Below are 92,003 nucleotides of genomic sequence, written 5' to 3'. Positions count from 1 at the left end.
GATGAAAATCCAACCTGCCTCTGGGTCGGTGTCGAGAGTTTTGGCGATATGGTTTTTGAAGTCTTGTTCAGTACGAGTGGCACCAATAGAAGGGTTAATCACCTCACCTTTGGGACAGGATAATCGGAGTAGCTTTAGGACTGGGCATGGCTTAAGTTATCGTGACTCACACCAAGCCTGATGACACAGGCTATTCTAAAGTTTACCCCTAGTTGTCACCCCACTCTAGACTGGTGGGTTATTTCTGCCGCGCTGCACTAGTACAGCGTGGCTAAAATAAGTGACCAGCTTAAGTCGGTTCGGGAAACCCTTTAAATTTCCAGACAAAAGGTTTAGCCAGAGTGCGGTTGAAGTAGTTAATAAAATCAAGAATCTTCTGCTTTAGGTCTTCAGGAGAAGTAAAATTACTGCGTTTAAGTAAGCGCCGCCCTAAAATCGAGAACCAACACTCGATTTGATTGAGCCAAGAAGTGTGCTTGGGAATGTAAACAAAGCGAATGCGGTGGCTCTCATTAGACAAAAAAGCTGCGCGTGTTGCCATTGATTTGAGGATGCCCGATGCACCTTTAACCCCCAAATCTGTCTGGATGCCACAACGTCGATTAACTAAATCTACTAAAGATTCAGATTGATGAATATTGAGTTGATCGACAATGAAAATCCATCCCGCTTCTGGGTCAGTATCAATCGTGGCGTTAATGTGTCGGGCGAAATCTTCTTCTGTACGAGTTGCCCCAATCGTTGGCGCAATCAGTTGCCCTTTAGCAATATGCCAGTTGCCAATCAGAGTGACAGTCCCGTGGCGAATATATTCTTGCTTCAATGCGTTCTACTCGTTTTGGCTTCATGGGGTGAGAGGGATAAGTCCTCTCCAAGGCTTGGATACCTGTCATTTCATCGGTACTGACCACATGGATACCTTGCTTGAGTAATTCTATTGCTTCGATATGTAGCTCACAGATGTACTTTAGCTGTTTCCTAAATCCTACTGGGTCTTCTGGATTAGAGTTTAACCAGTAACGATGGAGATGAGGTTGTAGCGTTGCTTCATGCGTAAAAAACGCCCCACACTACGGGGTGAAATTTTCTCCACAATCCCCCGCATTTGCGCTTCAGTTGCTAATTCGGTTGATGTCCAATGACTTACTGGATGTTGTGATTGCTGGGGATCTTCACAGGCAATCGCGATGATTTGTACTGCCTGTTCCACACTGAAGAATTTGGGGGTTCCTGGACGTGGCGCATCATTCAAAATGCTCTCAATCATCTTCCTCAAGTGCTTATCACTTACCTGTTTTTGTTCCGCAACTGCCAGTTGCTCCCCCGCTTCCAGCCATCGCTGTCGCCACATCCTTACTCGCCTACGGTGTAGTTGTAACTGATGACTTAGTTCTGTGTTGTTGATGCCTCCAGCCGCGCCTTGAATTACCTTGGCTCTTGTCACCAGTCGATAGGCATTAGTCCTGTGACTCGCTATGTGTTCTAGCTGTTTTCGTTGTCTATCCGACAGGTTTATAGCCTGAGCGTTAGGATTCGGCATTAATTTCAAGGCTCAAAGTACTTCTTCCCACTTGACGGGAGCATCTTTAAGTTTATCCCTTTTTGCCTCCTTTTTTAACTGGTCACTTATTTTTGCCAGCCTGGTCTAGTCCCAGCCCCGACGCCCTAATCCCTCTCAAAATAAGTCCTGTGGCATCGTTCCCATATGATCTTTTAATTTAAAAATAGCGTATGAAATCTGGAGAGGTAAGAATATGTCTTTAACAGGCCATGTGTATTCAAGCGGTTTTAAGCTCCAGTATATTGTTGAGGGTAACGGGCTTCCTACCCTCGTGGTTGGAAGTTCACTGTATTACTCAAGAACGTTTTCTAACAATCTTCGTAACAGTCTAAAGTTGGTCTTTGTCGATCATCGAGGTTTCTCACCTCAGAATGATTGTAAAGATACTTCTGCGTACCAGTTAGACTTACTGGTTGATGATATTGAACTCGTTAGGAAAGAGTTAGGATTTGACAAGATTATTGTTATTGGTCATTCAGGCCATGCATTTATGGCACTGGAGTATGCCAAGAAATATCCTGCAAATGTGTCTCATGTGGTAATGATGTGTGTAGGTCCGAGTTACTCCCATGAAGGGCATCTGGCATCGTTACGATATCTGAATGATTCTGTTTGTCCTGAGCGTAAAGCAGCTCTTGCTAAAAACCTGGCTAGGTTGCCTCAAGAAATCTCCGCCGCACCTGAGAAAGCCTTTATTACGTATTGCCTGCTCATGGGACCCAAAAGTTGGTTTGACTACAACTATGACGCGACAGAACTTTGGGAAGGTGTAGAAGTAAATATGGCTGTGTTTGATTATGTCTGGGGCGAGGTTTTTCGCGACATCGATATTACTGAGAACTTAGATAAGTTGCTTTCCCCTGTGTTTCTTGCTCTTGGTCGCTATGACTACTTCGTTCCACCAGCGTATTTGTGGGAAGGAGTGAGAGACAAGTTCAGTAATCTTACTATCCGTATATTTGAGAAGAGCAGTCATGCGCCTCACTTTGAAGAGCCAGAGCTATTCGATAAAGAGTTGATCGAGTGGCTTTTCAATAGCTAACCCTTCGTTTCATAGTCAACCCAACATTTTCTTTTCTCCTTATCCTTAGTTTTAACTACTTCCTGAAAGCAATCTTTTCTAGATTGGATTCAGGCTAAAACCTAATTCAAGCCATATTGGACGCCATGTTAGATTCTCTTGACAATTAGCTCTTACCCTCCTCGTGCGCTAGTGTTTTTTAGAGAAGGTCTAACCAATGGGAATAGACACAGATGTTCGGTCGTGACTGAAAGGGATTTGCGGATAAATTCTTATGCTCCCTACGCCAGAAAAAAATTCGATGGTATCAAACGATAGAAACCGTGTCGTTACCCAATCCCCTCAGGCGATTTGGGTCGCTTGGTGCAAAAAGTTAGTTTCACCTGATGTGATTGCTCCGGTGGTGGTTGGTGTCTTGGTAATCCTGGCATGGGAGATTTTTGTGCAGGTAACTAAGATGCCACCTTACTTGCTGCCAGGGCCGTTTTTAGTGTTTCAAACGTTGATTCGGGATTGGAATGAACTGTTCCCGTCACTCATAATTACCCTGCAAATTACACTTGCGGCTTTTGTAGCAGCGGTGGTTTCTGGATTGTTGGTGGCGATTTTATTTACTCAGAATAAGTGGATTGAACGGAGTTTTTTCCCTTATGCAGTGATTTTGCAAACAACGCCAATTGTTGCGATCGCACCCTTAATTATTATCTGGATGAGGAACAATACTTTTGCTGCTTTGGTGGTTTGTGCCTGGATTGTGGCATTTTTTCCGATTGTTTCTAACACTACTCTGGGACTCAACAGCGTTGACCACAATTTGAGTAATGTGTTTCAGCTTTATAAAGCTTCACGCTGGCAGACTCTGGTGTATCTGCGTTTACCCAGTGCTTTGCCTTATTTCTTGGGAGGATTGCGGATTAGTGGGGGTTTGGCGTTGATTGGTGCGGTGGTGGCGGAGTTTGTGGCGGGGACTGGAGGGACGCGATCGGGTATTGCTTATCAAATTTTAATGGCAAGCTATAATCTGCAAATTCCTCGGATGTTTGCGGCTTTATTGATGACGACAAGTTTAGGTGTAGCCATTTTTGTCGGGTTGACTGTTGTCTCTGACTTTTTGTTGCGTAATTGGCATGAAAGTGCTGTCAAAAGAGAGAATTGACAGAAACGCACTACAGAGACACACAGAGGAGAAAATAGAGAGTACTTTGAACTCTTGAGTTCCTAAATATTAAAGCATTAATTAAATCTGATGATTCCAACAGCGGAACACTACTGGCTGAAAAATGTCCATGTACCTGCGTCAGTCTTAAGCCTCAATGACTCTAGTGTGACAGCCCAGCAAACAGGGGAAGGCTTATGTTTAATGGACCTGGAAATTGCTGAGGGTAATATTGTCCAAATTATCACTGCCGATGCCTGCGATACGGGAGAGACACCAAGTGTAAACTTGCGCGGTGGGCAAGTGTGGCCTTGTTTTGTGGATATGCATACCCATTTAGATAAAGGTCATATTTGGACACGTTCTCCTAATCCTGATGGTACCTTTGACAGTGCTCTTGAAGCCGCAAAAATAGATAGCCAACAGTATTGGCAGGCGGAAGATGTCTATCGTCGCATGGAATTTGGTTTAAAGTGCAGCTATGCCCATGGAACCCAAGCCATCCGTACTCATATTGACTCGTTTGGGCAACAGGCAGAAATTAGTTTAGAGGTATTCAAAGCCCTGCAAAAAGCATGGTGTGAGCAACTAATTTTGCAACCAGTTTCCCTCGTTACTCTCGACTACTATCAAACCCCAGAAGGTGTGGCCTTAGCTGATAAAATTGCAGAATATAAGGGCATTCTTGGGGGAGTGGCTTTTATGAATCCTGACTTAGATGCCCAACTTGATACCCTATTTTCTCTAGCGAAAGAACGGAATTTAAATCTGGATTTGCATACCGATGAAAACAACGATCCAAATTCAATTTGCCTGCAAAAAGTAGCCGCAGCCAGCATCCGTCATGAGTTTACTGGGCAAATTGTTTGTGGTCACTGCTGTAGTTTAGCCGTGCAGGAACCCAATGTCGTCAAAAAAACGTTGGATTTAGTCAAACAGGCAGGGATTGGTATTGTTAGTCTACCCATGTGTAACCTCTATCTTCAAGATAGAAAGCCCAACACTACACCACGCTGGCGGGGAGTAACGTTACTCAACGAATTGAAACAGTACGGTATTTCTGTTGCTGTTGCTAGCGATAACTGTCGCGATCCATTTTATGGTTTTGGCGATCATGATGTTTTAGAAGTGTTTACCCAATCTGTCAGGATTGCCCAGTTAGATATGCCTTATGGAGATTGGCCTTGTGCTGTTACCAAGACATCGGCTGACTTAATGGGTTTGCCGAATCTGGGACGCATTAATGTGGGAATCCCTGCTGATTTAATTTTATTTAAAGGACGTAATTTTAGTGAACTATTATCTCGTCCGCACCATGACCGAATTGTTCTCAGAAGCGGTAGACCAATTAATACGGTGTTACCGGATTATGCAGACCTAGATGATTTAGTAGCAATAGACAGTTTAGGAAAGCAGAAGAGGGCAAGCTTTGATTATTAGCAAAACTTGTTGCATAACATCTCTCTCCATGAGAAATATAGATGCATTGAGTCATGACTGTACTCTCCTAGCTGCTGAAGGACTTACCCATGCACTACCATCTTAGATACTGTCTTGTTACAACCCCTCTGTTGTGGGCTCTGATATCTCCTCTATTGCCTCTCACCTCTGAGTGTTCACCTCTCGTCGCAGGGGCACGAACGACATATAACCAAGGCGCTGAGGCAAAGCGGCTGTTTCCCACAGATGTCAAGCAATCCTCCACAAACCAGCAGCAAGAAGCTTTGGAGATGTATCCAGGAGAGTTGAGCGATCGCACGGCTACGTCTCAACCCTTTCTTGTTGCCCAAAACCAGCCTGCTGCCACAATCGAAGGGACTTGGACGATTGCGGAAGCCCAAACCTCTGATGGGAAGAAGTACACAGGTAGCGTGATTATTCAAAGCCTAGGACGCCTATACAGCCTGTTTTGGAAAACCTCAACGGGGAATCGGTCAGGGCTAGCCTTTTTGGAAGATGGTCGCCTCTTTGTCGGTTGGGGTACGGATGAAGAGGCAGGAAGCGGCATTGTGATTTACAAAATTGGCAAGGATGGCACCTTAGAGGGCAAGTGGACAACAGCCTCTGCGGGAGGTGAAATTGGAACGGAAAAATTGACCGGCGGCACACCCGGACAACTCGAAGGAGACTATCAGGTAGTTGGCACCAATCCCGGTAGTGGAGGTCGATACAAGGGCGTTTTAAATATTAGAAAGACGGGTGATACCTATCAACTTTCCTGGGCTGTGGGAACGAGTTTTCGAGGTGTCGGTATGCGAACTGGCGATTGGCTGATCGTGAGTTGGGGACAATCGGGTCAGCTGGGTGTCACTGATTTTGCCATTAAGGGGAACGGAGCAACGGGTCGCTGGGCCTTCTTCAATCAACCTAAACTCGGTGTAGAGAACCTCGTCCGCCGTCAAGACGTTGCCCAACCAGGAAACGGAAACGCTTCAGATTGGGAATTTGACAAGTAATACCAAATCCGACTTTATCTAGCTTGCGGATGGAGAACTGACCCATGCATCTTCCTTTTCCTCGCATTAGTGTTTTTGTGATCGCCATCTCGGTTTTTCTGATTGCTCAGGCGCGAGATTTGACCCTAGCCGCGACCCCTGTTAAACGTTCCGACTCCTTAGCTCAAACACCAACCCCTCAAGACCGAAACGCTGAGGTGGAGCAACTGCAACAAGAAGCTAACAGGCAACTCAATAGAAGTCAATTTCGAGAAGCATTGGCAAACTATCAACAGATTCTGGCGATTCAAAGAAAAATGGGTCAGTTGCCGAACCGCGATCGCGTGGCTTTACGCAAGAGTGAACGGATGACCCTCAACACCATTGCCACCATATATGTGCGTCTGGGTGAGTACACTCAATCGCTGAATTACTACCAGCAAGCCTTAGCCATTGCTAAAGAATTAAATGACCCCGACCGTGAAGTCACCACACTCAACAGCATGGCGAGAGTTTATACCCGTCTGGGCGACTATACCAAAGCGCTGGACTACTTGCAGCAAGCGCTCGCCCGTGGTCAACAATCAAACAACCCCGACCGTAAAGTAACCACACTCAACAGCATCGGGGAAGTTTACGAAAATCTCGGTCAGTATGCCAAAGCACTGGAGTACCTACAACAAGCTGTAACCATTCGCCGAGAATTAAACGATCCCTATGGTGAAGCGACGGCACTCAACAATATTGGGGAAGTTTACGAAAATCTGGGTCAGTATCCCAAAGCACTGGAGTACTACCATCAAACCTTAGCCATCCGTAGCACCGTGCGCGACCTGGCTGGGGAAGGAATGGCCCTCAACAGCATTGGAGGCGTTTACGCCCGTCTGGGTCAGTATCCTAAAGCCCTAGAGTTTTTTCAGCAAGCGCTAAGGAGGACAACTACGCTGGAGAATCGCCTCGGTAGAGGCATGGCATCCAATAACGTGGGGGAAATATACGCTCGTCTGGGTCAGTATACCAAAGCACTGGGGTTTCTCAACCAAGCCTTAGTCATTCGCCAAGCTATCAGCGATAACGCAGGTGAAGGAACGACTCTCAACAGCCTGGGAGAAGTTTATGCTCGTCTGGGTGAGTATTCCGAATCGCTACAGCACTTTCAGCAAGCCTTAGCGATCCGTCGCGAGATTGGTGATAAGGCGGGTGAAGGCCGAACGCTGAGCAATATCGGTATCCTACTCACTAAACAGAATCAGCCAGAATTAGCGATCCTTTTCTACAAACAATCGGTCAATGTTACGGAAGGAATTCGGCGCGAGATTAAAGGGTTATCACGGGAGGCACAGCAGTCTTTTCTAGAAACCGTTGCAGGTCGATATCGCCGTTTAGCTGACTTGCTGCTACGGCAAAATCGGGTGCTTGAAGCCCAACAAGTCCTCGACCTCCTAAAAGTTCAAGAACTCGACGATTATCTGCGTAACGTGCGAGGTAACCAAGTAACCCAGCAAGGTGTTGATTATCTGCCATCCGAACAGCAACTCTTAACTCAATTTAATAACAAGCTCTCTTCTGTCGTACAACTGGGCAAAGAACTTAACGAACTGCAAACGATACCCCAGGCAGAACGCACTCCGCAGCAAGAGCAACGGCGGCGTCAACTCGAAGCGAACCAACGGGAAACTCTACGAGAATTTGCGAACTTCATCCGTTCTCCGGAAATTGTAGCTAGTGTCCAGCAACTGAACCGCACGACAGGTCGCGAAAATCTAGATTTAAAAACCCTCAGAAGTCTACAAGATAACCTGAAGAAACTCGACCAAAAAGCTGTTCTCCTTTATCCCCTCGTGCTTGAAGACCGCCTGGAATTGGTACTCGTGACCCCCTATACGCCTCCAATTCGTCGCGCTGTACCCGTCAAACGGGAAGACCTCAACCGCGTTATTGTCGAGTTTCGTTCTGCCCTAACCAATCCTCAGGCTGATGCTAAAATTCCGGCGCAACAGCTCTACAACTGGCTGATCAAACCCATTGAACCTGCTGTTAGTGAAGCCAAGGCTCAAACCATCATCTATGCCCCAGATGGACAACTGCGTTACATTCCTCTGGCGGCTTTGTATGACGGCAACCAGTGGCTGGTGCAAAAGTATCGAGTGAATAACATTACCGCCCTCAGCCTGACGGAATTTAACACCAAACCCCAAAGCCCTAAGATTTTAGCGGGTGCCTTTGCTCAGGGCAACTTCAATGTCCAGGTGGGCGATCGCCAATTTAGCTTTGATGGACTGCCTTTTGCAGGTCAGGAAGTGGAAGCCATTGCGGCTGAAGTTCCAGGTACCACCAAACTCCTTGACCGCGAATTCAGTGAAACTGAGACTGTAGCACGGATGAGCGACTATTCAATTGTTCACTTAGCGACCCATGCCGCTTTTGTGACTGGGAAGCCGGAAGATTCTTTTATTTTATTTGGCAATGGCGATCGCGCAACGTTCCCTGATGTCGAACTCTGGCCTCTCACCAATACCGATTTAGTCGTGCTTTCGGCCTGTGAAACGGGTGTCGGTGGACAGTTGGGCAACGGCGAAGAAATTTTAGGCTTTGGTTACCTAATGCAACAGGCTGGTGCTAAGGCAGCTGTAGCATCTTTGTGGACTGTTGACGATGGCGGGACACAAACCTTAATGAATGCTTTCTATGCAGTCCTAAAAAATGGCAACACCACAAAAGCCGAAGCCCTACGTCAGGCTCAAATTGCTTTAATTACAGGTGACTATACAGCATTGGGACAATCGCGGGGTTTAGGCGTGCGGCAAGAGATTAGAAACAGTCGGCCAGCACAGGTTACTAACCGCCTCAGCCATCCTTACTACTGGGCACCGTTCATCTTGATTGGCAATGGATTGTAAACTGATGGCACGAAGATAACTTGGCTCGTAGTTAGCGCTTGAGCGCTCAAGCGCCAACTACAAACGTTACTAGATACTCAAATCCCAAATTCTCGACCCCCCGTTTGTCTTCTCTAGGCACAATGTAAAATCTAAAATCGAAAATCCAATGACCTCGATTACCCCTAAACCTGTGGATTGGGATGCCATCGCCTCGGAACTGGCTGGCATCGAAATCATTAGCGATCGCACCCAGATTACCAAATTGTCTCTAGACTATTACCATTTCAGCCCAGTCCTGCAACAAAAGCTGGCTGACAAGCGAGCAGATTTAGTCGTTCGTCCCACTAATGAGGAAGAAGTTCTGCGAGTGGCGGCAGTCTGTGTCAAGTATCAGATACCGCTAACCGTGCGAGGGGCAGGTACGGGTAACTATGGGCAGTGTATCCCCCTACAGGGTGGCATAATTCTGGATACCACGCGGATGCAGGGCATTCGCTGGATTAAACCCGGATTAGCTTGTGTGGAACCTGGGGTGAAACTGTCGGCATTTGATAAACAGGCACGCGAGATGGGTTGGGAATTGCGGATGGTGCCCTCAACCTACCGCACGGCAAGCATTGGCGGGTTTATTGGGGGAGGCAGTGGGGGAATTGGTTCAATTACTTATGGGCAATTGCGCGATCGCGGCAATCTTCACGCTGTCCGTGTCGTTACTCTAGAAGATGAACCCCGTGTGATTGAACTACGTGGGGATGACGTACAAAAAGTCAATCATGCTTATGGCACGAATGGCATTATCACCGAATTAGAAATTCCCCTTGCCCCGGCTTATGCTTGGGCTGAAATTATTGTCGTCTTTGATGACTTCATGACGGCGGCAAGATTTGGTCAAGCCCTTGCTCATAGCGATGGTTTAATGAAGAAGCTGATCAGCATTCATGCATGGCCAATTCCTTCCTACTTTACCGCCCTCAAAAATTACCTTCCCGAAGGCAAGCACTGTGCCTTAGTGATGGTTGCCGAGTCTTGCCTAGAACCGTTCCAAGATTTAGTTCGAGAGTATGGGGGTCAAGTTACTTATCAAAAACCTGCTCAAGAAGCCAGTAAGGGAACCAGCTTAGTAGAATTTACGTGGAATCATACCACCTTACACGCCCGCAGCGCTGACCCCTCCCTAACTTATCTCCAAACGTTCTTTTTTACCCTAGAGCGAGTGGAGCATCTCTATCATCATTTTGGTGATGAGGTATTGATGCATTTGGAATTCCTGCGGACGAATGGGCAAGTGATTCCCGGCGGACTGCAAGTGGTGCGCTATACGAGCGAAGAACGCCTCAACGAAATCATTCACTATCACGAAGAAAAGGGAGCTTTAATTGCCAATCCTCACACCTACATCCTGGAAGATGGGGGGATGAAAACCATTAATGTTGAGCAATTAAAGTTTAAAGAACAGGTTGACCCTTATGGATTGCTGAATCCCGGTAAGATGAGAGCTTGGCTGGAGCGGTAATATAACATCGGGGTGGACAATGTCCACCCCTTTTGCATCTTAATCTATATTGACATTCTCCGCAGAACGGAGATTCTTGTTTCAGCGACATCCCTTAACGCTGAAAGTCTCCCTTCAGCCGACAGAGGGGCAAATCTCCACAAGCGTGAATTCCCGTGTGCCCCACGGTACTGTATATAGTGTACCGCAAGGTGAAGTTCCGGTAATATAAATGATGCTTTGCTAGAGCGATAAGTCTTGATAAACAGAACATTATACTAGTCTTACGCTCGCTAGAGGTGCCATGCTATTCAACTCTTGGCAATTTATCTTTCTGTTTCTACCGCTCACTGTTTTTATCTTTTTTCAGATTGGTAGGTTGGGAAGACCTAAACTAGCAATGATATGGCTCATTGCTGCCTCCTTATTCTTCTACAGTTGGTGGAATCCTGCCTACTTGAGCTTACTAATCGGCTCAATCCTGTTTAACTATATAGTTGGATATGCCTTGAGTCAGCCTAGAGCAATGCCCCTGAGTAAGAAGTGGATTCTGGCTCTAGCTATTGCGCTCAACTTGGCGCTCATTGGATATTTTAAATATGCTAATTTCTTTATTTCTAGTGCCAATGATATTTTAGATACAAACTTTAACTTGTATAACCTTATTTTGCCCCTAGGTATCTCGTTTTTTACCTTTGAGCAAATGACCTACCTGATAGATATTTACCGAGGAAAAACACAAGACTACGGATTCCTTAACTATTGTCTCTTCGTTACCTTCTTTCCGCGATTGATTGCTGGCCCCATTATCCGATACGGGCAAGTTATGCCCCAATTTGCCAATCCGTTAATTTATCGATTTAGTCCTGAAGATTTAGCGGTAGGCATGACTATTTTCTGGATAGGGTTGAGCAAAAAAGTTTTATTAGCTGACAGTATTTCAACTTATGTCACGCCAGTCTTTAATGCAGCGGCTAATGGTGTGCCATTCACCTTTGCCGAGGGGTGGACTGGGGCGCTTGCTTACTCATTTCAGCTTTACTTTGATTTTTCCGGCTACTCTGATATGGCAATCGGCGTTGCCCGAATATTCGGGATTAAGTTACCCCTCAATTTTGATTCGCCTTACAAAGCCGTGAATATCATTGAATTTTGGCGTCGGTGGCACATTACTCTTTCTAACTTCCTGCGGGATTATCTTTACATCCCTCTAGGCGGTAATCGCAAAGGTAAATTGCGACGCTATATCAATTTAATGATTACCATGCTATTAGGTGGTTTATGGCATGGTGCGGGGTGGACGTTTGTTTTATGGGGTGGGTTGCATGGAGCCTATCTTTGCGTCAATCATCTATGGCATGACTTTCGACAATCACTAGGGCATAACTTGAAAAAGAGTCACTGGTGGAGTCGAGGAGTGGGTTGTCTGGTGACATTTTTGGCTGTAGTAGTTGCCTGGGTTTTCTTTAGGGCAGAAAATATCAATGCAGCAATTACTATGATAAAAACAATGTTCGGTGCAAATAGCTTTTCCTTATCACCATCACCCATACCCGTTGTACCGTTAGGTAGAAAAGTTCTGCTGAGTTTCTGTCTATTGGTTTGGTTAATGCCTAACACTCAACAGTGGTTAATACGATATAATCCAGCTTTAACGGAACCCATAGCAAAGACTCCTTTTAGTTGGGAAAACAACGGCTGGCAAAAGCTACAATGGCGACCTTCCAAAAAATTAGGATTAATATTTGGAATCTTGGTATTTATGATTTTAAAAAGTTTTTTAAGCGCCCCTGAAAGTGAGTTTTTGTACTTTAATTTCTAGTTCAATGACATACTTGAGATATCTGCGCTCAATACTGATGGGATTTCTGCTGGGTTGTACTATTTTCCTATTAGCTGTATCTTACCAAATAGGCGCTCCAACAGAAACATCTCGCTGGGTTGATGAGATATATAAGATAAAAGTCAGCATTGCGAATTCTATTAAGAAACCTAAATTAGTTATCGTGGCTGGCTCCAATGTTCTCTTTGGCATTAGCTGCCAGATGATTGACGAAGCAACTGGATTACCTTGTGTCAATGCTGGCACTTATGCTGGGATGGGGCTTGATTACATCCTAAACCGTGCCCATTCTTTAGTTAAACCTGGAGACATCGTTCTTCTCTCACTTGAATACGAGCTATATCAAGATAATGGAGCCCCAAGCGCTCAATTAATTGATTATGTATTTTCTCGCGATCCCAAGTATTTGCTCATGCTTGATTTCACAAGAAAAACTTACTTCATTACTTGGATATCTTATGAACGTCTAGCACTGGGTATCGCGGCAAAATTAAAACTTCCTCAACCAATAGCAAGTGGTTATCAATCTCAAAATCTGAATAAATATGGAGACGAAACAAGTAATCTTAAATCCAATATTACAGAAATTAAAAAACAGATGATCGAACAAGCAAAACCTATAGAAGCAGATGTTGAGGTTGTTACAAAATATTCTAAAAAAAGTATTAGAGATTTCATAAAATGGTGCGAAAACCAGCAGATAAAAGTATTAGTGACGTGGCCTGGTACAATTTGGCTTGAAAGTTATAAAGAAAAGAAGAAGCAAGAGTATTTTAAAAGTCTAGAATATTTTTACCGTCAAGAAGGAATTCCTAGGCTTGGAAGGCCAAGAGACTTTATGTATAACAAATCCATGTTCTACGATACAAGTTATCACTTGAACGAGCAAGGAGTACAGCAACGCACTAACCAAGTGATAAGTTTACTCCGACCTTATTTATTTAAAAATTAATACAAGAGAAGGATTAGATAAAGTCCGAATCCATTACCTTCCATTAAATTGTTGAAAATCATCAAAGAAATAGAAAATGCACGGCTTTATTCCCCCTGATCGCTTCTTTCCCTATCTAACTTGGACTGATATTCAAGCGATGCCAGATAAGGAAAATGTGGTGATTATTCAACCTGTGGGCTCAATTGAACAACATGGCCCTCATTTGCCGATTATTGTAGATTCTGCGATCGCCGCCGCTGTTGTGGGTAAAGCTTTATCAAAACTCAATCCAAAAGTCCCTGCTTATGCACTACCTCCCCTTTATTACGGCAAATCCAATGAGCATTGGCACTTCCCTGGCACGATTACCTTGAGCGCCCAAACTCTGTTAGCTGTGCTAACGGAAATGGCAGAGAGTATATATCGCTCTGGGTTTCGGAAGTTAGTCCTGATGAACGCTCATGGGGGACAACCCCAGGTGATGGAAATTGCAGCACGAGACATTCACCAGAAGTATGAGGATTTTCTGGTTTTCCCGTTGTTTACCTGGCGGGTGCCGAACATAGCCAAAGAATTACTCACGCAGCAGGAATGGCAAGATGGCATCCATGCCGGAGATGGGGAAACTAGCTTGTTGCTCTCGATTTTACCAGAGCAGGTAAAGATGGAAAGAGCCGTTGCTGAGTATCCCCACGACTTACCGGAGGATAGCGTGCTGAGTATGGAAGGGAAGTTACCGTTTGCTTGGGTGACGCGGGATGTAAGCCAGAGTGGGGTGATGGGGGATGCGACAGTAGCCACGAAGGAAAAAGGCGATCGCCTCTTAGAATCTCTCAGTGATGGCTGGGTGAGGGTGATTGAGGATGTCTATCACTTCCGTCAGCCGCAAGCCTGGATGAAGAGTGAAGGGCGATGGTGGAGATAGGGGGATGGGGGGAGGGGGAGAAAAATCATTAATCCCTCAGTTAACGAATTAGCGCTTAGGTTATAAGCTTGTCAAAGCGTGGCTGCGGCGGCCTAATAGCTGCTTAATTACAAGGCTATGGGCTGAATTTTGGCGATCGCTTTACTTGATGAAGACAATGGAAATAGCTGTGGTCGCCAAAACTATATTAATGAATATGTCTGTCTCCCAAGTGGATCTAGTATCTTTGGTGTCGAGGATTTCGCTTTTAGAAGAGCGGCAGAATCTTTTAGCGAAGTATACAGTAAACGTTAAACGCCACTTAGAGCGTCTGATCGAACGATTCAACACACGAGCTGAGTTGCCGATGCTGGAAAATTTACAAGAAGCGATCGCGCAGCTGTGTGAAAAACTGACATATTGGCAACAGCAGCAATATCCCGATTGGCAACAAGAGCAACATCCCGATTGGCAACAAGAGCAACATCCGTTCGTTGATTGGAGCGAAACGTTTGATACTTTCGATACCTATGAGAGCTTGAATGGAATTGAGGCGTTTGAGATGCCAGTTATGGACGAGGAATTGGCGAATCGATGGGTGAACCTTGAGGAGGCTGAGTGTGACGCCGATGAACAGACCAATTCTTGGCCTGAAGCGAGTCGAGAATACGAGATTGCCTCTGACACCGCCCAAATGACGCTTTCGCCCAGCGCCGCGCCAAAAGCGATCGGCACGGGAGAATTTTTGAGGCAATATAACGACCAGAAACGGAATTTCACAGGCGCTAACCTCAGCAGAATTAATTTAGCCGGAAAATTCCTCAGCTATGACTTGAACTTGAGCCAAGCCAACTTGAGTCAAGCGAAACTCGCACAGGCTAACCTCAGTGGGGTAAATCTCAGCCGTGCTAATCTGAGGGGCGCTCAACTGAGTGAAGCGAATTTATGGCAGACAAACCTGAAAGAGGCAAACCTAGAACAGGCCGACCTCAGCCATGCAACACTCAAAGAAACAAGCTTAGAAAAAGCAAACCTCAGCAAAACCAACCTGAGTGAAGCCAATCTATCGCAACAAGTAAACCTCAGTGGAGCCAACCTGAGTCAGGCCAATCTGAGTCAGGCCAATTTGAGGCAATCAATACTTACTCAAGCCGACTTGAGTCAAGCCGATTTAAGCCAAGCCAATCTGATAGAAACCAATTTAGAAGAAGCAAATTTTCAAGGTGCCAATCTCGAACAAGCGATTTACAATCGAGCAACTGTTTTTCCCCAAGGTTTTGACATTGCATCCACCGGTGCTTGCCTAATTGCTCCTCATGCCTGCTTGAAAAATGCTAATTTTGCAGGTGCCGATTTGAATGATGTAGACCTCGCTAGAGCCAATTTGCAAGGGGCAAACCTGACTTCGGCGAACCTGCAAACGGCTGACTTGAGTGAAGCTAATTTGAGCCAAGCGAACCTCACTCAGGCTAATTTAGGAAGTGCCATACTGCTTCAGGCCAACCTGAGTGAAGCCAATTTGGAAGAGGCTAACTTGGAGGGGGCAAATCTGACTGGAGCCGATTTAAATGGTGCAAATCTTAAACATGCCAATTTGCAGCAGGCCAATTTAGCGGCGGTCAACCTTTATCAAGCCAATTTAAAGCAGGCAAAACCCAAATTTGATTATGGGACAAGCTTCAGTGGTGCTAACCTGGCGGGAGCCAATTTAGTTGGATTAAATCTTGAGAAAGTTAATTTGAGCCGAGCTAATTTAGTGTCAGCAAATCTCTGTGGTATCTTACTCCAAGCCGCGAATTTGAGTGAAGCTAATCTCTCATTTGCTGACCTTGCTGGGGCAGATTTAAGAGATGCTAACTTGGAAAAAGCGAATCTTAGAAAAGCAAATTTAAGAGGTACAAACTTAAGTGGCGCGAGGCTTTTTGGGGCAATCATGCCAGATAATACTGTCCATGAATAGCCTTGACTCATATTATTCAAAACACCCAGTTTTTAGAGATTTTAAATTTGAATTGCGCTCGCATCTGGATGCATCCCCCTTCAGCGGCTTTTACCGGGCATTAAGACTACATTTGGTGCTTGGAAACAGAGATATTTGGGTTGCTTATCCCTGAATATTCAGGAAACAAGGATTTTTGTATTTAGAGTTTCCTTGCTTCTATTTTTAATTCACCTCCTGACAGGAATGTATGCAGGATTCAATAAATAATCAAGGTAAAAATAATGTTTTTGATCTCGATTGGACAGCGTATTATAGTGCCGTTGTGGGTCGTCCTCCACGAGACACGCTCCTGACTGCACTAGCGCGTTTTGAGCTAGAGGAGGCAGCCGCTAGTTCTCAGTTTGCCGTCGATCTGGGTTGTGGGGAAGGGCGAGATACGGTGGAACTGTTGAGACGGGGTTGGCAGGTTTTAGGGATTGATGGCAAACCAGAGGCGATCGCACATTTGTTAAGTCGTCCTGACATTAATCTCGCTCATTTAGAAACTCAAATCATCCGCTTTGAGCAATTGAATTTGCCAGAAAGGGTAGATTTAATTAATGCTAGTTTTTCACTGCCATTTTGCCCACCAGAGCATTTTCCCGATTTATGGGAAAAGATTGTTTTATCCCTACGTTCTGGGGGTCGCTTTTGTGGTCAATTATTTGGCGATCGCGACTCTTGGGCAATTTACACTTCAATGAATCATCATACCCGCAAACAGGTAGAGGTGTTGCTGCAACCCTTTGAGGTTGAGATGCTATTAGAAGAAGATCATCCTGGAAAGACAGCGTTAGGAGAAGACAAACACTGGCATCTCTTTCAGATTGTGGCTCGCAAGCGGTAATCTATGAAAAATTGACCTGGAGCGCTCGTTCAATACAACTTTATTACAACCATCCTATAGAGTGAGCGCATTGGTTGATACAATTTTACCCAGAAGTCTGAACCAAAATGGTCAAATAGAAAGCGATAATCCTCAGCTTTGCTTTCTTTCACATTCTGAATTAGGGATGGATATCTAGGAAGAATTTTTTATGAAAAAAAGACGATTTCTTACCTTGATTGCTTGGATATCTGTGGCGTTTATAGCCGTTATCGGTTGTAATCAAACTAAAACAACCGCTCCATCTACGACTCCCGTTACCCAAAATCAACCCATAACACTGACAGTTTCTGCGGCGGCTGACCTGAAGTATGCCTTTGAGGAAATTGGGAAATTGTTTGAGCAAGAAACGGGAAACAAAGTCACTTTCAATTTCGGCTCCACAGGTCAACTAGCTCAGCAGATTGAGCGAGGCGCACCCGTAGATCTTTTCGCCGCCGCCAATAAGTCATTCATTGAAGAATTAGACCAAAAGGGATTGATCATCTCAGATACTAAGAAACTCTACGGTCGTGGACGCATCACCTTATGGACACGAGAAGACAGCAAGCTAAATCTTAAAGACATCAAAGATTTGGGCAAAGCTGATATCAAGAGGGTTGCTATTGCTAATCCTGATCATGCCCCCTACGGTATTGCAGCTCGTGAAGCGTTGCAATCAGCGGGTGTCTGGGAAGTCGTGCAACCGAAGCTGGTACTGGGGGAGAATGTGCGCCAGACACAGCAATACGCTGAAACAGGCAACGTGGATGCAGCTATTGTTGCGCTGTCTTTAAGCGTTCTCAAGCCGGGTCGTTGGGTGTTGATTCCCGACAATCTGCATAAGCCACTTGACCAAATGTCGGCAGTTCCCAAGAAAACGTCTCATGAGGCTCAAGCTAGGCAGTTTGGTGATTTTATTAATGGAGACAAGGGCAGACCCTTGATGCGGAAGTATGGATTTGTCTTACCTGGAGAGAAATTGAGCCAATGAACTGGTACCCCTATATTTTGTCATTGCGAGTAACAGCACTTGCCACCGTCTTGATTCTGGTTGTTGGGATGGGGTTGGCGATTGTGTTAGCGCGTGTCCAGTTTCCAGGTAAATTGATCGTGGCAACGGTGCTGAATTTGCCTTTAGTACTGCCTCCTAGTGTAGTTGGGTTCTTTCTGATGCTACTTCTGGGTCGAGGCAGTCCGATATTGGAATGGTTTGGAATAGACATTCTATTTACTTGGCAAGCAGCGGCAATCGCCTCGACGGTGGTTGGCTTACCTCTAATGGTGGAAGCCACTAGAGCGGCAATCACAGATGTAAATCCCGAACTGGAGGCGGCAGCACGCACTCTCGGTGCTTCAGAAGCCGAGGTTCTGTGGCGAATTACACTTCCCCTAGCTCGTTCGGGAATTTTAGCAGGATTTATCTTGGGCGTAGCTAGGGCATTAGGCGAGTTTGGAGCAACATTAATGATTGCTGGCAGCATCCCAGGACGTACTCAAACCTTACCCTTAGCCATCTACGATGCCGTGCAAAATCAAGACTACGGCAAAGCTAACGTTATGGTATTGGTGATGACGTCTTGGACATTTCTCCTCCTTTTATGGGTACGTCGCCTCGAACAGTCGAAGGGACTGGTTTATCTGGACAAAAAGGATAAAACCAAGAATGCAGCTTTTAGTAGAAATTCAAAAGCAACTTCCTAGCTATACATTAGAGGTAGCATTCAGCCTAGATGGAAATACGCTTGGAGTTTTAGGCGCTTCCGGTTCGGGCAAAAGCATGACTTTGCGATGTATTGCTGGCCTAGAAACCCCTGCTCAAGGTCGCATTGTTTTGAATGGGCGGGTATTATTCGATTCGGAACGCAGAATTAATATTCCATCTCGCGATCGCAGAATTGGTTTTTTATTTCAAAATTATGCCTTGTTCCCTCACCTAACTGTGGCTCAAAATATCGCTTTTGGCTTACCCAAGAAAACATCGCCCTTAAGCGTCAAGCAGCAGATTGAAACCCAACTCGCCGCAATGCAGTTAGAGGGATTAGCCAACCGATATCCTCATGAACTCTCTGGCGGACAGCAGCAGCGGGTGGCATTGGCGAGAGCGTTAGCCAGTCAACCGGAAGCGCTTTTGCTGGATGAACCGTTTTCCGCACTGGATACCCACTTACGTTCTCAGTTGGAAAAGCAACTGATTTCAACCCTAGCCAGCTACCAAGGCGTTACCCTATTTGTTACGCACAATCTGGAAGAAGCTTACCGAGTGTGTCTAGATTTGTTGGTCTTAGAACGAGGTCATGCGATCGCCTATGGCTCTAAATATGACATTTTCGAGCGACCTGGAACATTCAGCGTTGCTCAATTAACCGGGTGCAAGAACTTCTCTCGTGCTGTTGTCATCGCCTCCCAACAGGTAGAAGCTCTTGATTGGGGTTGCACTCTACAGGTTATAGAACCCATCCCAAACCCACTCTCTTCGGTAGGAATTCGCGCTCATCAGATAGCCTTCACCAACCAACCCAACCAAGAGAATACTTTCCCCTGCTGGCTGGTTCAGGCGATCGAAACGCCCCACCGGATGACGCTGTACCTCAAGCTGAATTCCTCCCCCAGTCATCCCCAGGATTACCACCTGCAAGCGGAAGTCTTTAAAGAAAAATGGGAAACCTTCAAAGACCAACCCTACCCGTGGCACATTCGTTTAGACCCACTGCGGCTGATTTTGATGGAAGAGTAGACCCCACTACCGTTAGGATCGGACTGGTAGGGAATCTTGGAAGACTCAACAAGGATAATTCAGGCATGATTAAAAAAGTACAGAAATCTGAAGAAGAGTGGAAACAGCAGCTCACGCCGGAGCAGTTCAAAGTTACTCGAAAGAAGGGAACAGAACGAGCATTTACCGGAGAATATTACAACCTCAAAGAGGAAGGAATATATAAATGTATCTGCTGTGGAAACGACTTGTTTACCTCTGAAACCAAGTACGATTCTAAAACCGGTTGGCCAAGTTTCTGGGCACCAGTCAATCAAGAGAACATAAAGCTTGAGGAAGATAACAGCTTCTTTTCGCGGAGAACAGAAGTACTTTGTGCTGCCTGTGATGCCCACCTCGGTCATGTATTTAATGATGGCCCGCAACCAACCGGTCAGCGTTACTGCATGAATTCTGCTTCTCTTAAATTTGCTAAAGAGGTCTGAGGCAAAAAGTGTTAGGTGTTAGGCCAAAATCTAACACCTCTTTGCATAAACAACGGAGTAGATTTAATCATCGTTATCCAACTTGCAGCAATTCCGATTTTTCTGCTGGTGAAACGGCCATACAGCGACTCATCTGAGAGCGAGTCTTGACAAGGCGAAGTTTTATCCATCCGGTGCCATAAGTAGGTCGGCATTAATATTTGTCGTTGAAGCAAGGCAGACCGGAGCTTTAGTGAGGACAGAAGGCAGAAGGCAGAAGGCAGAAGGCAGAAGGCAGAAGGAATAGAAATTTTCATGCGTTCTGGTGTACGCAGTTTATGAGCGACTACTTAGAGCACATGCGATCGCTCCTCCTCGTTTCGGCTAGCGACGCTTCACTGCATAGCCAAGCGACTCGCCTCCTGCGTCAACGTCCCAGTAACAATTTATAGAGCTATTCGGAAATCGACGCGATCGCAACTGTAGAAGTGGTCTTATTGAATCCATCTGCGTCAGCTATTGGCTGAATTAGCTGTAAGGAAAGAAGCCATGCACACCATCGGCAGATTTATTAGAACTTGGATGCCGTTCCTACTCGTCCTCACCCTCATCCTGGGGATAGCCGGGTGTGACATCGCTAAAATCACCTCAAGAGTCGAACCCCTCCCCACGGTTACCCCTCTCCCCACCCCACAACTCCCGGACTGGATTGAACAGATTAGTCCAACCGGAGCGGCTGAGCCGTTGGCTCAAATCCGCATTCGATTTAAAAACCCCTTAATTCCCATTGAGAGCCTTGACAGTCCTCAACAGCAGAATCTCCTGAATAAATTTGAGATTTTGCCGCCTCTGAAGGGACAATTCCGCTTTTTAACCCCCCGGATGGTGGGATTTCAAGCTGACGAAGCGTTGCCGAAAGCGACTCGTGTAAAAGTTACCCTAAAGGCGGGATTAGCCGACCTTAACAAACATCGTTTAGAAAAAGATGTAGCTTGGACATTTAATACTCAAGGGATTCAACTCACAAATTTGCCAGGAAAAACGGCAACTCCCGACTCTCAAGCGGAACCCTTCGACGTAAAGCCAACCCTGAAAGTTACCTCGAATACAGAACTGGATTTAGATTCCCTCAAAGAGCATGTAACCCTCATCCCACAAGGACAGAAAAAGAAGGAGAATCTATCCCTTAAAGTTGCTCTAGAAGAAGACAAAACCCCCTCCACCTCCGACCAACAGAGGGAACAATCTAACCCCAACCAACCACAAGAGAAATTTGACCCATCACAGCGTAACTGGGTTTATACCTTAACACCGAGGCGATCGCTAGAAAAAGCAACGAATTATCGCTTAGAATTTTCCCCTGGTTTGCGTCCTGCGCGTGGCAATCTCCCGACAGAAACTCCTTTTGTTAGCCAACTTACCACCTACGCCCCCCTCACCTTTAACAAAATCGAATTAAATAACGAGGAACGCTTTGTTAAAGGCAGCGCTCAGTTGAAATTTAACAATGGTTTGATTGCAGATTCAGTCATTAAGAACATTACCGTTAAACCCACTCCCAAAAAAACGCTCCCCCTCGTTAGAGCCTATGATAACGCGGATATTGTTAGCCTCAACCCTTGGGTACTAGAACCCACAACCACTTATACCATTACCCTCGGTGCCAATATCAAGGATAAATTTGGGCAAACCTTGGGAAAACCCGTGACGGTGAAGTATGAAACGGGAGATATGCTCGGTGATATCTGGGCACCTTCCAATCTCAATATTTTTCCTTCTGGCAAAAACTTACAGTTAAATCTTTCTACCGTTAATCTGCCCGAATCAAAGTACAAAGCGGCTTATCGTGTCCTTACACCAACCGATTTAATTTATACCGATTCCGCTTATCCGAAAGGAAATAGTAATGATTTACTTCCCTCACCTGATAAATGGTCGAGTTTTCAGGTATCTGGAAAGAAAAATCAGTCCACTGAAGTAACCGTTCCCTTACGGGAAAAACTAGGTGGTGATACGGGAATGCTGGCCTATGGCATACAGGCGCGAACCAATTCTTATCAAGAAAACGGTCAAAAAAAGTGGCGGGAACCGACCTATTACGGACTGGTAGAGTTAACCAATTTAGGGGTGTTTGCCCAGTGGTTTCCAGAGTCAGGATTGGTTCGAGTTAATCATCTTTCCAATGGCTCTGCTGTAGCAGCAGCTACGGTTGAAGTTTATGAATCCCAATTGGAGGCCAAATCTCCATCCCAAGCTGTACCTTGTGCAACCGGTAAAACTGACCCAACGGGAACATTACTGCTGAATAGTAAGGATTTGCAGAAGTGTATCAAAGGTGGCGGTCAAAGCTTTTTAGAAGCGCCTAAATTGTTAGTCATTGCCCGTGAAGGTAAGGATTGGGCATTTACTCGGACTAATGAATATAGCGGAGTTTACGACTACGACATCAATGGCGGTTGGCAGAGTAGAAAACCCGAATCAAGGGGAACATTTTTTTCCGATCGCCAACTTTATCAACCCGGAGAAACGGCTTGGTTAACAGGAACAGCCTACTACCTGCAAAATGGAGCCATCAAGCAGGATAAAAATGCTAACTATAAAGTAACGCTGGTTAGCCCACAGGGGAAAAAGACGGATTTGGGCACCCAGACAACGAATGAATTTGGTACATTTTCCCTAGAATTGCCCATTAAGCCCAATCAACCTTTAGGTTACTATTCAATTCGTGCCAAAGGAGACGGTGGTGCGGAAATTTCCGGAGAGTTCCGCGTAGCTGAATTCAAACCCCCTAATTTTAAAGTTGCTCTCAATGTTGATAAAGAATTTGCCCTAATTAACCAAAAGGTTGAAGCTAAAGCTCAAAGTAACTACCTGTTTGGTTCGGCGGTGGAAGGTGGGAAAGCTAAGTATTATATCACGCGCAAGCAAACCGCATTTATCCCCAAAGGTTGGGAAAATTTTTCCTTTGGTCGCCAGTGGTTTTGGCCTGAAGAAAGTCCTGCGGTACCCACTGATGTGCTGCAAACCAATCAAGAACTCGATCAACAAGGACAAAGCGGTCAAACGGTAACGGTAGCGAAGGATTTACCCTATCCGATGACTTACCGAATCGATGTACAAGTGAGCGATGTCTCGAATCTATCGGTGTCTGATTCCAAAGAGTTTACCGCCCTGCCGAGTGACAAATTAATTGGTTTACAAAGTAATTTTGTAGCGGAAGCTGATAAACCTTTTCCTATTCAAGTCATTGTCACCGACCCCACAGGTAAAATACTGGAAGGGCAAGATGTCCGCGTTGAACTGCAACAAATCAAATACAGCAGTGTGACGCAGGTAATTGAAGGGAGTCAAACGCCTCAAAATCAGGTGGAATATAAGACGGTAGGAGAGGCGAAAATTCGTTCTGGTAATCGTCCCCAATCGGTTTCCCTCACTCCTCGTGAGTCGGGTTCCTATCGCATTCGCGCCAATTTGGCTAATACTAAAGATGCCGTTACAGCAACGGATTTGCAGATTTGGGCAACGGGGGCTAATCCTGTAAGCTGGGGCGATCGCTATACCAATAATCGCATCGAAATCAAACTCGATAAAGAAACTTATCAACCGGGCGAAACGGCTACAGCTTTAATCCAATCCCCCTATCCAGAAGGCGAGTTATACTTTGCCGTCGTTCGCCACAATACCATCTATCAAACCATCACGAAAGTTAAGGGCGGCGCACCGGAAATTCAGTTCCAAGTCACTCCCGAAATGCTACCTAATGCTGCCGTGGAAGCGGTTCTTGTTCGCCAAGGTGCGCCTTTGGAGCAAGTTGAACCGGGGAGTTTGAATAATCTGGTAGGAATTGGCTTTGCACCTTTCAAAACTAACTTGGAAGGCAAGTATTTAAAAGCCAAAATTACTCCAATGCAAGGTTCGCTGCAACCTGGTACTGAACAAACCGTTCAACTCGAACTTAAGGATACTCAAAATCAACCCGTCCAAGGACAGTTTACCGTCATGGCGGTTAATGAGGCGGTGTTGCAACTAACAGGCTACCGTCCCCCGGATTTGGTAAAAACAGTGTATGCAGAACAACCCATCTCGACTCGCTTTGCCGATAACCGTCCCGATGTCGTCGTACAACCCCTAAGTTCGGCGCAGGAAAAAGGCTGGGGATATGGTGGAGGGCTATCCGCTGGGGCAGCGGGTACTCGCGTTCGTACCGATTTTAAAGCCTTAGCTTACTATAATGGCTCGGTTCTGACCGATTCGAGTGGTAAAGCTCAAGTTACCTTTAAGTTGCCCGATGATTTGACGACTTGGCGGGTGATGGCGGTGGCAACGGATGGGAATCTCCGCTTCGGGAATGGGGAGGCGACATTTATGACAACGAAACCCCTGGTATCTAATCCAGTATTACCGCAGTTTGCCCGTCCCGGCGATCGCATGGAAGCGGGTTTATCCGTCACAAACAACACCGGACAAAAGGGCAATCTTGCCATTAATGGGGCTGTCAGTGGCGCACTTCAGATTGCCGACAATAAATCCGGTAGGCTCCAAACTCAGGTAGAATCAGGGACTCAAGCTTACCGTTTCCCCATCGTAGCCAGTACTACGGGTGAGGGGAAAGTACAGTTTGTCAGCCAATTGAATGGGACATCGGATGCGTTTGCAGTTCCTGTGGAAGTGAAGCCACTAGAGGTTACTGAACAGGTAGTGGAAACGGGAACAATCCCCCCCAAACCTCCCTTAACCTGGGGGGGAGAACAGGTGAAGATTCCCGTGAATGTGGATAAAAAAGTTGTACCGGATGCGGGGGGTTTAGAAGTCTCCCTTGCTAGTACGTTGATTCCAGAAATTACCGCCCCAGCGCGGCAAGTTTTGCAAGAGAATCAGTTACCCTTCTTGGAACCAGCAGCGAGTCAATTAGCGATCGCAGCTTCTCTACAAACTCTCTCTCAAAAATACACTCAAACCTTTACCGAATTTAATCCGACTCAACAGGCTACCCAAGCCCTTGAGCAGTTGCAAAAACTGCAACAACCCGATGGAGGATTTGCCGCTTTCCCCGGACAAAAAAGCTCTGACCCCTTTGTGACTCCTTATGCTGCTCGCTCCATCATGATGGCATCCAAGGCTTTTGTAGGGGCGCAAGGCCTTGCGCCCTTACAAGCAGGCTCCCAAATGATATCTCGTGCGAGTTCCTATTTGAAGAAAATCCTCGCCAACCCTGCTCAATACGATTTTTGCCGAGAACAATTGTGCAAAAATCAAGTGCGACTGGAAGCTTTAATTGCGCTAGCAGAACTGGGAGAAAAACGCAATGAATTTTTGGCAGATATCTATGCCCAGCACAGTCAATTAGATCAGGTTGCTCAGATTAAACTGGCTCGTTATCTTTCCCAGTTTCCAGAGTGGCAAAAAGAGTCACAAACTCTGTTTAATCAGTTGCAGAAAACGGTTTATGAAACCGGACGAACGGCTACAGTCAACTTACCCAAAGGTTGGAGTTGGATTAGTTCAGCGACGACGGCTCAAGCACAAGCTTTGCGTTTGTTTATGGCTCAAAAAGCTCAGCCGGAAGTGTTAGACCGCTTATTGCAAGGACTCTTGGCACTACGGCGACAAGGAACCTGGCAAACTAGTTATGATAATGCCGAAGCCCTTACCGCTTTGGTGGAGTATAGCCAGCTTCAACCCACACCGCCGAACTTTGCCGCTACCGTTCAACTTGCGGGTAAGAACTTGCAATCTGCCAAGTTTGAGGGTTACCAGAAACCTAGCCTTGAACTCAAAGTGCCAATGGCACAGTTAGCGCATGGACGACATGATTTAAATTTGAAGAAATCTGGTCAAGGTACACTGCACTATTTAGTTGCCTATCGTTATCGCCTCAAGGGCAATCAACCAGGACGGTTTAATGGACTACGGGTGACACGAGAAGTTCATGCGGCTAATCAGGACAAAGTACTGCGAAAGATCGGACTTTATGCGGCTGATGAGCCGTTGGCTGTCAAAGCTGGACAGGTGTTTGATATTGCATTGGAAATTATTAGCGATCGCCCAGTGGATCATGTGGTGATAAAAGACCCACTTCCCGCCGGGTTTGAGGCAGTCGATACGAGTTTCCAAACCGCTACGCCTTACTTTCAGGTACAACAAGATAGCTGGCAAATTAATTATCAGACGATTTATCGCGATCGCGTGGTGGCTTATGCCGATCATTTAGAAGCGGGAGTGTATAAGTTTCACTATCTCGTGCGTTCCGTTACTCCAGGTACATTCCTCTGGCCTGGTGCGGAGGTTCAGTTACAATATGCCCCAGAAGAGTTTGGGCGATCGGCTTCTTCTCAATTGATGGTGGTGAATCAGTAGCTTTATTCTCAGTAAGCCCGAAAGTCCGCCTTGAACTCAAGTTCAAGGCTCATAGCCCAAGTCCATTTCAATGGACTGCAATTCTTACTCAGTCTTCTGCGAGAAGACTTTAGCTATGACACTGGAGTTTAAACCCCAGGCGGATAATGCAACTGTTTATTGTTCGCTTTTTGTTTCTCTTGAAAAGTCAACATCTTCGTAGAGAAGAGAAATAGTGTTTTTTCATTATTGTGCGTAAGTCCTACTAGATATACACACAACGCCTATGGTGAAAACCGAACCCCTGAGCAACACCTAAAAACTTGAATCAGTCACAATCAGGATATAGACAACTAGTCATGTAACAGGAAATAGTTCAAAATGTGCCGATTACTTGGCTACCTTGGCCCTGCCATCCAACTTGACCACTTATTGTATAAACCCGAACATTCGTTAATTGTCCAGAGTTATCAGCCTCGTGAGATGACATCTGGCGTAGTCAATGCTGATGGCTTAGGAATCGGCTGGTATCATCCGCAACGGAATGTTGACCCCTTTACTTACAAAAACACCCTGCCGATTTGGAATGAGACTAATCTACCCGAATTGAGCCGCTATGTTGAGTCGGGGTGTGTGTTGGCCTATGTCCGCAGTGCGACAGCCGGCCAAGCGCTGGATATGAGCAACTGTCAGCCGTTTCGCGACGGTCGCCTGTTATTAATCCACAATGGATTGATCAGCAATTTCCGCGAATCTTTGTATCGACCGATACGTGAAAAACTTGGCGATCGCATGTACCAGTCGATTAATGGCACCACTGATTCCGAACACATCTTCGCTCTTTTAATCAATGAGCTGGAGGTATCCCCAAATAGCACAATTGCCGAGGCATTACACACTACCTTAATCACCCTAACCGAATTAGCAAAAGCCTATCAAGTCAGCTTTTCTGCCAACCTAATTATTAGTGATGGGCATCAACTCGTTGCTAGTCGCTATGCTTACGGTACTACGGCTCCCTCACTGTACTGGCTCAGAGATGACCCAACTTTTCCCGATTCAGTCATGATTGCCTCCGAACCTATATTCGTCGGCAACTGGCATGAATGTCCGCACGGTAGTATTCTCAGTGTGGGAAAAAACTTGGAAATCTCATCAATCGACGTTAGTCCGACAGACGCCAGTCAGTAGCCGGATATCAATAAATATCACCAATTTGTCAGGTAGGTATTCCCTAGAATTTTCTGTCCGAGAGGATTACAGGATTGACGGTAGGGAATGCCCACCTTATATTTTAATTTTTCCACCTACTTAGCTAGAATCGTCGCTAATTTGATAAATCATTAATCATGTAGCTGTAGCCTTCTGAAACAACAATTTCACACCCATAAATCCGCCCAATGGTTGATTTATTTTCTGATTGTTTTATGTCCTTATAAAATAATTTTATCCGTGATTAATTCATGCCACCTGAGATTGAAAAGGAGCAATTTTGATATAATCAAGGTAAATTATTCCCCACGCCAATCAGGAAAATTACCTTTTAAACAATCTAAAATTTCATCTGTCCAACGGTCTTCTATTGTCATAATCCATGCTTCAAACTTGTCTTCTGTTCCCGCATTTAAAGCTTTATAACGTGATTTCAAGCAAGATTTCTTCGGGTTAATTTCTTTTTTATCCCCTAATATTGTCATGACCATGATTAATGTTGAAAGTATTAAGTTTTACCAACAGTTGATTTTGAAATTCAATTTTGAATAGTAATAGATTTTTTGAGGAATTGCTAGGAATCTAATACTATAAAAACGTGATGATTATCATGCATAAATGTGATATGGGGTTGGCATAGAAGTAATCTACTATCTACAAATAGGTGACTTGAACAAATGTAATTGGTGAGTAAGGTCACAGGTTGTCAAACCCCAGACCCCAAACGAACCGCAGAGTTCAAACTCACGGGCATGACGAATGGGATTGTAACTCCCTCTTTTTCAGTCAGTCCCTTATGGCTCCCATTACCGTCACCTCTGGATGAAGATTACTCTCTCCTGACCCCTAACCCCTAACCTTTTTAGAAGAAATTTAGAATCATGTCCCAAAATTCCAGCACAAAGGCTTTGCCCCAACAGATTAGAGAAACCATCCGAGAGGCGATGCATCAGTGCCGAATCGGCACCTTGGCTCTGTTTGAAGGCATTGATGATACGACTTTTCGGCGACAGGCGCATCCAGAATTTAGCCCAGTGGGTTGGCATTTGGGTCACATTGCCTATACAGAAGCCCTCTGGTTGCTGGAACGCTGTGCCGGTTTTCCTCCCATGTTTCCCGAATATCATCGGCTATTTGCCGCCGATGGCTTGCCCAAATCGGAACGCGAGAATGTACCGCCACTGGCAGAAATTTATCATTATCTCAATACGGTTAGAACCCAAGTATTCAGCTATCTAGAAACCGCCCCGGTAGACCAGCAAGAACGCCTGTGGCACTTCTTGATTCAGCATGAGAGTCAGCATGGCGAAACCATTGCCTTTGTTTTGCAATTACAACGCTGGCACCTTCTGGAACGGCATCAAGAGATGTGGGTTCAGGGTTCTGCGGCAACTGTCTCATCCTCTGTTCAGCCTGTTCCCCTGAGGGACGTAGAGATGATGGAAATTCCAGCAGGCGAGTTTATGATGGGCAACGACTCGATTGAAGCCTTGGATAATGAGCGATCGCGTCACCAGGTATATTTAGAAACTTACTGGATTGACCGCTACCCCGTCACTTGCCGACAGTACCGAGAGTTCATCGAGGCGGGTGGATACCAAAACGAACGTTGGTGGTCACCCAACGGGTGGAAGTGGCTGCAAGAAAATCCCGTGGCTCAACCCCTCTACTGGTCATCGGCTTCAACCTGGGATTATCATCCCGTCTGTGGGGTGAGTTGGTACGAAGCCGACGCCTATGCGAGATTTGTCGGCAAGCGACTGCCAACCGAAGCTGAATGGGAAAAAGCGGCGAGTTGGGATGCTGCAACTGGACAGCCGCGCACCTACCCTTGGGGGCAGGCGATACCCGACCCTCACCGATGTAATCTTGATAATTGCGTTGGGCACACAACACCTGTAAATGCTTACCCACTGGGGCAAAGTACCTATGGATGTTATGACATGCTCGGCAATGTGTGGGAATGGACAGCTAGCTGGTTTGACGCCTACGAAGGATTCGTCAGCTATCCTTACCGAGGCTACTCCCAAACTTATTTCGATGGACAGCACCGAGTCTTAAAAGGCGGCAGTTGGGCGACCCGTCCAAGGGCAATTCGCTCTAGTTTTCGTAACTGGTATTATCCCAGCATTCGTCAGATTTTAGCTGGCTTTCGTTGTGCCGTGTCCCAACCTAATAGCGGTTCTCTAATAGACTTCTTGCAGAAGTAGGGCAAAGGGCAAACCGGAGCTTTAGTGAGGACAGAAGAAAGAAAAGACTTCAGGCAAAAAGGGGGTGATCAAGACGGATTTGGTATTACTCATCTGTGAGCGTCCTGAACACCAGTATGCAAGTTATTGAAACCATACGCTATTTCACAACAGCGAGTTTTTGGAAGAGTGGCAGAAGTAAATCAACATCCAGTAAAAAGACAGTCAGTGTTCCTCCTTGCTGTGGAATAACAGCAACATGGCTAGCGACTTCTAGGGTATCCGCACGACGATAGGACTCTGGTAAAACCCGGAACATTGATAAGGGTACCTCGATTAAGACAGGAGTGTTAACTACTGGAATCCCGTAAAATTCACCCGTTGTACTTTGCACGATTGCCAGATAACCGCCGGAATCAGACATGGAACTGGATTTAAAAAATTGCCAATTCAGGTCTACAACCGTGATTTCGCGTGAAGCAGAACTATCTCGCAGGGAATCACCCATGTGGGCTACTCCGACATGATTAAGTCCGCTACTGTAAACAGGCGTGCGATCCACTACTTTGTAGACCGATTCAATGCGTAGAGCAAAATTGAGATTACCGATTTTAAAGACAATCAATTTTAGCGAGGGTGTGATCTGTCGAGATTTACGAAAGTCGGCAGCGCTAGATTTGGGTTGGATTAAGAGATTGCTCATATTAGTAATGGCTAATGGCTAATGGCTAATGGCTAATGGCTAATGGCTAATGGGCAATAGGTAATGAAACGTAGCTAAAAATTCCCTACCCTCCCATGTTTTTAAGCTTGTTGGAGTTGCAATGGGTTTTGTGACGACTCAAGGGTGGATTTTGGCTTCTGCTCATCAATAATGTGTTTGATCGCGACTAGAAACTCTTGTTCTAGGTAAGGCTTGGTGAAGTAAGCCGTAGCACCTAAACGCATAGCTAGCCATCGATGTTTATCATTGCTCCGAGAGGTGAGCATGACGACGGGAATTTTCGACAGTTGAGGGTCTTGGCGACGCTGACCGAGAAATTCAAAGCCGTTCATATTGGGCATTTCAATATCACAAACCACGAGATTCACAGGAGATGAACGTTGGCGCAGTTGTTCCAGGGCTTCTCGTCCATCCCGTGCCTGCAAGACTCGACAACCGGCTCGTTCCAGGGTAAGTGCGAGGGTTCGTCGCAGAGCAGCCGCATCATCAACCACCAAAACCGTAGGAGCATGAGGCGTTGTAATACCCGTTTTGGTCTGGCTATTTGAGGAATTTTCGTGAACACTTAAGGTGATCGGCTTAGAGCCAGTGTTGATGCGGGTTGCGGTTGTATTGTGACCCAAAAGCTGATCGAGTAGAACCGTACCATCAATCACAGGGATTAAACTGCCATCCCCCAAAATGGTACAACCGTAAGTAAAACTAGGAGGTGCGATCGCAGAACCAAAAGGTTTAATCACCAATTCTTGCTCTGTTACCAAGCGATCAATTTCCAACGCGAGAACCTGTTGCTCTTGTCGGAGTACCAACATCGGTAGTGCCCAATCGGCTGGAGAAGGAACTGACACCAAAGCTTGACTGGGAGAGCTTTCGGGTAACGGACAGGCATAATCCAAAATGTCAGCGAGTCGATAAGCTGGAACAATCTGGTCACGCCAACGCAAAAACCGCTGTTCTCCTGTGGTTTTCACCTGGTCGGCTTTAGGAACAACAATTTCCTCTACACTGTCAGACGGCAAGGCGATAGCGGTGGAGCCAATTAAGCAGACGAGTAATTTAGCGATTGTCAGGGTTAACGGTAGATGTAAGGTAAAGGTCGTACCGACTCCCGGCAAAGAGGAAACCGTGATACTGCCTTTGAGCGATCGCATTTGGGAGCGCACCACATCCAACCCAACTCCCCGTCCCGAAAGTTCGCTCACCTGCTTGGCGGTGGAAAATCCTGGCTCGAACACCAGCTCAAACAGGTGATTGTTAGAAGTCGTCGCCAGTTGCTCGGCAGACAACAATCCTAATTCAATCGCTCGTCTGCCAATCCCTTCGGTATCGAGTCCTTTACCATCATCTTTCACTTCAATGATGGTTTGACTGCCTTGGTGATACGCTCGAATTTCAATTTTGCCTTGTTCCGGTTTCCCCTGCTGACGCCGGATTTCTGGAGATTCGATGCCATGATCGAAGGCATTTCGCAGTAAGTGCAGCAAAGGATCATACAGCTTTTCCAATGCCCCTTTATCCACCAACACCCCCATACCACTGAGGTTCAAACTCACCAACTTGTGGTACTTAGTAGATAGATCGCGCAATACTCTCGGAAAACGGTTGAGTACCTCACTCAACGGCAACATGCGCGCCCACATCAATTCGTCCCGGAGCTGAGTCAGCATTTGTCGCTGTTGTTCCAGGGTGCGATTGGATTGCTTCGCGAATAGGGAAACATCATCCACCGCTTCTTCCAACTGCACCATGTCCTCAATCAGCTCTTGTAGCCGAGAGTTGAGAACTCCATACCGATCCAATTCCAGGGAGTCAAAATCACCTTGACGAATGACGAGCTCTCCTAGGGGATTAACGGCGGGTAAAATTGCCTCAGAGTGCGGGCGTTCGGGAGTGGCAAGCATCTGATCGGATAACTTCCGTAACTGACCCACCACACCCTGCACTTGCACGAATCGATCCAGCAATTCTCGTACTGATCTCTGTAATTGCTGATTCTGGAGAGAAAGACCATTGCGGTTGATCGCTAACTCACCCACTACATTATTCATCCGTTCCAGTCGCTCTGAGTCCACTCGCACTGAAAGCGTCGGAACGGGAGAAGCTTTACCTTGGGGAATATCCGTCGATCCACGATCAACTTCTGAACCTGGGGAAGGGGTGGGCGAATGAGCTGCATTCGCTGGTAACAATTCACCCGGAATTGACGACGTTGGGACTAAATTGATCGCTGGGGGATTTTCCGCTGTCGTGCTGGCAGCATGGGTTCGAGATGTCAGGATAGGCATCTCTTCAACCGGTGGCAGATGTTCAAAGATCTGTGCGATCGATTCAGCGGTTGCTTCGCCGTTTTCTAGGGTTGAAGATGGCAGGTTGAATGGGGTAATGGGTATCTCGTTTTCAGCCTCTGCTTCGGGAGTTACAACAGCGCTGTCAACATCCGTTGCCACGACAGGAAGCTCTCCGACAGCTTCATCGGTTACGAATGAAGCGTGAGCGGGTAATGCTAGATCGACATCGATCATCCCACAGGAGTCTAAGGCATGAGTTGGCACTTCGGTCGCCGTAAGAGGCTCAGCCAGTAGTTCGGGAGCGTTAGTGAAAATCGCTTCTAGGACTCCCTCAACCTCAAACGGTTGTGTCTCTTGCGGCAATTCGGTTACCGTGGCAGCCTGCTCCAGCCGTTCGGGAGCATAAGCGAAAATCTCTTCTAGCGCCTGATCTGACCCAACCGGGTGTACCTCATCTAGCAGGTTGGTTTCAGCCACAATCTCATTCAAGCCTAGAGGAGCCGTGGCAAAAATTGCTTCTAGTGTTCCGTCAGGCTCAAGGTTATATGTATCCTCCGACACTTGATCGATGGGGAGATTTTCATCCAACTGGATGCTCAAGACATGTTCCAGAGAAGGAACGGTTTCTTGTTCTTGTGTATATTCCAGACTGACTGTGCTGTCTGGAGCTTGAGTTACTGTGGAGTGGGCTAAGGTTAATAGAGCAGCAGAGGGACTAATTTGTTGGACGTTAGTGCCTTGTGCATGAGCCGTCAGTATCGTTTGTCTGGCAAACTCAAAATCAGCCAGCGCTAGCTGCGTAATGGCTAACCCACGTTCGGGGTGAGCATCCAGTGCGGCTAAGGCAGTATGTGCGATCGCGCCAAATCCTGGCTGGTTCAGTAACTCCGCAAACCCCGCAAACACTTCAGCTTGTGCTCTTAATTCTCCCCCTACCTCGTACTTTTGAGGATTAGCAACAACCTCTGCCAGACGCTCCAATCCTTCGCCCACATCGACTTCAAAGATAGACTGAGCCATATCGATGCCCAACTCAGATGAACTGGGAATATAGGTATCCGCTTGGCTGAGGGCATCTCCTAATTTGTCCTCAATCTGGACAAACAGCGGTTCGGCTAAAACTAAAGCTTGCTCTGGGTCAAAGTAACCGGTTTGAATCTGCTCCATTAACGGGAGACGCAAGCAATCGTAGGCTTGTAGCAGTTGACTCTCTAGGTTCGTATCAATTTCTACGGTGTCGTTGTAGAGTGCCTTAAAGATGTTCTCTAGGCGATGAGCCAGGGTTTTGATCGCTTCTAACTCTACACTGGCAGCTCCTCCTTTTAAGGAATGAGCCGCTCGCATTAAAGCGTGGACTTTGGCAGTGTTCTTCTCCTGCCTTAAGGTGAGTAAACTCGCTTCGAGGATCTGCAACAGCTCAGGAGCCTCTTCGATGAAGAACTGATAGGCTTGGTCGCGGATATTAGGATTGATTGCCATAGTTCGTCCTAGAGATGGGGAGATGGGGAGATGGGGAGATTGGGGGAGTGGGGCCGGAGCTAAGCGTGAGGATGGGGCCGGAGCTAAGCGTGAGGATGGGGGAGTTGGAACAAGAAGTCATGATGCTTGGCTGACTCATTGCTTATTGCGAATCCCAAATCCCAATCCCCAACCCTTCTAGCTTCTAACTGACTCTGAACTGACCCACATCCTCTTGCAGTGATTGGGCAACTGCCAGCAGTTCCTTAAAGGATTCTGATACCAGGGATGCGCCAGATGAGGTTTTTTGGGCGATCGCTGCCACGTCAGTCATGGTTTCAGTCACCGCTTCAGACGCTTGGGATTGAACAACCGTGGCTTGGGCAATCTCCTCAACCAATTTGTTGATCTGGCTACTCGCTGTGGCAATTTTGTTCAGGCTCTGGCGGGTTTCATCCACCAGTTTGGTTCCCATCACCACCTGCTCCGTCCCTGCTTCCATGGCTGCAACCACTTCGTTGGTTTCCCCTTGAATGGCGGCGACGAGTTTTTCGATTTCAATCGTCGCTTCTGCTGATTGCTGGGCTAGCGATCGCACTTCATCGGCAACCACCGCAAACCCTCGTCCTTCTTCCCCAGCCCGTGCGGCCTCAATTGAAGCGTTAAGCGCTAGCAAGTTGGTTTGAGCGGCAAAGGTACTAATCAGGTTAACGACGGTGGAAATCTTTTGCGACGATTCACCCAAGTGCTTGACTTTTTTTGCTGTTTCTGCTACTGTATCGCGGATGGCAAGAATACCATCAACCGTTCGGTTCATCGCCGTGTCCCCTTCCTGCACCGTATCTTGGGCTTGTTGCACAGCGACTTCAGCTTGTTTAGCACTGTTAGCCACGATTTGCACCGATTGAGCCATATCTTGCGATCGCTTCAAGGCAGTGGCAATTTTCTCAGCTTGTCGCAAGGCTTCTGCGGATAGGTCTCGAACCGAAACTTCGCTGGTGCTGGTGGTTTGGGCCACTTGGCTACTGGCATGTTGCACCTGGGTAACAATTTTCCGCAAGTTACCCACCGTGGCGTTGTAAGAGTCCGCGATGGTTCCAATTTCATCCGCCGTCACCCGTGCCCGAATCGTTAGGTCTCCTTTACTAATCGGGTCTACTTCCATTAGCAGTTCCAACGCCCGTTTTTGCAGTCCTTCTTTCAGGTCGCGCTGCTCTTCAGCTAATTTTTCTGTCTGTTCTAACAGGAGGACTCGGTCTAAGGACAATCCCATCTGAGCCGCTAACTGCTTCAGGAAGCCGACTTCAGACTCTTGCCATTCGTAGGCTGCCTTGCAGTGATGGGCAATTAACATACCATAGGGCTGACCTTCATGGAGAATGGGCACCTCTAGTTTGGACTTAACGCGCCAGCGTTCCAATAACTGCAAATGGTCAGCTTGAAGATTGGCTTCAGCAATGTTATCAATGGCGATGACCAAGTCCTCTGGGTCAGTTCCTTCCCGCAGTTCGGAAAGATAAAAGCTTTCCGCTTTGTTATTGAAGGCGCGAGGAAAACCAGCCGCCACTGATTCAGCGGTAATATACCCACTGAAGTCCGGGTTGAAGCGGTAGATGAGCACCCGATCCACATTCAGGATTTGCCGGGTTTCTTCGATCATGTCCTTAAACAAGTCTTCCAAATCTTTGGAGTTCTCCGCCCGCGAACCGGTGACTTTGGCAACCAACAGGGCTTGCTCAGCAGCCAAGGTTTGTTCTCGTGTGAACACTTCTAACTGACCTGCCATGTCATTGATGTTACCGCCTAAGATCGCTAGCTCGTCTTGTCCACTCACATCCACACGGGTATCGAGTTGCCCTTGACCAATTTTTTCCACCGCTTTAGCCGCTTCCACAATGGGGCGTGTTGCTCGGTTAGCAATCAAAGCCGCGATCGCACCCACCGCTAAGGTTGCAGAAGCTGTCCCCAACAACAGAGTCCAGAGTAACTGTTTCTCAGCGACAAACGCTTTCTCTGCGGAACGAGCCAGCACGTAAGACCAGTCAAGACCATACAACGGTCTGAGGCGGTGAGCCAGGGAGTAAGTTAGAACCTGCTCCTGTGGGGTTTGCTCATCCAAACCCGTCCCGACTATATTCTTCACCTCCTGCTGTTCGAGGTCTTTTCGCGTGATTTTGGTTAACAGGGTGGGAAATACTTCTTGGACTTTTTTACCAATAAGTTGCTCGTTATCCGCTGTGGCAATCTTGCCAGCAGCATCAACCACGAAAAATTTCTGCCCCCGCTCGGTATTGATGTTAAATACCTCTTGGAGTTGTTTAATCGGAATGCGGGTACGGACAATGGCGATTGTTTGGTTGGTGACTTCATCCTTGATCGGATTCGCCATGAAAATATAAACACCCTCACCAGTTTCGGATCGTCGGGGTTCGGTAATGAACAGCTTATCCGTTTTCAGCACCTGCTGGAAATAATCTCGGTCCCAGTGATTGGGCAGGGGTTCGCTCTTAGACTGGGCAATCAGGTTACCCTTGAGATCGAACACAGCAATGCTATCGTACATGTTGTAAGTGCTGGCAAACCGATTAAGGGCTTCCTCCTTGTCCTCGCGCTTGAGTAACTCTCTCACTTGAGGGTTTCTGAAGCTAGGTATGTTTGCAAGCGTTTCAGCGTCACCCGCACGCTCTTTGATGAAATAAAAGAGCTTGTCTTTCATGTCACTCATATCAAATTGTTCTTTTTGAAGAACTTGCTGCCGCACCTGCTGAGTGGTTGTGAAATAGGAAACTGTTCCAACCGATATCACGGGAATTGTACCGATCAAGATGGCGATTGCTGTGGTTTTGACGCGCAAACTGTTCGAGAACCACTTGCCCCAGTCCCACCGTGGACGAACGTATTTTGGTGGTAGAGGGATGGGCGGCATTTCTAGCAGAGGTTGTTGGAGGGTATTGGAATCTAACTGGGACTGTAACTGACGAGTAGAAGGGGAATAATAAATTGCAGAATTTCGCTCTTCAGGATGATTACTTTTAAAGGATGAACCTCGACCATTATGATTAGCTTTGTGATTAGAGCCGGGTTTGGGAGAAAGTTGTGTCATGGAACAGACCTTAATGAGCAAAAGAATTAGGTGATTGCGAGTGACTCCAATCGAACTTGCTTAATGTCAGAGCAAATTCGTTGAATCAAATGGATAGATAGCCCTTAGTTTTGTGTAAATAGTCCGGGTTCCTGAGTCAGAAGTTAAGTACAATTCCTTACCCGACTAGGAGTCTTGTTTTGAGTCTTGTTGTAGCGGCGAATAGACTCGGGATGAAAACACTCTATAAACAGAGCTGAAACCTATTGTTTGGGCATCGATAGCATAATGGCTTTCCCATCGATGACAACTAACATTTCACCATTCGATTTCAGCCAATACCCTCGCAAAAAGGGCACAAGTTCAGGAGTTACTGTCGAGGAAGGCGGCGATTGAATCCAATCTGGATTGCACCACTCGATATCTTCAACACGATTGACGACTAACCCTAACATCTCATATTTCGGATTGGTAGCGGTTGAGTCTTTAGTAGGAGCCTGGAGCACAATTGCTGTATGAGCTGAAGTAATATTCGCTTGTTGGTGCCAGGGGGTGAGTCCGACTAAGTGACCTAAATCAACCATCCAGAGAACTTCACCCCGCCAGTTGTAAGCCCCCATAACCCAAGCTGGCATCTGAAAAATGGGTACAATTTGAGCTTTAGGAATCGTCAGTACCTCAGTCAGTTGTTGAATCGGTAAAAGGGCTGTCGTATCGGGCAAAAGATGAAATCGCAAAAACTGTTCGCTTGCCCTTGATGAAGGGACCGATTCGATAAATTGGTTCGCTACAGGTATGGAAAAGAAATTGCGGACTGATAAAGAGTTGGACATTAATTGGTTTCCACTTCAGAAGCTGTCCAAACACAACTTTCACATTTCTCCTGTAGGGTGGGCAATGCCCACCCTAACTAAGAGTTAGATATTGATGGTTTGTCAGGCTTATCGTTTGATGAGCTGTTTCACAGTACGTACCAGTTCCTCTTGGTCCACTGGCTTAGCAAGGTAAGCATCTGCTCCCTGTTTCATTCCCCAAAATTTATCCATTTCACCCGCTTTGGTTGAGCAGATAATGACTGGAATTGTACGGGTCTTGGCTTCAGCTTTGAGGTCGCGGCAGAGTTCATATCCACTGCGACCGGGTAGTACAACATCAAGAACGATGACATCAGGTTGATGGCTATTAATTTTGACGATAGCTTCTTCACCACTGTCAGCCGTTACGACATTCAAACCTCCCTGTTGCAAACAGCTGATGATAACTTGCATGTCAGTTCTGGAATCTTCAACAACTAGAGCAGTAGTCATGATTTTCACCGTATAAATTAACAAGAAAAAAGAGATTAGTTGTCAAGCAGATGTTAACCGTCAATAGTCATTGCTCCCCCACAATTCACGACACAGATAGAATTTGATCTCGTTTTCAAAGTGTATCTATGTCGTATTCCCTATCCCCCCCACCTCCCCCTCCCCCCTGCTTATTCATGAATGACTAATGACGGATTGCCCTCTGCTTTAAATGCTTGCGAATTGTGTTTAGTACGATATCTGCATCGATAGGTTTACTCAGAAAATCTGAGGCTCCAACGAGTTTGGCTCGAACTCGATCGACTAGCCCGTCATTGCCAGTCAAGATGATAATCGGGGTATCCTGGAAACAAGCCAGCTTGCGTAATTGGCTGCAAATTTCATAGCCGTTGGTATTCGGCATAACTAAATCTAAAAAGATGACATCTGGCTTACGAGCGAGTAAGGTTGCGATCGCACGCATCCCATCGGTTACGCTGATATACCGATACCCCGCTGCCAGAAGCAGTTTTTCCATGGTTTGACAAATTAACGGGCTGTCATCGACGCAAGCAACCAGCCCTCCGCTGTGGGCGACAGGGGTGGAGGGTGTTTCAGAAACTCTTCCACCCACTGGAGTCGGTAAATCGGGAATGCTAACCAATTCCATCAACCCCGATTGAATGTATGGGAAAAAGGAACGGGTGAGTTGCAACACATCCCGTTTTAGGTGCACCGCTAAGTCGCGGAGAGTATGTTTTCCGTCTAATAGCTGAGTCAGGCTTTGGTAAGTTGACGGTGATGTGTGTTTCCGGAGTTGTTCGGGTTGCTTGATGATGGGTGCCAAGTTAGGAGAATAATCCGCAACGCGATCGTTCCGCCAAACCTGCCACTGCTCCTCAACTTCTCCGATCGCCTGTTCTACATCTATCAAAGCGAGTGGTGTTGAGAAGGAGTTATAGGCTTGGATTTGATAAGTTGCACGCCTTGCCTGCGCTACATCAAAAAGGACTTCTGCGATCGCGGCGTGAATGATGTGCGCGGCTTGTTGAGAAGTGATTTTTTGCTGCTGAGTCCATAAGGATAATAGCTGATATTGCCAGCACAGGGGGACGCTGCTCGTATCGATTTTCGCTAAATCGCGCTCTAGGGTTAAGCGCAAAGTTGGACTCTGAGGACAGTATAGGGCTAAATTCCTTTGCCATCGTCTCACCGGATGAGTTCCACCCGTCGCATACATAATGCGCCCTAGATGGAGAAAAAACTGCCATTGCTGTCCTTCGGGTTCAGATAACACCAGTTTGCCGCTAAACCGAATTCGCTTCAAGGTGGTGAGAAATTGAATTTGCTTGGATGCTGTAAACAGACTCAGAGGCGTAACAGGAGAAATTTCTTTAACAGCCATCACTACATCATCTCCAGGGCTAAGCGGCTCACAAAACATTGAAACCTACAGTTTTTTTTCAGTGAAGACGCACCTAGTCTGAATACAGAGAGCTTTGACCTAATATTTCTACATCTCATCAATGCTAGTGAAATCTCTCCACTCCACTCTAGGTTTAGACTCTAGATTTTTTTGAGATGATCAGGTTATGAAATATTATCTACACCCAGCAGTCAGTTCTTTTTTTTGTCTCTTTTCTATTATTAGCTCTTATCTAATTATCTGTGTATAAAGCTTCTATAAATTTAGAAATATTTCTTTTTTAGCCGTTGTCCATGAATTCAATTTACGCCGAAACCCTTTCCTCTAAAGGATTTCGGCTTTTAATTTAAAGTATTAAGATATTTTATTGTTAATTTTTTACTATAAAGATTAACGTTTAAATAGATAGAGTCTCCACTCCAAAATTCCATACAAAGCTTTATTTACTCCAAGTAATAATTATTTATAATCAAGCCGACATAAAGGAAAAAATTATTCAGCCTCTACCCTTTTTTTTTGTAATACATGCTCTGTTTTGTATGACACAACACTTGCGTTTGTATGACGATGGGTCTTGATTTATACGACAGTAATCCTCCCGAAAATATTGATAAAGTTAGGCAAAACTTGTGAGTAAGTTGTGAGCCTTTAACAGACGTGTGCCGTTCGCTACACCTGAAAAAAACAGGATGAGAATTTCTCCCACTTGCATCCTCAGTACTAAACTGGGTGGTGGCACGCTGGCAGCACTGACTTGTCACGTAGATTACTTGTCAGAGAGTTCTGTCGAAGAAATCTACGCCTCAACCCTTTCCCAGAGTTGAGCTTGTCTGCGCCCTAGTGTCATGAAATTTTTTATGGAAGAATAATCGTGAGGAATTTAACTCAGAGTGCATCTGGCATGAGCCAAGCTGACCATCAGCCTCACTCTGTACAAGCGAAACGCTTACAACTCCAATACTTAGTCAATCTCTGCGCTGCCTCAGACGCAGAACCCCAGGTCGGTAGCGATGTGATCCAAGGGTTAACGCAGACTCCCAAAACTCTACCACCCCAATATTTCTATGATGATCGTGGCTCTGTTCTGTTTGAGCAGATTTGTGAGTTACCCGAATATTACCCAACGCGCACAGAAGCTGCGATTTTACGCCAATATGCTCGTGAAATTGCCCGGATGACAGGTGCTTGTGAACTGGTGGAACTCGGTAGTGGTAGTTCCACGAAAACCCGTCTTTTGTTAGATGCTTACGCGGCTCATAGCTACCCATTACGCTATGTACCCATTGATGTCAGTGCCGGAATCTTAGAAAGCAGTGCGAGGCAGTTACTGGCGGATTATCCCTCACTTCAGGTTCAGGGTTTAGTCGGCACTTATGAGTTGGCATTACAACAGCTAGCACCTACTTTGTTGCCTGCGCGGATGATTGTGTTCTTAGGCAGTACGCTGGGCAATTTCAATCCCCAGGAGTGTGATGTCTTTTTCTCACAGATTCAAGCGGCGCTTAAAGTGGGCGAGTATTTCCTACTCGGCGTAGACCTGCAAAAACCAAAATCATTGCTGGAAGACGCTTACAACGACAGCCAAGGCGTAACGGCTCAATTTAATCTCAATATACTGGAGCATCTGAATCAGCGTTTTGCCGGGAATTTTGATACTCAGCGGTTTGAACATTGGGCTTTTTACAATGAGGAACTCCATCAGATTGAGATGCATTTGCGGTGTTTGGCAGCGCATACTGTGCGGTTAGAGTCGCTTGACCTCACCCTTAATTTTGCAGCAGGGGAAACGATCATGACGGAAATTTCCCGCAAGTTTGACCTAGATGGTATACAACAAGAACTTCAGGCCAAGGGTTTAAAACCCCTCAAGGTTTGGACTGACTCGAAACAGTGGTTTGGCTTGATCCTCTGTCAGCTTTAACCCTCAATCTCCCCTGTTTAATGAGTTTCAGTAGGGTGGGTTACGGCTGCGCCTAACCCACCCCATACCTGTTTTTTGCTCCGCATCACCACAAACGACCTGATATTCTGGAACTCCTCACCCCTAGCTAAAGGCGAAGGCTAACATCGGCTTTAGTCTATACCAGAGATTTTTCAAAAGCTGGGATAAGTTCTATCCTCGATTTTTTATCAACATAACATCAATAATCTTGATAGCTGTTTCTTCTGGTATCTCCAAGACGTGATAAAGCTCATTCAAAAATTCTTCTTCCTCTTCTGTCACTTCGCCATCGGCTAAGACAATATCCGCCGTTACAGCAAAAACTGTTTCTTGCAAGTCATGAGGTAGCGAGGCTAGCGCCGCAGCTAGCAGGATTTCAGCGCCTTGGCGTTGGAGAATACTCAGAAGTCGATCAAGCATTCTTTGCAACACATCGGCTGGATAGCTCCTGAATAGTTGCATCCGAGATAAAGTAATCATGAGCAATTCCTCTTCTGCATCAGCCGCGTAACCATCGGCAGCAACGGCAATCAGGGCGATCGCCGCAAAGGCTTCGGCTGGCCCTAATGTGGTGTGGCTTTGTTGACGCGCACTAGAGAGTTTGTCGAACAGACTCATTTGAGTTTTTTCCTTGAGAGTAGATTGACCAACACCACGATGGTACTGTTTGAATCTGAGGGAATTCCCATCAAGACGGATTTCTTTGCGCGATGCTGTGTAACGTTAACGCTTACGAGGGTGATGGGTAAGTTCCTGGGCGTTCATGCACTAGATTCCCTGATGTTCAACCTCATTCTCAAAGCTAAGAATGAATCTCTATCTAAATGCTCTTGTTAAAGAAAATAGCTTAAGCGGAAAATCGAGCGAGCCATCACTTCATTAATCAAACGGATTTTTAAGGGTAAAAGACACCCTAGAGAGAATTTTGCCAATTTTTTGATCTCTCTATTGATTGAAAGCCAATGAACCGATGCTATGTATTTTGCAAATTTTTACATCACCCTAAGGAAAGACTACACAAGGTTCTCATCCTTTTCCAGAATCTTTTTACGGTAGTTCTAAACGTTGGGAATTAAGTTGTTGGAGCGGATAAAGTCCCGTTAATGATTAAATTCTTGCCTGAGGATGGTGGACTTCATTCAAACTTTAAAAAACTGATTGAGTTCTTAAAGTCACAAATAAGAGTTGTCGAAAGAATTTCGATATTTTTTTCAGACCCATAGGATAGGGATAAGCCAAAAGCTCGTAACCCAAGCAGAGCTTCATCCACCCAATAAACCCCTCGACTTGTTGACCGCTTATTCTCCCAATTATTACTAAGCCCTAGTCACGAGTCTTACTGGATAGAGAAACAAAGGACAACAAACATCATGCTCGACGCCCGCGCCCATCTAAAAAATTTCATCCCTCAAGGCAGTCCCGTCGGCAAACTCACCCAACTTCCCGTCGTCGGCAATCGCTTGTTGCAAACGCAAGTCTCTCAGATGAGCGTCCAACAACTCCAACAACGAATCGCGCAAAATCCCAGCAATTTCCTGCTGATTGACGTGCGCCATCAGAGTGAACAAAACATTGCTCGCTTACCGGGAGATTGGTTCCTTGTTCCCTATCCACTGATTAAAGCTGGTGCAGGAGTGGCGAGAATCCAAAAACTGCTGCAAGAAAAACGTCAAGCGAACCCAGGTCAAGAGATTCAAATTTTGGTCTTGTGCAAAGCTGGGATTCGCTCTGCTCATAGCGTCCTCCGCCTACAACAAGCTGGCATCAAAGCCATCAATATTACCGGTGGCATCCATGCCTGGAACAAATACATCGACCCCAGCTTGCCCCTGTACGACATCAAAGACATCCCAGAATTTCAGTCTAGTTTGGCGAAAAAGCGCTCACCACAGCAACGCTGGTTATCCGGTTGTGGTGTCGCCCTAGCTCTCTCCGCCGTGGGTGCAGTAGGAGCGGTACGTTACAACTCCGACTTACTGCGACCCCTAATGCAAGCCGGTGTACCTTTAGCCGCCGCCTCAGACCTCCCCATTGTTGGCTATGCGATTCAAGAAGCCTCTGAGCCAGTGATGAATGTACAGCAACTCAAGAAACTACTCAACAGCAAAGACCAGAAGAACTACTTGATTGTTGATGTACGCACCACTCAGGAGTACGAACTGTCTCACATCCCCGGTTCCGTCTCGCTTCCCCTGCAAGAACTGGAGCAAGGCAAAGGCATTAAGGAAATTAAGTCTCAGCTCAAGGATCGTCAACTCATTGCCTACTGTACTTCTGGTAAACGCTCCGCCCGTGCCCTAGTATTACTACATCAGGCAGGGGTTATCGGCACCAAAGTCCAAGGTGGCATCGAAGCTTGGACAAAAGAAATTGACCCCTCGCTGGCAACCCACTAGCAGTAAAGGTTAAGCTAATGGGTCTAAGGATATTAATCTAGAGCGCTATACCCAACGCTCGTTCCTGCTCAGGGTGACTTCTTGCCAAAAAGTCCTTCATTAAGCCTTGTAGAAGTCAAAATGCACAGTCCTCTTCCGATAATTCTGGGCAGCCTGTTACTCTTTGGGATTTTAGAAGTCTTATATCCTTTTTACACATACAAGCAGGGTTGGACGGATAGAATTGGGCCAAATTTGGCGATCGCCATTTTCAATTCTGTCGTCACCAAGATCCCTTTTGGCTTACTCTTAAACTGGATTTGGCAGCAAAAGATGTGGCCTGGACTCTTTCACTATATTCCTTGGCCTGGGGTCGTTGCTTTACTCTCCATACTGGTACTCGACTCCTACCGTTATGCGTGGCATTGCATGGCGCACTTTTGGCCCATCGGCTGGCGCTTTCACCGAGTGCATCATTCGGATCTAGCCATGAACATTACGACGGCTTATCGATTTCAGCTGCTCGAGGTGATGGCATCCTACGTACCCATGGCACTCTTAATTGGCTTGTTTGGCATCAGGCCGGAATATTTCTTTATCTATGAAGCCATGTTTGTTGCTGACCAATTGTTTCAACACAGCAACTGGGCACTTTCACCAAAAATTGACCGCATCCTCACGTATTTGATTGTGACTCCCAACTACCATCGCATCCATCATTCACAAATCGTCAAGGAGACAGACTCCAACTTTGGCAGTTTACTGACGATTTGGGATCGGTTGTTTGGCACTTATCGGTATTGCAGCGACACCAAAAAGATCGACATCGGTTTAATCGAATATCCCGAACCCCTCAGTATCAAGGATATGTTTATTTTGCCGTTTAAAAAATAAGTATCGCCGATTTACGAGTTTAAATTTCTCATCCTACTACTTCTAGGCGCACTGGCTGGTGCGCCTTTTTTTTACAGTCTATTCATATTGCGTTCTTTTTTGTTCTCGGCAATCTTAACCATTCGATCAATTCATCATTTAACCATTTGATTTCTTCCTCAGTCAACTGGCCTTTCCTCGCCAGCTCATATGACCGCTCTCCAACGCGAATCGTTAACCGCGTGCTAAGCCATACATTTTCACCTTTCAGATTAGTTATCAGATATTCTTGGGTGGATTCTATCTGATAGCTCTCTTGTTTCGGCAACGGATGCGATCGCTGCCATTTTAAGCCCCAAAAATCTTTAAAAAAAGATATTTTCTCTCGTTCGACTCTGAATCGAGTTGGCACGAATAAACTCGCAAAAAACCCGCCCCAAACGAGAACAAAAAAACTACAAGCGAAAATCAAAAAAATCATAGATTCAGAGGTAATGTTTACCCACAGAATTTGTACCCAAAACAATAAAAATGGAGTTACCAACGCAAGTAAAGCGACATCAAAAAAACCAAATTCTTTGGGTGGAAATAAAATTTCCAAAAAATCAGCCGTTTTGGTTAAAATCACCTCACTATCTGGCGGTTTCCTGACAATTCGACCGAGATTTTCATTCCTAATTCGAGGATTTTGTAGAGCTTGCAGTGCCTCCCTCGCAGAGGTTAGGCGTCGATTCAAACTCGGTTCGGTCATCCACTCTAACCAATCCCTAAAAGTAGCCTCAAGATTGGCAACCTGCTGAAATTGAATTCGTCCATCTTTTTGGGGAAGTTCAGTAGGATGACGACCCGTGATTAGATAAATTAAGGTTGCACCTAAACTGTAGAGGTCAGAAGCTGGAGTAGTACGTCCACCAAATTGTTCCGGTGGCATATACCCGTAAGTTCCGACAACAGTAATGGTTCCCCCTTCTTGGGCTGCAATCGTTTGAACAGAGCCGAAATCGACTAAATAGACTTGACCCACACTATTACCAGAGCGATTGGTTAATAAAATATTGCTGGGCTTGATATCTCGGTGGATGACAGGCGGATCATATTCATGGAGGTAATGGAGGATTTTTAACAAGGCTGTGGCTAATTCTTTAACTTCGCTGTCACTAAAAGTACGCCCTGCTTTGAGATGTTGCTCTAGAGTTTTTCCTGCCACATAGCTCTGGACTAAAGCAAATCCCTTATTGTTGGGTGAATCGACCTCTAAATAGTCGAGGTAGCGAGGAATTGCCGGATGGGAAAGTGCTTTTAAAGTTTCGGCTTCCCGCTCAAATAGCTTCAGGTGCTGCCATTCAAAGTCATTACCCAAAGACAGCAGTTTGATTACTACCAGTTCTTCAGTTTGCAAGTCACGGGCTAGAAGCGTTTGTCGTCCAGGTTGTTTTCCCAGTTGTTGCTGTACTTCGTAGCGCTGTCCCAATATCAGATTGGTCATTTTTCCATCTCCATGTGCGCTTTCTAGTTTTTGTGGCCTTGGGAAGACTTATCTTGTCCCGCGCCGTCTGCTTTCCCGTTCATACCAGCGGGCAATCCGTTGACTGATTAACCCCATCGATAGCCCTGCAATTAAGGCAGGCGCAACCAAGAAGGCAAGCGACTTGGAAACGTTGGGCAAAAGACCGGATGGAGCAACGTTGAGGATATCAAAGCCGATTAAACCTCCAGCGATGCTCAATAAGGTACTCAGTAGGCCAACAACTCGCCGATGAAGTCGAGGATTTCTCAGGGGAAAGTACCATAAACGTGTGCAAATCCCGACGAATAGTCCGTTGGCAAAGCCAGCAAAAAAGCCTGCCAACCCACCAAAGTATGCGCCAAACATTGTCCCCATACCGGGAAAAATGGCTGTGCCATAGATTCCACCGTAGGCGGCTCCCGCAAAAACTCCTATCGCTGTACTGCGCCAGAGGGTGTTCCATAGCAACTCAATCGTTGTTACTGGATTTTCTTTGTTGAGCAAGAGCTGATTACTCTGGCTTAAGGGCTGTTCTAGAGCTTGCAATGCTGTTTCGGCAGAGGTGAAGCGACGATCTAAACTCGGTTCTATCATCTGGTTCAGCCAATCGACAAAAGCAGGACTGAGATGAGCGGCTTGCTGAAATTCAATCCTCATGTCCTTTTGAGGTAAGTCGGCGGGATGCATCTTTGTTGCCAAGGCGATTAATGTTGCTCCTAAGCTGTAGAGGTCGGATGCAGCAACGGCTCGTCCCCCAAATTGTTCAGGAGGCATGTAGCCATAAGTTCCTACTACTGTTACGGTTCTACCTTCTTGAGTTGCGAGAGTTTGAACTGAACCGAAATCAACCAGATACACCTGCCCGACACGATTGCCAGAGCGATTTGTTAAAAGAATATTGCTGGGCTTGATGTCGCGATGAATCAAAGGCGGCTTTTGCCCATGCAGGTAAATCAAGATTTCTAAGAGAGCCTTAGCTAACTGTTTGATCTCACCCTCGCTAAACGTTCGCCCCTGTTTAAGATGCTCCTCCAGAGAGGGCGCTTCAATATAACTCTGCACCAAAGCAAATCCTTTGCCGTTTGGTGTATCGAGTTCAAAGGAATCGAGATAGCGAGGCAGGGCAGGATGTGAGAGGGATTGGAGAGTTTCAGCCTCGCGTTCAAATAGCTTCAAGTCATCCCAATTAAAGTCACTGCTAAAGGTGAGCAGTTTGATGACGACTAATTCTTGAGTGTCCAATTCACTCGCCAGCAGGGTTTGTCGCCCAGCTTTCTTGCCCAGACGCTGTTGAACTTCGTAGCGCCCGCGCAGTATCTGTTTCGGGGAATCGCCCAAGCTAAGACTAGTCATGATGAAGCTTCCTACAACTAGCGGGTGCTAGTTTTTGCCCAATTTCATTAATCTACGCGGGTGCGATCGCCGATTTCGGAAAAACAATCCGGGCGTAGCACTGGAATTACCGAATGTGGAGGAGGAGCCACAAGTGATTGATCACCGCACACTCATGAATTAACACGAGTTCCCATGACTGACGAAAAGATAAAAACCAATCGGCTTGTTCCTCATTGGGGGTTGCCCATAGAATCAACTGTGCTACACATAGAACGGCTTGCCAAGGGTGAGGGAACACCCTACAGTGAGGAACCGTACAGCCACGAGCCACCAGGAGTACTGGCTACAGTCATCCGCCGCTGCCTCTACGCTGAAAATATCCCCAATGCCCTCAAAGCCCGACTCGAAATCTGTATCGGGCAGATGGAATATATAGTTATCCCGTCCTGGCATGAGGGTTATGATGCCTGTGTCTCCTTAAAAAAGCGTTGTAAGTTCGGATTAGAAACACTTCAACAAACAGGACACCTAGAAGCATCCTATCGTTACCCATTTGAGCGATCGCGCTGGTACTGGTTCTTAGCGGGTTGGTTGTCCGCGTGTCGGGAGAATCACCCATAAGTTAACACTCCTACGCCTAAAAGGAAGTGGGCTTTCTTGCTTAGTTCTGTCAGAAGAGTGCGATCGCGAACCTTGTCGCTAAACTAGAGTCTAATGCGCGTTGAGGATAACAAACGCTGTGGCACAAGTGACGCCTGAAATACAACAGCGAGTTCAAGAACTGCGGCAGTTGGTGCAAAAAGCCAGCTATGCCTATTACGTCCTCGACAATCCCATCATGGAGGATGCCATTTATGACAAGCTGTATCGGGAACTGCAAGATTTAGAGACACAATATCCGGAGTTAATCACCCCTGAAAGCCCCACGCAGCGTGTAGGGGAGAAACCAGCTTCCCAGTTTTCCTCCGTGCGGCACAATATCCCTCTTTACAGCTTGGAAAATGCCTTCAATATCGAGGAGTTTACCAAGTGGCAGGAACGATGGCAGCGCTATGCACCCTCCACCCCCCCAACCCCCCGGAGTTCGGGGGGAGAACAAGGAAAAGTTGAGCTTTTTGAATATGTCTGTGAACTCAAAATTGATGGCAACGCTTTGGCGTTGACTTATGAAAATGGCGTCTTAGTGCGGGGAGTCACGCGAGGCGATGGTGTTACGGGTGAAGAGATTACCCAGAATGTCCGCACCATTCGCTCGATTCCCTTGCGTTTGAATACAGAGACACCGCCGCCAGTGGTAGAAGTACGCGGAGAGGCATTTTTACCCATCAATATATTTGAACAAATTAATCAGGAACGCGAGAAAGCAGGTGAGCAATTGTTCGCGAATCCTCGGAATGCGGCAGCGGGAACACTACGGCAATTAGACCCTAAAATTGTCGATCGCCGACGGTTGGATTTCTTTGCTTATACCTTATATATTCCCGGAAAAGAGGACGTGGAAGTTGCTCGTACTCAATGGGATGCCCTGGAATTAATGCAAAACTTGGGTTTCCGGGTGAATCCGAATCGCAAAATCTGCGCCGCTTTAGAAGATGTGCGAGATTATTACAACTGTTGGGATACCCAACGGCGGAATTTGCCCTATATGACGGATGGGGTAGTCGTAAAACTCAATTCCTTTGCCCTTCAGGAACAATTGGGCTTTACCCAGAAGTTTCCCCGTTGGGCGATCGCCCTGAAATACCCCGCCGAAGAAGCGCCGACTGTCGTCAAAAACATCAGTGTTAATGTGGGACGCACGGGCGCACTCACCCCCTTAGCTGAGATGCAACCCGTACAACTGGCGGGAACCACGGTACAACGGGCAACCCTGCACAATAGCGATCGCATTGCCGAACTTGATATCCGCATCGGTGACACGGTAATTGTTCGCAAAGCCGGTGAAATTATCCCCGAAGTGGTGCGAGTACTGCCAGAGTTGCGCCCAGAAGGAACTCAACCCTTCCAAATGCCCACCTGCTGTCCCGTTTGCCATCAACCGGTGGTGCGTCCAACGGGTGAGGCGGTGACTCGCTGCATCAATGCCTCTTGTCCAGCGATTCTCAAAGGCGCGCTAACCCACTGGGTAAGCCGTGATGCGCTAGATATTAATGGCATGGGGGAAAAGCTCGTGCAGCAGCTCGTTGATCAAGGTGTTGTACACTCAGTTGCTGACCTTTACGATTTAACCCTGGAGTCGTTACTCTCGTTAGAGCGCATGGGTAAGAAGTTGGCGCAGAAATTGGTGAATGCAATCGCTCACTCCAAAACTCAACCTTGGTCACGAGTATTATACGGCTTAGGGATTCGTCACGTTGGTAGTGTCAATGCTCAAACCTTAACCCAACAGTTCCCTACTGTGGAACAGATTGCTGGAGCTTCCGCTGCCCAAATTGAAGGCGTCTATGGAATTGGCCCAGAAATTGCTCAATCTGTCTATTCCTGGTTCCAAGTTCCAGCTAACCAAGCTTTGATTGACCGATTGCGAAAAGCCGGTTTGCAGTTAACCACACAATCCAATACCATAAGTCAATCTCAAAGTCAAGTATTTAGTGGGAAAACCTTTGTGATCACAGGCACCTTGCCCACATTAAAGCGTGATGAAGCGAAGGGGTTGATTGAAAAAGCGGGTGGAAAAGTGACGGGTTCGGTTAGTGCCAAAACTGACTATTTACTAGTAGGGGAAGAAGCGGGTTCCAAATTGGAAAAAGCACAAGCCTTAGGCATTCCCCAATTAAGTGAGGCTCAATTGTTGGAAATGCTGGAAGATTAAACACCGATTTCCCTTCTGCCTTCTGCCTTGTGCCTTCTACCTTCTGCCTTCTGCCTTCTGCCTTCTGCCTTCTGCCTTCTGCCTTCTGCCTTAATCGTCAGCGTCAGCTTACCCTATCACCCCTTAAAAAACAGTAGACGCAGGCAGACAAAAATCAATGCTCCTAAACCAGCGGCTATGGGTAGGGTAATAATCCAAGCCAGTGCAATCCCTTGAACCGTTTGTAAACGGACTTTCTTCCAGTCTTGAATCAGTCCAATGCCAACAACAGCACCAACTAAAGCGTGGGACGTAGAAACAGGGATGCCAAACCGGGAAGCCAGCAAAATGGTGGTGGCAGTGGCAAGTTCGGCGCAAAATCCACTACTGGGTTGGAGCGGAATGATATTTTCTCCAATGGTGGCGATGACATTTTTGCCCCAAATGGCTAAACCAAAAACGATACCAGCCCCGCCGAGGATGAGAATCCACAAAGGAACGTTAAATCCCGTGAGGGGAACAGAACCTGTACGTAGAATATAGGCGATCGCAGCTAAGGGAGCGATCGCATTTCCCACATCATTCGACCCATGAGCAAAGGCAACAAAGCAAGCACTCAAGACTTGGAAGCGTCCGAGTAATCGTTCTACAGGATTGGAGAATGGGGAATCTTGAGCATTGGGTATGTCTGTAAACCGAGCGAGTTGTCGCCAACTAATAATAGTCAGAGCAACAGCCGCAACAGCCCCCGTAGCAATGGGTAAGTCGTGGGAGGGAATCGGCAAAGCCGCAAAAAAGGGTTGTTGAAATAGAGTCGGCAGGACGATAATGCCGAAGACGCTAAATAGTGTGGTACTCAGCCAAGGAATCCACTCGCGCAGTTGGACGATGGGGTTGGGGCGATCCAGAATGGAGTACCTGACGACAGTGTAGAAGCCCACAGCAATCAGGCCACTCACCACTGGCGTAGCGACCCAAGCCAGGGAAATCAGACGAATATTTGACCAATCAACAGCACCAAAACCGGCTGCTACCCAACTAAATCCTGCGATCGCTCCCACCACCGCATGAGACGATGAAACAGGCCAACCCTTGCTAGTGGCAATTTGCAGCCATAAACCACAAGCCAATAACACTGCAATCATTCCTAGTATCAGCAGTTGAGGCTTGTCCGCAAACAATTCGGGGTTAGCGACTTCCGTGGCTAGGGTGGCGGAAACGCCATGACCGAATAAAACCGCGCCCGTAAACTCCAAAATGCCAGCAATCACAAGCGCTTGCCGGAGCGTAACCGCCTTTGACCCCACAGAAGTCCCCATCGCATTAGCGACATCGTTAGCGCCTAGATTCCAGGCCAGGTAGAAAGCTAGGATTGCCGTCAGACCCAGTTGTAGTACCAGCATCATCCTTGCTCATTAGATAAAATTTCTTTCACTGCCGACCTATAGCAATCATAGGTCTGGCGATTGAAACAGACGAACATCACAGCCTCTACGGAGGAAGGGTGTTCCAAAAACGTCTTGACTTGTTTCACGGCAATTTTGGCAGCGCGTTCTGGAGGAAAGCCATAAACACCTGTACTAATCGCGGGGAAAGCAATGGAGCGAATCTCATATTGCTCCGCAATGGCGAGACAACGGCGATAACAGCTAGCTAATTGCTCATCCTCCCCATGGTTTCCATGATGCCAAACTGGCCCTACGGTGTGAATCACCCAATCGGCAGGGAGATTGTAACCCCTGGTAATTTTGGCATCGCCCGTTTTACAGCCATTTAAACGTCGGCATTCTGCCAGTAATTCTGGCCCTGCGGCTTGATGAATGGCTCCATCCACCCCACCACCCCCTAAAAGAGAGGTGTTGGCGGCGTTGACAATGGCATCGACCGACTGCTGAGTGATATCTCCTTCAAGGAGAGTAATCTTCCCTGATATCATAAAAATTAGTCAATCAAATAGATGAATTGTACCTAAGCGGATGTTGAAGCGCGTCCCTGACCATCTACATTGGCAACCTGGATATATCAAGGTAGCTTTGCCCTTAGGCGCTAGCTCCGCTAGACTACATCCTACTAGCTCCTGGTTAGCGTCTTGCCATGTGCGGCTTGTTCAGTTGAGTCAACGCTATCGTCTCGCGGCTTTGTTAGCACAATGGGCAGCGATCGCCTCCAAAAGGACTACAATGCAGCAATAGAGTTTTGGCAACAGCAGCCATACGCCAAGCTGACACAAGCGTTTCTTGAGCTAAGTATCGTGTTCTCTACAACTTAATAAAATCCAAACATTCTCTGGGTAAAGCCAAGTGTAGATAAAGACATCAGTAACGGCTAAGTTTTATTCCCCGGTAAAACTTCGCCTTGTCAGTCGCTTCAAGAATTCACGACTCAGCACACTTCTGTCTAAATGCAACCAATGTTAGCGATATCAAGCGAGCTCCTCTCTACTGCTCTAAATAGCATGAAGTTGTCTTCTCTTTCTAAAGCGAAAAATCAATGGCCTACATTTGAAGACATTTTGCACAACCTACATGCACAGGGAATCTACATCCATTCCGAGCAATTAGCCGAATTTATGCTAGGGCACGGATTGCCGGTTCACCTGCGCTATGTACCCGCTCATTTGCGCTCGAAAGCGATGGAAGTGAATCAGAATTACAAAGGGGATATGGTACTCGTGGTTGAAGAATTCAATTCGCCTTACTGGGATTTCTCCTGGATGGAAAATATACAGAAGCCTTTTGTACACGACAGTCTGGGCGATCGAACTGACTGGATTGAAGACATCGAGCAGCCATCCTGGGACTATTCTTGGATGAAATAATCGATTAGGGATGGGGGTGAACCGTTCAGGACTTACGCACGAACGCCTCCTGTAGGGGCAATCTCCTCACTAAAGCTCCAGCCGTGGTTGCCCCCCTTTCACTAATTTCGCCATACCTCGTTGTCTTTCTAGTTGTTCTCGATGAAAATCAACTCTCAAACTGACTCAAACGAAACGTTGGAATTTTCCGATGTTTCTGGTTCAGAATCGTCTGGACTGACGCCTGAGCAATATCGGCGCAAAATGCAGCGGCGTAAGGAGGTACAAGAACAGCGCCTTGCCCAAGCCTCGCAAGAGAAGGGTCTGATCATTATTAACACAGGCAACGGCAAGGGGAAAACGACAGCCGCGTTAGGGATGGTTTTGCGATCGCTCGGTCATGGTTATCGAGTTGCAATCATACAATTCATTAAGGGAGCTTGGGAACCAGCCGAGAAAGCCGCTTTCCAACACTGGACATTAGCCGCGCCCGACGAAACCCCCCAGTTAGAATTTCACGCACTTGGAGAAGGGTTCACCTGGGAAACTCAAGATCGAGCACGAGACATTGAAAAAGCGAAAGCTGCATGGGACAAGGCGTTAGAATTTATCCGTAATCCAGACTTTAGACTCGTACTGTTAGATGAGGTGAATGTCGCCTTAAAGCTAGGTTACCTAGATGTTCAAGACGTTCTAGCAGGATTGGCACAAAAGCAAGACATGTCTCACATCATTTTGACGGGTAGAGGCGCACCTGCTGCTTTAATTGAGCGAGCTGACTTAGTGACGGAAATGACGCTGGTTAAACATCCTTTTCGGGAACAGGGGATTAAGGCACAAGCGGGGATTGAGTTTTGAGATTAATTCTTTAAATTCGCTACTTGTTACAGCACTTCTTCTGGCTCCTGTTCCAAGGGAGTGCCACAGATTTTACAGAATAGAGATGCCTTGTCATGGAACGGTAAGCCACAACCTAGACAAGGCATCTCTATTTGGTTAGCCGTTTTAATTAATTGCTGAATCCAATCCCCTAATTGCCAGGGAATGAGGGCAATCCCCGTCAAAATCATCAGGATTGTCAGTAAGCGACCGATTTCTGAAAGGGGTGTAAGCGGCTTCACATCTTTTCTTACAGTATCAAGGGATTGCTTTCTGTAGTACACAGACATGAAACATTTTTGCCACAAGTTAGTCATCACATAGTGTTAGGGTTGATTATTAGCAAAACTATGGGTGTGTAGGTTTTAATTAGAACATTTTTAGCGAATTGCAATGCATCATCATTCCACCTCCTGCGTTCATCACACAATTCCTGTAAGTCATTCACCCCAACCAAGCAGTAAGGTGAGGTTACTGCTGATTGCGTTGGTTCTGATTTGTAGCTTTGCGGTTGCAGAGTTAGCCGTAGGATTATTTAGCCATAGTCTTGCACTCCTAGCTGATTCAGGTCATCTAGCGTCTGATTGTTTGGCGTTGATACTGGCGTTACTGGCAAGCTGGATTGCTCAGCGCCGCAGCTCTAGTGATTCAGTACCGGGAAACCATTGGGTTGAAGTCTTGGCGGCATTGATCAATGGTTTGGGACTGGTGGCGATCGCACTTTGGATTGGTTGGGAAGCGGTGGAACGTCTCCAGTCTCCCCCCGTGGAAATACTGAGTCTGCCGATGTTGGTGACGGCTAGCGTAGGGTTTGGAGTCAACAGTATCAATATCTTCTTATTACACAAAGATAGCCATCATGACCTCAACATCAAGGGAGCCTTTTTGCATGTTTTGGCTGATGCGGCAAGTTCAATTGGGGTTATTTTCGCTGCGATCGCGGTTTGGGCACTGAATTGGCTCTGGGCAGATGCTGTGATCACGCTGTTCGTATCCGGGCTGATTATCCTGAGTGCAACTCCTTTGATTGTTCAAAGTCTGAATGCTCTGTTTGCCAAGTCTCCTGAGTGACTTCTTCAGAACTGGCTCTAAAAACCTCTTTGCAATTCCACCAACAGTGGCAAATGATCTGAGCCAATATTGGCACCCGTAGCACGGTTGATCGTTCTAATAGATGGACTATGCAAGCAATGGTCGATCGCAATCATCAGGGGTGAGGGTAAAGCGGCGTGCCATGTCGGTTGCAACCCAAACCCGCGCAGCGAATTACGCAGATCGCTATCCTGTAGAAACTTGCGAAATCGACCTGACCACGGGGTAGTATTAAAGTCACCCATCACAACAACCTCCCGTTTGTCTTGTCTCTGCTGACGAAGGCTCCACTCGGCGGCGGCATCAAACTCTACCTGTTGAAAGGCTGAAGAGCCGCGATTATGTGGACGGGCTATACTCAAACCGAGGATTACCACTTCTCTACTGCCCCATCGCAGCGTAGTTTCGATCAGGGGTGCTCCTGAGTTAGGCGGCAATTCTACGATTTGCGTCCCCTCTATCTCAACTGACTTGGATGGCGTAGTGGGTACAAGCATGGCTACACCTGTGGAATTCTCTCGTGGTAAAGACGTAGCCACTCGGTATCGTGAGAGATTGGATTGCAGCGTATTCAGCCATCTTGATGTGAGCTCTTGCAACAGAACTACATCGACGTTTTGTGATTCTATATACTCTATGGCTGGCCTTGTGTCCTGATTGTGATGATCGAGGTTAACGAGGAGAAGACGCAAGGTACTGCCAGGGATGAGGTTGGCTGGTTGTAAGTAAGAGCCTTGAGCCGATGAGAAAAACAGGGGAACGATAAACGCCACGTTGAGCAATAACGGCAAACACCAAGCAAAGCTCCAGGCTTGACGCGAAATGCCGCCAACCATGATTGCAGCTACCAGAATTAAACAGTATTGGGGTCTGGGATGCTCGAACAGCTCGAAAACCCACCACAGACTGCCGGCAAAACCGAGAAGGGTAGCGATTGTGGCACCCGCCGCAGCAACATTCAGTAAGAATTTAGCTAAACGGACTGCTCGCTTGAAGGCCAATCTTGACTGAGGCATCTATCTGGAGACTGATTGAGTCAGTCCAAGTTAGCACAGAGCAAGCCTTGTTTATCCCCCGTCAGCGCCCTAGCAATACCGCGACTGTAAGAGCGATCGCTTTTCTCGCGACAAAACCGAACCTCGTTCGATATGGTGTGTTTTGCCCGACTCACTTCTCGCCAATGCCGTCGCAGAGAGTGCGATCGCTCTCAGGAGCGCTATTGTTGAGATAATTCCCCACTTCCTGACACGCTTGCTCCACAAGCTCCTCAAGTCTTTTGTGTGACTGACTTATCCATTGATTCAGATTCAAGTACCACACAGTTACCTTGTTGTCAGCAGTGGCAATAGCGAGTATCTTGCCGTCGGGGCTAAAACTTAGATCGGCGATCGAGCTGTTTAGTTTAAGAGTAGCGAGTTCTTTGCCTTCTTGACTCCAGAGTTGGACCCTATTGTTGCCGACGGCGGCAGCAATTGTCTTGTTGTCAGGACTGAATTTCACATTGTAGCCTCGAACGTTACTCACCGTTAGCAGGTTTCGGGGTTCCTGACCTTCAAGTTTCCAGAATTTAACTGTACTGCTGTCCCCATTCCCACGGAAGGTAGCAATCAACTTGCTGTCGAGGCTAAATTGCAGATGATCGATCTTCTCGTTAGCAGGCAAGAGTTGAATCGGCTTCCCATCAACGCTCCAAAACTTGACCGTGCTGTTGCTTTCGCTCGGCGGCTCAGTGGCAATTAACCTGCCATCAGGACTCACTTCTAAACTATCGAACTGCTCTTTGACGGTAAAGTGCTTTAGTGGCTTCCCGTCAGTGCTCCAGAGCTTGACTGTGCTGTTGTCCCCATCCTTACGATAGGTGGCAACTAGCTCACTGTCAGAGTCGCTAAAGCTCACGTCATTGAACGTCTCGTTAGGGAGAAAGCGTTTGAGCTGATTCCCCTCAAGGCTCCAAAGCTTATAAGTTCTGTTGTTCCCACTCCAACTAAAGGTGACAATTAGCTTGCCATTAGGGCTGAAATAGGAGTAATCGAACGTCTCGTTAGGGAGCAAACGTTTGAGTTGCTTCCCCTCAACGCTCCAAAGTTTACCTGTTTTGTTACCTCCCGAACTATAGGTGCTAATCAGCTTACTATCAGACCCCAATATCAAGGAATCAAACTTCTCGTTAGGGAGTAAGGGTTTGAGTTGTTTCCCCTCAATGCTGCGGAGATTGATTATCCTGTTGTTCCCACTGCCACTATAAGTGGCAATTAGTTTGCCATCGGGGCTAAAGCTGACATCATAAACTGGAGTATCAGCATCACTCAGAACTCTGCGTTCTCTGCTATCAAAACTCCACAGTTTGACTGTGTTGTCCAAACTCAACGTTGCGATAAGCCCTTTGGGCATAGCTGCGCTTACCGCATCGCCTTCTGAGCTAAAGTGAACCCTATCCACTGAAGTACCTGAATGAAGGGTTTGAAGTTCATCTCCATTTTGGTTCCAGAGTTGGACAGTATTATCTTGATTAGCAGTAGCAATTATCTTGCTGTCAGGACTGAACCAGACTTTCCGGTTCTCAGCGTTACGAGATAAGATTTTGGGTTCTTTACTATTAAGGTTCCAGAGTTTGACCGTCTTGTTGTCCCTATCCCCACTGACGGTTGCTATCAACTTACTGTCGGGGCTGAATTCTAAGTAATTGAACGTCTCATTAGGGAGCAAAGGTTTGAGCTGTTTCCCCGCAACGCTCCAAAGTTTGCCCACCCGGTTGGGAAAATTCCCTCTATAGGTAGCAATCAGCTTGGTGTCACGGCTGAATTTCACGAAATCAAACTTCTCGTTAAAGAGCAAGCGTTTGAATTGCTTCCCCTCCATACTCCAGAGTTTGCCGCTGCCGTCTCCACTCGCACTATAAGTGGCAATCAACTTGCCGTTGCGGCTGAATATCAGGGAATCAAACTTCTCGCTAGAGGGGAAGGGATTGAAGCGATTGAGTTTCTCTCCATCAAGTTTCCAAAATTTGACAGTTGTATTTCCCTCATTGCCACTATTGAAGGTAACAATCAACTTGCCGTCGTCGCTGAATGTAAGATAGTTGAACTTCTCGCCAGAGGGGAAGGGATTGAAGCGATTGAATTTCTCTCCATCAAGTTTCCAGAGCTTGACTGTGCTGTTGTTGAAGTCCCCGCTATAGGTAGCAATCAGCTTACCGTCAGGACTAAACTCCACGAACGAAACTGCCTGCTCTGGCACACGTCCAAGTTCTTTGCGGTCCTTGTTCCAAAGCTTAACTGTCTTATCCTCGCTGAGAGTGGCAATTGTCTTACCATCGTCGGGACTGAAAAAGATGTCTGTAACCTCTCCCTTGTGAGGAAGGGTTTTGAAAGTCTTACCTTGGAAATTCCAAAGTTTAACTTCCCCATTTTTACTGACAGTAGCAATTGTTTCATTGTCTGGGCTGACACTGACAGTAGTATTGTCTTCTCCCAGACGGTTAAATTCTTTGCGATCGTTAAGTGCTGCCCGTAACGCTTTCTCTACCCGCTCCCATAAGTCCAATTCTCTTTTATCGGGCTGCTCTGACAGTTGCGTTCCTGCTCTAATGCCTTCAATCAGAGCATCAAACTCTTGATTTGAGGCAATGAGAGCTTCTGAGTATCGAGTCAAGGCATAGACTTGGCCTTTCAAAAGTTGTTTTGCTTCCTTCTCTTGCCGATACGCCTGCCAACCTAAGCCTGCAACGGCTACGAGTGCCACACTCATTACACCCAGCAGCGACCTTAAGATAATAACCTGACGTTTTTCTTTCTTGAGTGCGATTGCGATCGCATTTCCACTTTCAAGAATGTATTCCTTCTGCAAAGGAGTTGTGGCGGGTTGTTTCTTTTGTTGCTCCGCTTGCTGCAACCAGTTTTGAGCGATCGCAAATTCACTGCCCCGCAATAGCAAATCAGCACTTTTACCTTTGGAGTCCCATTCAATTGCTCTTTGCAACCATTTCGTATGACTATGAACGTGTTCCCGATCTGTATCGAGAGTTCTCACCAATTGATTGAAATTGGCATTAAAATCCCGCTCATTCTGATTAAAATCAATCCACTGAACCTTCCTTAAGTGCGGATGCAGCTCATCTGAATTCACCTGCCGATGCAGCACCGTCACAAACCGCTTATTCAACTGCGCTGCATACTGCACCTCTTCAGCACAATAGGGCGAATTCACAGAACGGGGCGAGAGAATAAACAAAAAGTTATCGCAAGCATTAATTCCCTGTTTAATCTCCTGGGCAAAATCCGCCCCCGATGCAATACTTTCTTGGTCAAACCACGTCGTTTTCCCCTGAAGTTGCAGTTCATCATTCAGCTTCCGGGCAAAGTCCGCATCCGCACGAGAATAAGAAATAAATACATCCAATGATATTGCAGGCGGTTGCCGCAAACTTTCACCAATAAATTCTTCAATTAACGGTATCGGCGGATGCTGAGTTCTCTTATTTGCCACCTTCAACCAAGACTGGGCACTCCGCAGGTTATACCCTCGCAACAGAATACTCGGATTCTCGTGTTGCCGCTTCCACTTCAGCGCTTTGGTCAGCAAAACTTTATGCTCGTTATAGTAAGCCTCATCCTGCCGCAAAATCCTCAACAGTTGGCTTTCATCAAGATGATAATCTTCTTCCAAAACATTGTCCGTCAGGTCAATATAGTGCAAATTCTGAAGTACATTCGGTATCGATTCTGATGATATTTTTCGCACTAAAACTGGTATAATCCGTTTATTCAGCGATAAAGCATAATCTAATTCTTTCCGAGCAAAATAAGACTTTACCGAGTCAGGCGAAAGCAAATAAACCACATTATCCGCCTGTTCAATCCCCCGCTTCATCGCCTCCTCAAATGCTTCCCCCGTTTGAATATCGGTTGTATTCGTCCAAACCGTAATACTTTCCCGCCTCAAACTGTTGCGAATCTTCTCCATCGTCGCCCTATCCTCATCGGCATAGGAGATAAACACCTGAGTCATCAAGTTGTTAGCATTCTTGATACTTTCGGTAATGTATTCGCAATGCAAGTCAGTGGGAAGACAAGGGGGTTGCTCATCTTTAAATCGTATCTTCAACCAAGCTTCTGCCTGTTGTTTTTCTTCACCAATTAACAAGCAGTTTGTTTGTTTTTGATGCCTCTCCCACTCCAACGCCTTGGCTAAGAACCGCGTATGCTGTTCCACATAATCAGCATTCCTACGGAGCAAATCAATTAAGCCGGCAAAAGACTTCTCAAAATCATCAATTCCCTCTCGAAAATACACCCAGTTAATCTTGCCAATCGTCGGATGCATATTCTGAAAAACCGTATGTTTCCCTTTCGCTTTATATGCTTCCCACTCTTCATCTGTACCAAGGGGGAATCTCTGCTGCCAGGTTTCCCGACTAATTTGCTCGACGTGCAATAAGGGAATAATCCGTTTATTACGCTTAATCGCTAACTCAATTTCTTTCAGGCAATAGGGTGAATTCACCGAATGCGGTGCAATAATAAACAGAAAATTCTGTGCCTTCTCAATCCCATCATCAATCTGATTTTGGAAATCTACCCCAAGAGGGATGTCGTTCTGGTCAAACCAAATCTTAAGCCCAACTTTGAGCAATTGCTCATAAAGTGTTCTTCCGAAAGCTAGGCTATCTGCTCGTCCGTAGGAAATGAAAGCATCGAACAAATTATTCATTTTGATGCACCTGCACTTTTTTAAGTGAACAGCGTCTTGGCACTCGTTGGTGAAATCTAAGCTTTATTCCAACAGTATGTAGTAAAGGTAGTCAGGAGCCCAGGCTGCTAAGTAGGTTGGCATTAATATTTGTCATTGAGGCAAGGCGGAAGGAAAAAGGCAGTTCGCGCCGCGTTCTCCACAGGAGTAAGCAGAAGGGAAGAGAGTTTTAAACTCTTAACATTTATTAACATGTTGGCGTTTATTTGTACCTAATCCTAATATCTATGAACTTACATCTGATTGAAGTATTCCTTCCTGATGAAGACGCCCATAAAGTACCATAATTACTCCAAGACTATTCCTTAATAGAGATTTGGCAGACTCAGTTATGCAATTATCAAAATCTCGCGTCGGGCTGTAAGAATTGGTGCTGTTGGTATCTCTATTGCTTTGTCTTTGTCTGTCGTAATCGGATATTTTTTCACAGTCAACCCAAAGATTCCTGAAATTGCCTCCAGGACAAGAGTGAGTGGCTCAGACCTTATCCTGGCTTTCGCTTCAGGCATGGCAGGCGCACTCTCACTCACACCCGGAGTCACGAACGCCATTGTGGGAGTTATGGTAGCAGTGACTTTACTCCCGCCTTTGGTGACATTCGGACTGTGGATTGGCTCAGGTCATTGGCAAGTCGCTGTAGGGTCAATGTTGTTATTACTAACTAACTTGATCTGCCTGAATTTAGCAGGATTGATTACGTTTTTCAGTATGCTGATAGCGATCGCCCTTGTTTAATGCAACCCCCCAACATACTGATTTTGCTGAATGTACTGGAGGATGCCATTGGCGATCGCTTGTGCCATTTGGTTCTCGTATGCAGCGGTGCCGAGTCTGGGTGCATCTTCAACACCTGTGACAAAACCCACTTCGACTAAAACTGCCGGCATGGGATTATTCCTGAGGACGTAAAATCTTGCTCGTCGTACTCTGCGATCTTTAATATCAAGACTTTGCAAAATACTGTTGTGGATGGTTTGAGCGAGACGCTCACCGCGATCAAAATAATAGGTTTCCAATCCATTGACATCTGGACGATTATCGATGGAATTGGCGTGAATGCTGACAAATAAGTCAGCATTCTGCCGTTTCGCCATTTCCACCCTCGGAGCCAAGTCTACGAAATAATCACTTGATCGCGTCAAAATAGCGTGGATACCCTGTTGCTCCAAAATCGCGGCGACTCGTTGTGAGATCGGCAGGATAACATCTTTCTCTTGTATCCCACCCAATCCAATCGCTCCAGAATCTTTACCCCCATGCCCCGGATCAATCATCACGACTAATCGCCCCCGAGGAACCTGGGGATAGTTGACGGTGGGACGACTTACCGCCGGCGACGGTACAGGAATCTCTAGCGGTGGGGAAATTGAATTGGGTAATTGAGCTACCGGTTGTGGTATCGGTAATTGCACCATCCATTGATTAGAAGAAATTCCCCGAAATTGCACGCGTTGAGGGTTGAGAGTGTAACCCGGATTGAGTTCAACCACCAAACGTGTTGTATTGTTGTCAACCTGTCCGACTCGCACCGAGCGAATTGCCCCTCCGACTAGCTGATCGACTGTTGAGCGTTCCATCATAATACCGGGCAAATCAATCACCAGACGTGTGGGATTGCTAATGAGTTGTGCCTTGGGTTGAACCCCTTCGTCTGTGATAAAGGTCAATCGATTCTGATTGGCTTCAAAACGCCAATTGAGCAGTTGACGCGCATAAGCCGGAGAGGAGAGCAGAAAAAAGCCCAAAAAACTGGGCAATAACCAGTGAAATTTCACAATTAAAGTGCCTTAGATCAGTGTGTGTTAAGGAGCCGATCAACCCATGGAAGAATTTTGGATTGCCGAATCAGGATTTTCTCACATAAGTAAGAATTGGGAACCACAGAGCGTCGCCAAGCGAATTGCTAATGTGTACTAATCCCAAATGACGATTTACAATTGTCCAATCACTGAAGGTTTTGGGCTGGAGTGAATACCAAAGCCTCCAAAACTTAACATCCTGGTCTCAGCGATCGCCCTGTCAGTAGAAAATGCCCTTTGTGGGTCAAACACCCAGTATTGTTTTTCTTCAAGATAAACGCAGCCAAATCGGGTAAGATAAAGCGTTTAATCGACTATGCCTCTCAATAGAAAAACATCAATCGTTCCCCATCAAGGTAACCAGTAAGGGTGAAAACCCCGTAAAGGTAGCTCTTGATAGGGAACAGAGCTAGTCTTGGATTGTGGTGTTTTGTTGACCAGAGGCAGCAATAAGAGGCGACTTGTGGTAATCGCAGACCCAACCTCTGTGGTTAAATCCTCTGGTGAGGGCAGTGTTGTTTTCGTGACAACCTGATCAAACAGCAGGGACAAGCCATCGGGTGATACACTCATCTCCATCTGCGAGGGCTTGGACAGTACCAACAGTGGCTCAACTTTAAAGGTTTTTAAGTCAATTCCCATCAGGGATAGTTGTTGAGAGTATTCTTTCCCCTGTACTAACTGCATCATCAAGCAGTAGAGCTTTTTGGCAGTAGAGTCGAACTGACAATTGAGCAATTCGCCGTTCGTCTTCAGGAGTTCTTTCTGTTCACCCTGGTTTGTGACCAGAAACAGCGATTGTGTAAAATCGCTGTTCGATTTTAGCATCGCGGCTCGGACGCCATCGCTGGAAAAACTGAGTACCTTATCAAACTTCGGGAGAAAATCCAGGGGTTTTGCCTGAGGTGTCAGGGGTAATATCGCTACCCCCTCTCCTTGGGAATTGGCGATCGCGGCACTATCCGGTGTAATCAAAAAGTCCCCTCCAGGCTGTTTGAGCAGGGGTTGCCAAGGCACATCGGGTCGCAGTACCCAGAGTCCAGAGTCCTCGATATGACGCCGATTCACCCGAAAGACGACAATTATTTGTCCATTGGGGGACAGGTCAAATTTGAGATTTTGATAGTCTAAGTTATCTATAACTGGGTGGATGTTGCCAGCTTTTGGGGTTGAGTTGGGTTGGCTTGCAGACATCCCAGACAACCCCGTGGTGACGGTGTAAAGTTGTTGTTCAAACAATCCGGGGCCATAATTCGACCAGTCGCTAGCCGCAAATAAAATGCGATCGCCGGTTGGGTAAGGTTTAAAGTCTGTCACAACCCAGTTTTTGGGGGTGAGCGGTGTTTTTTGTTGACGGGTGAGATTGTAGAGAATTAACCGTCCCTTTTCGTCTCCCTCGACACCCAAGTAGGCAAAAGCGCGATCGCGGGTGCGAAATTGACCAACAAACGGCTGCATCCGATTCCCAGCTTCCCCCATGATCTGCTGAGCCTTCTGCAATTCCACTTGATAGGCTGTTCCATAGGGCGCTGGATTGGATAAAGTATAGACCAACCGCCGTCCAGCCCAACTCAACAATCCTGGTAGGGGTGGCTCAATATGCAGGTTGGCTTCCACACTGGCATGATCCATGGGACGGTTGAAGGTGAGGACGAAAAAGGTATCTGCCACCCCAACTTGTTGGTTTTGCCAGCTAAACTCCCGCACATAAGGTCGAGTGCGATCGCCCCCCCACAACACCAAGCCAATTAGCAAACTCAGCACTAGCATAAGGGTGATTGCAGTGCGATCGATTGGCTCCAAGAATTTTGAGGGTTGAGTTGGCCTGGACACTCTCACACTTCAGTACACTGTCCAACGATTATGCTACATCAAACGCTTCATGGGGCTTGGGCATTCAATGGATGGCTTTATAGCCGTTTAATCAGACCTTGTGATATCACTGGGATAAATGATGGCGGTTTACAGCACAGTGCTATGGAAGAACCAACTCAACAGCCAAGCGACAACTCCATCCGTCAAGCTGACTCCATTGAGACAGAAACAGAATTAGATGCAGCTATCTTAGCCGCCCTTGAAAGAGCGAATGAAGCTCACAGTGTAGAGTCGTTTGATAACGATTCAGATGACTACATTGATGCGGGTTTTGACATGGTTCTTATAGATCCGTTAGATCCGTCACAGATGATAGGGTGGTCCGATGATGAGCATGAAGCTTTATCTGGACCAGTCCCGATTTCTCCGTCACTAGAAGACGAAATGCTGTCTCAGGTTAATGCTGAGGCTGGTCATTCTATATTGCTGGGTATGTTCATAGATCCGTCGTCTGAGGAGTGTAAGGCTCAAGATCTGTCTTTGCAAGTTCCGATCGCTCCACCCGTAGAAGAAGTCAAGTTGCCTCAGCCTCAATCCAACGATGCAGTTCTGGGGGGACAAAACCCAACATTGGCGAGTAGTGTGGTTTTGGGAGGACTCGAAGGTGTGAAGCGGCGCTTGGTAAGTACGGAGGTTGAGTCAAAAATCGTTGCCCTCAAAGAGGCTTTGAAGTATGGTCAAGCCGGCATAGACTTGGTGATTCAAGCTCTCAAGAATGAGTCGCAATCCATAGCTCAAGCGGTCTATTGGCAGCTTCGGGCTTCTTCAGAGCCGTTAGCGCAGCAGGCATTACAAGAATATAATCCATATCAATTTTTGCAGTGTATTTTCTCTGGACATTTAGGGTGGAATGGAACAAATCCTGTTACGATTAGCCCGGATAGTCAAACTTTAATCTGTGGCAGTATACGTGAGGGATTCATACTATGGAATCTGTACACGGGTAAACGACAGCCTACTCTGAGAATAGGTTCTGACTCTATTTCGTGCATCGCTGTTAGCCCAGATGGTCTGACCTTAATTACTGGCGATTGGAACGGAATCATTGCTCTGTGGAAATTGCCAACTGGCGAACAGAAAAGCACCCTTTATAGGTCTTCAGGAACGATCAAGTCTGTCGCCATCAGTTCAGATGGTCACACCTTCGTTAGTGGTAGTGAGAACGGAACCCTCAGAGTGTGGAATCTGCACAATGGCGAGGAGGTGAACACCCTCAAAGCACATTCCAGCGGCATCAATTCCGTTGTCATCAGCCCAGATGGTCTTACCTTGGTCAGTTGTGGTTTGGGGCGAACAACGAACTTCAGAGAAGATCGAACCATCAAAGTGTGGAATCTGCACACTGGCAAGCTGGTAAACATTCTCCAAGGGCATTCAAGCGTTGTTGATTCCCTTGCCATCAGTCCAGATAGCCAGACTTTAGTCAGTGGGAGTCAGGACGGAGCCATTAATTTCTGGAATCTACACACTGGCAAACAACTCCACACCCTTAGGGGGCATTCAAAATGTGTGAGTTCTGTTGTTATCAGTCGGGATGGTCAAACCTTAGTTAGTGCAAGTTATGACGGAACTATCAAATTTTGGAATCTGAGTGATGGCAAACATCTGCACACCCTGGAAGAGCCTTCAGAGATCAGTTCCATCGCTATCAGCCCGGATGGTCAAACCTTAGTGAGTACGAGTGATGACGGAACTATCAAAGTATGGAGATAGCGGTAGTAGTTTCGCCAATCAGAATGAGGTGGGAAGTATGAAACCAATTATCCCGACGAATGCCTCGCCACTCTGCCCCAGCACGACTCACCCCGAACAGGGAGAAAGCGTTGTATTTGGTGTGGTGGGCGGTACTGTAGAGTCACCACGGCTTGCCTATCTCCGGGAACCTCAACCAGTGACGGATGAGCTATTGGCTGTATCCGGCTCAGTTGCTCCCACGGAGGTTTTTCGGTTTGCCGCTCCTTGTGCGGGTAGTGGCTGTCGGCATTTTGATGGTACGGATTGCCGTCTTGCCCAGCGGATTGTTAGTATGCTGCCAACGGTTGTAGATATACTGCCAGTCTGTCCACTACGCTCTAGCTGTCGATGGTGGCAGCAAGAAGGGAAAGCCGCCTGTCTACGCTGTCCGCAAGTTGTGACTAAAACTTACCACCCTTCTGAACAACTGCGCCAAGTAGCAACTCCGACTAAGAATGATTAGAAATGAAGCTAGAGCGCCTCATATCGGGACTCATAATCGTCACTGCAACTCCCAAGCAACTTCCTTGCTCAGCGAGGCTGAATACTGCAAGCCTCTGCCAATTTTGTCCCGCAGATTTTGCAGAACTGAGCATCTTTATCATGGGACGGCAAGCCACAACCTGAACACAATTTCTCGACTTGGTTAGCCGTTTTTAGTAATTGCTTAATCAAATCCCCCAGCTGCCAAGGAATCAGAGCAATCCCAGTCAAAATCATTAAGACGGTCAGTAATCGACCACCTTCGGAAACCGGAGTAACATCCCCAAACCCAACCGTTGTCATCGTTACGACTGAGAAATAGAACGCATCCAAAAATGTTTTGAACGCCTCAGCATTGGCTCGATGCTCAACTTGATAAATCAGTCCAGAGTAAATAAAAATTATTGTAAATAAAGTAAATATTATTCTGGCAAAAATTATGCCATCCTCAGAGTTTATCCGTAAAAAATAAATCTTGAAATTGATAAACCGAATTAATCGCAGAATTCGGAACCATCTAAACATCCTAATAAATTGGATATTTGTTAGCCTTAAAATAAAGGGCGTTATGGCAACCAAATCAAGCAGAGAAAAGGGAGTAAAAAAGAATTTTATTTTCTCGTCAGCACACCAAAAACGAATTATATATTCTGTAACAAAAATGAGGCCAATTAACCTATCAAGAGTATCAATTATATTGCGAGCTGAATCAGGAATGGGGTAGGTTTGAGCCACGAAAATTGCTGAAGACAGCAGAATTAGCCCCAAGATAAACAAATTAACGGCTCTACCTATTGGCGTTTCAATGTCTTCTAGGTAATAAGCGATCCTTCGTCGCAGCGGTATCGTAGAAAACTTTAAATCAGATTCCATGACTCTTACCAATCACCCAATGACGGCGGAAGAAACGCGATAGTGCTGACTCTTCTAAGGATAAATAAATAGGGCGTCCGTGGGGACAAGTGCGAGGATTACGAGAGCGTGTCCATTGGTCTAACAAGGTCTGCATTTCGGATAAGCTCAAAGGGGTACCATTGCGAATGGCACTACGACAAGCCGTTGCGACTTGAGCCGTTTGCAGATCTCCCCCTAAACTGAGTTCTAATAGAGCCAATGCACAATCCTCTCGTTTTGTCAATAATTCGGGTGCCTTCCGTACCGCCCATAGCTGCTCACCAAAGGGTTCTACCTCTAACCCTAACCGTTGAAGTTGCTCGACTTGAGCGGGTGTCAAATGACTGAGAATGACGGGGGGTTCTAAAGGCACGAGTTGCCAGCGATCGCACAATTGCTCATACAAAACTCGCTCATGGGCAATATGTTGTTCCACCAGCCACATCCCCGTCGGATGCTCCGCCACAATATACCTATTGTGAACCTGAGCTACGGCTCGCAGTTCAATCAGGCCAATTTCATTAGATGTCTGCGTCTTTTCTGCCTTCTCCGATGCGGGTTGTACGGAACGACTCACGTTGTAGCCTGCTTTTTCTTCCGACACCTTGAGTAATGTTGTCACTCGCTGGGATTGGTTCGCTTCTGAAACATGGGTGGGACTAATGCGTAAGGCTTGCTCGATCGCACGGGAGACTTGTTCCTGCCAGTAGAAGAGGGAATGTAAGTAAATTTCCGCCTTAGCCGGATGGCGATTCCAGTCAATGAGGCTGGGGCAGACTTGCAGGTGGAGAAAACAAATCGGGTAGCGATCGCGTGGACAAGTTCGCGAAGTCGCGGCTAAAATTGTCTGTTCCAATTCAGGCGATCGCACCAGGCGTCTATTCGTCGCCACCTTTACCCAATCGGGGCGTTGCCGATGGCACCGATCCGGTAGCCCCAAAACGAGCTGAATCAACGAATTTTGAATTTTAGAGTCAGGCTTTTGCTCAGGTAAATCTCCCCCGCCGCCAGTCTCCGGCGTCGGGACTTCCACGCTGAGATACTGCAAGTCCGTCTGCCGTACCTGTCGCAAGATTTGGGGGAGAATATGTTGAGTTGTTGTACCGGCACTGAGGCAAAACCAGGGACGCTCATTTTGCTGCACTTGCCAGGTAACACGGGGATGGCACAGGGCAATTTGCTGAATCGTCGTTTGTATCGCTTTGAGTTGTTGTGCCACTGACGGTAAGCCCTTGCGGCGCACAGGCCAATTTCCGAATAAATTGGAGACAGTGACGACTGTACCAGGAGCGATCGCACAAGCTTCCACCTGCATCGGTTCACCTTGGGAGTTATACCTCACTCGCCAACCCTCAACATTCGGAGTCCGTCGGCTCAAAATCTCCAACTCGGCTAAAGCGACCAAACTATGCAACGCTTCCCCGCGAAATCCTAAACTCGTAATCTTCCACAGATCATCACTGGTACGGATTTTGCTGGTGCTATGGGCAGTAGCGGCTTGTTGCAAATCTCCCAAGTCCATGCCCATGCCATTATCTGCCACCCGTACCCGCCACTGCTCAGGCCACACCGAAACCGCGATCCGTGTTGCACCCGCATCAAGGGCATTTTCTACCAACTCTCGCACCACTGCCGCTAAAGAGTCAATCACCTCACCGGCGGCAATGAGATTTACCACCTCTTTGGGTAAGGCTCTAATACCAAAGCTCATAAATTCCTAGTCTAGCGGAGGCAGAAGACAGGCGATTGTGCCTCAACCTTTAGAGCTTATCTGAAAAGTGGGTTTTATGGCCTTTACGGTGGCGAGTTCAGCCAGAGTCTATTTGGATAGGTAAGATGATTCAGGGACTTTTCCAAACGCTGATTCACTGCGCTTACAGAATAGGAATTTATTTTGGAGATTCTATCGATGACCGCAAGTTACTGCAATAGGATGTATGCTTGCTTGGCTTCTTCTTTCTATAGTTATACGCCTCTTCGTCTGCCTCATTTCATCCAATTTGGCTAACCCTTCATAGAGTCCAATTTTGGGAGACCAACCATAAATTTCCCAGGCACGGCGGTTAGACAAGATACTCACACTAACATCACTAGAGCGAACCGGAATAAATTCTTTTTTAATGCTTCGACCAGAAACCTCTTCAACAGCCTGAACAATGTCCCGAACGCTATAACCTATGCCTGAAGAAATATTAACAATTGAAGACCCAGGCTTTTGAGCCGCCAGTATCAGTGCTTCTGTTACGTCATCGATATATAGATAGTCTCTGACGGCCTCACCGTTACCATAGAGTTTAAGTACCTGATTGGAGTAAGCACAATTCATGGCTACCGCAATAATTCCTTGGGCTTTCAAGGGATTTTGCCCAGCCCCAAAAGGATTCGAGATTCGCAGGATATTAACATCTAGCGTTGTTGAGCGGGCATAAAAATTAAGAAAATTTTCAATAGTTAGCTTACTCTGCCCGTATACTGATTTAGGAAAAAGAGTATGTTCTTCAGGAATAGGAAGGATTTGAGGTTCACCATAAACCGTACCTCCAGATGAAGTGTAAACGATTTTTTTTACACCATTAGCCATCGCATATTCAACCAGGCGAATAGTAGGCAATAAATTGCTTAAAGCATCATCAAGGCTACTGCCCATCGGTGAACTCGGACTCGTTGTTGAGATGAGATGAAAAACGACATCAATATCTTTTGTTGCATCCCGCAAGGACTCATTGTCTTGAAAATCACCGTAGACGATTTCGATTCGATCTAAAATATCTTCAACAAAAGAAAGAGAAGAACTGGGGCGAACGAGAATTCTCGGATATTCCCCCCTAGCCACTAAGGTTCTTACTAGGTTACCGCCAATAAAACCAGTTGCGCCTAAGATTAGTTTTCTCTGCATTTTTATCCCCTGATTATCTCGATACCCAAGCGAGTCTCGAAAACTATTATTGGTCTAATTTCTGAAATTTTCTAGCGTAACATTACTGAACTCTAATCCGTAATGTTCCAGTACTATTACGGAGCGCTAGTTTTTCATTAATGTTCCATATAAATGCATGGTAAGCATTTATAAACCGTTGGGACTGAAAAATCTCTCAAGCCCAAACAAGTAATGGAATAGATTTATTGCAAGAGTTCAGTAATGACAAGTGTAGAGGCGAAGCTTAAGGAAATACTGTAATGTCAGCAACTTTTTTGAATATTCATCGATTTATTTATGATACTTCCGTAACCAGTATCACGAGATTTTTAAAGGTTGTATAAAGTGTTCTCAATAAACAGAATTATTTTTTGGAAACGATTAAATTAGCAAAATCTTTGCTCCAAAGGCGTAAGTAACTAGAGACATTCCACGGGAACATGTTTAATTTTGCTATTCAACGGTAGAGTCACACGAAAGGTAGTGCCAACCCCTACTTCACTATTGACTGTAATCTTACCCGCGTGTAATTCTACTGATTTTTGCACAATGGCTAAACCAAGTCCTGTCCCAGGAATATCCCCCACATTTTTGGCTCGATGGAACGACTCAAACAGTTGTGCTTGGTCTTCTGGAGGAATACCAATTCCTTGGTCTTTAATTTCAAAGGTGATCTCTTCATTTTCCTGATCACAGGAGCCGCTAAAAAAGATGGTACTACCTGAGGGTGAATATTTAATTGCATTTGACAGTAAATTAGTCAAAATGTGCAACAGGAGCTTTTCATCCATGTAAGCATTCTTGCATGGCCCTGAGTAGACCCAGGAAATCTTATGCTTTTCTCCAATGCCGAGTTGCAATTCTTCCACTAGATCGCTACACAGATTGTTCAAAACTAGGGAGGTAGGATTAAACTGTAGTTTTCCTGCTTCGGCTTTACTGTAAAGCAAAACATCATCTAAGAGTCCTGTCATCCGTCTGACGGCAGATTCAATCCGATGATAATGTTTGAGCTTTTTCTCTTCAGCCCAGATATTACCGTAATGTTGCAGTAATTCAGCCGAAGAAAAGATTGCCGTTAGGGGCGTCCGGAACTCATGGCTTGCCATCGAAACAAAGTCGGATTTGAGTTCTCGGAGTTCTCTTTCCCGTTCGAGGGCTTTCATCATCTGAGCTTCTACACGTTTGCGATCACTAATATCTCGACCGATATAAACGAAGTTTTGTAATCCTTCAACTTCTGTCTGAATCGCTGAGCAGGAAAAAGATATCCAAATTTGTTCGCCCGTTTTAGTTTGACAAACTACTTCCACATCTTTGATAAATTCACCTTGATTTGAAGAGGAAAACTTTTTTGTATACTCTAAGAATTTTTCATGGGAAATTAACTTTGAGATTGGCTGGTCAATTAACTCGTCCTGGCTGTAGCCAAATAAATCTTGAGCAAATGGATTGACAGTTTTAATAATTCCTGATGCTGTTGTTACTAATAAAGCATCAGCCATGGAGTTAATAATTTTATCAATATAATTTTTTGAAGCGGTCAAAGAACTGACTAAGAGATTGGCTTCGTTGGTTCTTTGCGCCAAAGTCTGCTGTAAAATCATCCTTTCTGTAGCATCTTCAAGTAAGACAATGAGATGATTTTCCAATGTCTCTTGATTAGAGTACTCACTGATATATAAATCTAAGTAAAAAGGAAATTTTTGGTCATTTTTTCGAGCAATTCCTTTCAATTCAAAATTGCTCTGTCGTCCTTCTAGGATATCACTGAGAATTTCTTCAGTTCCTAGTAGTTCCGGGAAAGACACGCGGGCATCTTTTCCCAATTTCAACGTTTCTGCACAATCGGCAAAACATTGCGCGCCATAGGATGCCTCTAAAATCACCAACTTTCGTGTCAGTATCAGGTACTCATAACGGGGCGCTAAAATTTTAGTTAAAAGAAGGTTCATACGGATTCTAGACTTTTTTCAGCTAATTTTTGGAATATTTCGTCTACGGATATGCCTGTCTTTGCTGAAGTTTGGTAGATTGCTACCACTTGTTCGCAATCATGCACGGGAACTAATTGAGTGAGTTTGGCTAGTTTTTCTTCATCAATTAAATCTGATTTATTTAAAGCAACTACAATTGTTCCTTTGGGATTAATGGATGAAAAGAGTTGAACATGCTCTAAAAGCCGTTCTACGGTTTCAATGCGGCTGACATCGGCAACAACAACAGCTCCACTGGCTCCCTGTAGGTAACTGGGGGTAATACCCTTGAACTTAGTGTGACCTTCTAAGTCCCAGATTAACAACTGTAAATTCACGGATTCCACAAGTTTCCGAGAGATCTTGACTCCCACCGTGGAAAGATACTGATCGCTGAACTGGCGATCGACAAATCGACGAATCAAGCTCGTCTTGCCGACTCCGAAGTCACCCACCATGCAAATTTTCTTGGAGATAGTTGCCATGTAAATAGTTACTAATTGTTAATTTTTCAGTCTACAGCTCTCTTTTAACCTCCCGATAACGCTTATGCAAGGGGGGAGTGGGGCATAGGGGCGCTGCCTCCTCACTAAAGCTGCGGGTGCCCACCCGGAGAGTGGGAGGATGGGAAAGGGAAAGGATTGTTTAGACGATTAAAAAAGGGGTTTACAAGTCGGATGTGGTCTGATGGCGTTCACCCAATATGGTCTTAGAGTGCCCACGCTGGCTACGCTAACGTCCAAGCGTGGCGCAGCAATGTCCCAGGAGTAGTGAGACAACATCCCAGCAGGAATAGACCATCATCATTCTGTTTCCCTGTCCTGTGTGAACGACACTGCGGGTTCTTCTTGGGAGTATGCTCCGCATCGCTATCATGAAGACTCTGGTTTCCCTCCCCCCCTTTTCTGCCGTTAGAGAAGTCTTCTAGGCCAAGGGAAGTTTGAAAGGAGGAAAAGCCATTGTCGCAGGATTCTAAAATTTTGTAAGCAATTTGGAGAAAAATGTCGTCAACGTATAAGCCCGTCTTGGCTGAAGTTGGATAGATTCCTGATACGACTTGCTCCAGATTTTGAAGCTGAATGAGTTCTGCCAGTTGTTCCTGTTCAATTAAATCGCATTTATTTAAGGCGACTATAATAAAACCTTTGGGATTGATGGCTAAAAAAAGCTGAATATGTTCTGCTAGCCGCTCAATCGTTTCTGGACGGGTGAGGTCGGCAACGACAACAGCACCGCTACTTCCTCTTAAGTAAGTGGGAGCGATCGCCTTAAAATTAGGATGCCCTGTGATGCTCCAGATCAGCAACTGTATATTCAGTTGGTGCGAAGAATTGACTCCTTGCAATTGAAGCGTTTTCCGGGAAATTTGTACTCCCACCGTGGAAAGATATTCTTCACTGAACTGGCGTTCGACAAAGCGACAAATTAGACTATTTTTGCCGACTTCCGACTCACCAATGATGCAGATTTTCTTAGAGATCAGTGACATGATAATCGATCGTCGTTGCTCAGTACTGATTCCTCACTTATCAAGAACGCATTAACCCTTTAGGTGAAATGATCTCAAATTCTACACATCGACTTAATAAGGGTAGTTGCTCGGCACTTACACCCATAGGAGGGTCTATTGTCCCTTCAGCTTGCAGTCGCTTGGCATTGATACCTTGAGCAACAAGGACATTTTTGACCTTGGTTGCCCGTTCCAGTGCCAATGGCTGATTTTCAGTAGCCGAACCCTTAGGGTCAGTATGACCCAAGAGTTTGAGGTGTTTGTTTGGGTGCTGATCAAGAAATGCCCTGATCTGAGCAATTTTTGAGCGTTCCTCTGATTTTATCTCGGAAGAACCCTGGTCAAAGTAAATTCGGGAGGCGATCGCCTGAGATTGCAGTTGTACGGTATTGCTGACGGACTTCACTCCGGGAATTTGCAAAAAGGCTTGTGTGATTTGCTTGGCATCGTCTTGCTCAAGTACCGCTCCCTTGACGGTGACGGCTCCCTCACTATAATCGGCTGCAATCACCGCCCCCTGAATCTGATTTAGAATATTAGCCACTCGCTTCACTTCCGCTGCTGCCAACACCGGATCGGGGGGCACTTCCACAGGGATAATCGTATTGTGTATGCTGACTTTGGGTTCGACTTCCTTGGCAATTTTTTCGGCTCTAGAACGAAGATATTGATTGGGTAACTTTCCACTCAGCTTGATTGTTCCCAGATTGGCGTCTACCCCAACCCGATAAACCGCTAACTCTGGATCAGATGCTAAAGCTAGGTTGATTTCTTTTTCACGACGACGGTCTGTTGAACTCAAATGTTGATAGATTCCTATCGGTAAAGAAATCGCGATTAATGCTGTTAAACCGATGAGTAACAGGCCAACAGGAGCTTGAGATTTTTCAGTGGCTGAAGTTGTATCGGGAAGTTTTGTTAAGTCTTTGAGGAGCTGGTGTACCTCTTCAGGAACATTATCCGGGTCGCCATCAAATAATTCGATGGGTTTACCTTGTTTTTGAATGATAGTACTCAGCGTACTACGCATCTTTTGCATAAATGAGCGAGGAGGTTCTCCTTTGGTTACTGCCGCTAGGTAACAGTATCCCGCCACTTCCAGGATAATTCTTGAATCGCCATAGTCAATTTGATCGATCTCCGAAACACTTCCAGTCTGGGCGATTACATCATTGACAAAACTGCGGATCGCCGTAAGCATACCTGCCACCATCTCCGACTCTAGGCGCTGGCTATCTGAGGGTTGCACTTCCGCAATTACCAATCCAGAGCTTTTATGAATTAAAAACATCGCCTGGATGGTAAACGGCATTGACTCTTTGAAGATGAGTTCTGCCTCAGAAATTCCCTGCACCTTGGCACGAGCTTTGCGAGAAAGTCCCTCTACACTGAAAGCATTTTCGACTTTTTCATTAATCGCTTTAATGGCTTCCGCCATGTATTTAGAAATGGTGCTACCAATGACGGGATAGAGAGCATCTACCATGGAATCCCGCTCTAAGATAATCTGTTCTTGGATAGCCTTCCCCATTTCTGGCCCTAGTGCTTTAGCAAAAGCCCCAGGCGAGTTGATCACTTGTTTGGCAACAGCTTCAGGTATCACAGGGGCTAAAGCCGTACTAATCGCCACGATATCTTGTTTAGCCCGACGCTGAATCATTTCATCAATAACTGGAGCAATGGCTTGAGCCACATCTTCCCTGGCATCAGCTACCTTTTGAGCCAAAAGATCAGCGATTAAAGGTAGAAGTAAACTACTTAATTGTGTAGGTTCATAAATTTGATGCTCCAGACTCTCTAATTTTTGTTTAAACTCTGCGAACGCCGTTCGAGAATCCATGACTTCCTGAGTCAGGAGCAGACGTTGCCAACGCTCAAATAGGGTAATTGAATTGTCTACATCTTGATCAGGCATCGAACCCATGGATTGATGGGTATATTGGTTTCGCTGCACTTTTTGCCAGTGAGATTCAATGAGCTGATTAAAGCCTTTTTCGGGCGGTGCCTCTAAGTTTTTGGACTGGCTTGAATCTACTTGAGAGGCAAGGGATTGGTTGGTAACTGCTGTTTCTTCCTGTTCTGGCGGATGAGGCTGAGATAGTCCCTTTGGCAAAGATTCCCCGGCTTGAGAAAGAAGGGATGGCTTTTTAGGCTCTGCTTCTTGCTGTTGTGACGTATAAGATTGCTCTCGCCGACTTTGCAAAAATTCAACCGCTTGAGAGAGAAGAGATGGTTTGTTAGGCTCTTGTTCTTGCTGTTCTGGTGGATGAGGCTGAGATAGTTCTTTGGGTTCACCTTCAACCCCATTGAGGGAGCCTTCTATCGCTGAAGGGTGAGCGACGAAATGAGACGTTTCTGGAGAATTTTTTTCATTGAACTGAGACTCAATGAGAGTGTTTGTCTCAGGCTCAAGTATATCTTGCGATCGCGCCGTGTTAGCCCCATGAGCAGCGTCAGCCTTTGGCGGTGCATCTTGGTATTCCTCCACCGACGCCAAACCCAGAGCTTCACCCGGACTGGGTGCATCTTTCTGAGACGGGGTAGATTCATCGGGAGGTTTTTGCGGTGTGTTCAGAATTTGTAAATCAGCCAATAAATCCACTAAGCCTTTTAGCTGGGATTTAGCTGAGGGATTTTCTTTTGATGAAGCCATAGTCTAATCTACTTCCCCTAAATCTTCACTTAGGCGGGTAGATGTCACCCGATGAAAATCCTCCTGGAGCCTAAAATTTTCTAAACTCCAGAAATTCGCTCAAGCAACTCTACCCCTTAGGGCTACTTGGTAGTTGAGTTCACTCTGAAACTTTGCTGGCTTCTATGAAGAGAACATCATTCGACTCATTGTTGTTATTCGCTTCTTTAAGCTCTTTAGCCAAGTCAGTGCCTTTTAGCCTTAAGCCCAACTCAAATAGAATGTCTGCCATATCATTTCTGGAAACCTTAGCGTTGGTAAGCAACGAGAAGCGCTTTTCCAGCTCATCAAAAATTTGAGACTTGAGATTTCGGGTATCGTCTTGCAGCTTTTCTCTGGTTTCTGAGAGTTCTTTGCGAATCGATGTTGTCTGGCTGACTAGCGTTTTATCAATCGATTCCAGACTTCCGGAAAAATTTTGGTAGGTGCGATCGATGAGTTGTCGAATATCTGCATGATCTTTCTGAAAGGTGAGGCTAAGAGACTTGATTTTTTGCTCTAGAGCATCAACGGATGACCGCAGTTCTGTCAAACAGTCCGTTTTGACTTGCTCAATGCGATCGTGCGTTTCCTTCTCTAGCAAAGATAAGTTAGATTCTAATTTATCAATGCGACTGTCATATTCTTGAAGCTTTGGACCGAATATTATATCACGAATGAGGTCTATATTCCCCATTCGATCTCGCATTTCTTCTTGAGTAATGTCCCTCATGTTGTTCTCTCTAATGGATAGTCCTTATTGTGTTACCGACAGTCTATTCGAGTCCGTGCAATTACTCGGTAACGACCTAGCATCTTGATTTTCTCTTAAAAGCAGCGGGTTCTCGGCGATTGCCATCACTATAACAAAGATTGCTGTTTGCTTAAGAGCGCTCCACGGATGCGCTCTCATCCGTTATTTAATGAGAGAAACCACTCCCACATTCCCCGTCTCCCATCCTTCACTCTCATCTCCAGCCCCACTGCCACTATTCCCACAGCCGACGCCGAGGTAGCCCATTAAGGCGTAGATGGCTATCCGACAGCAGCGCTGGGATATCCAACTCATGGGGGCAGCGGGGCAGGCAGTCACCGCAACCGGTACAATGATTACCTTTGACTCCAGCAAACCAGTGACCGGCGTTTTCAAACATTTGATAGCGATATTGACTGAAGTCAGTCATATCGTAAGCCACAGCCAAATTCCGTAAGCGTAAAACTTCTGGAATGTGAATGTTTTCTGGGCAAGGAAGGCAAGCGTAGCACTGGTGACAATGGTCAGTTTCTAAGGCATTCTTCGCTTGAGTTTCCAGACGTAAAAAAGCTTCAATTTCTATTGGTGTGAGGGGTTCATCTTGGTTGGCAACCCTCAGCGGTGCAGTTAGTTCATCGGGGTTAGCTGGCCCCACACTCAAGGTGGTAATGCGGCGATCGCCTAATAAAAATCTATAATTCAGATCTAAGGGTGAGAAGGGATGGCACAACTGTTCAAGCTTGGGCGGTGGAGTGTACAGGCGTCCTCCTTTGTCAGATGGGGAGATAATAAAGATGCCCATATCTTTATTGTGAGCTAACTCAATGGCGGGGGCATGGCGTTGGAAGAAGTAATAGTAATGAAGGTTAACAAATTCAAATAAATCGGTGTTAATGGTCGCTAAAATGATCTCCAATGGGGCGTGAGTGGAAAAGCCCACATGCCTTACTCGACCTTGTGCTACCGCTTCGCCGATCACCGACATACATCCTGTTTCGGACTCCACCCAGGCCAGATGCTCCCAGGTATTGATGCCATGAATAGCCAAACAGTCTAAATAGTCGAGTTGGAGGCGATCTAAAGACTCATCGAGCCACTGACGCATCAAGTCCGCATCTGGTGTGGGGGGCAACTTTGTTGTGATGTATAGCTGATCACGCGGTACATCAACTTCAGTTTTGATAATGTTTCCCAGATACTGTTCGCTCTTGCCGTAACCCCTAGCAGTTTCCAGGTGGTTAATCCCTACAGCGATCGCGTGCTGTATCGTTTTACGAGCCTCTAACTCAGAGGACAAACAGCGCATGGTTCCTAGGGAAAACACTGAAAGGAGTAGATTCGTTTTCCCAAACCGTCGATAATGCATTTTTAGATATAAGCTTCCCGCTATCAGCCTTCAGCTTACTGATTTCAAGCCCCTGAATTCAACCTGATCAAAAAGGGGTCTGGGTTGAACATTGGCAAGTTGGAGGTTAGTTAATCGGTTAGCAAGGCTTGCAGGTTACAGGTTAGTCGGTTAAGGTGATAACTTCCAACCTTCAAGATTCCAACCTTCAACGTTCCAACCTTCCAACCCAGTCCTTTGGCTGACCGAACACTTGAAAGCCAAGCTAGGAATCTGGGCCGGTTTTAAATCCCCGGCGCTGGGTAAAATCTTCGGGTCGAATGTTGGCGACAAACTCCCGAAAGGCGCGTCGTTCTTCTTCGTCGGCGTCTCGGTCAACTGGAATAGAAGCATCGGCAACTACTTCTTCCATCACCCATATCGGACTACCCGTTCGGAGAGCGATCGCGATCGCATCACTGGGACGAGCATCGATTTCTTTCTTGGCTTCTCCCTGGCTCACGCACAAAATGGCATAGAAAGTATTGTCCTGGAGGGAGTGAATGATCACCTTCTCCAGTTTCATGTTCCATCCTTCTAGCACATTGACGATGAGGTCATGGGTGAGAGGCCGGGGGGGTGCTTGTTTTTCCAAAGCGCTGATAATTGCTTTTGCTTGATCTTGCCCAATGTAAATGGGCAAGGCCCGTCTGTCCGAGGAATCCTTAAGCATTACAATCGGACTTTTGGTAATGGCATCTATTGCAATTCCAGCAACTCTCATTTCAATCATCGGCTTAGCCTCTATAACACGGTCAGCATCACGGGCATCAAAGCAGAGCGATAAACTAGCACTCTACGGCAAACAACTGGAACAAACACGACTAGTTTTGTTCCGATCGCTTGACCTGTCAACCGTAAAATCAGCCCTTGAGAACCTAATTTAATCGGGATCAACAAGGTGGTATTCTCCAAGTATGCCCCAGTCTCAGGACGATTGCTTTGGGATTTCCCGAAAAAAATATACAGTGTGCTGGAGAGTTGGCCTTCAAGAGGATTGGGAATGGGTGAAGACTTGGGAGACTCTTCGAGGAGATGAAAACGGGAAAATTTGAAAGAGTCTATCCTCTGTGTGATTATCTCCTTTGAGTTCGGTAATCCGCAGTTCCCTCACTTTCCGTCCAGCCGTGGCAGCGCACACATTAGGAGGAGTTCAACAAAAACAGTGTTTACAGGATTAATTCAAGCCCTTGGAACCCTTCGATCGCTGGGTGGCGATCGCTTCGATGTGTCCTGTCGCACTGACGCCTCGGAGGTTATCTTACAGGATTTAGCGCTCGGTGACAGCGTTGCCGTGGATGGAATTTGTCTAACCGTCGAGGAGATTTTACCTCATGGTTTTGTGGCAACGGCTTCAGATGAAACCCTTTACCGCACAACCCTAGGACAACAACAGTATGCTGCTGCCTATGTCAATTTAGAAACATCAATGCGAGTGGGTAGTAAGTTAGGTGGGCACTTTGTCACAGGGCACATTGACGGAGTGGGTTGCTTGCAGGAATCGGTACAAACGCCCAATTCCTGGGAGATGTGTTTTACAGCCCCCTCCACTTTAAGCAACCAGTGGCAGCATCAAATTGCCCGCTATCTTGTCCCAAAGGGGAGCATCGCCGTCAATGGCGTCAGCCTGACTATTGCTGATTGTGACCCTCAAGGGAGCTGGTTCAAAGCAGCGGTAATTCCTCATACCTATGCCCAAACCAACCTCAGCCATCTACAGATTGGCGGCTGGGTCAATCTAGAGAGTGATATCCTCGGCAAGTATGTAGATAAGCTGCTAGGTCATCGCGTAGGCGGAACGAACCGACAAGAGGACATTACACCCGCCTTTCTGGCAGAACATGGGTATCTTTGAAAGGGTGAGAGTTTGGACAAACAACCGTGGGACAGGCAAGATGCCCGTCCCACAGAAATCTGCTCAAGACTAACTGGCAAGTTAAATAGGCGACTGCTTAAAAACCGCGTTGCGGGACTGACTCCGGCGTAGCCTGCGCGACTTGTAGCGATTTGATAAATTGACCCAAAGCATATTCAATATTGGGTCTTGCATCCAACGCCACCCAGCCATTGGGAGTCAGATGTCGCCATTCAAAGTGCAGGTGAGGCCCGGTAGAATAACCCGTCGTGCCAACCCGTCCAATCACATTGCCCTGTTCCACCTGCTCACCGGGTTGGACAAAGATTTCGGAAAGGTGACCGTAGAGGCTTAAGTTATTGCCGTCCTGATGCTGCACAACCACCGTCAGACCATAGCCGCCCATGAAGTCAGCCGTAATCACCTGACCCGCAACCGCCGCGAGTACGGGTGTCCCTTCGGGTGCGCCAATATCAGTACCCGCGTGGAAGCGGTAATCACCTGCAATTGGATGAATCCGCCAACCAAATAGGGAAGTGATGGCGTTAGGAATCGCTAGAGGGAACATGAAATTAGCGTTGCCGACATTGGGACGCCCTGCGGGTCGGCTGGTCACATTGTAGTAAGACTGACCCCCTGGTGAAGTCAAAGCTTCCCCTGAAGCTTCAGGGAAAGAGAAGGACGAAGCCGGCAATAAATCGACGGGTCGGGGAGAATACGCGGAGTAGGTCTTCTGCCGAGGGCGACGAATACCTCTGAGCCTCAATCGCGCTGAACGAGGGTTAACTGACTTGGTCGATGCAACGGCTGGCGCTGGTAGTCTTTTTACTCCAACCAACTGAGGTTCTTGAGTCGTTACTTCATTGAGTTCAGCGTCTTGAGTGGTTAGTCTAGCCAGTTGGAGTGCCTGAGTGGTTACTTTAGCTAGCCGTGGTTCGTGAATGATAATTCTGACGTTATCCGTTTGTCGGTTAGCGATTGCTCGGTTGGGTGATTGTTTATTCGTGATGTCTCTCGTGATGTCTCTCGTGATGTCTCTCCTCGCCGTTTGTCGCATCGCTGTTGGTTGATTAGGCACAGCAACCCTACAGCTTCCACTCAAAAGTCGTCCATTTTGCGACACCGTTCTACAACCGGTTGAGCGGTCACTCAGGACGACAGAGGGCGGTTTCTTATCCCCATGACTTGCACCAATATTGTAGTCAGTGCGGTCAATGTAGCGATTTGTCGGCAAATTGGGAACTTGTGCGCTCTCTGGGATTCGATCTGGGCTGAGATACAACTTAGGAGGCTTCGCTACCGTTTCAGTGTCGGGTATAGACAGATCGGGAGCAGCCAAGATGGGTTTTTTCCGAACGGCAATGATGGGGCCTAGGGCCTCAGCGGTGCGTCGTAGGGTAGGAGGCTTCCTCAGCGCTGTTTCTGGTGTTTGTCGTTGGCTAGAGGGTTTTTTAAATGCTGTTTCTGGTGTTCGCCGTTGGCTTGAAGGTTTTTTAAATGCTGTTTCTGGTGTTCGCCGTTGGCTTGAAGGTTTTTTAAATGCTGTTTCTGGCGTTCCTCGTTGGCTTGAAGGTTTCCGGGTGGCTGTCTCTGATGTTCGTGATGGAGAAACTGGTTTTTTTGCAGCCACCGGTGCGGGGGGTTTAGCTGGGGCTACATGTTCCCGATTGGCTCTGGGTGCTGGGGTCTCTGGCACGATAATCGTGGTCACCACGGGCTTGCGGCTGGCTGGGGGTTCTGGTGCCGGTGCGGGTGCCGCTTTGACAGAGGTCGAGGGGGGTGCCGTTCCCGTATCGACCAATGAATCTGTCTGGGCGATAACAAAGCCGCTGCTGAGGATACTGAACCCACTCAATAAACTTAGCCCCAGCATCAGTCGAGGAGACCGATAGAAGACGCTTAAAAGGGTGCAACCAGACCCAGATGCAGTTTTTTTTGTCATTTCCGACTCACTCCTCATCAATTTTAATTTATTTGGAAGAATAAAGAATTTCAGTCAATCAATGTGCTGATCAATACGAATTGGCTCTGGTGATTCACCCTTTAAGAATTACCAGCGATAACCAAGACTGATTGTACCGGGCTTGAGGCAAATTTCTGTAGGGGCTGTCGCTGAGTTTAAGCAGATGCGTAGGTCCCCTATGGGGGTTACCCCCGTAATTATGCCGGGATTGCCATCAACAATCACTTGGCGTCCTTGAATCTGTAGGAACTCCAGATAAGATGGTAGCAAGCTTTCTATTCCTTGCTCTAACCAGCGTTGGTATCCCAATCTGAGTCCTTGGATCACAATGGCGGCTAACACTTCTAAGGAAGTAACCCTTGTGCTTAAGTGTGTTTCATAAAAGGATTGCAGAGTGATACCCCATTCAGGGACACGATTGCTCCAGTTAATCCCGACACCAACGACGGCTTTGGTAATTTCACCCTGATGCACACGGGTTTCGGTGAGAATACCCCCTAACTTTCGCCCCAAAAGTAGTAAATCATTCGGCCACTTGAGGGCGACTGGAATATCGTAACTCCTTAAGGCCGTAGCAATTCCCCATGCACTCGACATGGTTAGCTGAGCACTATTGGATGCCTGAAGTTGGGGCGTTAAGGCCACGGATAAGTATAGTCCACCCAATGTTGATTCCCATTGACGCCCCCACTGGCCCCGTCCTGCTGTTTGTTGAGCAGCAATCACAACGGTTCCATGGCTTGCACCCTGGTTGAGTAAGTCCCACAAGGTTTGGTTGGTGGAAGGGAGCATTGCAAATAGATGGAGGGACAGCTCTTGGGGTTCCCCAATTCCTGGGACGTTGCTCCCCACAGATAGCCGTTCCCCCACTTCTTCGAGAGCTATCTTATACTGTTGCTGGTTAAATCCCATTATTACGGGAACAAAGGAAATTGTTGCCTACGTTAGCATAGATCAATCAGAATTTAAAGAAATCCTGATTTTAGATTTTAGGGCAGCTTTTCTACAGGGTCATCGAGCGTGATTGAAACAATTATTCAAAAAACTGTGATGCATACTTGGTACTGGCAAACCTGGGAAGACATGCCTTATCTGACCTGTAGCCTTCTGCAAGACTGGGAACATGGCTTTTTCACTTCAGCCTTTTCGCCCCGTTTGCCGTCGGAAATGGTGAGCGTCCTCCGGCCTGAAGCTCAGGTTTATCGCGTTAAACAGGTGCATGGCAACACAGTACTGACGCCTTCTGAGATTGAAAGCGCGGTTTCTGTAAACAACGACGCTCAAGAGGAGCCGGAACGACCCTCGGCTGATGGTATCCTCACAGAGCAACCTCAGCAGGCCGTGTGGGTTTGTACGGCAGATTGTACGCCTGTGTTGATTGCGGATGAAAAAACCGGACAGGTTGCTGCCGTACATGCGGGTTGGCGGGGTACGGCGACTCGAATCGTACCCAATGCGATCGCACGACTTATGGACTCCGGTAGCCGCTTGGAAGATTTGCGGATTGCCATGGGGCCTGCGATCGCGGGTGAGGTGTATCAGGTATCCGAGACGGTTGCGGCTGAAGTAGGGGCAAGCATTATACCACAAGATAAAGCAGAATCTCCAGATGCTATTCTTGATTTCTTGCAGCAGCTACCCGACTCCCCGATACTCGAAGACGCGCATCCGGGACGAGTGCGCTTAGATGTGCGGCGGGTGAATGCGATGCAGCTAGAACAATTGGGTATCCCTTCTGAGCAAGTTGCGATCGCGCCTTACTGCACTTATCAGGAACCTGAACATTTCTTTTCCTATCGCCGGGATAAGCTCAAAAAAGTTCAGTGGTCGGGGATTGTTAGCAAGACACCCAACTAAATAGTGTAATCAAATAATTACTAATTCGTAATTCGTAATGAAAGACGGAAGCCCCTACTAAATTTTTAATTTAGTGGTACTCTCTACAATCAAAGTTATTATTGTGCCATTCAAGGTACTCTTTGGCAGGTAAATCTTCAGTTTGAGAAGGTAACACTTTTAAAGGTTCTCTATGAAACCCATAATAATATCCACCATTCTCACAGTCTTCTCTAATACGCTTACTAACTTCTATCCGAAAGTCTTTATTTTTAGATTCCTTAATTGTGATGAAAAACCTATCAAATAGCCTATGCCAATCTACCCTTAGTAAAAGACCATTATTAACGGTATGTGGCCCTGATTCAGAATAGGGTTTGATATGAGCTGCATCTAATACATGGAGTAGAGGTTCTCCAGTGATTGCACATTGTCTATTGTAGGCATCCCTTACAATAACTTGAAAAGCACCTTGACCTAAACGATTAGCCCGCAGGTATGGAGAACCATAACGTCCACCCTCTTCAGAGACTGAAGTAGATTCTATCTCGCTTATATCTGGGGAAACTCCATTTAATTGTGCTTGCACATCTGCCCACAATCTTGCTCCTATTGGTTCATCAGTACCATACTTCTTCCCCCTAACTACGGAACGACTCAAATTCTCTGGGGCTGGAATCCAATCATTTTGGTTAAAAAAGAATGGCTGGGTGACTACAACACAGGTAATGGAGGGATCTATTTGAGTTTGACCTTTATTTTTTGTATAGCTTAAAATTTTATCCAATAACTCTCCATAACTAGATGTGCCATTTTTCTCTCCAAAAATTTCCCATGCAAGTGAAACGGGAAGATTTGTATGCTTAACAAAGATTCCTCCATCTGCGATGTCATGGTAGGGACGCTTCAATTTAAATAGGAAAGGCGCTCCTGGTTCAACTGCTGTTGTGAATGGTGGTTCTCCACTTGGTTGCCAAAAATTTACTTCATCTGGCAATTTTTTTGATAAAAATTGAAACCAATCATTATCAGTTCCCCCTACCCAAAATTTCATGGATTTCATTGTTAGATAATCTTTTTACTTCGGTTCTTTGATGGAACCCATGAATAGAAGCGTTCCTGTTTGATTATCCCGAATCGCACAGAAGAAGGGGCGGTCAACCACCATTTGGAAGGGTTCTGTTGGCATTTGGGCTGAGGTTAGCATTACACCCACAGAGGTTGCCGCAGCGGCTTCTGTGCCTTCTTCATTCACTTCTACGAAGGTTTTGTGCCTGACTTGATCAATGGCAACTGAAGCTGAAGTCATATTTGAAAAATTGGCTCCAGTATTGAAAGCCGACTCCATCCCCAGGGCTTTTAGGGCGCTGTTGAGTTGAATATTGTAGTCAAATTTGAAGCGAGGCAACTGAAGTGAACCAGACCGCATTTGGAATTGGTTCATCCATAGTTGCCAGTTTTCGAGAGAGAGTTGCTGTTGAAAAGCGACTAAATTGGTATCTTTTTTGGGCAGGAAAACATACAAACTCAGACGCCCTTTCCCGTAAGGTAGACTCACCGCCTGGAAAGAGTCATTTTCATAATATCGATACTTACCGGACTGAGACATCATGGGATGTTGCTTCTGGCTACCATTCGACAGATAGAATGGGCGTTCAGCGGTTTGACTTTTATCGAACTGCTTTGTCCAGTTCCCTTTGAAATAAACAGCGTTAATTAAAAAGAGAACATCTTCGGGTTGAATTTGATTAACAATTTGATCTATTTTTCCACGAGTATTTTCTTGAACCCAACCGTTTATAGTTTTAGCGGCGTCAGGACTCGCAAAGTTTAGTTCAGTTACTTTGGCCTTATAAAATTGTTGATTTCTTTGTATAAATTCCGGCTTGAATGGGGTGCCTTGCTTAGCCCAGAGGGAGTTGGCAATGGATAGCTGAACATCAGGATCAGCTTTTTCTAAGGAGGATTTTAAAGTTTCATTCGCCTGGTTGATGTCTTGTAAGCTTATGCCTTGGAGTTCCAGCGCTTTTGCCATTCCTTGTTGCGTTTCGCCACTCGCCCCGTTGTAAGTCATGGAAAGTGCGATCGCTATACTGGTAGGCGAGACAAAAACATTCTTGTTGCTGTCCTCTTTAAGAACCTCTTGGAACAGCTTGAAACCAAATTTTGTATTCGCATCAACAAGCTTTGAATCCACGGGTCGATTGGGCGATTGTGCCATTAAACGTGAATTCTCAGGTTTTTGGGAGTTAGGGTGGGAGTCAAGAGCGTCGATTTTCTGCGCCATCAACCCTCCCACTAGTCCTGAGAGAACAATCCCTGCTGCCACAATAGCACCCACTCGATTGAGTTTTTGTCGATTCATCCCACTACCTCACTTGCTGATGCATTTCCTCTTTTAAGATGACCTGTTTCAGTGAGAGGTGTTCCAGTGGTTACAGTTTTGGCAACTAATCTAGTTAGTTTAATCCTGTTTCTTTTATTTTTCCCTCAATCCGGAGGAGTAGAGGTAGGTAAGGAATTATAACGAGGTAAGAAAAAATTTCTTAGCAATTAGGCTAAACACTTGGCTCGTTCTTTTGCCAGCCTAGTACATGTTTCATATTAGGCAATTTCCAACTGCTGACGAGCTTAGGCAGCTTTGGATCTAATTCTTTCGCCTTTTGCCACGCTACTGTTGCATCCTTCAACTGGTTTTGAGCATAAAGAATCGTACCTTGGTAGAAATGAGCGATTGCATTCCTAGGATGTACAGCTAACACTCCTTGAATCGCTTGGTTAGCAGCTACCGTATTTTCCATGTCTTGCTCTACCAGTGCCAACCCTATTCTTGCTTCTGGCAAGTCTGGTTTTAACTCCAAGGCTTTTTGATGAGCTTTACGAGCAGCTTCCAAATTGCCTAATCGTCGCTCAGCTTCGCCTATATTCGTGTATAATCCTGCATCGTTGCGGTTCTTCTGTATTTGATCGCGATAGCAGTTGATTTTGCTTTCCAGATAGTCTTTTTCCTTGTCGCTGAGACTAGTGTTCGTCAGCACGTCAGATAAGGGATCGTTAACCAGGTATCCGTTACAGAGGTTAGCCTCTTGAAAATTTGTAACTTTGACTGAGCCATCAAAATTCGTAACATTGACTGAGCCATTGTAATAGGGAAGGATAGTATAAATCAGCGCAATCACAGCGATGATAAGTCCAATCAGATTAGCCCAGCGCTCAATCCCTTGAATTACCTGCTTAATTTTAGACATAAGCGATTCAATTACTTGGTTAACTTTAGACATTTTTGAGGATTCTTTCTTCGACCAATAGTGCCGTTATTCCTATTCTTAAAACTTACACATTTTATTTAAGAAGTTGGGCTAGATTCCAATGCAGTGATTATTTTGCGTTCCACATCTTCAATGGATGCCATGATACTGTTCTCAGGTGAATCAAGAATTGATAGCTTTACTTCATTTAAGTGTTCCAGAATATTTTGACGGAGTACGGGTCGAGATGCATTAACCATGTTGTTGTAATCCCATGTATCCCAAATCAAAATTCCTACTGCCAAAACGGGATCTATAAGTTGAGCAGCCACCTTAGTCGCTATTGCACCTCCAGCTTTCGCCGCTATCTTGGCAGCCGCTTTAGCAGCAAAATTTAGAGCTAATTTACCACCTATGCCTGCTGTACCAACAATTATTGATTTAGTTGCTAGATTACTTGTTATACTTTCTGGTGACAAACTATAGTTACTAGCCCCAGTGTCATAGACTAGGCTGGCAAGAGTATTTAAATATCTTTCCCACTCTCTATCTGGAATTTTGTAGGAGTTTTTGATTGTAGCTAACTGCATACCTAGCCCTGAAGCATAATTACGGGCAACCCTTTCTGTTAATCTTGATAAAGATGTTTGGGCTTCTTCTGGGCTTAATACGAGTTCACTAAATTTATTTTGCAAATCATTAATCATTCTTCTTTGTAAAATTTGATTTGCATTTATATGTGTTTCATCTTCTTTCTTTAATAAGTTCAGGAAGTCTGCTTTAAATGCTAACCAAGCGAAAGGAATGCCAAATTCCATCGCTTTCTGATTAAAATAGCTAAAGTACCAATTTAGAAATTTATGATCTACCTTAACCATTAATTTATTGAGCCAATCATCTAATTCATAAGCCGCAAACTCTTCCGTACTATCATGTGATCTTCTGACTGCATCTATCAGCTCTTTGTCAATTTGATACCAGTCGGTTGATTCATTAGTACTCGCGAAAGCAGTTACATTCCCTCTAGGTGTTTTTAGTACATCAACGGCATAAGCTGGATAAATTTTTCCAAGAGCTGGAACCAGTCCAGTTAAAGTTAAGAGAAGGCTAAGAGTTAGACAGACAAGCAGCTTAAATAATCGACGGTGAAACATGTTATTTTCCTTGTCACTAATTTGATGATCGATAAGGGAATGGGGAGAGTGTTAATCGGGTATCTCCCCATCAATCTCTTAATTACATGAACTTATTGAGATTTGGCACAATCTTATTTTGTATTTGGTCAATTACGGTCATAATTCCGTTCTCACGGTTGTTGAGAAGGGAAAATTTTACTTCTTGCAAGTAAGCGGCAAGATTGTCATGCAAAATTGGCTTTTCCACATGAGCTGTGTGGTTAGTGTCCCAGACATCCCAAAGAATGATGCCCACACCAACCGTAGAATCTAAAATCGCTGCCCCTAACTTACCAGCCAGAACTGCACCCGTCTTTGTAGCAACTTTTGCGCCAGCCTTACTAGCCAGTTTAGTAACAACCTTACTACCAACTTTTAAGACAAGCGGAGCAACTAAAGGTTTTAGAGCTAAATAGCTACCACCACCAGCCAACACCTTCAAAGAAAGATTCGAGATTTTACCTTCAGTATCATTAATGGTGATGGCAATCTCATTGAGATAGCGCTCCCAATCTGCCTGGGGTAGGTTGTAACGTACTGGAATACTGTTGATGTTCTCCTTTAACTCATCGAGGTAGTGCTTAACAGCTTGTTGGGTTATGCGTTCTAGTCTGAGTTGGGACGTTTGTGGTAGGAGTACCCGTTTAGCAAATTCTTTCTGAAAATCTTCAGTAATGACTTCAGCAACTTTTTCGGCTGGGGTTGGATTATTGGGATTTAATAAACGACTCGCACCTGATGTGAGTTGAACAAAAAGACTCTTGTACTCGATCTGCTTCTGATTGAAGTAGCCGAAATACCAATCTAAAAAGCTACTATCAACTCTACCCATTAATTCATCAACCCAGAGATCGAGTTCTTTAGAGGCATAATCCTCGGCACTGTTATAGGCATTATCAAGCGACAGTTTCATGGCTTCATTAACTTTGCTCCAGTCAACTTGACGCTGTTCAACGACTTCTACCGGGTGCTTAGTCTCTGTAGTAATACTTTTAGTTGAAAAGGCTTTGGCTATAAATAGTTGACCGACAAGGGGAATAATCACAACCAGAATCACGCTCGCCCAGATAAAAGGGGCTAGTGTTCTGATAAATTGAACCCAGGCTTGGATTCTATCTGTTTTCTCGCCATAGGTAGCTTTGGCGTTAGTTTCCTGTGGCCGAGATATTTGCTCAACATCAGTGCTTTGTTTGTCAGCAGATTGCTGCTGGTTAGTGTTCTCAGGTAGCTGAGACGATACCGTGATTCCGCCTATACTATCCTGTTCATCCTTCCCTATCGAGTCGGTGGGTATACCTTCCTGATTCTGATCGTCAGTACTAACCTTCATCTTGTTTCGTCTATTTTTTTCAGGTGTTGTCCAAATTCTTCTCTATATAGCTGGCTATTTCCTCTATAAAATTACTCAAATTGTCGGCATGAGCTCACTGGAGAGTTCAGTAATAACCCCCTGGCAGGGAATAATGGACTCTCCATCTAGGTATGTCAACTCATATCTTGCACTAGCGCTAAAAACTGGGTTTATTGCGATTGTTGCAACCTGCAAACCTTGATTATTCGTTGAGAAACCCGATTTTTCAGGTCTTGTTGAGAATAGTGCAAGATGTCAGTCAAGTTTTGTTGACAAAGTAGCGCTGGTGGCGATCGCATCCCAACATCACAAAGCCAAAGCGTGATTCTTCAAGAGGAGTGGCAGCGCGATCGCATCTACTGACTCAAGTAAACCTCAACCAACTTCTGAGATTCCTGATGCAACTGTTCCATCAGAATTTGCTGACTCTCACCCGATAAAGCACTGAAAATGCTTTCCCACTCTTCATTAAATAGTTCTAAAATATCCTGCATCAATAATTGAACAATTTGCGGCTTTCTTCCTTCATCGCTTCCTGATACTCTCCCAATTTTCGAGATAACATTACTTAATCGTTTTTTTGTAACTAGCGCTAGCATTTCCTGACTCAACTCCTCTTCAATACTCAATCCTTGAGTTGGAGTTGGAAGAGGACTAAATTTTTGAGAATTCCATTTTGTTGCCTGATGAAATCGCCTATCTTCAGCAAATTCTGGAATCTTTATCTTCAAAATCGGTCTAACTTTCCCCTTAGGAGTTTCTACATGAATTAACTTAACGGGTTTAATCACAATCCCTTCTGCCGGATTTCTGAACGACAACTTCGGTAAATTTAATAAAGCCGGGATAGTAGAATCAAATTCTGGACTATATGCCAAGGCGTCCTCATATTTACCGATGAATAATGGTTCAGCGCCGATCATGCCGACTTGCTGAAATAGGCTTAGCGCTTTGTCATAATTTAGGTAATCTCGTGTTAACCCA

Annotated in this window: 67 protein-coding genes and 3 pseudogenes (1 of these 70 cut by a window edge); 32 read left to right on the top strand and 38 right to left on the bottom strand. The window is 46.1% G+C overall.

From position 1 onward, the window contains the following. Positions 1-289: 289 nt before the first annotated feature. Together NDI48_20470 and NDI48_20465 are read right to left on the bottom strand one after the other, a co-directional pair. Positions 290-823: a transposase gene (locus NDI48_20470; GenBank protein ID MEP0833543.1), complete on the bottom strand. Its 534-nt coding sequence runs from the start codon at positions 821-823 to the stop codon at positions 290-292. 186 nt (positions 824-1,009) lie between these two features. Next, the gene (locus NDI48_20465; GenBank protein MEP0833542.1) at positions 1,010-1,540 is read right to left on the bottom strand and encodes a helix-turn-helix domain-containing protein; all 531 of its coding nucleotides are present in this window, start codon (positions 1,538-1,540) and stop codon (positions 1,010-1,012) included. 214 nt (positions 1,541-1,754) lie between these two features. Here NDI48_20465 and NDI48_20460 point away from each other — a divergent pair, with 214 nt between their 5' ends. The 16 genes and pseudogenes from NDI48_20460 (at position 1,755) to egtC (ending at position 27,781) form a co-directional block, all read left to right on the top strand. After that, entirely contained in the window at positions 1,755-2,603 is an 849-nt protein-coding gene (locus NDI48_20460) for an alpha/beta hydrolase (protein MEP0833541.1), read from the top strand. 280 nt (positions 2,604-2,883) lie between these two features. Continuing rightward, on the top strand, positions 2,884-3,738 hold the full coding sequence (locus tag NDI48_20455) for an ABC transporter permease (GenBank protein MEP0833540.1): 855 nt from the start codon (positions 2,884-2,886) through the stop codon (positions 3,736-3,738). Positions 3,739-3,828: 90 nt separating this feature from the next. Continuing rightward, positions 3,829-5,178: a cytosine deaminase gene (locus tag NDI48_20450; protein MEP0833539.1), complete on the top strand. Its 1,350-nt coding sequence runs from the start codon at positions 3,829-3,831 to the stop codon at positions 5,176-5,178. Positions 5,179-5,267: 89 nt separating this feature from the next. Further along, positions 5,268-6,194, top strand: coding sequence for a hypothetical protein (locus tag NDI48_20445; GenBank protein MEP0833538.1), 927 nt, complete (start codon positions 5,268-5,270; stop codon positions 6,192-6,194). A 44-nt stretch (positions 6,195-6,238) separates the two neighbouring features. Further along, complete coding sequence (locus NDI48_20440) at positions 6,239-9,073, top strand: tetratricopeptide repeat protein (GenBank protein MEP0833537.1); 2,835 nt, start codon at positions 6,239-6,241, stop codon at positions 9,071-9,073. Between the two features lie 148 nt (positions 9,074-9,221). Further along, entirely contained in the window at positions 9,222-10,568 is a 1,347-nt protein-coding gene (locus tag NDI48_20435) for an FAD-binding oxidoreductase (GenBank protein ID MEP0833536.1), read from the top strand. 379 nt (positions 10,569-10,947) lie between these two features. Beyond that, positions 10,948-12,369 carry an MBOAT family protein gene (locus tag NDI48_20430; GenBank protein ID MEP0833535.1) on the top strand — a complete coding sequence of 474 codons (1,422 nt, stop codon included), beginning with the start codon at positions 10,948-10,950 and terminating at the stop codon, positions 12,367-12,369. Between the two features lie 37 nt (positions 12,370-12,406). Beyond that, positions 12,407-13,342 carry a hypothetical protein gene (locus NDI48_20425; protein MEP0833534.1) on the top strand — a complete coding sequence of 312 codons (936 nt, stop codon included), beginning with the start codon at positions 12,407-12,409 and terminating at the stop codon, positions 13,340-13,342. 76 nt (positions 13,343-13,418) lie between these two features. After that, positions 13,419-14,249: a creatininase family protein gene (locus tag NDI48_20420; GenBank protein MEP0833533.1), complete on the top strand. Its 831-nt coding sequence runs from the start codon at positions 13,419-13,421 to the stop codon at positions 14,247-14,249. 157 nt (positions 14,250-14,406) lie between these two features. After that, positions 14,407-16,188 carry a pentapeptide repeat-containing protein gene (locus tag NDI48_20415; GenBank protein ID MEP0833532.1) on the top strand — a complete coding sequence of 594 codons (1,782 nt, stop codon included), beginning with the start codon at positions 14,407-14,409 and terminating at the stop codon, positions 16,186-16,188. Between the two features lie 229 nt (positions 16,189-16,417). Further along, entirely contained in the window at positions 16,418-17,056 is a 639-nt protein-coding gene (locus NDI48_20410) for a class I SAM-dependent methyltransferase (GenBank protein MEP0833531.1), read from the top strand. 190 nt (positions 17,057-17,246) lie between these two features. Further along, positions 17,247-18,068, top strand: coding sequence for a molybdate ABC transporter substrate-binding protein (modA, locus tag NDI48_20405; GenBank protein ID MEP0833530.1), 822 nt, complete (start codon positions 17,247-17,249; stop codon positions 18,066-18,068). Next, a pseudogene (modB, locus tag NDI48_20400) lies at positions 18,065-19,811 on the top strand (molybdate ABC transporter permease subunit). Before modA ends, modB begins: the two are co-directional and overlap by 4 nt. Positions 19,812-19,876: 65 nt before the next feature. Continuing rightward, the gene (msrB, locus tag NDI48_20395; GenBank protein MEP0833529.1) at positions 19,877-20,275 is read left to right on the top strand and encodes a peptide-methionine (R)-S-oxide reductase MsrB; all 399 of its coding nucleotides are present in this window, start codon (positions 19,877-19,879) and stop codon (positions 20,273-20,275) included. A 528-nt stretch (positions 20,276-20,803) separates the two neighbouring features. Then, positions 20,804-26,611, top strand: a complete 5,808-nt coding sequence (locus NDI48_20390) for an alpha-2-macroglobulin family protein (GenBank protein ID MEP0833528.1) — start codon at positions 20,804-20,806, stop codon at positions 26,609-26,611. A 360-nt stretch (positions 26,612-26,971) separates the two neighbouring features. After that, entirely contained in the window at positions 26,972-27,781 is an 810-nt protein-coding gene (egtC, locus tag NDI48_20385) for an ergothioneine biosynthesis protein EgtC (GenBank protein MEP0833527.1), read from the top strand. Between the two features lie 320 nt (positions 27,782-28,101). Here egtC and NDI48_20380 read toward each other — a convergent pair whose 3' ends face one another. After that, on the bottom strand, positions 28,102-28,293 hold the full coding sequence (locus NDI48_20380; GenBank protein MEP0833526.1) for a hypothetical protein: 192 nt from the start codon (positions 28,291-28,293) through the stop codon (positions 28,102-28,104). Positions 28,294-28,488: 195 nt separating this feature from the next. Between NDI48_20380 and NDI48_20375 the strand changes: the two genes are divergently transcribed. After that, positions 28,489-28,659, top strand: a complete 171-nt coding sequence (locus NDI48_20375) for a hypothetical protein (protein MEP0833525.1) — start codon at positions 28,489-28,491, stop codon at positions 28,657-28,659. A gap of 24 nt (positions 28,660-28,683) precedes the next feature. Beyond that, on the top strand, positions 28,684-30,012 hold the full coding sequence (locus tag NDI48_20370; protein ID MEP0833524.1) for an ergothioneine biosynthesis protein EgtB: 1,329 nt from the start codon (positions 28,684-28,686) through the stop codon (positions 30,010-30,012). A 139-nt stretch (positions 30,013-30,151) separates the two neighbouring features. On the opposite strand, the gene NDI48_20365 is transcribed toward NDI48_20370, so the two are convergent. The 6 genes from NDI48_20365 to NDI48_20340 form a co-directional block, all read right to left on the bottom strand. After that, positions 30,152-30,694, bottom strand: a complete 543-nt coding sequence (locus NDI48_20365; protein ID MEP0833523.1) for a chemotaxis protein CheW — start codon at positions 30,692-30,694, stop codon at positions 30,152-30,154. Between the two features lie 101 nt (positions 30,695-30,795). After that, the gene (locus tag NDI48_20360; protein ID MEP0833522.1) at positions 30,796-34,482 is read right to left on the bottom strand and encodes a hybrid sensor histidine kinase/response regulator; all 3,687 of its coding nucleotides are present in this window, start codon (positions 34,480-34,482) and stop codon (positions 30,796-30,798) included. Between the two features lie 184 nt (positions 34,483-34,666). Next, positions 34,667-37,564, bottom strand: a complete 2,898-nt coding sequence (locus NDI48_20355) for a methyl-accepting chemotaxis protein (protein ID MEP0833521.1) — start codon at positions 37,562-37,564, stop codon at positions 34,667-34,669. 242 nt (positions 37,565-37,806) lie between these two features. Beyond that, positions 37,807-38,376 carry a chemotaxis protein CheW gene (locus tag NDI48_20350; protein MEP0833520.1) on the bottom strand — a complete coding sequence of 190 codons (570 nt, stop codon included), beginning with the start codon at positions 38,374-38,376 and terminating at the stop codon, positions 37,807-37,809. A 108-nt stretch (positions 38,377-38,484) separates the two neighbouring features. Next, on the bottom strand, positions 38,485-38,850 hold the full coding sequence (locus NDI48_20345) for a response regulator (protein MEP0833519.1): 366 nt from the start codon (positions 38,848-38,850) through the stop codon (positions 38,485-38,487). Positions 38,851-39,034: 184 nt separating this feature from the next. Then, the gene (locus tag NDI48_20340) at positions 39,035-40,234 is read right to left on the bottom strand and encodes a response regulator (protein MEP0833518.1); all 1,200 of its coding nucleotides are present in this window, start codon (positions 40,232-40,234) and stop codon (positions 39,035-39,037) included. Positions 40,235-41,156: 922 nt separating this feature from the next. Between NDI48_20340 and egtD the strand changes: the two genes are divergently transcribed. Then, positions 41,157-42,176 carry an L-histidine N(alpha)-methyltransferase gene (gene egtD, locus NDI48_20335; GenBank protein MEP0833517.1) on the top strand — a complete coding sequence of 340 codons (1,020 nt, stop codon included), beginning with the start codon at positions 41,157-41,159 and terminating at the stop codon, positions 42,174-42,176. Positions 42,177-42,368: 192 nt separating this feature from the next. Here egtD and NDI48_20330 read toward each other — a convergent pair whose 3' ends face one another. Continuing rightward, the gene (locus NDI48_20330; GenBank protein ID MEP0833516.1) at positions 42,369-42,815 is read right to left on the bottom strand and encodes a tellurite resistance TerB family protein; all 447 of its coding nucleotides are present in this window, start codon (positions 42,813-42,815) and stop codon (positions 42,369-42,371) included. 752 nt (positions 42,816-43,567) lie between these two features. Here NDI48_20330 and NDI48_20325 point away from each other — a divergent pair. Together NDI48_20325 and NDI48_20320 are read left to right on the top strand one after the other, a co-directional pair. After that, positions 43,568-44,593, top strand: a complete 1,026-nt coding sequence (locus tag NDI48_20325) for a rhodanese-like domain-containing protein (GenBank protein MEP0833515.1) — start codon at positions 43,568-43,570, stop codon at positions 44,591-44,593. Between the two features lie 120 nt (positions 44,594-44,713). Beyond that, on the top strand, positions 44,714-45,466 hold the full coding sequence (locus NDI48_20320) for a sterol desaturase family protein (GenBank protein ID MEP0833514.1): 753 nt from the start codon (positions 44,714-44,716) through the stop codon (positions 45,464-45,466). Between the two features lie 82 nt (positions 45,467-45,548). On the opposite strand, the gene NDI48_20315 is transcribed toward NDI48_20320, so the two are convergent. Together NDI48_20315 and NDI48_20310 are read right to left on the bottom strand one after the other, a co-directional pair. Continuing rightward, a complete protein-coding gene (locus NDI48_20315; GenBank protein MEP0833513.1) occupies positions 45,549-46,931 on the bottom strand; it encodes a serine/threonine protein kinase in 1,383 nt (460 codons plus the stop codon). 48 nt (positions 46,932-46,979) lie between these two features. Then, a complete protein-coding gene (locus NDI48_20310; protein ID MEP0833512.1) occupies positions 46,980-48,305 on the bottom strand; it encodes a protein kinase in 1,326 nt (441 codons plus the stop codon). A gap of 174 nt (positions 48,306-48,479) precedes the next feature. Between NDI48_20310 and NDI48_20305 the strand changes: the two genes are divergently transcribed. Together NDI48_20305 and ligA are read left to right on the top strand one after the other, a co-directional pair. Then, entirely contained in the window at positions 48,480-48,908 is a 429-nt protein-coding gene (locus tag NDI48_20305) for a hypothetical protein (GenBank protein MEP0833511.1), read from the top strand. 118 nt (positions 48,909-49,026) lie between these two features. Further along, on the top strand, positions 49,027-51,099 hold the full coding sequence (gene ligA, locus NDI48_20300; GenBank protein MEP0833510.1) for an NAD-dependent DNA ligase LigA: 2,073 nt from the start codon (positions 49,027-49,029) through the stop codon (positions 51,097-51,099). 116 nt (positions 51,100-51,215) lie between these two features. Here the strand turns inward: ligA and NDI48_20295 are convergent, their stop codons facing one another. Both NDI48_20295 and NDI48_20290 read right to left on the bottom strand, forming a co-directional pair. Beyond that, the gene (locus NDI48_20295; GenBank protein MEP0833509.1) at positions 51,216-52,481 is read right to left on the bottom strand and encodes an inorganic phosphate transporter; all 1,266 of its coding nucleotides are present in this window, start codon (positions 52,479-52,481) and stop codon (positions 51,216-51,218) included. Beyond that, positions 52,481-53,014: an O-acetyl-ADP-ribose deacetylase gene (locus NDI48_20290; GenBank protein ID MEP0833508.1), complete on the bottom strand. Its 534-nt coding sequence runs from the start codon at positions 53,012-53,014 to the stop codon at positions 52,481-52,483. The genes NDI48_20295 and NDI48_20290 overlap by 1 nt, the downstream gene beginning before the upstream one ends. A 40-nt stretch (positions 53,015-53,054) precedes the next feature. Between NDI48_20290 and NDI48_20285 the strand changes: the two genes are divergently transcribed. The 3 genes from NDI48_20285 (at position 53,055) to cobO (ending at position 54,733) form a co-directional block, all read left to right on the top strand. Further along, positions 53,055-53,270, top strand: a complete 216-nt coding sequence (locus NDI48_20285) for a hypothetical protein (protein MEP0833507.1) — start codon at positions 53,055-53,057, stop codon at positions 53,268-53,270. A gap of 263 nt (positions 53,271-53,533) precedes the next feature. Further along, positions 53,534-53,896 carry a hypothetical protein gene (locus NDI48_20280; GenBank protein ID MEP0833506.1) on the top strand — a complete coding sequence of 121 codons (363 nt, stop codon included), beginning with the start codon at positions 53,534-53,536 and terminating at the stop codon, positions 53,894-53,896. A gap of 141 nt (positions 53,897-54,037) precedes the next feature. Beyond that, a complete protein-coding gene (gene cobO / locus NDI48_20275) occupies positions 54,038-54,733 on the top strand; it encodes a cob(I)yrinic acid a,c-diamide adenosyltransferase (GenBank protein ID MEP0833505.1) in 696 nt (231 codons plus the stop codon). A 26-nt stretch (positions 54,734-54,759) separates the two neighbouring features. Here cobO and NDI48_20270 read toward each other — a convergent pair. Then, positions 54,760-54,987, bottom strand: a pseudogene (locus tag NDI48_20270) (ion transporter). 160 nt (positions 54,988-55,147) lie between these two features. Here NDI48_20270 and NDI48_20265 point away from each other — a divergent pair. Beyond that, a complete protein-coding gene (locus NDI48_20265; GenBank protein ID MEP0833504.1) occupies positions 55,148-55,825 on the top strand; it encodes a cation diffusion facilitator family transporter in 678 nt (225 codons plus the stop codon). Positions 55,826-55,842: 17 nt separating this feature from the next. On the opposite strand, the gene NDI48_20260 is transcribed toward NDI48_20265, so the two are convergent. Then, the gene (locus tag NDI48_20260) at positions 55,843-56,862 is read right to left on the bottom strand and encodes an endonuclease/exonuclease/phosphatase family protein (protein ID MEP0833503.1); all 1,020 of its coding nucleotides are present in this window, start codon (positions 56,860-56,862) and stop codon (positions 55,843-55,845) included. A gap of 151 nt (positions 56,863-57,013) precedes the next feature. After that, positions 57,014-61,555: a TIR domain-containing protein gene (locus NDI48_20255; protein ID MEP0833502.1), complete on the bottom strand. Its 4,542-nt coding sequence runs from the start codon at positions 61,553-61,555 to the stop codon at positions 57,014-57,016. A gap of 438 nt (positions 61,556-61,993) precedes the next feature. Between NDI48_20255 and NDI48_20250 the strand changes: the two genes are divergently transcribed. Then, positions 61,994-62,329: a DUF389 domain-containing protein gene (locus NDI48_20250; protein MEP0833501.1), complete on the top strand. Its 336-nt coding sequence runs from the start codon at positions 61,994-61,996 to the stop codon at positions 62,327-62,329. Here NDI48_20250 and NDI48_20245 read toward each other — a convergent pair. After that, positions 62,326-63,369: an N-acetylmuramoyl-L-alanine amidase gene (locus NDI48_20245; protein ID MEP0833500.1), complete on the bottom strand. Its 1,044-nt coding sequence runs from the start codon at positions 63,367-63,369 to the stop codon at positions 62,326-62,328. The two genes, NDI48_20250 and NDI48_20245, sit on opposite strands and share 4 nt — an antisense overlap. A gap of 375 nt (positions 63,370-63,744) precedes the next feature. Continuing rightward, complete coding sequence (locus tag NDI48_20240; protein ID MEP0833499.1) at positions 63,745-65,163, bottom strand: Ig-like domain-containing protein; 1,419 nt, start codon at positions 65,161-65,163, stop codon at positions 63,745-63,747. Positions 65,164-65,256: 93 nt separating this feature from the next. Here NDI48_20240 and NDI48_20235 point away from each other — a divergent pair, with 93 nt between their 5' ends. Both NDI48_20235 and NDI48_20230 read left to right on the top strand, forming a co-directional pair. Beyond that, on the top strand, positions 65,257-66,981 hold the full coding sequence (locus NDI48_20235; protein MEP0833498.1) for a WD40 repeat domain-containing protein: 1,725 nt from the start codon (positions 65,257-65,259) through the stop codon (positions 66,979-66,981). Next, positions 66,953-67,465 carry a nitrogen fixation protein gene (locus tag NDI48_20230; protein ID MEP0833497.1) on the top strand — a complete coding sequence of 171 codons (513 nt, stop codon included), beginning with the start codon at positions 66,953-66,955 and terminating at the stop codon, positions 67,463-67,465. Before NDI48_20235 ends, NDI48_20230 begins: the two co-directional genes overlap by 29 nt. A 68-nt stretch (positions 67,466-67,533) precedes the next feature. Here NDI48_20230 and NDI48_20225 read toward each other — a convergent pair whose 3' ends face one another. The 11 genes and pseudogenes from NDI48_20225 to NDI48_20175 all read right to left on the bottom strand — a co-directional run bounded on the left by NDI48_20225 (position 67,534) and on the right by NDI48_20175 (position 80,491). Continuing rightward, complete coding sequence (locus NDI48_20225; protein ID MEP0833496.1) at positions 67,534-68,358, bottom strand: ion transporter; 825 nt, start codon at positions 68,356-68,358, stop codon at positions 67,534-67,536. Beyond that, entirely contained in the window at positions 68,348-70,090 is a 1,743-nt protein-coding gene (gene mutL, locus NDI48_20220; GenBank protein ID MEP0833495.1) for a DNA mismatch repair endonuclease MutL, read from the bottom strand. Before mutL ends, NDI48_20225 begins: the two co-directional genes overlap by 11 nt. A gap of 192 nt (positions 70,091-70,282) precedes the next feature. Beyond that, complete coding sequence (locus NDI48_20215) at positions 70,283-71,275, bottom strand: NAD-dependent epimerase/dehydratase family protein (protein ID MEP0833494.1); 993 nt, start codon at positions 71,273-71,275, stop codon at positions 70,283-70,285. Between the two features lie 440 nt (positions 71,276-71,715). Next, on the bottom strand, positions 71,716-73,251 hold the full coding sequence (locus NDI48_20210; GenBank protein ID MEP0833493.1) for a PAS domain-containing sensor histidine kinase: 1,536 nt from the start codon (positions 73,249-73,251) through the stop codon (positions 71,716-71,718). Next, a complete protein-coding gene (locus tag NDI48_20205; GenBank protein MEP0833492.1) occupies positions 73,248-73,757 on the bottom strand; it encodes a GTP-binding protein in 510 nt (169 codons plus the stop codon). The genes NDI48_20210 and NDI48_20205 overlap by 4 nt, the downstream gene beginning before the upstream one ends. Before the next feature lie 488 nt (positions 73,758-74,245). Continuing rightward, positions 74,246-74,761, bottom strand: a pseudogene (locus NDI48_20200) (GTP-binding protein). A 40-nt stretch (positions 74,762-74,801) separates the two neighbouring features. After that, positions 74,802-77,435 (bottom strand): OmpA family protein, encoded by a 2,634-nt coding sequence (locus tag NDI48_20195; protein MEP0833491.1) that lies wholly within the window; start codon positions 77,433-77,435, stop codon positions 74,802-74,804. Between the two features lie 139 nt (positions 77,436-77,574). Then, positions 77,575-78,186, bottom strand: a complete 612-nt coding sequence (locus NDI48_20190) for a hypothetical protein (GenBank protein ID MEP0833490.1) — start codon at positions 78,184-78,186, stop codon at positions 77,575-77,577. Between the two features lie 256 nt (positions 78,187-78,442). Continuing rightward, on the bottom strand, positions 78,443-79,573 hold the full coding sequence (locus NDI48_20185; protein ID MEP0833489.1) for an aldo/keto reductase: 1,131 nt from the start codon (positions 79,571-79,573) through the stop codon (positions 78,443-78,445). A 244-nt stretch (positions 79,574-79,817) separates the two neighbouring features. Beyond that, positions 79,818-80,324, bottom strand: coding sequence for a bifunctional nuclease family protein (locus NDI48_20180; GenBank protein MEP0833488.1), 507 nt, complete (start codon positions 80,322-80,324; stop codon positions 79,818-79,820). 11 nt (positions 80,325-80,335) lie between these two features. Continuing rightward, positions 80,336-80,491: a hypothetical protein gene (locus tag NDI48_20175; protein MEP0833487.1), complete on the bottom strand. Its 156-nt coding sequence runs from the start codon at positions 80,489-80,491 to the stop codon at positions 80,336-80,338. 265 nt (positions 80,492-80,756) lie between these two features. On the opposite strand from NDI48_20175, the gene ribE reads away from it, so the two are divergent. Further along, positions 80,757-81,446, top strand: coding sequence for a riboflavin synthase (gene ribE, locus NDI48_20170; GenBank protein ID MEP0833486.1), 690 nt, complete (start codon positions 80,757-80,759; stop codon positions 81,444-81,446). A 97-nt stretch (positions 81,447-81,543) separates the two neighbouring features. On the opposite strand, the gene NDI48_20165 is transcribed toward ribE, so the two are convergent. Further along, the gene (locus NDI48_20165) at positions 81,544-83,388 is read right to left on the bottom strand and encodes a peptidoglycan DD-metalloendopeptidase family protein (protein MEP0833485.1); all 1,845 of its coding nucleotides are present in this window, start codon (positions 83,386-83,388) and stop codon (positions 81,544-81,546) included. A gap of 108 nt (positions 83,389-83,496) precedes the next feature. After that, complete coding sequence (locus NDI48_20160) at positions 83,497-84,321, bottom strand: biotin--[acetyl-CoA-carboxylase] ligase (protein MEP0833484.1); 825 nt, start codon at positions 84,319-84,321, stop codon at positions 83,497-83,499. Positions 84,322-84,459: 138 nt separating this feature from the next. Between NDI48_20160 and pgeF the strand changes: the two genes are divergently transcribed. Further along, a complete protein-coding gene (gene pgeF, locus NDI48_20155; protein MEP0833483.1) occupies positions 84,460-85,266 on the top strand; it encodes a peptidoglycan editing factor PgeF in 807 nt (268 codons plus the stop codon). 70 nt (positions 85,267-85,336) lie between these two features. On the opposite strand, the gene NDI48_20150 is transcribed toward pgeF, so the two are convergent. The 6 genes from NDI48_20150 to NDI48_20125 all read right to left on the bottom strand — a co-directional run. After that, entirely contained in the window at positions 85,337-86,308 is a 972-nt protein-coding gene (locus NDI48_20150; GenBank protein ID MEP0833482.1) for an HNH endonuclease, read from the bottom strand. 15 nt (positions 86,309-86,323) lie between these two features. After that, entirely contained in the window at positions 86,324-87,610 is a 1,287-nt protein-coding gene (locus NDI48_20145; protein ID MEP0833481.1) for a serpin family protein, read from the bottom strand. 193 nt (positions 87,611-87,803) lie between these two features. Then, the gene (locus NDI48_20140) at positions 87,804-88,493 is read right to left on the bottom strand and encodes a tetratricopeptide repeat protein (GenBank protein ID MEP0833480.1); all 690 of its coding nucleotides are present in this window, start codon (positions 88,491-88,493) and stop codon (positions 87,804-87,806) included. 98 nt (positions 88,494-88,591) lie between these two features. After that, on the bottom strand, positions 88,592-89,647 hold the full coding sequence (locus NDI48_20135; GenBank protein ID MEP0833479.1) for a hypothetical protein: 1,056 nt from the start codon (positions 89,645-89,647) through the stop codon (positions 88,592-88,594). Between the two features lie 82 nt (positions 89,648-89,729). Next, positions 89,730-90,998 (bottom strand): hypothetical protein, encoded by a 1,269-nt coding sequence (locus tag NDI48_20130; protein MEP0833478.1) that lies wholly within the window; start codon positions 90,996-90,998, stop codon positions 89,730-89,732. A gap of 377 nt (positions 90,999-91,375) precedes the next feature. After that, positions 91,376-92,003, bottom strand: the 3' portion of a protein-coding gene (locus NDI48_20125) for an RNA ligase (GenBank protein MEP0833477.1). It continues 467 nt past the right edge of the window; 628 of the gene's 1,095 nt are visible here — the last part of the coding sequence; its start codon lies off the right edge, out of view; the stop codon is at positions 91,376-91,378.

The sequence above is a fragment of the Microcoleus sp. AS-A8 genome (assembly GCA_039962225.1).
In the GTDB taxonomy this organism is placed as follows: domain Bacteria; phylum Cyanobacteriota; class Cyanobacteriia; order Cyanobacteriales; family Coleofasciculaceae; genus Allocoleopsis.
Note: the sequence above shows the minus strand (reverse complement) of the source record. Positions and strands in the feature narration are given on the sequence as shown.

Excerpts from the sequence above, each read along its gene's own strand:
- NDI48_20465 (MEP0833542.1), bottom strand. The coding sequence starts at position 1,540 with ATGCCGAATCCTAACGCTCAGGCTATAAACCTGTCGGATAGACAACGA.
- NDI48_20460 (MEP0833541.1), top strand. The coding sequence starts at position 1,755 with ATGTCTTTAACAGGCCATGTGTATTCAAGCGGTTTTAAGCTCCAGTAT.
- NDI48_20455 (MEP0833540.1), top strand. The coding sequence starts at position 2,884 with ATGGTATCAAACGATAGAAACCGTGTCGTTACCCAATCCCCTCAGGCG.
- NDI48_20450 (MEP0833539.1), top strand. The coding sequence starts at position 3,829 with ATGATTCCAACAGCGGAACACTACTGGCTGAAAAATGTCCATGTACCT.
- NDI48_20445 (MEP0833538.1), top strand. The coding sequence starts at position 5,268 with ATGCACTACCATCTTAGATACTGTCTTGTTACAACCCCTCTGTTGTGG.
- NDI48_20440 (MEP0833537.1), top strand. The coding sequence starts at position 6,239 with ATGCATCTTCCTTTTCCTCGCATTAGTGTTTTTGTGATCGCCATCTCG.
- NDI48_20435 (MEP0833536.1), top strand. The coding sequence starts at position 9,222 with ATGACCTCGATTACCCCTAAACCTGTGGATTGGGATGCCATCGCCTCG.
- NDI48_20430 (MEP0833535.1), top strand. The coding sequence starts at position 10,948 with ATGATATGGCTCATTGCTGCCTCCTTATTCTTCTACAGTTGGTGGAAT.
- NDI48_20425 (MEP0833534.1), top strand. The coding sequence starts at position 12,407 with ATGGGATTTCTGCTGGGTTGTACTATTTTCCTATTAGCTGTATCTTAC.
- NDI48_20420 (MEP0833533.1), top strand. The coding sequence starts at position 13,419 with ATGCACGGCTTTATTCCCCCTGATCGCTTCTTTCCCTATCTAACTTGG.
- NDI48_20415 (MEP0833532.1), top strand. The coding sequence starts at position 14,407 with ATGGAAATAGCTGTGGTCGCCAAAACTATATTAATGAATATGTCTGTC.
- NDI48_20410 (MEP0833531.1), top strand. The coding sequence starts at position 16,418 with ATGCAGGATTCAATAAATAATCAAGGTAAAAATAATGTTTTTGATCTC.
- modA (MEP0833530.1), top strand. The coding sequence starts at position 17,247 with ATGAAAAAAAGACGATTTCTTACCTTGATTGCTTGGATATCTGTGGCG.
- msrB (MEP0833529.1), top strand. The coding sequence starts at position 19,877 with ATGATTAAAAAAGTACAGAAATCTGAAGAAGAGTGGAAACAGCAGCTC.
- NDI48_20390 (MEP0833528.1), top strand. The coding sequence starts at position 20,804 with ATGCACACCATCGGCAGATTTATTAGAACTTGGATGCCGTTCCTACTC.
- egtC (MEP0833527.1), top strand. The coding sequence starts at position 26,972 with ATGTGCCGATTACTTGGCTACCTTGGCCCTGCCATCCAACTTGACCAC.
- NDI48_20380 (MEP0833526.1), bottom strand. The coding sequence starts at position 28,293 with ATGGTCATGACAATATTAGGGGATAAAAAAGAAATTAACCCGAAGAAA.
- NDI48_20370 (MEP0833524.1), top strand. The coding sequence starts at position 28,684 with ATGTCCCAAAATTCCAGCACAAAGGCTTTGCCCCAACAGATTAGAGAA.
- NDI48_20365 (MEP0833523.1), bottom strand. The coding sequence starts at position 30,694 with ATGAGCAATCTCTTAATCCAACCCAAATCTAGCGCTGCCGACTTTCGT.
- NDI48_20360 (MEP0833522.1), bottom strand. The coding sequence starts at position 34,482 with ATGGCAATCAATCCTAATATCCGCGACCAAGCCTATCAGTTCTTCATC.
- NDI48_20355 (MEP0833521.1), bottom strand. The coding sequence starts at position 37,564 with ATGACACAACTTTCTCCCAAACCCGGCTCTAATCACAAAGCTAATCAT.
- NDI48_20350 (MEP0833520.1), bottom strand. The coding sequence starts at position 38,376 with ATGTCCAACTCTTTATCAGTCCGCAATTTCTTTTCCATACCTGTAGCG.
- NDI48_20345 (MEP0833519.1), bottom strand. The coding sequence starts at position 38,850 with ATGACTACTGCTCTAGTTGTTGAAGATTCCAGAACTGACATGCAAGTT.
- NDI48_20340 (MEP0833518.1), bottom strand. The coding sequence starts at position 40,234 with ATGGCTGTTAAAGAAATTTCTCCTGTTACGCCTCTGAGTCTGTTTACA.
- egtD (MEP0833517.1), top strand. The coding sequence starts at position 41,157 with ATGAGCCAAGCTGACCATCAGCCTCACTCTGTACAAGCGAAACGCTTA.
- NDI48_20330 (MEP0833516.1), bottom strand. The coding sequence starts at position 42,815 with ATGAGTCTGTTCGACAAACTCTCTAGTGCGCGTCAACAAAGCCACACC.
- NDI48_20325 (MEP0833515.1), top strand. The coding sequence starts at position 43,568 with ATGCTCGACGCCCGCGCCCATCTAAAAAATTTCATCCCTCAAGGCAGT.
- NDI48_20320 (MEP0833514.1), top strand. The coding sequence starts at position 44,714 with ATGCACAGTCCTCTTCCGATAATTCTGGGCAGCCTGTTACTCTTTGGG.
- NDI48_20315 (MEP0833513.1), bottom strand. The coding sequence starts at position 46,931 with ATGACCAATCTGATATTGGGACAGCGCTACGAAGTACAGCAACAACTG.
- NDI48_20310 (MEP0833512.1), bottom strand. The coding sequence starts at position 48,305 with ATGACTAGTCTTAGCTTGGGCGATTCCCCGAAACAGATACTGCGCGGG.
- NDI48_20305 (MEP0833511.1), top strand. The coding sequence starts at position 48,480 with ATGACTGACGAAAAGATAAAAACCAATCGGCTTGTTCCTCATTGGGGG.
- NDI48_20295 (MEP0833509.1), bottom strand. The coding sequence starts at position 52,481 with ATGCTGGTACTACAACTGGGTCTGACGGCAATCCTAGCTTTCTACCTG.
- NDI48_20290 (MEP0833508.1), bottom strand. The coding sequence starts at position 53,014 with ATGATATCAGGGAAGATTACTCTCCTTGAAGGAGATATCACTCAGCAG.
- NDI48_20285 (MEP0833507.1), top strand. The coding sequence starts at position 53,055 with ATGTTGAAGCGCGTCCCTGACCATCTACATTGGCAACCTGGATATATC.
- NDI48_20280 (MEP0833506.1), top strand. The coding sequence starts at position 53,534 with ATGAAGTTGTCTTCTCTTTCTAAAGCGAAAAATCAATGGCCTACATTT.
- cobO (MEP0833505.1), top strand. The coding sequence starts at position 54,038 with ATGAAAATCAACTCTCAAACTGACTCAAACGAAACGTTGGAATTTTCC.
- NDI48_20265 (MEP0833504.1), top strand. The coding sequence starts at position 55,148 with ATGCATCATCATTCCACCTCCTGCGTTCATCACACAATTCCTGTAAGT.
- NDI48_20260 (MEP0833503.1), bottom strand. The coding sequence starts at position 56,862 with ATGCCTCAGTCAAGATTGGCCTTCAAGCGAGCAGTCCGTTTAGCTAAA.
- NDI48_20255 (MEP0833502.1), bottom strand. The coding sequence starts at position 61,555 with ATGAATAATTTGTTCGATGCTTTCATTTCCTACGGACGAGCAGATAGC.
- NDI48_20240 (MEP0833499.1), bottom strand. The coding sequence starts at position 65,163 with ATGCTAGTGCTGAGTTTGCTAATTGGCTTGGTGTTGTGGGGGGGCGAT.
- NDI48_20235 (MEP0833498.1), top strand. The coding sequence starts at position 65,257 with ATGCTACATCAAACGCTTCATGGGGCTTGGGCATTCAATGGATGGCTT.
- NDI48_20230 (MEP0833497.1), top strand. The coding sequence starts at position 66,953 with ATGACGGAACTATCAAAGTATGGAGATAGCGGTAGTAGTTTCGCCAAT.
- NDI48_20225 (MEP0833496.1), bottom strand. The coding sequence starts at position 68,358 with ATGGAATCTGATTTAAAGTTTTCTACGATACCGCTGCGACGAAGGATC.
- mutL (MEP0833495.1), bottom strand. The coding sequence starts at position 70,090 with ATGAGCTTTGGTATTAGAGCCTTACCCAAAGAGGTGGTAAATCTCATT.
- NDI48_20215 (MEP0833494.1), bottom strand. The coding sequence starts at position 71,275 with ATGCAGAGAAAACTAATCTTAGGCGCAACTGGTTTTATTGGCGGTAAC.
- NDI48_20210 (MEP0833493.1), bottom strand. The coding sequence starts at position 73,251 with ATGAACCTTCTTTTAACTAAAATTTTAGCGCCCCGTTATGAGTACCTG.
- NDI48_20205 (MEP0833492.1), bottom strand. The coding sequence starts at position 73,757 with ATGGCAACTATCTCCAAGAAAATTTGCATGGTGGGTGACTTCGGAGTC.
- NDI48_20195 (MEP0833491.1), bottom strand. The coding sequence starts at position 77,435 with ATGGCTTCATCAAAAGAAAATCCCTCAGCTAAATCCCAGCTAAAAGGC.
- NDI48_20190 (MEP0833490.1), bottom strand. The coding sequence starts at position 78,186 with ATGAGGGACATTACTCAAGAAGAAATGCGAGATCGAATGGGGAATATA.
- NDI48_20185 (MEP0833489.1), bottom strand. The coding sequence starts at position 79,573 with ATGCATTATCGACGGTTTGGGAAAACGAATCTACTCCTTTCAGTGTTT.
- NDI48_20180 (MEP0833488.1), bottom strand. The coding sequence starts at position 80,324 with ATGATTGAAATGAGAGTTGCTGGAATTGCAATAGATGCCATTACCAAA.
- NDI48_20165 (MEP0833485.1), bottom strand. The coding sequence starts at position 83,388 with ATGACAAAAAAAACTGCATCTGGGTCTGGTTGCACCCTTTTAAGCGTC.
- NDI48_20160 (MEP0833484.1), bottom strand. The coding sequence starts at position 84,321 with ATGGGATTTAACCAGCAACAGTATAAGATAGCTCTCGAAGAAGTGGGG.
- pgeF (MEP0833483.1), top strand. The coding sequence starts at position 84,460 with ATGCATACTTGGTACTGGCAAACCTGGGAAGACATGCCTTATCTGACC.
- NDI48_20150 (MEP0833482.1), bottom strand. The coding sequence starts at position 86,308 with ATGAAATCCATGAAATTTTGGGTAGGGGGAACTGATAATGATTGGTTT.
- NDI48_20145 (MEP0833481.1), bottom strand. The coding sequence starts at position 87,610 with ATGAATCGACAAAAACTCAATCGAGTGGGTGCTATTGTGGCAGCAGGG.
- NDI48_20140 (MEP0833480.1), bottom strand. The coding sequence starts at position 88,493 with ATGTCTAAAATTAAGCAGGTAATTCAAGGGATTGAGCGCTGGGCTAAT.
- NDI48_20135 (MEP0833479.1), bottom strand. The coding sequence starts at position 89,647 with ATGTTTCACCGTCGATTATTTAAGCTGCTTGTCTGTCTAACTCTTAGC.
- NDI48_20130 (MEP0833478.1), bottom strand. The coding sequence starts at position 90,998 with ATGAAGGTTAGTACTGACGATCAGAATCAGGAAGGTATACCCACCGAC.